Annotated in this window: 106 protein-coding genes, 2 pseudogenes and 2 other annotated features (1 of these 110 running past the window's edge); of the genes and pseudogenes, 37 read left to right on the top strand and 71 right to left on the bottom strand. The window is 37.7% G+C overall.

The annotated features are described in order from the left end of the window. From rpoB to AC07YC_RS16110, 25 genes are all read right to left on the bottom strand, one after another. On the bottom strand, positions 1–2,290 hold the 5' portion of the coding sequence (rpoB, locus tag AC07YC_RS16230) for a DNA-directed RNA polymerase subunit beta (RefSeq protein ID WP_008181590.1). It extends 1,286 nt beyond the left edge of the window; the window shows 2,290 of its 3,576 coding nt (coding positions 1–2,290); its start codon is at positions 2,288–2,290; its stop codon lies beyond the left edge, outside the window. Positions 2,291–2,532: 242 nt separating this feature from the next. Then, positions 2,533–3,135, bottom strand: a complete 603-nt coding sequence (locus AC07YC_RS16225; protein WP_144788669.1) for a class I SAM-dependent methyltransferase — start codon at positions 3,133–3,135, stop codon at positions 2,533–2,535. A gap of 76 nt (positions 3,136–3,211) precedes the next feature. Beyond that, positions 3,212–3,571: a 50S ribosomal protein L7/L12 gene (gene rplL, locus AC07YC_RS16220; RefSeq protein ID WP_008181586.1), complete on the bottom strand. Its 360-nt coding sequence runs from the start codon at positions 3,569–3,571 to the stop codon at positions 3,212–3,214. Positions 3,572–3,644: 73 nt separating this feature from the next. Beyond that, positions 3,645–4,145: a 50S ribosomal protein L10 gene (gene rplJ, locus AC07YC_RS16215; RefSeq protein ID WP_036121626.1), complete on the bottom strand. Its 501-nt coding sequence runs from the start codon at positions 4,143–4,145 to the stop codon at positions 3,645–3,647. 32 nt (positions 4,146–4,177) lie between these two features. Further along, positions 4,178–4,323 (bottom strand) — a sequence feature (ribosomal protein L10 leader region). Between the two features lie 54 nt (positions 4,324–4,377). Further along, a complete protein-coding gene (gene rplA, locus AC07YC_RS16210) occupies positions 4,378–5,076 on the bottom strand; it encodes a 50S ribosomal protein L1 (protein ID WP_494919880.1) in 699 nt (232 codons plus the stop codon). A gap of 116 nt (positions 5,077–5,192) precedes the next feature. After that, positions 5,193–5,618, bottom strand: coding sequence for a 50S ribosomal protein L11 (rplK, locus tag AC07YC_RS16205; RefSeq protein WP_004233593.1), 426 nt, complete (start codon positions 5,616–5,618; stop codon positions 5,193–5,195). A gap of 230 nt (positions 5,619–5,848) precedes the next feature. Continuing rightward, entirely contained in the window at positions 5,849–6,382 is a 534-nt protein-coding gene (nusG, locus tag AC07YC_RS16200; RefSeq protein WP_010860621.1) for a transcription termination/antitermination protein NusG, read from the bottom strand. Positions 6,383–6,717: 335 nt separating this feature from the next. Then, on the bottom strand, positions 6,718–6,903 hold the full coding sequence (secE, locus tag AC07YC_RS16195) for a preprotein translocase subunit SecE (protein WP_336636343.1): 186 nt from the start codon (positions 6,901–6,903) through the stop codon (positions 6,718–6,720). Positions 6,904–6,951: 48 nt separating this feature from the next. After that, the gene (gene rpmG, locus AC07YC_RS16190; protein ID WP_075807303.1) at positions 6,952–7,098 is read right to left on the bottom strand and encodes a 50S ribosomal protein L33; all 147 of its coding nucleotides are present in this window, start codon (positions 7,096–7,098) and stop codon (positions 6,952–6,954) included. Positions 7,099–7,174: 76 nt separating this feature from the next. Then, entirely contained in the window at positions 7,175–7,822 is a 648-nt protein-coding gene (gene sigH, locus AC07YC_RS16185) for an RNA polymerase sporulation sigma factor SigH (RefSeq protein ID WP_025116456.1), read from the bottom strand. Positions 7,823–7,890: 68 nt separating this feature from the next. Then, a complete protein-coding gene (locus AC07YC_RS16180) occupies positions 7,891–8,403 on the bottom strand; it encodes an NYN domain-containing protein (RefSeq protein WP_008181857.1) in 513 nt (170 codons plus the stop codon). A gap of 2 nt (positions 8,404–8,405) precedes the next feature. Then, positions 8,406–9,158 carry a 23S rRNA (guanosine(2251)-2'-O)-methyltransferase RlmB gene (gene rlmB / locus AC07YC_RS16175; protein ID WP_008181856.1) on the bottom strand — a complete coding sequence of 251 codons (753 nt, stop codon included), beginning with the start codon at positions 9,156–9,158 and terminating at the stop codon, positions 8,406–8,408. Between the two features lie 7 nt (positions 9,159–9,165). After that, entirely contained in the window at positions 9,166–9,579 is a 414-nt protein-coding gene (locus tag AC07YC_RS16170; protein ID WP_012296087.1) for a Mini-ribonuclease 3, read from the bottom strand. 5 nt (positions 9,580–9,584) lie between these two features. After that, positions 9,585–10,985, bottom strand: coding sequence for a cysteine--tRNA ligase (gene cysS / locus AC07YC_RS16165; protein ID WP_336636342.1), 1,401 nt, complete (start codon positions 10,983–10,985; stop codon positions 9,585–9,587). Continuing rightward, positions 10,982–11,632, bottom strand: a complete 651-nt coding sequence (gene epsC / locus AC07YC_RS16160) for a serine O-acetyltransferase (RefSeq protein ID WP_336636341.1) — start codon at positions 11,630–11,632, stop codon at positions 10,982–10,984. The genes cysS and epsC overlap by 4 nt, the downstream gene beginning before the upstream one ends. A gap of 189 nt (positions 11,633–11,821) precedes the next feature. Continuing rightward, positions 11,822–12,041 (bottom strand) — a binding site (T-box leader). A 50-nt stretch (positions 12,042–12,091) separates the two neighbouring features. Next, positions 12,092–13,552 carry a glutamate--tRNA ligase gene (gene gltX / locus AC07YC_RS16155; protein WP_494919879.1) on the bottom strand — a complete coding sequence of 487 codons (1,461 nt, stop codon included), beginning with the start codon at positions 13,550–13,552 and terminating at the stop codon, positions 12,092–12,094. A gap of 88 nt (positions 13,553–13,640) precedes the next feature. Continuing rightward, entirely contained in the window at positions 13,641–14,117 is a 477-nt protein-coding gene (gene ispF, locus AC07YC_RS16150) for a 2-C-methyl-D-erythritol 2,4-cyclodiphosphate synthase (RefSeq protein ID WP_008180601.1), read from the bottom strand. Between the two features lie 386 nt (positions 14,118–14,503). Further along, positions 14,504–15,199: a 2-C-methyl-D-erythritol 4-phosphate cytidylyltransferase gene (gene ispD / locus AC07YC_RS16145; RefSeq protein WP_494919878.1), complete on the bottom strand. Its 696-nt coding sequence runs from the start codon at positions 15,197–15,199 to the stop codon at positions 14,504–14,506. 11 nt (positions 15,200–15,210) lie between these two features. Next, positions 15,211–16,296 (bottom strand): PIN/TRAM domain-containing protein, encoded by a 1,086-nt coding sequence (locus AC07YC_RS16140; protein WP_025116463.1) that lies wholly within the window; start codon positions 16,294–16,296, stop codon positions 15,211–15,213. 216 nt (positions 16,297–16,512) lie between these two features. Further along, positions 16,513–17,889, bottom strand: a complete 1,377-nt coding sequence (gene radA, locus AC07YC_RS16135) for a DNA repair protein RadA (RefSeq protein ID WP_008180607.1) — start codon at positions 17,887–17,889, stop codon at positions 16,513–16,515. Between the two features lie 91 nt (positions 17,890–17,980). Beyond that, entirely contained in the window at positions 17,981–20,425 is a 2,445-nt protein-coding gene (locus AC07YC_RS16130) for an ATP-dependent Clp protease ATP-binding subunit (RefSeq protein WP_336636339.1), read from the bottom strand. Further along, a complete protein-coding gene (gene mcsB, locus AC07YC_RS16125; RefSeq protein WP_336636338.1) occupies positions 20,415–21,524 on the bottom strand; it encodes a protein-arginine kinase McsB in 1,110 nt (369 codons plus the stop codon). The genes AC07YC_RS16130 and mcsB overlap by 11 nt, the downstream gene beginning before the upstream one ends. Continuing rightward, positions 21,521–22,063 carry a UvrB/UvrC motif-containing protein gene (locus AC07YC_RS16120; RefSeq protein WP_336636337.1) on the bottom strand — a complete coding sequence of 181 codons (543 nt, stop codon included), beginning with the start codon at positions 22,061–22,063 and terminating at the stop codon, positions 21,521–21,523. The genes mcsB and AC07YC_RS16120 overlap by 4 nt, the downstream gene beginning before the upstream one ends. A 13-nt stretch (positions 22,064–22,076) precedes the next feature. Further along, positions 22,077–22,547: a CtsR family transcriptional regulator gene (locus AC07YC_RS16115; RefSeq protein WP_336636336.1), complete on the bottom strand. Its 471-nt coding sequence runs from the start codon at positions 22,545–22,547 to the stop codon at positions 22,077–22,079. Positions 22,548–22,810: 263 nt separating this feature from the next. Then, complete coding sequence (locus tag AC07YC_RS16110; RefSeq protein WP_008180618.1) at positions 22,811–23,116, bottom strand: DUF4870 domain-containing protein; 306 nt, start codon at positions 23,114–23,116, stop codon at positions 22,811–22,813. 125 nt (positions 23,117–23,241) lie between these two features. On the opposite strand from AC07YC_RS16110, the gene AC07YC_RS16105 reads away from it, so the two are divergent. Together AC07YC_RS16105 and corA are read left to right on the top strand one after the other, a co-directional pair. After that, positions 23,242–23,925, top strand: coding sequence for a class I SAM-dependent methyltransferase (locus tag AC07YC_RS16105; RefSeq protein ID WP_494919877.1), 684 nt, complete (start codon positions 23,242–23,244; stop codon positions 23,923–23,925). A gap of 35 nt (positions 23,926–23,960) precedes the next feature. Next, the gene (gene corA / locus AC07YC_RS16100; RefSeq protein ID WP_025116470.1) at positions 23,961–24,923 is read left to right on the top strand and encodes a magnesium/cobalt transporter CorA; all 963 of its coding nucleotides are present in this window, start codon (positions 23,961–23,963) and stop codon (positions 24,921–24,923) included. 55 nt (positions 24,924–24,978) lie between these two features. Here the strand turns inward: corA and AC07YC_RS16095 are convergent, their stop codons facing one another. Continuing rightward, entirely contained in the window at positions 24,979–25,188 is a 210-nt protein-coding gene (locus AC07YC_RS16095) for a hypothetical protein (protein ID WP_336636334.1), read from the bottom strand. A gap of 266 nt (positions 25,189–25,454) precedes the next feature. On the opposite strand from AC07YC_RS16095, the pseudogene AC07YC_RS16090 reads away from it, so the two are divergent. Then, positions 25,455–26,015, top strand: a pseudogene (locus AC07YC_RS16090) (protoglobin family protein); the annotation flags it as partial. Further along, positions 25,998–26,780, top strand: a complete 783-nt coding sequence (locus tag AC07YC_RS16085) for a methyl-accepting chemotaxis protein (protein ID WP_369794269.1) — start codon at positions 25,998–26,000, stop codon at positions 26,778–26,780. The pseudogene AC07YC_RS16090 and the gene AC07YC_RS16085, both read left to right, overlap by 18 nt. Before the next feature lie 46 nt (positions 26,781–26,826). Here the strand turns inward: AC07YC_RS16085 and AC07YC_RS16080 are convergent, their stop codons facing one another. The 5 genes from AC07YC_RS16080 to adh all read right to left on the bottom strand — a co-directional run bounded on the left by AC07YC_RS16080 (position 26,827) and on the right by adh (position 32,046). Then, positions 26,827–27,306 (bottom strand): acyl-CoA thioesterase, encoded by a 480-nt coding sequence (locus AC07YC_RS16080; protein ID WP_025116473.1) that lies wholly within the window; start codon positions 27,304–27,306, stop codon positions 26,827–26,829. A 68-nt stretch (positions 27,307–27,374) separates the two neighbouring features. Next, the gene (locus tag AC07YC_RS16075; protein ID WP_494919876.1) at positions 27,375–28,802 is read right to left on the bottom strand and encodes an aldehyde dehydrogenase family protein; all 1,428 of its coding nucleotides are present in this window, start codon (positions 28,800–28,802) and stop codon (positions 27,375–27,377) included. 40 nt (positions 28,803–28,842) lie between these two features. Continuing rightward, positions 28,843–29,811 (bottom strand): DUF4003 family protein, encoded by a 969-nt coding sequence (locus tag AC07YC_RS16070; RefSeq protein WP_336636332.1) that lies wholly within the window; start codon positions 29,809–29,811, stop codon positions 28,843–28,845. Positions 29,812–30,144: 333 nt separating this feature from the next. Then, positions 30,145–30,504: a DUF779 domain-containing protein gene (locus AC07YC_RS16065; protein ID WP_036121675.1), complete on the bottom strand. Its 360-nt coding sequence runs from the start codon at positions 30,502–30,504 to the stop codon at positions 30,145–30,147. A 21-nt stretch (positions 30,505–30,525) separates the two neighbouring features. Beyond that, positions 30,526–32,046, bottom strand: a complete 1,521-nt coding sequence (adh, locus tag AC07YC_RS16060; protein WP_069483192.1) for an aldehyde dehydrogenase — start codon at positions 32,044–32,046, stop codon at positions 30,526–30,528. 238 nt (positions 32,047–32,284) lie between these two features. Between adh and rluF the strand changes: the two genes are divergently transcribed. Then, on the top strand, positions 32,285–32,986 hold the full coding sequence (gene rluF, locus AC07YC_RS16055) for a 23S rRNA pseudouridine(2604) synthase RluF (protein WP_336636331.1): 702 nt from the start codon (positions 32,285–32,287) through the stop codon (positions 32,984–32,986). A gap of 22 nt (positions 32,987–33,008) precedes the next feature. Further along, positions 33,009–33,728, top strand: coding sequence for a DUF6904 family protein (locus tag AC07YC_RS16050; protein WP_494919875.1), 720 nt, complete (start codon positions 33,009–33,011; stop codon positions 33,726–33,728). Between the two features lie 41 nt (positions 33,729–33,769). Here the strand turns inward: AC07YC_RS16050 and AC07YC_RS16045 are convergent, their stop codons facing one another. The 12 genes from AC07YC_RS16045 to AC07YC_RS15990 form a co-directional block, all read right to left on the bottom strand. After that, positions 33,770–34,267, bottom strand: a complete 498-nt coding sequence (locus tag AC07YC_RS16045; RefSeq protein ID WP_336636329.1) for a cupin domain-containing protein — start codon at positions 34,265–34,267, stop codon at positions 33,770–33,772. Between the two features lie 116 nt (positions 34,268–34,383). Then, on the bottom strand, positions 34,384–35,091 hold the full coding sequence (locus AC07YC_RS16040) for an ABC transporter ATP-binding protein (protein ID WP_025116481.1): 708 nt from the start codon (positions 35,089–35,091) through the stop codon (positions 34,384–34,386). Continuing rightward, positions 35,091–35,870, bottom strand: coding sequence for an ABC transporter ATP-binding protein (locus tag AC07YC_RS16035; protein WP_036223289.1), 780 nt, complete (start codon positions 35,868–35,870; stop codon positions 35,091–35,093). Before AC07YC_RS16035 ends, AC07YC_RS16040 begins: the two co-directional genes overlap by 1 nt. Continuing rightward, positions 35,870–36,805, bottom strand: coding sequence for a branched-chain amino acid ABC transporter permease (locus AC07YC_RS16030; protein ID WP_036147894.1), 936 nt, complete (start codon positions 36,803–36,805; stop codon positions 35,870–35,872). Before AC07YC_RS16030 ends, AC07YC_RS16035 begins: the two co-directional genes overlap by 1 nt. Before the next feature lie 11 nt (positions 36,806–36,816). Further along, positions 36,817–37,692 carry a branched-chain amino acid ABC transporter permease gene (locus AC07YC_RS16025; protein ID WP_012296114.1) on the bottom strand — a complete coding sequence of 292 codons (876 nt, stop codon included), beginning with the start codon at positions 37,690–37,692 and terminating at the stop codon, positions 36,817–36,819. Positions 37,693–37,839: 147 nt separating this feature from the next. Continuing rightward, positions 37,840–39,060 (bottom strand): ABC transporter substrate-binding protein, encoded by a 1,221-nt coding sequence (locus AC07YC_RS16020; RefSeq protein WP_036223283.1) that lies wholly within the window; start codon positions 39,058–39,060, stop codon positions 37,840–37,842. 354 nt (positions 39,061–39,414) lie between these two features. Further along, on the bottom strand, positions 39,415–40,017 hold the full coding sequence (locus tag AC07YC_RS16015) for a class I SAM-dependent methyltransferase (RefSeq protein WP_089986411.1): 603 nt from the start codon (positions 40,015–40,017) through the stop codon (positions 39,415–39,417). Between the two features lie 87 nt (positions 40,018–40,104). Further along, positions 40,105–41,889: a CotH kinase family protein gene (locus tag AC07YC_RS16010; protein ID WP_494919874.1), complete on the bottom strand. Its 1,785-nt coding sequence runs from the start codon at positions 41,887–41,889 to the stop codon at positions 40,105–40,107. 42 nt (positions 41,890–41,931) lie between these two features. Beyond that, positions 41,932–42,615 (bottom strand): DUF4956 domain-containing protein, encoded by a 684-nt coding sequence (locus AC07YC_RS16005; RefSeq protein ID WP_494919873.1) that lies wholly within the window; start codon positions 42,613–42,615, stop codon positions 41,932–41,934. Between the two features lie 17 nt (positions 42,616–42,632). After that, positions 42,633–43,334 (bottom strand): polyphosphate polymerase domain-containing protein, encoded by a 702-nt coding sequence (locus AC07YC_RS16000; RefSeq protein WP_494919872.1) that lies wholly within the window; start codon positions 43,332–43,334, stop codon positions 42,633–42,635. A gap of 217 nt (positions 43,335–43,551) precedes the next feature. Then, on the bottom strand, positions 43,552–44,970 hold the full coding sequence (locus AC07YC_RS15995; protein ID WP_494919871.1) for a HAMP domain-containing sensor histidine kinase: 1,419 nt from the start codon (positions 44,968–44,970) through the stop codon (positions 43,552–43,554). Beyond that, the gene (locus tag AC07YC_RS15990) at positions 44,954–45,640 is read right to left on the bottom strand and encodes a response regulator transcription factor (protein WP_096365604.1); all 687 of its coding nucleotides are present in this window, start codon (positions 45,638–45,640) and stop codon (positions 44,954–44,956) included. Before AC07YC_RS15990 ends, AC07YC_RS15995 begins: the two co-directional genes overlap by 17 nt. 216 nt (positions 45,641–45,856) lie before the next feature. Here AC07YC_RS15990 and AC07YC_RS15985 point away from each other — a divergent pair, with 216 nt between their 5' ends. Continuing rightward, on the top strand, positions 45,857–46,192 hold the full coding sequence (locus AC07YC_RS15985) for a heme oxygenase (protein ID WP_069483185.1): 336 nt from the start codon (positions 45,857–45,859) through the stop codon (positions 46,190–46,192). A 148-nt stretch (positions 46,193–46,340) separates the two neighbouring features. Here the strand turns inward: AC07YC_RS15985 and AC07YC_RS15980 are convergent, their stop codons facing one another. Continuing rightward, the gene (locus AC07YC_RS15980) at positions 46,341–47,360 is read right to left on the bottom strand and encodes a YeiH family protein (RefSeq protein WP_494919889.1); all 1,020 of its coding nucleotides are present in this window, start codon (positions 47,358–47,360) and stop codon (positions 46,341–46,343) included. A 113-nt stretch (positions 47,361–47,473) separates the two neighbouring features. Between AC07YC_RS15980 and AC07YC_RS15975 the strand changes: the two genes are divergently transcribed. Next, positions 47,474–48,355, top strand: a complete 882-nt coding sequence (locus AC07YC_RS15975; protein ID WP_241605518.1) for a LysR family transcriptional regulator — start codon at positions 47,474–47,476, stop codon at positions 48,353–48,355. Between the two features lie 16 nt (positions 48,356–48,371). Here AC07YC_RS15975 and AC07YC_RS15970 read toward each other — a convergent pair whose 3' ends face one another. Beyond that, positions 48,372–49,289 carry a LysR family transcriptional regulator gene (locus tag AC07YC_RS15970; protein ID WP_494919870.1) on the bottom strand — a complete coding sequence of 306 codons (918 nt, stop codon included), beginning with the start codon at positions 49,287–49,289 and terminating at the stop codon, positions 48,372–48,374. 121 nt (positions 49,290–49,410) lie between these two features. Here AC07YC_RS15970 and AC07YC_RS15965 point away from each other — a divergent pair, with 121 nt between their 5' ends. Beyond that, on the top strand, positions 49,411–50,601 hold the full coding sequence (locus AC07YC_RS15965; RefSeq protein WP_336636321.1) for a coenzyme F420-0:L-glutamate ligase: 1,191 nt from the start codon (positions 49,411–49,413) through the stop codon (positions 50,599–50,601). Positions 50,602–50,787: 186 nt separating this feature from the next. Here the strand turns inward: AC07YC_RS15965 and AC07YC_RS15960 are convergent, their stop codons facing one another. The 4 genes from AC07YC_RS15960 to AC07YC_RS15945 all read right to left on the bottom strand — a co-directional run bounded on the left by AC07YC_RS15960 (position 50,788) and on the right by AC07YC_RS15945 (position 55,172). Then, a complete protein-coding gene (locus AC07YC_RS15960) occupies positions 50,788–51,423 on the bottom strand; it encodes an RNA ligase family protein (RefSeq protein WP_494919869.1) in 636 nt (211 codons plus the stop codon). A 24-nt stretch (positions 51,424–51,447) separates the two neighbouring features. Continuing rightward, positions 51,448–52,404 carry an AAA family ATPase gene (locus tag AC07YC_RS15955; RefSeq protein WP_494919868.1) on the bottom strand — a complete coding sequence of 319 codons (957 nt, stop codon included), beginning with the start codon at positions 52,402–52,404 and terminating at the stop codon, positions 51,448–51,450. A 154-nt stretch (positions 52,405–52,558) separates the two neighbouring features. After that, positions 52,559–53,728: a M20 metallopeptidase family protein gene (locus AC07YC_RS15950; RefSeq protein ID WP_494919867.1), complete on the bottom strand. Its 1,170-nt coding sequence runs from the start codon at positions 53,726–53,728 to the stop codon at positions 52,559–52,561. Positions 53,729–53,759: 31 nt separating this feature from the next. Beyond that, positions 53,760–55,172, bottom strand: coding sequence for a YfcC family protein (locus tag AC07YC_RS15945; RefSeq protein WP_494919866.1), 1,413 nt, complete (start codon positions 55,170–55,172; stop codon positions 53,760–53,762). Positions 55,173–55,748: 576 nt separating this feature from the next. Here AC07YC_RS15945 and helD point away from each other — a divergent pair. Further along, the gene (gene helD, locus AC07YC_RS15940) at positions 55,749–58,052 is read left to right on the top strand and encodes an RNA polymerase recycling motor HelD (RefSeq protein WP_494919865.1); all 2,304 of its coding nucleotides are present in this window, start codon (positions 55,749–55,751) and stop codon (positions 58,050–58,052) included. A gap of 104 nt (positions 58,053–58,156) precedes the next feature. Here the strand turns inward: helD and AC07YC_RS15935 are convergent, their stop codons facing one another. From AC07YC_RS15935 to AC07YC_RS15915, 5 genes are all read right to left on the bottom strand, one after another. Beyond that, complete coding sequence (locus AC07YC_RS15935) at positions 58,157–58,912, bottom strand: amino acid ABC transporter ATP-binding protein (protein ID WP_494919864.1); 756 nt, start codon at positions 58,910–58,912, stop codon at positions 58,157–58,159. A 13-nt stretch (positions 58,913–58,925) separates the two neighbouring features. Further along, complete coding sequence (locus AC07YC_RS15930; protein WP_494919863.1) at positions 58,926–59,627, bottom strand: amino acid ABC transporter permease; 702 nt, start codon at positions 59,625–59,627, stop codon at positions 58,926–58,928. A 12-nt stretch (positions 59,628–59,639) separates the two neighbouring features. After that, positions 59,640–60,347, bottom strand: coding sequence for an amino acid ABC transporter permease (locus AC07YC_RS15925; RefSeq protein WP_494919862.1), 708 nt, complete (start codon positions 60,345–60,347; stop codon positions 59,640–59,642). A gap of 84 nt (positions 60,348–60,431) precedes the next feature. Then, positions 60,432–61,295 carry a transporter substrate-binding domain-containing protein gene (locus tag AC07YC_RS15920; protein ID WP_494919861.1) on the bottom strand — a complete coding sequence of 288 codons (864 nt, stop codon included), beginning with the start codon at positions 61,293–61,295 and terminating at the stop codon, positions 60,432–60,434. A 28-nt stretch (positions 61,296–61,323) separates the two neighbouring features. Next, complete coding sequence (locus tag AC07YC_RS15915; protein ID WP_494919860.1) at positions 61,324–62,493, bottom strand: acyl-CoA dehydrogenase family protein; 1,170 nt, start codon at positions 62,491–62,493, stop codon at positions 61,324–61,326. A gap of 269 nt (positions 62,494–62,762) precedes the next feature. Between AC07YC_RS15915 and AC07YC_RS15910 the strand changes: the two genes are divergently transcribed. Further along, entirely contained in the window at positions 62,763–63,509 is a 747-nt protein-coding gene (locus AC07YC_RS15910; RefSeq protein ID WP_494919859.1) for a YybI family spore inner coat protein, read from the top strand. Between the two features lie 96 nt (positions 63,510–63,605). On the opposite strand, the gene AC07YC_RS15905 is transcribed toward AC07YC_RS15910, so the two are convergent. Then, positions 63,606–63,980, bottom strand: a complete 375-nt coding sequence (locus tag AC07YC_RS15905) for a VOC family protein (RefSeq protein ID WP_036147876.1) — start codon at positions 63,978–63,980, stop codon at positions 63,606–63,608. A 206-nt stretch (positions 63,981–64,186) separates the two neighbouring features. Between AC07YC_RS15905 and AC07YC_RS15900 the strand changes: the two genes are divergently transcribed. Beyond that, positions 64,187–66,136 (top strand): HAMP domain-containing methyl-accepting chemotaxis protein, encoded by a 1,950-nt coding sequence (locus AC07YC_RS15900; protein WP_494919858.1) that lies wholly within the window; start codon positions 64,187–64,189, stop codon positions 66,134–66,136. A 267-nt stretch (positions 66,137–66,403) separates the two neighbouring features. Further along, complete coding sequence (locus AC07YC_RS15895; RefSeq protein WP_494919857.1) at positions 66,404–68,353, top strand: methyl-accepting chemotaxis protein; 1,950 nt, start codon at positions 66,404–66,406, stop codon at positions 68,351–68,353. 44 nt (positions 68,354–68,397) lie between these two features. Here AC07YC_RS15895 and AC07YC_RS15890 read toward each other — a convergent pair whose 3' ends face one another. Then, positions 68,398–68,817 carry a VOC family protein gene (locus AC07YC_RS15890; RefSeq protein ID WP_069483167.1) on the bottom strand — a complete coding sequence of 140 codons (420 nt, stop codon included), beginning with the start codon at positions 68,815–68,817 and terminating at the stop codon, positions 68,398–68,400. A gap of 236 nt (positions 68,818–69,053) precedes the next feature. On the opposite strand from AC07YC_RS15890, the gene guaC reads away from it, so the two are divergent. Both guaC and AC07YC_RS15880 read left to right on the top strand, forming a co-directional pair. Continuing rightward, the gene (guaC, locus tag AC07YC_RS15885; RefSeq protein ID WP_336636306.1) at positions 69,054–70,037 is read left to right on the top strand and encodes a GMP reductase; all 984 of its coding nucleotides are present in this window, start codon (positions 69,054–69,056) and stop codon (positions 70,035–70,037) included. 204 nt (positions 70,038–70,241) lie between these two features. Continuing rightward, positions 70,242–71,975 carry a methyl-accepting chemotaxis protein gene (locus AC07YC_RS15880; protein WP_494919856.1) on the top strand — a complete coding sequence of 578 codons (1,734 nt, stop codon included), beginning with the start codon at positions 70,242–70,244 and terminating at the stop codon, positions 71,973–71,975. A 57-nt stretch (positions 71,976–72,032) separates the two neighbouring features. On the opposite strand, the gene AC07YC_RS15875 is transcribed toward AC07YC_RS15880, so the two are convergent. Then, a complete protein-coding gene (locus AC07YC_RS15875; protein WP_008177853.1) occupies positions 72,033–72,257 on the bottom strand; it encodes a hypothetical protein in 225 nt (74 codons plus the stop codon). A 217-nt stretch (positions 72,258–72,474) separates the two neighbouring features. Between AC07YC_RS15875 and psiE the strand changes: the two genes are divergently transcribed. Next, entirely contained in the window at positions 72,475–72,930 is a 456-nt protein-coding gene (gene psiE / locus AC07YC_RS15870) for a phosphate-starvation-inducible protein PsiE (protein ID WP_008177855.1), read from the top strand. Positions 72,931–72,945: 15 nt separating this feature from the next. Here psiE and AC07YC_RS15865 read toward each other — a convergent pair whose 3' ends face one another. Then, complete coding sequence (locus AC07YC_RS15865) at positions 72,946–74,202, bottom strand: GNAT family N-acetyltransferase (RefSeq protein WP_336636304.1); 1,257 nt, start codon at positions 74,200–74,202, stop codon at positions 72,946–72,948. Positions 74,203–74,321: 119 nt separating this feature from the next. On the opposite strand from AC07YC_RS15865, the gene AC07YC_RS15860 reads away from it, so the two are divergent. Together AC07YC_RS15860 and AC07YC_RS15855 are read left to right on the top strand one after the other, a co-directional pair. Then, entirely contained in the window at positions 74,322–75,365 is a 1,044-nt protein-coding gene (locus AC07YC_RS15860) for an HAAS signaling domain-containing protein (protein ID WP_336636303.1), read from the top strand. Between the two features lie 126 nt (positions 75,366–75,491). Continuing rightward, entirely contained in the window at positions 75,492–76,637 is a 1,146-nt protein-coding gene (locus AC07YC_RS15855; protein WP_008177860.1) for a SpoIIE family protein phosphatase, read from the top strand. A 46-nt stretch (positions 76,638–76,683) separates the two neighbouring features. On the opposite strand, the gene AC07YC_RS15850 is transcribed toward AC07YC_RS15855, so the two are convergent. Then, complete coding sequence (locus AC07YC_RS15850; protein ID WP_336636302.1) at positions 76,684–77,538, bottom strand: CheR family methyltransferase; 855 nt, start codon at positions 77,536–77,538, stop codon at positions 76,684–76,686. Positions 77,539–77,540: 2 nt separating this feature from the next. Then, complete coding sequence (locus AC07YC_RS15845) at positions 77,541–80,288, bottom strand: ATP-binding protein (RefSeq protein ID WP_494919855.1); 2,748 nt, start codon at positions 80,286–80,288, stop codon at positions 77,541–77,543. 170 nt (positions 80,289–80,458) lie between these two features. On the opposite strand from AC07YC_RS15845, the gene AC07YC_RS15840 reads away from it, so the two are divergent. From AC07YC_RS15840 to AC07YC_RS15805, 8 genes are all read left to right on the top strand, one after another. Then, positions 80,459–81,649, top strand: a complete 1,191-nt coding sequence (locus AC07YC_RS15840) for a M14 family metallopeptidase (protein ID WP_494919854.1) — start codon at positions 80,459–80,461, stop codon at positions 81,647–81,649. A 150-nt stretch (positions 81,650–81,799) separates the two neighbouring features. Continuing rightward, entirely contained in the window at positions 81,800–82,129 is a 330-nt protein-coding gene (locus tag AC07YC_RS15835) for a PadR family transcriptional regulator (protein WP_008177869.1), read from the top strand. After that, the gene (locus tag AC07YC_RS15830) at positions 82,126–82,533 is read left to right on the top strand and encodes a permease prefix domain 1-containing protein (RefSeq protein WP_008177870.1); all 408 of its coding nucleotides are present in this window, start codon (positions 82,126–82,128) and stop codon (positions 82,531–82,533) included. Before AC07YC_RS15835 ends, AC07YC_RS15830 begins: the two co-directional genes overlap by 4 nt. Positions 82,534–82,535: 2 nt before the next feature. Further along, entirely contained in the window at positions 82,536–83,192 is a 657-nt protein-coding gene (locus tag AC07YC_RS15825) for a hypothetical protein (protein ID WP_336636299.1), read from the top strand. 12 nt (positions 83,193–83,204) lie between these two features. Then, complete coding sequence (locus AC07YC_RS15820) at positions 83,205–84,236, top strand: alpha/beta hydrolase (protein ID WP_494919853.1); 1,032 nt, start codon at positions 83,205–83,207, stop codon at positions 84,234–84,236. Between the two features lie 92 nt (positions 84,237–84,328). Beyond that, positions 84,329–84,736 carry a MarR family transcriptional regulator gene (locus AC07YC_RS15815; protein WP_036121788.1) on the top strand — a complete coding sequence of 136 codons (408 nt, stop codon included), beginning with the start codon at positions 84,329–84,331 and terminating at the stop codon, positions 84,734–84,736. 130 nt (positions 84,737–84,866) lie between these two features. Further along, positions 84,867–85,526 (top strand): hypothetical protein, encoded by a 660-nt coding sequence (locus AC07YC_RS15810; RefSeq protein WP_336636297.1) that lies wholly within the window; start codon positions 84,867–84,869, stop codon positions 85,524–85,526. After that, positions 85,523–85,804, top strand: coding sequence for a hypothetical protein (locus AC07YC_RS15805; protein ID WP_336636296.1), 282 nt, complete (start codon positions 85,523–85,525; stop codon positions 85,802–85,804). The genes AC07YC_RS15810 and AC07YC_RS15805 overlap by 4 nt, the downstream gene beginning before the upstream one ends. Positions 85,805–85,914: 110 nt before the next feature. Here the strand turns inward: AC07YC_RS15805 and AC07YC_RS15800 are convergent. From AC07YC_RS15800 to AC07YC_RS15785, 4 genes and pseudogenes are all read right to left on the bottom strand, one after another. Continuing rightward, positions 85,915–86,991, bottom strand: a pseudogene (locus AC07YC_RS15800) (ankyrin repeat domain-containing protein). A gap of 215 nt (positions 86,992–87,206) precedes the next feature. After that, complete coding sequence (gene mqo, locus AC07YC_RS15795) at positions 87,207–88,688, bottom strand: malate dehydrogenase (quinone) (protein WP_036121800.1); 1,482 nt, start codon at positions 88,686–88,688, stop codon at positions 87,207–87,209. Positions 88,689–89,065: 377 nt separating this feature from the next. Further along, positions 89,066–89,839: a nucleotidyltransferase domain-containing protein gene (locus tag AC07YC_RS15790; RefSeq protein ID WP_494919852.1), complete on the bottom strand. Its 774-nt coding sequence runs from the start codon at positions 89,837–89,839 to the stop codon at positions 89,066–89,068. A gap of 155 nt (positions 89,840–89,994) precedes the next feature. Next, positions 89,995–90,144, bottom strand: a complete 150-nt coding sequence (locus AC07YC_RS15785; RefSeq protein ID WP_494919851.1) for a hypothetical protein — start codon at positions 90,142–90,144, stop codon at positions 89,995–89,997. Positions 90,145–90,295: 151 nt separating this feature from the next. Between AC07YC_RS15785 and AC07YC_RS15780 the strand changes: the two genes are divergently transcribed. Continuing rightward, a complete protein-coding gene (locus AC07YC_RS15780) occupies positions 90,296–90,787 on the top strand; it encodes a hypothetical protein (RefSeq protein WP_494919850.1) in 492 nt (163 codons plus the stop codon). A gap of 55 nt (positions 90,788–90,842) precedes the next feature. Here the strand turns inward: AC07YC_RS15780 and AC07YC_RS15775 are convergent, their stop codons facing one another. Next, positions 90,843–91,121 carry a hypothetical protein gene (locus AC07YC_RS15775; protein ID WP_025115736.1) on the bottom strand — a complete coding sequence of 93 codons (279 nt, stop codon included), beginning with the start codon at positions 91,119–91,121 and terminating at the stop codon, positions 90,843–90,845. A gap of 176 nt (positions 91,122–91,297) precedes the next feature. Then, positions 91,298–91,507 (bottom strand): hypothetical protein, encoded by a 210-nt coding sequence (locus AC07YC_RS15770; RefSeq protein ID WP_336636291.1) that lies wholly within the window; start codon positions 91,505–91,507, stop codon positions 91,298–91,300. Positions 91,508–91,753: 246 nt separating this feature from the next. Between AC07YC_RS15770 and AC07YC_RS15765 the strand changes: the two genes are divergently transcribed. The 4 genes from AC07YC_RS15765 to gnd are packed head-to-tail and all read left to right on the top strand — an operon-like array spanning position 91,754 to position 96,809. After that, on the top strand, positions 91,754–92,485 hold the full coding sequence (locus tag AC07YC_RS15765; RefSeq protein WP_008177887.1) for a GntR family transcriptional regulator: 732 nt from the start codon (positions 91,754–91,756) through the stop codon (positions 92,483–92,485). Further along, positions 92,478–94,019, top strand: coding sequence for a gluconokinase (gntK, locus tag AC07YC_RS15760; protein WP_494919849.1), 1,542 nt, complete (start codon positions 92,478–92,480; stop codon positions 94,017–94,019). Before AC07YC_RS15765 ends, gntK begins: the two co-directional genes overlap by 8 nt. 15 nt (positions 94,020–94,034) lie before the next feature. Continuing rightward, a complete protein-coding gene (locus AC07YC_RS15755) occupies positions 94,035–95,381 on the top strand; it encodes a GntP family permease (protein WP_336636289.1) in 1,347 nt (448 codons plus the stop codon). Between the two features lie 27 nt (positions 95,382–95,408). Further along, a complete protein-coding gene (gene gnd / locus AC07YC_RS15750; RefSeq protein ID WP_336636288.1) occupies positions 95,409–96,809 on the top strand; it encodes a decarboxylating NADP(+)-dependent phosphogluconate dehydrogenase in 1,401 nt (466 codons plus the stop codon). A 27-nt stretch (positions 96,810–96,836) separates the two neighbouring features. On the opposite strand, the gene AC07YC_RS15745 is transcribed toward gnd, so the two are convergent. Continuing rightward, entirely contained in the window at positions 96,837–98,408 is a 1,572-nt protein-coding gene (locus tag AC07YC_RS15745; RefSeq protein ID WP_494919848.1) for a histidine kinase N-terminal 7TM domain-containing diguanylate cyclase, read from the bottom strand. A 112-nt stretch (positions 98,409–98,520) separates the two neighbouring features. Between AC07YC_RS15745 and AC07YC_RS15740 the strand changes: the two genes are divergently transcribed. Next, positions 98,521–98,850: a BRCT domain-containing protein gene (locus AC07YC_RS15740; protein ID WP_494919847.1), complete on the top strand. Its 330-nt coding sequence runs from the start codon at positions 98,521–98,523 to the stop codon at positions 98,848–98,850. Positions 98,851–98,916: 66 nt separating this feature from the next. Here AC07YC_RS15740 and AC07YC_RS15735 read toward each other — a convergent pair whose 3' ends face one another. Further along, complete coding sequence (locus tag AC07YC_RS15735; protein WP_336636285.1) at positions 98,917–99,588, bottom strand: peptidylprolyl isomerase; 672 nt, start codon at positions 99,586–99,588, stop codon at positions 98,917–98,919. 704 nt (positions 99,589–100,292) lie between these two features. Between AC07YC_RS15735 and AC07YC_RS15730 the strand changes: the two genes are divergently transcribed. Then, positions 100,293–103,070: a bifunctional diguanylate cyclase/phosphodiesterase gene (locus AC07YC_RS15730; RefSeq protein ID WP_336636284.1), complete on the top strand. Its 2,778-nt coding sequence runs from the start codon at positions 100,293–100,295 to the stop codon at positions 103,068–103,070. A gap of 33 nt (positions 103,071–103,103) precedes the next feature. Further along, on the top strand, positions 103,104–104,744 hold the full coding sequence (locus AC07YC_RS15725; protein WP_336636361.1) for a thiamine pyrophosphate-binding protein: 1,641 nt from the start codon (positions 103,104–103,106) through the stop codon (positions 104,742–104,744). 67 nt (positions 104,745–104,811) lie between these two features. On the opposite strand, the gene AC07YC_RS15720 is transcribed toward AC07YC_RS15725, so the two are convergent. After that, complete coding sequence (locus AC07YC_RS15720) at positions 104,812–105,402, bottom strand: hypothetical protein (protein WP_336636283.1); 591 nt, start codon at positions 105,400–105,402, stop codon at positions 104,812–104,814. An 89-nt stretch (positions 105,403–105,491) separates the two neighbouring features. Then, the gene (locus AC07YC_RS15715) at positions 105,492–107,366 is read right to left on the bottom strand and encodes a leucine-rich repeat domain-containing protein (protein WP_494919846.1); all 1,875 of its coding nucleotides are present in this window, start codon (positions 107,364–107,366) and stop codon (positions 105,492–105,494) included. A gap of 264 nt (positions 107,367–107,630) precedes the next feature. Here AC07YC_RS15715 and AC07YC_RS15710 point away from each other — a divergent pair, with 264 nt between their 5' ends. Continuing rightward, a complete protein-coding gene (locus tag AC07YC_RS15710) occupies positions 107,631–108,608 on the top strand; it encodes a tRNA dihydrouridine synthase (RefSeq protein WP_336636281.1) in 978 nt (325 codons plus the stop codon). 84 nt (positions 108,609–108,692) lie between these two features. On the opposite strand, the gene AC07YC_RS15705 is transcribed toward AC07YC_RS15710, so the two are convergent. Continuing rightward, positions 108,693–109,505: an MBL fold metallo-hydrolase gene (locus tag AC07YC_RS15705; RefSeq protein ID WP_336636280.1), complete on the bottom strand. Its 813-nt coding sequence runs from the start codon at positions 109,503–109,505 to the stop codon at positions 108,693–108,695. A gap of 301 nt (positions 109,506–109,806) precedes the next feature. Here AC07YC_RS15705 and AC07YC_RS15700 point away from each other — a divergent pair, with 301 nt between their 5' ends. Then, the gene (locus AC07YC_RS15700) at positions 109,807–110,991 is read left to right on the top strand and encodes an MFS transporter (protein ID WP_336636279.1); all 1,185 of its coding nucleotides are present in this window, start codon (positions 109,807–109,809) and stop codon (positions 110,989–110,991) included. A 431-nt stretch (positions 110,992–111,422) separates the two neighbouring features. Next, positions 111,423–115,343: S8 family serine peptidase (locus AC07YC_RS15695; protein WP_494919845.1), on the top strand; the 3,921-nt coding region annotated here is incomplete at its 3' end.

The following is a 115,343-nucleotide window of genomic DNA, read 5'->3' as shown; positions in this document are numbered from 1 at the left end:
CGTTACGTCCAAGAGCTAATTCGCCTTTTTCCATTGATGGACCATCTGCTAAAATATCGCGAGGCTTCACGCGTTCGCCAACTTTTACAAGTGGACGTTGGTTATATGAAGTACCTTGGTTTGAACGTATGAATTTTTGTAATTTATATTTTGTTAAATCGCCTTTAACCTCTTTGCCATCAACAACTTCAATGCGGCGAACATGGATAGAGCGAGCCTCAACGTGCTCAACAATACCATCATACTTCGCTACTACAGCTGCACCAGAATCACGTGCATCCACATGTTCCATACCCGTACCAACGAATGGTGCTTCTGGGTTAAGAAGTGGAACTGCTTGACGTTGCATGTTTGCACCCATAAGTGCACGGTTAGAGTCATCGTTTTCTAAGAATGGGATACACGCAGTCGCTGCAGAAACTACTTGTTTAGGAGATACGTCCATGTAGTCCATTTGAGCTTTATTGAATACTGTGTTATCACCACGGAAACGACCTACTACCTCGTCTTTTGCAAAACTGCCATCTGGATTTAATAGTGAGTTTGCTTGTGCTACGTAGTAGTTATCTTCTTCATCAGCTGTTAGGTAATCAATTTGTTCCGTTACTTGACCTGTTTCGTGATCAATACGACGGTAAGGCGTTTCGATGAAACCAAATTTATTTACTTTAGCAAAAGAAGATAATGAGTTGATTAAACCAATGTTTGGACCCTCTGGTGTCTCGATTGGACACATACGACCATAGTGAGAATAGTGAACGTCACGTACTTCGAAACCAGCACGCTCACGTGTTAAACCACCAGGCCCTAATGCAGATAATCGACGTTTATGCGTTAATTCTGCTAATGGGTTTGTTTGGTCCATGAATTGTGATAATTGAGAGCTTCCGAAGAACTCTTTAATTGACGCAATAACTGGACGGATATTAATTAATTGTTGTGGTACGATAGCCGCTGTGTCGTTAATAGACATACGCTCACGTACTACACGTTCCATACGAGATAAACCAATACGGAATTGGTTTTGCAGTAACTCACCTACAGAACGTAGACGACGGTTACCTAAATGGTCAATATCATCTGTTGCTCCTACTTGATAAAGCAGGTTGAAGAAATAGCTTACTGAAGACAGTACGTCAGCAGGTGTAATATTTTTCACTTCTTCATCAATATAGGCATTACTAATGATATTAATTTCTTTTTGTGCTTCATCTTTCGGTGCATAAATTTTAATAGATTGGATTGTTACATCATCCTCAAGTACTCCACCAACTTGTGATAAAGTACGGAAACCAATACCTTTCGAAGAATCTTCAAGGTAAGGTAGGATTTTATCTAAAGTACGGCGATCAAGCACTGTACCTTTCTCTACTAAAATTTCGCCTGTTTCTGGATCTACAAGCGTTTCAGCAATCGTTTGGTTGAATAAACGATTTTTAATATGAAGCTTTTTATTCATTTTGTAGCGTCCAACATTCGCTAAATCATAGCGTTTTGCGTCGAAGAAACGAGAGTATAATAAGCTTTTCGCACTTTCAACTGTTGGTGGCTCACCTGGACGTAAACGCTCGTAGATTTCTAAAAGTGCTTTTTCAGTACTTTCAGAGTTATCTTTTTCTAGCGTATTACGTAAGTACTCGTTATCACCGATAATATCGATAATTTCTTGGTCTGAGCCAAAGCCTAATGCACGAAGTAACACGGTTACTGGTAACTTACGAGTACGATCAATACGTACATAAACTACATCTTTTGCATCCGTTTCATACTCTAACCATGCACCACGGTTTGGAATCACTGTAGCTCCAAAACCTTTTTTACCGTTCTTATCCGTTTTATCATGGAAATACACACTTGGTGAACGAACTAATTGTGAAACGATAACACGTTCAGCACCATTGATAATGAACGTACCTGTTTCAGTCATTAATGGGAAATCACCCATGAAGACATCTTGTTCTTTCACTTCGTCTGTTTCTTTGTTGTAAAGACGTACTTTCACACGTAATGGAGCTGCGTAAGTAACATCTCGCTCTTTACACTCATCAACATCATATTTAGGATCACCTAATGAATAATCGATGAATTCTAATGAAAGATTACCTGTAAAGTCCTCGATCGGCGAAATGTCACGGAACATTTCACGTAAACCTTCTTCAAGGAACCACTCGTAAGACGCCGTTTGAATCTCAATCAGATTTGGAAGCTCAAGCACCTCTTTAATACGCGCAAAGCTTCTACGCTGGCGGTGTTGTCCGTACTGAACTAGTTGACCTGTCAACTCATTCACCCCTCAATAAAGCGATATTAGGTCTTTGCAAAATCATACAAATAGTGTATGATTTCGAAAGACAAAAAGAAAACGAGTCTTCAAAAAGATCTCATTTTCGGTTAACTAAACTTATCTTGGCAAGTATACCCATATTAAAACAATTCTATACAAAAAGGGCATACGACCTCAAAATAATATTTTTGCATTGTATCATATTATCATAGCCGATTTGTCAAGTCAATAAATTATACATATTTCATTTATTTTTTTGCACGTACTATCCAGTATCCTTTTTTCTTCTCGACAACATCGACTTCGGAAAATTTACCTTCTAGGTAACTTACTGTCGATGGCGCTCCTTGTTTCTTCTGAATCACTACCCAAAGCTCTCCAGATGATACTAGTCTATCATAAGCTCCATCGTAAAAGCGGAAAATCGTTTCCTTCCCTGCACGAATTGGTGGATTCGTTAAGATAGCTGCTGCTTCTATATCTTTATCAACCATCGATAGGCCGTCACTCACAAATATTCGCACATTTTGAACACCGTTCACTTGCGCATTTTTTTGCGAAAGCGCAACTGCACGTTCATTTATATCCATCATACAGACGGTACGGTCTGGATTTGCTTTGGCGATGGATAATCCTATCGGCCCATAACCACAACCTATATCAAAAATCGCACCATCAATATTAGGCATTTGAAAAGCGTCTATTAAAACACGGGATCCAAAATCTACTTCGCTTTTACTAAATACACCTGCATCCGTTTCAAATGAAAACGTATGCCCTAGTAATTTGAATGTCCAGTGACGAGGTTTACTCTCAGTTTGAGGATTATTTGTATAATAGTGATCTGACATTTTCACGCCTCCTCAGAATGAAGAAAAAAGCTCGCCAATATGACGAGCTTTCCTTTTGTTTAAAAGTAACGCGAGATTACTTAACTTCTACAGATGCGCCAACTTCTTCAAGTTTAGTTTTGATTTGTTCAGCTTCATCTTTAGAAACGCCTTCTTTAAGAGCTTTAGGAGCGTTATCTACTACTTCTTTAGCTTCTTTAAGACCTAAACCAGTGATTTCGCGAACCACTTTGATTACTTTAATTTTTTCTGCACCAGCAGATGCTAATACTACGTCGAATTCTGTTTTCTCTTCAGCTGCAGCAGCACCGCCAGCAACTACTGCTACTGGAGCAGCAGCTGTTACACCGAATTCTTCTTCGATAGCTTTTACTAAATCGTTTAATTCAAGAACTGTCATAGCTTTGATAGCTTCTAAGATTTGCTCTTTGTTCATTATAATTTCCTCCTAATTGGATAATGTTTTATTTTTTTGCGGTCAGGCCGCGGAAGTTTTTGGACGTATTAAATTACGCGCCTTGTTCTTCTTTTTGTTCTGCAACAGCTTTTGTTGCAAGTGCGAAGTTACGCACTGGAGCTTGAAGTACAGATAAAAGCATAGAAAGTAGACCTTCGCGTGATGGAAGTTCTGCAAGTGCTTTAACATCTTCAACAGAAGAGATTGTACCTTCGATAATACCAGCTTTAATTTCTAAAGCTTCGTTTTTCTTAGCGAACTCGTTGATGATTTTAGCAGGAGCTACAACATCTTCATTTGAGAACGCAATTGCGTTAGGACCAACTAATACGTCGTTGATTCCTGCAAGACCAGCAGCTTCAGCAGCACGACGAGTTAAAGTGTTTTTGTATACTTTGAACTCAACGCCAGCTTCACGAAGTTGTTTACGAAGCTCTGTTACTTGTGCAACATTAAGACCACGGTAATCCACTACTACTACAGAAGAAGCGCTTTGGAATTTCTCAGTAATCTCTTGAACTTGTACTTGTTTGTTTTCGATTGCTTTGCTCATGATGACACCTCCTATTAGAATGGGTCATTTATACCGACAAAAGAAAAGCCCCTACGTCAAATAGACACAGAGGCTGAAAGTCATCATCTTTAAATAAGAATCTGAATTCCGATGTCCTCGGTAGGAACATTAAGTGACAAGTCACTCCTACTGTCTACGGTACAAATGGATAATTCACAACAGCAACGATTATATCATGTAATCACTGCTGTTGTCAATATATATATATAAATTATTTTACTACTACGTTAGATGAGTCAATTTTAATAGCTGGACCCATTGTAGTTGTAACATTTACAGATTTCATGTAAGTACCTTTAGCTGCAGCAGGTTTTGCTTTTTGAACTACATCAAATACAGCTAAGAAGTTTTCTACTAGTTTTTCTGCAGAGAAAGAAACTTTACCGATAGGAGCGTGGATGATACCAGCTTTATCAGCACGGTATTCTACTTTACCAGCTTTAATTTCTTCGATAGCTTTTGTTACATCGAAAGTAACTGTACCAGTTTTAGGGTTTGGCATTAAGCCTTTAGGTCCTAATACACGACCAAGTTTACCAACTTCACCCATCATGTCAGGAGTTGCTACGATTACATCGAAATCAAACCAACCTTGTTGGATTTTTTGGATGTACTCTGCATCACCTACATAATCAGCGCCAGCAGCTTCTGCTTCTTTAAGTTTTTCACCTTTTGCGAATACTAATACGCGTTGAGTTTTACCAGTACCGTTTGGTAGCACTACTGCACCACGGATTTGTTGGTCGTTTTTACGAGTATCAATACCTAAGCGAAAAGCAACTTCTACAGTAGCGTCGAAGTTTACTGAGCTAGTTTTTTGAGCAAGTTCGATTGCTTCTTGAGCACTGTATAGTGAGTTACGATCAATTAATTTAGCTGCATCTTGCAGTTTTTTACCTTTTTTAGCCATTATATATTTCCTCCTTGATTGTGGTTATAGCGGATTTTACCTCCCACGAATAAAGGTTGCGTGTTCACAAAGAAACTTCGCAACCTTCCAAAAAACAAAACATCAAGTAACTGGGATTAGTCTTCGATAACAATACCCATGCTTCGTGCAGTACCTTCTACCATTAACATAGCAGCTTCTACTGAAGCAGCGTTAAGGTCTGGCATTTTAGTTTCAGCGATTTCGCGAACTTTATCACGTTTAACCGTTGCCACTTTTTTACGATTTGGTTCACCAGATCCAGATTGGATACCAGCTGCTACTTTAAGTAGAACCGCTGCAGGTGGAGTTTTTGTAATGAAAGTGAAAGAACGGTCCTCGAATACTGAAATTTCAACTGGAATAATAAGACCAGCTTGATCAGCAGTACGCGCGTTGAATTCTTTACAGAATCCCATGATGTTCACACCCGCTTGACCTAATGCAGGACCAACCGGTGGAGCTGGGTTAGCTTTACCAGCAGGGATTTGAAGTTTTACAACTTTAATAACTTTTTTAGCCACGAGACACACCTCCTTAAGTCCGTGATGTGGTAATTGGGTTGCCCCTCCCACTCAATATCTGTCTGTCAGCTAAGTGCCGATAACATTAAAATTATCATTACAGACGTCAAACAAAAGTATGACAGTCTGACCTATGAAATGATACCACTTTTAATTTTTTTAAGCAAGTGGTAATTAACAAAATCTGCGAAACAACTACCAATAGGCATGTCACAGTTCTAGTAATTGTATTATAATTTTTGAATTTGTTCGAAGTCTAGCTCCATAATTGTTTCGCGACCAAACATATCAACAGACACTTTCACTTTTCCTTTTTCTGTGTCAATTTCTTCAACACGTCCTTGGAAATGTGCGAATGGCCCTTCTAATATTTCAACCGCTTCACCAATAGAGATATCTACTTCGACAACTTTATCAGTCATACCCATTTGCTGTAGTAGACGATCTGCTTCCTCAGGTAGTAAAGGGGTTGGCTTTGCTCCCCCACCAGATGAACCGATAAAGCCTGTTACACCCGGCGTATTACGCACTACATACCAAGAATCATCTGTCATAATAAGCTCTACTAATACATAACCTGGGAAAACTTTACGCATCATTGTACGCTTTTTCCCATCTTTCATTTCTGTTTCCTCGTGTTCAGGAACAATCACTCGGAAGATTTTATCTTGCATTCCCATTGTTTCTACACGTTTTTCTAGGTTTGCTTTTACTCGGTTCTCATACCCTGAATACGTATGAACAACATACCAATTTTTCTCCATAACTACTAGGACTTCTCGTCCGTCCCTCCCTTACAAATAAAAGTGAAAATGAATCGTGATATGCTAGATGCATTTCTTACTCTTTTCACAAACATCTCATGTAGACATAGCCTTTCCCTATTAAGAAAGCCTGATGATATGTAACGAAACTAGCATAGTCATCTATTGCTACTATCATACTTATCATAATGAGATTATCTTACTGCCATTCACTTCACCCATATCACTTGCCCATAAAGATGGAATTGTCTGCTGAATGAAGATAAAACAAACGAAAAAACCCGTTATTGCATTGGACGGGCTATTTCATAAGTATTAACATGCTATTTACTAAATTATAAATCTAAGTACCAGCGGAATAATGATGAAACACCTAAGTCAACTAACACAAAAAATAAAGCCATAACGACAACAGTTGAAATAACAACGACTGTATATTTAGTCAACTCTTTACTTTTTGGCCAGCTTGTTTTGCGCATTTCTGACATTACATCACTGAAAAAGCCTTTGATCTTGCCCATTCTAGCTTAACCTCCGAATCAATCAAATCTGTCTATTTACATATCATTTTATAGCGTTTGTTTATGCACTGTATGTTCATTGCAATGCGAGCAAAATTTCTTTAATTCGAGGCGTACAGTGGAGCCTTCTTTAGCCGGGAACGTGTAATTTCTCGATCCACATTTCTCGCAATTTAGCACGACTTTTTTTGCCATATACTCACCTTTTTCGGCACTTTGTCTTTTTAAGACTAACACCTATATTTGTCAATGTCAATAAAGCCTCTGCCCGCTAAGACATTTCCTCAAGGACTAAATGTCGCTCTAATTTACGCTTCACTCGCTGCAAAGCATTATCAATCGATTTCACATGACGATTTAATTTTGCAGAAATTTCATGATATGATCGGCCATCTAGATATAGAGCTAAAACCTGTAACTCTAGTTCACTTAAAATCTCACTCATTTTCTCTTCTAAATATCCAAACTCTTCTCTATGAATTATTAATTCTTCTGGATCATCCATGATAGCGCCTGTTAAAACATCCATGAGCGTTCGGTCTGATTCTTCATCAAAAATGGGCTTGTCCAAAGAAATATAAGAGTTAAGAGGTATATGCTTTTGCCTAGTTGCCGTTTTAATAGCGGTAATTATTTGCCTTGTAATACACAGCTCAGCAAAAGCTCGGAAAGAAGCAAGCTTATCCCCTTTAAAATCACGAATCGCTTTATACAAACCGATCATGCCCTCTTGCACGATATCTTCCTTATCAGCACCAATTAAGAAATAGGATCTTGCCTTCGCTCTAACTAACAAACGATATTTCGTAATTAAATAATCCAACGCATCTGTATTACCTTGATGCACCATTTCAATAAGTTCTTCATCATTGAATCGTTCAAAATCTTGTGTCACTTGTACAATGCTATTTTTAAACATGGTATCACCTCAGCCACAACAGATAATTAGGAACAGTATAACGGAATTGGAAAATATGCGTCAATCAATCATTTCAATCCACGTCTCCATTTTTCGAATGCTATCGCCACATCTGGCTTTAATTCTATACGTGAAGGTGGTCTACTTTCTTGTTTCCTTTTCACATCATGCGATATTTTATGCTGGATAATGCTTGTATCTATTTCTAGTTCTCTAGCTGACTTTCTCAAGGCTCCATTACCAAAAATAACACTTTGCTCTGCCATATCGGAAGTTGCTACGTGTATTTGTACATTTCTAGCCTTAAGCTCATGCGTCATTTTTTCAATACGTTCATCTGCCGTTTCATTTTTCCGAGTATAAATGACTTCAACATCACTTTCTAAATAAGATTGCTCTACTCCTGGAACTAGATGTGCGTCAAAAACAATAATAACACGCCAACCCATAGCTGCTTTATATTCAGCCATAAGTTCTATCAACCTTTTGCGAGCATCCTCAAAATTTGTATCCCGCAATGGTCGAAGCTCTTTCCAGGACCCAATCATATTATAGCCATCCACTAGCAAAATGTTTTTCATTGTTACTCAATCGCTTCTTGACGTTTACGATACACTTCGTACATTAATAACGCTGCAGCTACTGAGGCGTTCAATGATGTCACATGTCCTACCATCGGTAAATGATACAAGAAGTCACATTTCTCTTTTAATAAACGCCCCATTCCCTTACCTTCACTACCGATAATGATAGCCAGTGGTAATGTTGCATCCATTTTCCGATAGTCTACAGAGCCCTTTGCATCTGTACCAGCAATCCATACACCTCGTTCTTTTAGTTCATCTACTGTTTGAGCTAAATTGTTTACACGGACTACAGGAACGTGTTCAATAGCGCCTGTTGATGCTTTCGCCACGACAGCTGTTAAACTCACTGAACGGCGCTTAGGAATAATAATACCGTGCGCACCTATTGCATCTGCAGTTCTCATAATAGAACCTAGATTATGTGGATCTTCAAGCTCATCTAAGATTAAGAAAAAGGGATCCTCTTGTTTTTTTGCGGCTGCAGCAAATAAATCCTCTAGTTCAGCATACTGATAAGCTGCAACAGAAGCAACAATCCCTTGATGATTTGCACTTGATAATTGATCGACTTTCTTTTTCGGAACAAACTGAACGATCACTCCGCGTTCTCTAGCTAAATCTAGCAGTTCGTTGACACCCGATTTTTTTACACCCTCTGCAATCCACACTTTATTCATATCGCGTCCTGAACGAAGTGCTTCTAACACTGGGTTTTTACCTGCAATAATTTCTCCATTTTGTTCTGTCATTATAATTCTACACTCCTTTCGATTCCTCGATGATTTGAATAGCATATGCAATGATTTCATAGACGCGTTCAAGTTCATTTAATAAATATAAACTACCAAGTACCGCCTCAAAGCCTGAGCTATTTCGATAAGTTTGAACATCTGTATTTTTTGGTACAGAGCCGGACTTGGCATTGCGTCCACGGCGGAACACTGCCAACTCCTCCTCTGTTAAATAATTCTCATCCATCATACGATGAACAATCATAGATTGTGCTTTTGCCGAAACGTAACGTGTTGCCTCTCGATGAAGTGTATTCGGTTTAACTCGACCTGAACGTAGTAAGTGTTCTCGTATCTTTTGCTCCAATACGGCGTCACCCATATAGGCTAACGCCAACGCATTTAATTGCTTAACATCTTCATTGCGAAGTTTATCCAACTTAATTACCCTCGTTTCCATCTAGTTCCTTGTCGCGTATCTTCTAAAATGATACCTTGGGCTTGCAAATGGTCACGAATCTCATCAGAACGAGCAAAATCACGATTTTTACGTGCCTCTACACGTTCTTGTAGTAATGCATCAATTTCTTCGTCTAATAATTCCTCTTCTTTTGCAAATTTAATACCTAAGACGTCACCTAGTACTTCAAAAGTTTCAATAAAAGTTTCTAGCACTTTCTTGCAAGTATTCGTTTCGTTTAAATAAATATTAGCAAGACGAGCTAACTCAAATAATACCGAAATTCCGTTAGCCGTATTAAAATCATCATCCATTGCCTCTTCAAATTGCGCTTTTTGTTCAGTAATTCTATTAAGCCACTCATCTGAGTGATCGCCTAAGCTTACCGTAGTCGTAAGGCGATGCTTTACATTGTTGTAGGCTGTACGAATGCGCTCTAAGCCAGCTGCAGCTGCCTCTACTAAATCCTTCGCAAAATTAATGGGATGGCGATAATGTACAGATAACATAAAGAAGCGTAGTACTTGTGGATCTATTTGTTTACGAATATCATTCACCAGAATAAAATTCCCAAGAGATTTAGACATCTTTTCATTATCAATATTAATATAACCATTATGCATCCAATAACGTGCAAATGTTTTATCATTATGAGCTTCTGATTGTGCAATTTCATTTTCATGGTGTGGGAAAGTTAAATCCTGTCCACCAGCGTGAATATCAATAGTATCTCCTAAATGTTCACGAGCCATTACTGAACATTCAATATGCCACCCAGGACGCCCATTGCCCCAAGGACTTTCCCAGAAAATTTCTCCTGGCTTCGCTGCCTTCCATAAAGCAAAATCCAATGCATCATCTTTTTTCTCGCCAGCTTCAATACGTGCACCAATTTTTAAATCATCCACTGATTGGTGTGATAATTTACCATAGCCATTAAACTTGCGTGTGCGGTAATATACATCACCAGCTGACTCATAAGCATAGCCTTTTTCAATTAAGATTTGGATAAACTGAATGATATCAGCCATATGCTCCGTAACGCGTGGGTGAACATCTGCCTTTTTGCATCCTAATGCCGTAACATCTTCAAAATAAGCAGCAATAAAGCGCTCTGTTAACTCATGCACTTCTTCACCAAGCTCATTGGCTGCCTTTATAATTTTATCGTCTACATCCGTAAAGTTGGATACAAACTTTACATCATAGCCTTTATATTGGAAATAGCGACGTACTGTGTCATAAACTATAACAGGACGTGAATTCCCGATATGGATATAGTTATAAACGGTAGGACCGCAGACATACATTTTCACTTTGCCTTCTTCTAGCGGCACGAAGGTTTCTTTTTGTCGTGATAATGAGTTGAAAATTTGAATACTCATTGTGTCTCTCTCTCCTTTTGTAAGCGTTCAATTTCTTGCTTTAATTCAATGATCTGCTTCTCAAAAGCTTGACAGCGATCTTCCACAGGATCAGGTATATTTTGATGATCTAGTTTTTTCTCTAGACGAACTCCATCCTTAATCACTATTTTACCAGGTATACCGACCACAGTGGCATTTGGCGGCACCTCTTTTAAAACAACTGATCCCGCACCAATTTTACTATTCTCGCCAACTGTAATAGAACCTAATACTTTAGCCCCTGTCGCTACAAGGACATTATCCTCTAATGTAGGGTGGCGTTTCCCCTTTTCTTTCCCTGTACCCCCTAGAGTTACACCTTGATATAAGGTAACATTATCACCAATTTCGCATGTCTCACCAATGACAACACCCATTCCATGGTCGATAAAAAAGCGGCGGCCAATTTTCGCGCCAGGATGAATTTCAATACCAGTAAAAAAGCGGCTTATTTGTGAAATGGCACGAGCCATGAAATAAAAACGATTTTTAAAGAACCAATGCGCAACTCGATGTGCCCATGTGGCATGCAAACCGGAATAGGTTAATATCACTTCAAAAACACTACGCGCAGCTGGATCATTCTCAAAAATGGTTTCCACATCTTCTTTCATCCTTTTAAACACAAAAACTCCCCCTTTTTATGTTGGTCTTGCTCAAATTCTTAGAAACACTTCACACAGAGCTGTCACTGTAGTCAATTTTCTGTAGAATTCTCTGCCTAAGATGATGTGGCACATTTGTTTGAAATGCCTCCCTCTTCATCCATGAATGAAGATAAAATAAAAAACGCCCCTATCATCCCTAAAAGGAATGACAGAGACGCTTGAATTTGCGTGGTTCCACTCTGATTGAAGGCAAAAAGCCTCCCACTCTGGACGTTCTTTAACGGGAACGAATCGATAAAGCCTACTATAGTTCAGCTTTATGCTCAAAGGTGCATTTCAGTTTTGCCTAGACTCAGACCACTTTCAGCCGGTGATGGTCCTCTCTTTAGAGCATGCGCCACTTACTTCTCCTTATCAACGCTTTACCAATGTAAATACATTTTACAACGAACATATCAATTGTCAATGAATTTCTATTTATTGCGCAAATTTTTCTACACGATCAATTGCTTTCTCTTTACCAATTAAGCAAATAGCATTTGGAAGCTCAGGTCCATGTGTTTCACCCGTTGTGACAACACGGATTGGCATAAATAAATTTTTACCTTTATGACCTGTTGTTTTCTGCACAGCTTTTATAGCTGCTTTTACTGCATCTGGCGTAAATTCTTCTAATTCTTCAAGCTGTGACTTGAATGCAGCCATTACCTCAGGTACTTGTTCTCCTGCTAAAACAGCTTTGGCTTCTTCATCATATTCAATATGGTCTTTAAAGAATAGGCTAGATAATTCAACAATCTCTGAACCAAAGCTCATTTGGTCATGGTAAAGCCCAATTAAATCCGTTGCCCATGCATGTTGCTCCACTGTAAGTTCCTCTGGTAAGAGTCCAGCTTTTTGTAAATGTGGTAAAGATAAAGCAACCACTTCTTCTAAAGATAGTTTTTTAATATATTGATTATTCATCCATGTCAATTTTTGTTTATCGAACATAGATGGTGATTTAGAAAGACGCTTTTCATCAAAGATTTTAATAAATTCTTCTTTAGAGAAAATTTCCTCTTCCCCTTCTGGAGACCAGCCAAGTAAAGCAAAGAAGTTGAACATTGCTTCTGGAAGATACCCCAAATCCTTATACTGAGTGACAAATTGAATAATGGATTCATCACGTTTTGATAGCTTTTTACGGTTTTCATTAATAATTAATGTCATATGACCGAAGCGTGGATACTCCCAACCAAATGCATCAAAAATCATCATTTGTTTTGGCGTATTAGATAAATGCTCTTCACCACGGAAAACATGAGAAATCTCCATGAAGTGATCATCTAGAACGACAGCATAGTTATACGTTGGAATTCCGTTTGCTTTAACAATTACCCAGTCGCCAATGTCTTTAGATTCAAATGTAACTTGTCCACGCACTAAATCTTCAAAATCGTACGTTACATTTTCTGGTACGCGCATACGAATTGTGTATGGCTCACCTGCTGCTTTTTTAGCAGCAACTTCCTCAGCAGATAGATGACGGCATGTACCATCATAAGTAGGAGCTGCTACACCTCTCGCTTTTTGTTCCTCACGAGATGCTTCCAGTTTTTCTGAAGAACAGAAGCATTTATAGGCTGCACCTTGCTCTAATAGCTTTTCAGCGTGCTCTTTATAAATATCAAGACGCTCCATTTGACGATAAGGCGCATAAGGTCCACCAATATCAATGGACTCATCATATTCAATACCTAACCATTTTAGGTTATCTAGCTGAGATGCTTCTCCACCCTCTACATTACGTTCAATATCCGTATCTTCAATACGTACAATGAATTTACCGTTATGATGTTTTGCATATAAATAATTGAATAATGCTGTACGTGCCCCACCGATATGTAAAAAACCTGTTGGAGATGGCGCGTAACGAACGCGAACTTCTTTCGTCATATTAAAAGCCTCCTAAATTTTCGATCAAAATTGACTTTGTTCATTTTACCACTCTGTAACTGGAAATAAAAGCGGAGTTCACTCACATTTATTTCTTCATCAAAAGAATCGTTGCCATCGCTGCTATACCTTCCTCACGACCAGTAAATCCTAGACGTTCAGTTGTAGTCGCTTTGACATTTACCTGTGATGGCTCAGCATGTAACAATTCTGCAATACGATTTTGCATTTGCTCAATATATGGTGCCATTTTTGGTCGTTGAGCCATAATTGTACAATCCACGTTCCCTAGAATATATCCTTTATCCTCAACAATTTTCCAAATGTATTCTAATAATTTCGCTGAATCCGCGTCCTTAAAAGCTGGATCTGTATCTGGAAAATGACGTCCAATATCTCCTTCTCCAATTGCTCCTAGCGCTGCATCTGTCACTGTGTGTAATAAAACATCTGCATCTGAATGTCCAACTAATCCCTTTTCATGTGGAATAGTAATACCACCGATAATTAATGGACGCCCTTCTTCAAATGCATGTACATCAAAACCTTGTCCAATTCGAAACATATGATAGAGAGACTACGTTAGCAATACATGTGGATTTTATTGCTCCTAGTTTGCTTTTAATGCAGTCTCATTCACCTTCCTTCACTGTTATCTATTTACTCACTATTATACCCTCACATTTTAACATATTTCCTAGGAAATTGAGCTGATAGCAAATAGTGAGCATTTTCTTGTACAGTTAGATCCATTACAACTTGCCACCTAGGTGTGATTGCTTTTAGTTTTTTCAAGCTAACAAATCATTATTCACATGGATGTCGCGGCCATTATTACAACAGGCATTTGAATGATAGCTAAAAAACAAGCATTTCCTCTTCGCCATTTCTTGCTATATCAATATAAAATCTCATTAGCAACTATCACTAATGAGATGTTTAAACTACTAACTATTCGTTTAGTTGCAATGACCGTTTTCGCAAAATAGCTTCTCCGAATAGTAAATCCTCTTGTGTCGTCATTTTTACATTTTCGTAGCTGCTTTCTACAATATGCACCGTGTGACCAAGACGCTCGACTAGCATCGCTTCATCGGTACCAAGAAAACCTACTTTTTCAGCAACATCCTCTGCCTCAACAATTAAATCAAACCGAAAGGCTTGCGGCGTTTGAATCATCCACAGGCTGTCACGATCTACCGTTTCCTCAATGACACCATTTCGAACTTTTTTCATTGTATCTTTCGCTCGGACACCTGCAATAGCTGCACCAAAGTTGTGGGCACTTTGCACAAGATTTGCAATAATATCATGTGTAATAAAAGGCCGTGCTGCATCATGAACAAGCACAATGTCTACCTGTTGCATTTCCTTCATACATGAATGTACAGAATGCTGTCGTTCAGCCCCACCGTCAGGTAAACCTTTGACTTTTGTAATACGATATTCATCGAGCAATTCTTGAATATAGATACGCTCCTCCGGTTTTACCGCTAGCCAAATACCTGTGCAAAAGGGATCTTGTTGAAAGACCTCTAACGTGTGTATCAGAATAGGCTTCTTTAAAAGTTTTAAAAATAATTTATTTTGTCCTGCCCCCATACGTTTACCGCTTCCTGCGGCAGGTAACACTACTTCATACTGCATTTTTTCACATCCTAATCGTCCTTCGGCTTCGCAAATATCATACGACCTGCTGACGTCTGCAATACACTCGTTACTGTTACTGTTATGGCCTGTCCTATATAGCTACGACCACCTTCCACAACAATCATCGTACCATCGTCTAAATAGGCGACCCCTTGATTATGCTCTTTCCCATCCTTAATGACTACCACCTGCATATCTTCACCTGGAATCACGACAGGTTTTACGGCATTCGCTAAGTCATTTATATTTAATACTTTCACATGATGTAGCTCACAGACTTTATTAAGGTTAAAATCATTTGTGACAATCTGAGTATCATTACCCATTTTTTTTGCCAGTCGTACAAGTTTTAAATCTACCTCTTGCACATCCTCAAAATCCTCATCTGTAATCTCTACATTCGTCTTACGTTCATCCTGTAACTTTCTTAATATATCTAAACCTCGACGACCTCTTGTACGCTTTAATGTATCTGAGGAATCGGCAATATGCTGAAGCTCTGTAAGGACAAACTGAGGCACCACTAGAACCCCTTCGATGAATCCTGTTTCAGAAATATCTGCGATACGACCATCAATAATGACACTTGTATCTAACAATTTGGAACTTCCTCGTACTTCTGGAATTTCAGCACCCTCAGCAGCTTTTTTCTTCGTATGATTACTACGTAAAGTAAAAAGCTGTATTAGTTCATCTCTTTTTCTAAAACCTAGACGGAAGCCTAAATATCCTAATACAAATGACAGGATAATAGGGAGCACCTCTGTAACAACGGGGAACTTTACACTATTAATAGCAAAGCCTAAGAAATACGCTACAATTAGCCCTATTATTAGGCCAAGCGTACCGAATAATAAATCTCCGACAGGGACCTTAAACAGGACCTCTTCCATCCAGCTAATGAGCTTCACAAAATAATCGGAAAACGCAAATGACAATGTAAACAGTAAAAGCGCTCCTAATGCTACTGATACGTAAGGATTATCAAGCCAAGGATTAGATGATAAATGAAGCAATTCGTATAATGGCGGTAAGAAAACAAGGCCCAACGCTCCTCCAATCAGTAAAAAGGCAATTTGAACAAATTTTTTCACAAGCTGTCACCTCCTATTGTTAGTTAAGATTATACATAGTTTACTGTAGAAAATCCTTTATCAGCCCATCAAATTATCATTATTTAATCTCTAATTTCCATCACACCTTCACCATGCATTAACTAGGACGCCTATCCCTTTACTTGAGTTTCCTCTTTTTCCGTTAAAAATGAAGGAAATGCATGTCAGAATAATATCCAACATGCATGTTTTTTTCTATAACTCTCTAAAGCAGGCATTTAATGCATCCTTGATCGTTTCTACCCCGATAATTTCAATCCCTTGCGGAAAATCCCATCCACCTATATTGGATGTAGGAATAAATACTCTTTTAAAACCAAGCTTCGCTGCTTCAATGACACGTTGCTCAATACGGGATACTCGACGCACCTCTCCTGTCAGACCTACCTCACCAACAAAGCAATCCGTTGCTCGCACAGCCTGATCCTTAAAGCTAGAAACGATGCTTGTCAGAACAGCTAAATCGATGGCGGGTTCGTCCAGTTTTACACCACCAGCAACTTTAATATATGCATCCTGTGCTTGTAGCATGAGACCCATACGCTTTTCAAGTACGGCCATCAGTAATTGCACTCTATTTTGATCTACCCCTGTTGCCATCCGCTTAGGGTAATTAAAGCTGGTAGGCGTTACGAGCGACTGAATTTCAACGAGAATTGGCCTTGTTCCCTCCATTGAGGCAACAATCGTGGAGCCCGCAGCTCCTTGTGAACGCTCCTGTAAAAACAGCTCAGATGGGTTCAAAACCTCTTTTAGCCCACCCTGTAGCATTTCGAATATAGCAATTTCATTTGTAGAGCCGAAGCGGTTCTTTTGACTTCGTAAAATACGATGATTATGATGTCTTTCCCCTTCAAAATACAGGACTGTATCCACCATATGCTCTAAAATACGTGGCCCTGCTATTTGCCCCTCTTTCGTAACATGCCCAACTAAGAAGATCGCAATTCCTTTTGTCTTAGCGATCCGCATAAGCTCCGCTGTACACTCACGGACCTGTGAGACACTACCTGGTGCACTTGTTACCTCTGGATGAAAGACCGTCTGTATGGAATCGACAATGACAAATTTCGGCTGTACTTCCTCAATCGTTTGATTCAAAAACTCAAGATTTGTTTCAGAATAAATATACAGCTCTTGTGAAATTACCCCCAAACGCTCCGCACGTAGCTTCGTTTGACGGATAGATTCCTCACCAGAAATATACAGCACACGATGGCCTTTATTAGAGAGCAAGGCTGAAACTTGTAGTAATAAAGTGGATTTCCCAATCCCTGGATCACCGCCTATTAATACTAGAGAGCCAGGCACGATACCACCGCCTAATACACGGTTCAGCTCGCCCATTTCTGTCGCTACACGAGACTCTTCACTAGCTTCCACCTGAATGATAGGGATTGCCTTTTGAGTAACAGTAGCAGAATGCTGGAAAGCCCCACGCGGTCCTTTCGCAATCACTTCTACTTCCTCCACCATCTTATTCCATTCCCCACACCCTGGACATCTTCCCATCCATTTTGCTGATTCATAGCCACAGCCTGAACATACAAATTTCGTTTTTTTCTTTGCCAACTTTCTTTCACCTCGAATATTTGTTCTTATATTAATTGTACAAAAAAAAAGACAGCTTGGCACTTAATGCCTCACTGTCTTTCGTTCGAAATTATTTAGAGATAGAAACGCCCTCTTTTTTCTTCACAATAAATTCATCGTTTACATAATCGATGACAACATGATTACCCTTCTCCACATTACCTTTTAGTAATTCTTCTGATAATCGGTCTTCCACTTGTTTTTGTAATGCTCGACGTAGTGGACGTGCACCGTATTGAGGGTCATAGCCCTCCTGTGCAATTTTTTCAAGCGCTGCATCGGTTAATTCTAGTGAAATATCTTGCTCTTTCAAACGTTTTGTTAGAGCATTCCCCATCATCGCAATGATTTCTTTCAAATGCTCTTTTTCTAATGCATGGAAGACAATCATTTCATCGATACGGTTTAAGAATTCTGGGCGGAATGCTTTTTTCAATTCTTCTAGCATCGTACTCTTCATATCTTTATGCTTAGAATCTGCGCCACCAACATTAAAACCAAGACTTTTTTGATATTTAAGTGCATCCGCACCAACATTTGAAGTCATAATGACTACTGTATTGCGGAAGTCTACTACACGACCTTTAGAGTCCGTTAAGCGTCCATCTTCAAGAACTTGCAGTAGAATATTGAAAACATCAGGGTGTGCTTTTTCAATTTCATCTAGTAATACGACAGAATATGGTTTACGACGGACTTTTTCAGTCAATTGACCACCATCGTCAAAGCCTACATAGCCTGGAGGCGAACCTACTAAACGAGAAGTCGAGTGTTTCTCCATATACTCAGACATATCGACACGAATCATAGCATCTTCGTCACCAAACATCACTTCAGCAAGTGCTCTTGCAAGCTCTGTTTTACCAACACCTGTAGGACCTAAGAAAATAAATGAACCGATTGGTCGTTTTGGATCTTTAAGGCCTGCTCTCGCACGACGGATCGCACGTGAAATAGCTTCTACCGCTTCGCCTTGCCCTACAACGCGTTTGTGTAGCTCTTCTTCAAGTTGTAATAATTTCGAAGATTCTTCAGAAGCAATTTTAGCTACAGGAATTCCTGTCCACATGGATACAACTGCTGCAACATCATCTACGGTCACTTTGGACTCGGCCTTGCCTTGCTCTTCTTTCCAATTCTTACGTGTAGCTTCAATCTCATCTTTAAGCTTTTGCTCAGTATCTCTAAGTGCTGCAGCCTTTTCAAATTCTTGACCTGATACAGCAGCATTCTTTTCAGAGCGAACATTTTCAAGCTTATCTTCAAGTGCCTTTAAGTTTGGTGGCACCGCGAATGAACGTAAGCGAACCTTTGAACCTGCTTCATCGATAAGGTCGATTGCTTTATCTGGTAAGAAGCGGTCTGAAATATATCGATCACCCATTTTTGCCGCTGCTTCAATTGCTTCATCTGTAATTTTCACTCGGTGATGTGCTTCATAGCGGTCACGTAAACCTTGAATAATGAGAATAGCTTCTTCCACCGTTGGTTCATCCACTTGGATCGGTTGGAAACGACGCTCTAATGCTGCATCTTTTTCAATATATTTACGATATTCATCAAGCGTTGTCGCACCTATACATTGAAGCTCCCCACGTGCTAAGGACGGTTTTAAAATATTTGATGCGTCAATTGCACCTTCTGCACCACCTGCACCGATTAAAGTATGCAATTCATCAATAAATAAAATGATATTGCCGGCTTGGCGAATTTCATCCATGACCTTTTTCAAACGGTCCTCAAATTCACCACGATATTTTGTACCTGCAACGACAGTTCCCATATCAAGCGTCATCACTCGTTTGTCTCGAAGAATTTCTGGTACTTCATTATGAATAATTTGCTGTGCTAACCCTTCAGCAATTGCTGTTTTACCAACACCTGGCTCACCAATTAGGACAGGGTTATTTTTTGTACGACGCGATAATACTTCGATAACACGTGTAATTTCCTTGCTTCGACCAATAACAGGATCTAACGTACCTTCACGGGCAATTTGCGTTAAATCACGGGCTAAACTATCTAATGTTGGGGTATTCGCCGCTTGTGCAGCTTGTTGACCAGACTGCGCGTTATCATTATTTCCTAATAATAATAAAACTTGCTGACGTGCTTTATTTAAGCCTACACCTGCATTATTTAAGACGCGAGCTGCTACACCTTCACCTTCACGTATAAGTGCTAATAGTAAATGCTCTGTACCGATATACGAATGACCTAATTTACGTGATTCGTCAACCGATAGTTCAATTACTTTTTTCGCTCGTGGCGTATAGTGAACTATTGGACCAACATCTTCTTTCCCTTTGCCGACTAATTCTTCAATACCAGCTTCAATCATTTGAGGACTAATATCAATAGCTTCTAACGCTTTTGCAGCAATACCGCCGCCTTCACGTATAAGCCCTAATAAAATGTGCTCTGTACCAATGGATTCGTGCTTCCAACGAATAGCCTCTTCCTGAGCAAGCTGTAATACTTTTTGCGCGCGTTGTGTAAAACGATTAAACATCATATAAATCCTCTCCTTTTTCCCCATTATTAGGCTTATTCGTGTGTGTTTGAAATAATGCCTCACGAAGCATTTCAGCTCGTACACGATCACGTACAGCAGGCGGTAATGCCTCACCTGCATAATGCTGTAAAAAACCTGGTTGCATACTGACGACACACTCATTTAAAGTTGTTGCGAGTATACCGTCAATCAACTGTAGGTCGACTCCTAAACGAACATTCGAAAGACAGGTAGCCGCTTCCTCACTCGTTAAAATTCTTGCATACGTAAGGGTACCTAAAGCTCGGTAAACTCGATCTTCTAAAGCCAGCTCGGCCTTTTCCATCAATCTACCTCTCGCATGCCGTTCTTTTTGTATAATTTTTTCAGCAACACTTTGTATATCTGCTAAAATATCTTCTTCTGTCTTTCCAAGTGTAATTTGGTTGGACACTTGATAAACATTTCCTAAATTTTCGCTTCCTTCACCATATATACCTCTTACGGTCATACCTAGACGTGTCATCGCATTTATAATTTGATTCATCTGTCCGGTTAACGTAAGAGCAGGTAAATGCATCATCACAGATGCTCGTAGCCCAGTACCAATATTCGTAGGACAGCTTGTTAAATAGCCAAACGTATCTCGAAAAGCATAAGGTAAGACCTTCTCTAGAATACGGTCAATCTTATTCGCTTGTTCATAGGCATTTTGAAGCTGGAAACTCGCTGTCATACATTGAATGCGTAAATGATCTTCTTCATTCACCATAATACTCACGGATTCATCTTGTGACAGAAGCACGGAGCCCACCTGCTCTTTTTTGGCAAGCTGCGGACTAATCAAATGCTTTTCTACAAGAATTTGACGTTGTAAAGGTGTTAGATCATTGATAGCAAAATATGCATAATCATTTTGAAGGGTTGGACTATCACTTATTGCATGTGTAACTGCCTGCTCCACCTGTAAAGCCTCGTTCTCTGAAAACGATAGTGGAAAACGATAGCCATCTAAATTTCGAGCAAGGCGAATTCGTGTACTAATGACAATATCAGAATAATCGTCTTCGATACCCATCCAAGTAGGTGTCGCACGCTCTAAAAATGATTCAATCATCAAGACACATCACCACCTTCAAATTGTAGCTGCTTCTCAAGCTCTTTGACTTCATCTCGAAGCCTTGCTGCCTCTTCGAATTGCTCTTCATCTACAGCAAACTTCATGCGTTTACGGATATCCTCTATTTGCTTTTTAATGACATACACATTGCTATGGGCACCTGGCATTTTCCCAATATGTTGGGGCCCTGCCTGTATGCGGTTAAAGAGCTTAGGCAAATGCTCACTAAAAGTGTCATAACAGCTTGGGCAACCAAATTTACCTTCTTTTAAAAATTGCTTATACGTAAATTCACATTGTGGGCATGTTTGCTGTTGTGGCTGTGTTTGTTGTTTTTCTCCTACCTTTTGCCATGTAGGTGAGCCAAACCAGTTTGATAATAACTGTTGTATGGAAACTGGCTCCTGTTTAAACTCTGCATGAAATGGATGGAATTGTGAGGCGCAGACGTCACAATAATGGTGCTCCACCTTTTGCCCATTTTGAACTTGTGTTACAGTAACTGTCGCATTACGTTGTTTACAATGTTCACATATCATTTCCATCACCTCACTATTTCTGTTGCTCATATTTTATAGTTGTCAGCATCGCCCGCAATATTCTTGCTCGAATTATATCTCTTAGAGGGAGATGTAAATCGATTGTTGAGCGATCAATTGCTGCTAACATTAATTTCGCTTCTCGCTTTGAAATTACCTGCTCATCGATAAGTCGATATACTAAATCTTCTGCCATTGTTTGCGATGCGCCACCTTCAATATGCCGGAGAACATCGTCGATTAGATCAATCTGTGAATTCGCGCGGACACGTAAAATTCGAATGTATCCACCACCACCTCGCTTGCTCTCCACAAGGTAACCTCGCTCGGCGGTAAATCTTGTATTAATGACATAATTTATTTGTGATGGTACACATTGAAATTTGTCTGCAATTTCACTACGTTTTATTTCAATATGCCCTTCTCCACCTAATTCAAGTACTTGCTTTAAGTAACCTTCTATGATGTCTGATATATTACGCATTTTAGGAATACACCTCGCTTGCTTCACTGACTTTGACTATCTTTGACTTTCTTTGAGTATATTATACAAAACGCTTGAAAATAATTGCAATGATTTCGCCTAGAGAAAAATGAAAAGGCTAAAAAACTATATTCAAGCGTAGAAAATAGCACTAATTAGTCGTTAACGAGCATATCTTTTTTCTTCCTACACCTAATGTACCCTTTTTATCCATAGAAAAAACGCAAGCATATGCAACTAGCATATACTTGCGTCTATAAAAATTATACCCAACGACCTACAATTGGATAACGCCAAGGCTCGTCAGTTAATGCTTTGACGATACCGATAATTGGTACTACAAATAGCATAATACCGAAAACAATTAAAAATGGAATGCCAATAATGAAAATGCTTAAGAATCCAGAAACAGCAAGTAAAATTGCCATGACAAGTTGGAAAAGAATGGCTTGAATAGAAATTGCCTTCACTTCCTCATCCGAACTAACTAAAAAGAAGATAATGGGAACTAACCATGGCGCAAAAAACGAACTTGCGTGTATGATTACTTTAGACCATTTACTCTCCATATATATCAACCCTTTCTTTATACGTTATCTATCGTTTTATGTACTACTATTTACGGAACTATACCCGTAATAGTTTCAATTTAAAGTGAGTTTTTTAAAAAATTTTTGAGAGGTCGTGATGAGAAATGGAATTCAACCACACATTAGCAAATGAATATGAAAAGGGGATTCGCCGTACTCTACCAAGCTATGATGCAATGCTTCGTTTAATACAAACTTTTTATCGTTCCACATTACATGAGCATGCGGATATATTGGTTATTGGTGCAGGCAGTGGCAATGAAATATTACAGCTAGCAGATGGAAGACCAAATTGGTCATTTACAGGTATTGATCCGTCAGAATCCATGCTTAATATAGCAAAGGAGCGTCTCCAATCTTTACCGAATGATCTGTCCTTCTATCAAGGAACATTGCTGGATACCCATCTACCTGCTATAAAATTTGATGCAGCTAGTTGTGTACTCGTCCTTCATTTTATTCAAAGCTATGAGGATAAGCTATCGACCTTAAAAGAAATTTGGAACCATTTACAACCTGGCGCACCGTTTGTCCTAGTTTCGAAATACGGTCAACCTGGTACTATTGAAACGGAACTGCAATTCGATTTATGGCGTTCCTATTGGCTTCAACATACCAAGCTTTCCGTAGCTGATGTTGCAGAAATGGAAAAATCCATCCGGGCCCTGTCCTTTATGCCCGAGGAAGCGATTTTAACATTATTACAAGAAGCAGGTTTTATAAAGCCTTCTCGATTTTTTGCCACTACTTTGTTTGGTGGATGGGTATGCTTTAAAGAAGAACAGTAAATATATTTTGTAGTAAATACTTTGAGGTGAAAGCTGTGATAAGCACCATTGGCATTACAAAAAAACAACAATTACTAAAAGATTTCCCTTTGGAATCCATACATCAACAAGAATTCGAATGGTACTGGGTCGATTTTAATTGCCCAACTGCAGAGGAAGAATCTTTGCTAGATTCATTTTTTCATTTTCACCCACTAGCTATTGAAGATTGCTTAATGCGATTACAACGACCTAAACTCGATTTTTATGACGATTTCCATTTTTTCGTCATCCATCGATTAAACGAGCTGACCTTAGCTGCAGAAGAGGTTAATATTTTTGCCTCAAATAAGTATATTGTGACATTCCATAAGAACCCAGTACCCGAAATTGAAAAGGTACAAAAGATGTTAGAAAGCCAGCCAAAAAACTGGGAACGTGGCACCGTCTACTTAACGTATCAAACCATTGATAAAATCGTTGATAGTTATTTTCCGCTTGTTTATAAAATTGAAGATCATTTAAATGCACTTGAAGGCGAGCTTACATACCAAAGCAATGTAAATGCCATGAAGATTGTCTTCGAATTTCGTAGTGATTTGCTCGATTTGCGGCGTGCCATTTTACCGATGCGAGACCTTTTATATCGAGTACTTAATTCTTACCGCTTTTCATTAAACAAATCTGAAAGAGCTTATTTTGGAGATATATACGACCATCTTCTAAAACTGACAGAAATGGTTGAATCAAATCGAGAGTTGACAGCAGATATGCGAGATAGCTATATGGCTATGAGCTCAAGCCGCATGAACGGCATAATGATGACTCTAACAATCGTCTCAACGATCTTCATTCCACTAACCTTTATTGCAGGTGTATATGGGATGAACTTTGATAATATGCCTGAGCTACATGGACGATACAGCTATTTTATTGTTCTCGGCATTATGATTATTGTTGTAATCGCTATGCTTACTATTTTTAAACATAAAGGCTGGTTTAAATTATTTAAGCCTTAATTCCCACAAAAAGCTGCTCGTTTAACAATCAAACGAGCAGCTTCATTTTTCACTTTTAGTAAGGACCTCGATCGTCAATTTTATTGTCACCCTGCTGTGGGAATAAAAAGTATGCTAAAACCCCTGACCCTAGAGCGGCGCAAATAGTAATTAATAGCTGTTCAATATCTGGAACTTCCGCATAGTAGTTTCGTAGCATATAAACGGAACCTATTGCAACAATGACCATGACTGGAATAACGAATTTAAAGCGTTTTTTCTCCATATAGTACCTCCTCCTATAATCTTTCACGTTCAATTTTTCTCTCCTTAAACAGTTCGTATTTTACAGGTTTCCCAAATTAAATTCAAATTTACTTCGCCTCACTAATCGGACTGCCAATAAAGTAAAAAAATAAAGAAATAACCAAATTTTTAACCAAATATTCAGCAAATAATAGTAAAATAGATTTAATACCAATTATTTATCAAATTTACAGACCTAACAAATTCAGAAGTGCATTTTACTCACAATTATTATGGATATTAAGAATGGAGCAAACAATAATGAGTTGGTTTTCAAAAAACAGCAGTTCCAGCTACTCAATTACATTAACACCTGAAAATTTTAAGGGCCATGTACAATTAGATGTTTTAAGTCATCCAAACCTTCAAAAGCAATTACAGCTTTTAAATTTAACCATTGAGGATTTAGCCATTATTAAGCAACTACAACCGTTAGCTAAGGATTTAATTCCTGCAATGGTGGAGCAATTTTATGCAGCCATTAGCTTGAGCCAAGATTTAGTAGACATTATTAATAGAACCTCGCATATAGATCGTTTAAAAGTTACGTTACATAAGCATTTAAGCGATATTTTTGAAAGTCATATTAATGACGCCTATATCGCTGAAAGAAAAGCCATTGCTGAAACCCATGTTCGAATTGGCTTACAATCAAAATGGTATATAGCATCCTTCCAATCTCTTACTTCTACGTTCACAAATTTTGTGAATGAAGTGGATATTTCAAAGCATGATGCCATTCGTGCAATTAACGCATTTTGCAAAATCATTAATTTTGAGCAACAGCTTGTGATCGAGGCATACGAAAAAGAGGAAGACCGTATTCGAACAGCCGCTGACCAAACGAAAAACGCCCTTGTTACGACAATTCAAAGTACAGCTGAGGAGCTTAATGCCATTAGTGAAGAGACAGCTGCATCTTTATTAGTCATTTCCTCGCAAACGGATGATATTGCAGAGGCAACCAAGCAGGGATTGAGCTTCGTTGCAGATACACAGGAGAAATCAAGACGTGGGCAACATCAGCTGAAAGAGCAAAATGATTTAATCCAAGTTATTTTACAAAGTGTCAACAGCCTTGAGGTAACTATGAATCAGTTACGTACGTCCTCTCAAAAAATTTCTGAGATAGTAGGACTTGTCACGGGCATTGCTGATCAAACAAATTTATTAGCTTTAAATGCGTCTATTGAAGCAGCTCGAGCAGGGGAACATGGCAAAGGCTTCGCGGTAGTAGCGGAGGAAGTACGAAAGCTTGCTGAAGAAACGAAAAATGCCGTGCAAAATGTGTCACATCTCATTAAAGAAACGGAAAGTAATATTACAACAATGGCAAATTCAGTTATTAATGTTGATCAAAAAATTCAACATAGCGTCAATACGCAAGAAAACTTATCTAAATCATTTAATGATATAGCTGATGCCGTATCTGGCATTCAACAACAGTATGTTCATACATCTAGAGACATTTCAGCCATTTCTAATTTAATTACCGAGTTATCACAAGGAGCTACACTTGTTTCCTCTTCTTCTGATTCACTTATTAATGTAGTTAATGAATTGAATATGTAATATAACAAAGGGAGCCCCACCGCTTTAGGTGAAGCTCCCTTTAACCTTAATGTGGCAATGCACGCTTTTGTTTACGATGCTCTCGTCTTGCAGGCCCTGTTTCAAATAAACGTTTTTCCTCATCTGTTTCAGGATAAATGGCAGGTACTGGTACCGGTTTTCCTTCTTCATTTACTGCAACCATTGTTACAAATGATTCTGTCGTTAATTTTTCCTCACCAGTCTCTATATTGCGGGAAACAACGCGAACATAAACCTCCATTGAAGAACGTCCTGTAGAGGAAACTATACTTTCAATTTCAAGAATATCTCCTACATGGGCAGCCGATAAAAAATCAACTGAGTCTATTGAAGCTGTGACTACAAGTCCCTTCGCATGTTTCATCGCTGTAATAGCAGCAATTTCATCAATATAAGCTAACACTCTTCCACCGAAAATGGAATTGTGATTGTTTGTGTCTGGAGGTAATACGAGACGTGATTGAACCGTACGTGATTGGCTCATGGGTACAGCATTGTTTGTCATATTCCTTGTAACTTCCCTTCATGTATGTTCTTTCGTCATCGTATCGTAGAAAAAGAGCATATGCAAATTTAGAACGATTTTTTCATCGTAATAAATTTCATGTCTGTCATTTCCTCAATGGCCCATTTAATTCCCTCTCGTCCATAGCCACTCATCTTCACACCACCATATGGCATATTATCTACACGGAATGTCGGAACATCATTTATAATGACAGCACCCGCCTGTAATTCATCGGCTGCATATAAGGCATCTGGTAATACATTCGTGTAAATACCTGCATTTAAGCCAAGGTCCGACTCATTGACAAGTCGAATTGCGTCATCTAATGTTTCATATGAAACAATTGAGACGATTGGCGCGAATGTTTCCTGACAAACAATTTTCATATCAGCCGTCACATTCGTCATAACAGTCGGCGTTAACGTCCGTTCCGTAAATACTCCTCCAGTTGCAATAACTGCTCCTTGTGCCTGTGCTTCTTCAATCCACTCTTTAATTCGTCCAACCTCATTCGGGTTGATCATAGCACTTACATCTGTGTTTTTATCTAAAGGATCTCCTACTACAAGCTTTTTAGTTTCCGCAACAAATGCCTCTGTAAATTCATCCATAATAGAAGAATGTACATAAATGCGTTGTAACGAAATACATACTTGTCCAGCAAAGTTAAAGGCACCGCTCACACAACGACTTATAATTTTAGTAAAAGGCGTCGATGGTTCGACAATAACAGCTGCATTAGAACCAAGCTCTAAAGTTACTTTACGTAAGCCAACTTTTTCTTTAATGCCTAATCCAACTTTACCACTGCCCGTAAACGTCACCTTTTTGACGTAAGGATGTGTAACCAAAGTATCGCTAAGCTCACCACCACTTCCAGTCACAATTTGCAACGCTCCATCTGGCAAACCTGCTTCACGGAAAATCTCTGCCATAACGAGAGAACTTAATGGTGTTTGAGTTGCTGGCTTTAAAACAACTGTATTACCTACTGCAAACGCCGGTCCTAATTTATGTGCCACTAAATTAAACGGAAAATTAAACGGTGTAATAGCAGAAATTACCCCCAATGGCTCTCTCTTTGTCCAGCCTATACGATCTCCTGCTCCAGGTGCCGCATCCATCGGTACAGTTTCGCCTTTTGGCTGTTTGGCACCCTCTGCTGCAAATTGATAGGTGGCAATGGTACGATCAATTTCCGCTAACCCTGCTGTCAAAGGCTTTCCTGCCTCTAATGCTAAAATCTCTGCAAATTCTTCTTTTCGTTGTCGCATTAAATCGACAACCTTATATAAAATTTCGGCACGCTCGTAGGCTGTCGTCTTTTTAAACGAAAGGAATGCTTGCTGTGCACCATCGATTGCTCGCTCCACATCTTGTATAGATGCCTTTGCCACTTGAGCAATTACCTCACCATTATATGGTGATTTTAGCTCATAGCTTTCCTTTGCATCTTGCCATTGACCGTTAATCCACAGTTTTGTTTCCTTCATCCTTCAAATGCACCTCCAATAATTGTTCTCCCCTATTCTATCACGAAGAGCTGGAACTCGATGCTATGGCGGCTGCACTAACTGCCGCTATCATTGCAGCATGCTGAGCTTGAATTAATAATTCAATAGATGACATAATCGTCATAGACAGTGATTTTTGTACTTTCGCCATATCATAAATGGCGATTTGTACAGCCATAAAGAGAACAAATTCACGATGCCATTTTAATAATTTTAAATCCTTTAATTCATGATATAAATGTATAACTTCTTGCAATTGGTGATGAGTAAGATCTAGTAAGGCTAAAAATCCAAGTAAGGGATAATGCATGGCCTTTACTTTGACATCTTGGTTTTTTAGCGCATCTCGAATGGTCACAACATTGGGCACAAGTTGACGATCAAATTGTGGAGATAGGAAGGTTAATACTTGTGACAACCATTGCAACTCATTTCCTGCATTAAAATTATATGTTCGTAATTCTTTATAATAGCGATTCATCGTTTCCGCACGTATTTCCACATCATCAGAGGGACTACTTAGTAACACAGCGTATGGAATGTCTTCATAGGATGTTAAAAATGGGTGATGTTTACGAATGGCATCAAATAAAGCTCTAGCTGCATACGCATGCGCGTTTTTATCCTTTTCGTCCTCTGTCAAAAACTGAGCAGCAATATAACTAAAGTTACCGCTTCTAAATTTAGCTTCCTTTAAAGCATTCACATTCGTTAATAAATTCATTACAGCTTTTTCAGCATCCGCGTGCTCCATTAAATTAGCAGCTATACTATAGCCTACCGTAGTTCTTAAGGGCGACATCCACGAGGATTGCTTCTTCATTTCCTGTAAAATATGTTTGTATTGGACCGCATCAAATGTTTTCCCTGACGCAACAAACGTACTAGCTATAGCTAAAACAATTTTACGATCCACTGTCCATCCCGCAGCCTTCGAAACATCTTCTACTGTATTTGTAAATTGATTTTCTATCATCACGTAATCCATATTTAGCACGCTCCTTTACCCATTTTACGTTACATAATGTGAGAAAGATTCATCCCATTTGTAACAATTAACATAAAAAGTAAACTTAATTTAATATATGTTACCCCATTTTTTTGATTTAATAGGAAATATTAAACAAATACGAAAGGAGGAACTACTGTTGATTGCAAAAACCACTCGGAAAATAATATTTACCGTGACCTTAAAAGAACGTTTACAGCTATTTTTATTTTTACGAAATTCGTCTAACAATATAGCTTTACATACCCTTTTTTCTAAAAATTAATGCAAAAAGACAGCGGCAAAGTTTTTTGCCGCTGTACAAATGACTCATTAAATTAACCCTAGCTCCTGTAACTCCTCTGATGTGAAGGCTCTCGATCTTGTTAAAAAACGTTTTCCTTCAACACCCTCTAATGAAAACATCCCACCTCTACCTTCCACTACATCCAGTATGATTTGAGTATGTTTCCAATAATCATATTGATTTTTATGCATATAAAATGGAGCTCCACCTATTTCGCCCAAACATATATCCTGATCACCTAATAGCAAGTCTCCGTCTGGATAACACATAGGGGAAGAACCATCACAGCATCCGCCTGATTGATGAAACATAACAGGCCCATGTTTCTCTTTTAATAGCTCGATGAGTGCCAGCGCTTCTGCCGTGGCTAATACACGTTCAATCACGCTCATGCACCTCCCTATGGATTAGAAGAAACCAAGTTTATTTTCGCTATAGCTAACTAATAAATTTTTCGTTTGTTGGTAATGAGATAGCATCATTTTATGATTTTCACGACCAACACCTGACATTTTGTAGCCACCGAATGCAGCATGTGCAGGATAAGCATGGTAGCAGTTTGTCCAAACACGACCTGCCTCTATTTCACGACCGAAGCGATATGCTGTATTAATATCTCTTGTCCAAACACCTGAACCTAAGCCATACAGTGTATCATTCGCAATTTCTAATGCCTCTTCTTTCGTTTTAAACGTAGTAACAGCTACAACAGGACCAAAAATTTCCTCCTGGAAAATACGCATTTTATTATGGCCTTTAAAGACAGTTGGTTTAACGTAGTAGCCATTTTCAAAGCCTTCCCCTACATTATTTTTCTCCCCACCGATTAGACATTCTGCACCTTCTTGCTTACCGATATCTAAATATGAGAGGATTTTTTCCAGTTGCTCGCTTGAAGCCTGTGCTCCCATCATTGTGTTTGGATCAAGCGGATTACCAACTTTAATAGCTTCTACTCGTTGTAGTACACGTTCCATAAATTTATCGTAAATAGATTCTTGAATAATTGCACGAGAAGGGCATGTACATACTTCCCCTTGGTTCAGAGCAAATAATACGAAGCCTTCGACTGCTTTATCTAAAAATTCGTCGTCCTTATCCATAATATCCTCAAAGAAGATATTAGGTGATTTACCACCGAGCTCCAATGTAACTGGGATTAGGTTTTGAGACGCGTATTGCATAATTAAACGACCAGTTGTTGTCTCACCAGTGAAAGCAATCTTGCCAATACGTGGATTAGATGCAAGCGGTTTCCCAGCCTCTAAGCCAAAACCATTCACAATATTAATGACACCTGATGGTAATAAATCTTCTATTAGTTCCACAAGCACCATAATGGATGCTGGTGTTTGTTCTGCAGGTTTTAATACGACACAGTTTCCAGCAGCTAGTGCTGGCGCAAGCTTCCATACAGCCATTAATAACGGGAAGTTCCAAGGTATAATTTGGCCCACTACCCCTATTGGCTCATGAAAATGATAAGCAACTGTATCGTTATCGATTTGGCTTACAGAGCCTTCTTGAGCACGTAAAGCTCCAGCAAAGTAACGGAAATGATCAATGGCAAGAGGGATATCTGCATTTAAAGTTTCACGTACCGCCTTACCGTTATCCCATGTTTCGGCAACGGCTAGCTTTTCTAAATTTTGCTCGATACGGTCCGCAATTTTAAGTAAAATGTTTGCGCGTTCTGTCGGTGATGTTTTTCCCCACGCATCTTTAGCAGCATGTGCTGCATCAAGTGCCAGTTCAATATCCTCAGCTGTGGAACGTGCTACTTGTGTAAAAACTTGTCCAGTAACAGGAGTGACATTATCAAAGTATTGACCCTTCACTGGAGGTGTCCATTCGCCACCAATATAATTATCATATTTCTGTTTGAATTGAACGACCGATCCTTCAGTGTTTGGAAATGCATAAACCATTTTACTTCTCCCCTTTACACAATTTAATGAGACTATCTACAAAAAACATTATTTTATAGCGAAATAACAATATTTTCATAGAAATCCTCTCATCTAATATATTGTCAGAAACAAATAATAATTTCAACTTTTTAAAAAATTTTCAAGCAATTTATTTTTACTAGAAAAGTATATAGAATTCACGGTTTGTATAACGTTAAGGTATACTTAAAAATAATATTAGATTTAGGAGAACAATATGCGTATTAATAAATATTTAAGTGAAACAGGCATTATATCGCGTCGTGGCGCTGATAAGTGGATAGCCGAAGGAAAAGTTACAATTAACGGAGAACCTGCGACCGTTGGAAGTCAGGTTGAGAATGGCGACATTGTTTGCGTTGATGGAAAAGAGGTAAAGAAAGAACAAAAGCTTGTCTATATAGCTTTAAACAAGCCAGTCGGCATAACAAGCACAACAGAACGCCATATAAAAGGCAATGTCGTTGATTTTGTAAATCATCCTTTACGAATTTTTCATATTGGGCGTCTCGATAAGGAATCAGAGGGGCTATTGTTATTAACTAATGATGGCGATATCGTCAATAAAATTCTTCGCGCTGAAAATCATCATGAAAAAGAATATATTGTTCAAGTAGATAAACCTATAACAGAGCAATTTATTAACAAGATGGGCGCAGGTGTAGATATTCTAGATACAACGACCTTACCTTGTTATGTTGAAAAGATCTCAGACAAAGTTTTTAAAATCATTTTGGAGCAAGGCTTAAATCGTCAAATACGCCGGATGTGTTCAGCTCTTGGCTACTCGGTAAAGCGGCTACAGCGTATTCGTATTATGAATATTAAGCTTGGAAATTTAAAAGTAGGCCAATGGCGAGACCTAACTGATAAAGAGCAGGCAGAGCTATTTAAACTACTGAAATACACACCAAAATAAGTATTAGAGGAGGGCGAGGACGATGATTTCCATTCAAAGCACAGAGCAGTTAACAGGTGTACAAATTTGCGGAGATTTTTGGGATTTAGATGAGCTGATCAACGCTATTTACAAAGTAACTGGTGATGCCAATAAATACTATGATTATCAAGGTCCTCGACTCCGTATTTTAAGCGTTTGCTATAAACTGAGACATGCTATGCTTGGCGAACACCAGCTAGAGTTTGTGAGTAACGGTGTTAACAAGAACACCCTTACACAACATGAAGTGATTTTCCCCAATAAAAACATCTATTTCGCTACAGATATTCTTTGGCCTGAAATTATCTTTAGCGCTATCGCTTTAAACGATTTCATCAATCTGCACCTGACATTAAACAATGCATCTATTTGGAATCATGAGATAGCGACGATTCGTAAATTTCAAGCTGCTATTGCAGATTGTTTAGAACAGGAAGTGAAAGAAGAGGATTATGGAGTCTTTTTAACAATGCTACAGGCAAAAAACCCTTTAACCTTCCTTTTCGCTACACAGTATGTGGATGTTCTGAATTTGGAATATATCCAATTAAAGAAAGAAGAACGTAAAGCTCAGCTAGCTGCATTTGCATTACGCTTACTTGTAGAGGATCATGAATATGTAGCACTTAAATCACACCTAATGGCAGCCGCGATTGCCACGAAACAACCTTTACACGCCATACAAATACAGCTTAGCTATCCGGAAGAAATTTTATGGTAAACAAACAACGCCGTCTCACAATGCATGAGACGGCTTATTTTTTATTTAATCGTTTGGTAGGCCATTTTACGAATGACGGCCTCATGCTGAGGGTAATCTGCTAAAAGCTCGTCCTGTGTAAACAATTCGAAATCCGCAAAGTCAAAGCCTGGGGCAACCATACATCCCACTAAACTAAACGTATCTGCTTCCTCCACTGATGATCCAAATATCGTATTTTTAGGCACCGCAATTTGTGGTATCTCTCCCGCTTCTACGTTCAAGCCAAGCTTCTTCGCTTCATATGTCCCATCTGGAAAAATCATATGGACTGTAAGCGGACTACCAGCATGGTAATACCATAGCTCATCTGACTGCAAACGATGTAGATGTGAAATGTCCTGTGAGCGAAGTAAGAAATAAATACTCGTATAAATAGGTCTCTGAACATCTCTTACTGCAATATCTTCTGTAGCCCGAAATGAAGAAATATAATAGCCTCCTTCAGGATGTTCGGCTAAATTTAGTTGTTGAATAAAATATTGTGCTGAATAGTTCAAAAAACATCACTCCTTTTTTCCACCTTACCAAAAATGAATAGTAAAATGCTACCTTCAATTATTCAGTAGCAAGCACAACGAAAAAGGGCCTCTCCTTGTTGAGACGCCCCTTTCCATTATAAACCACCCAAATAAGCTGCTTTTACTTCTTCACTTTCTTGAAGCTCTTTAGCTGAACCAGATAAAACAATGCGCCCTGTTTCGAGCACGTATGCACGGTTAGCGACAGACAGTGCCATATTTGCATTTTGCTCAACAAGCAATACTGTTGTCCCCTCTTTATTTACCTGTTCAATAATATTGAAAATATTTTTAACCATTAGTGGTGCGAGCCCCATTGAAGGCTCATCCATTAATAGCAATTTGGGCTTTGCCATTAAGGCACGACCCATTGCAAGCATTTGCTGTTCCCCACCAGACAATGTTCCTGATAGCTGTTTACGACGCTCCAATAGTCTAGGGAATAACTCAAAAACATGGTCCATATCTTTTTTAATTCCAGCTTTGTCATTACGCAAATAGGCACCAAGCTCTAAATTTTCTTCTACGGACATATTGGCAAAAACACGACGTCCTTCTGGAACGTGGGAGATTCCCGATTTCACAATAGTTTGAGCTGCTTTCCCCGCGATAGAGAAGCCTTCGTATTCAATAATGCCACCTTTTGGTTTTAATAAGCCTGACAATGTTTTTAACAATGTACTTTTCCCAGCACCGTTTGCACCGATTAATGTAACAATTTCACCCTCATTTACTTCTAAAGAGAGGCCCTTCAATGCTTGAATGTTACCATAATAAACATCTATATTTTGTACTTTTAGCATTAGCCGATAACCTCCTCACCAAGGTACGCTTCAATTACCTTTGGATTGTTGCGAATTTCTTCTGGTGTCCCGTCAGCAATTAATTGTCCATGATCGAGTACATAAATACGCTCACAAATACCCATTACTAAGCTCATATCATGCTCAATCAGTAAGATCGTTAAACCAAACTCCTTACGTATAAATGCAATTAATTCCATTAAATCATGCGTTTCCTGCGGATTCATCCCGGCAGCCGGTTCATCCAATAATAATAGCTTCGGATTTGCCGCTAATGCACGGGCTATCTCTAATCGTCTCTGCATCCCATATGGTAAATTTTTAGCTAGCTCATTCATATAGACATCTAAACCAAAGATTTTTAAAAACTCTATGGATTGAAGCTCCATTTCGGCCTCACCCTTGAAATGCGTGGGTAAGCGAAAAATCGATGACCACATCGAATGCCTAGCAAGCGAATGGTTGGCTACCTTTACATTGTCTAGAACAGATAGCTCTTTAAATAGACGAATATTTTGGAAGGTACGGCTTATCCCCTTTTGTGTTACTTGGTAAGGTGCAAGTCCGTTTAATTTCTGTCCGCCAAATGTGATGGTTCCCTCTGTTGGTGTATATACCCCTGTCAGCATATTAAAGCTAGTCGTTTTTCCAGCACCATTGGGACCGATTAAACCCACTAATTCACCTTGATTGAGATACATATTAACACCCTGTACTGCCTTTAAACCACCGAATTGAATCCCCATGTTTTCAACATTAATAAGAAGGTTTCCAGTCATTATTTTGTACCTCCTTTTTTACCAAACTTAAATAAATCCGTAATTTCTTTTGTTCCCATTAATCCTGTTGGGCGATAAAGCATTACGATAATTAGTACTAAACTGTAAATAATCATACGAGTCTCTGGGAAGTTTGCTAGATACGTCGATACGATCGTTAAGAAAACCGCAGCGATCACGGAACCTGAAAGACTTCCTAAGCCACCAAGTACAACGTAAATTAAAATATCAAATGATTTTAAGAAACCGAAAGTTGTCGGCTGAATAATGTAAAAGTTATGGGCAAAAATTGCACCTGCTAGCCCAGCAAAGAAAGATCCAATCGCGAACGCGACAACCTTATAGTAAGTTGTATTAATTCCCATCGCATCTGCTGCAATCTCATCTTCGCGAATAGAAATACATGCGCGACCATGACGTGAATTTGTAAAGTTTGAGATGACAAGAATCGTTAATACGACACCAAAGAATGCATACGTCCAGTTAGATAAATATTTAACCTGCATCCCTGCAGCACCGCCAACATAATCCGTATTTAAGAAAATAATACGAATGATCTCCGCAAATCCTAAAGTCGCAATTGCGAGATAGTCCCCTTTTAGACGAAGTGTCGGAATACCTACAATAAGGCCTGCGACAGCTGCTGCCGCTGCCCCTAATAAAATCGCCAATGGGAATGGTAACATGAGCTTCGTTGTAATAATCGCTGAGACATAGGCTCCAACAGCTAGGAACCCGGCATGCCCAATCGAGAATTGACCTGTAACCCCAATAACAATATGCAAGCTGACAGCTAGCATAATGTTAATACACATCGTAATCAGCATATTTTTATAGTACATATCAATGACTTCGGTCGTAATCAATAATTGCACAACTGCATAGATGACTAGCGCTAATACGGCATAGACCCAGAAAACTTTAGACTTTTTCATTAACCGCTCACCTACACTTTCTCACGGGCATTTTTACCAAAGATACCCGATGGTCTGAATATTAAAATTAAGATTAAAATAACGAATGCCGCTGCATCTCTCCATAAAGAGAAGCCAAGCGCACTTACTAAAGATTCTACAACGCCTAGTAACATACCACCGACCATAGCGCCAGGAATAATACCAATCCCACCAAGAACAGCTGCGATAAACGCTTTAACCCCTGGTATAACACCCATTAACGGGTCAATTTTCGTATAATACACACCGAAGATAACACCGGCTGCACCAGCTAAAGCCGAACCAATTGCAAATGTTGCAGAGATTGTATTATCAACGTTAATCCCCATTAAACGTGCTGCATCCGCGTCATGAGAAACGGCACGCATGGCTTTCCCGATTTTTGTTTTATGTACGATGAATTGTAAAAGAATCATCAGTACAACAGCGACTGATAAAATTAAAATAGAGGTACTACTAATTTGTACGCCTAAAATATCAAAAGACTTATTTTTGAACACTTCAGGATACGCTGCCGGTTGAGCCCCTCTGAAGAAGATCGTTGTATATTCAATTAATAACGATACGCCGATCGCTGTAATTAACGCCGCAATACGTGTTGCATTCCGTAATCGTTTATAGGCGATCCGTTCAATTAAAACACCAAAAATTGCGCAAATGAGCATCGCCAATAATAATGCTGGGAAAAAGCCAAGCTCCCATTTAGCAATTGCGTAAAAGCCGATAAATGAACCAATCATGAAAACGTCACCATGGGCAAAGTTAATTAGCTTGATAATACCGTATACCATTGTATACCCTAGCGCTATTAACGCGTAGATACTTCCTAGTGAAATACCATTCACAAGTTGCTGTATCCATTCCATACGCATTCACTCCTTTGAATTTTCTGAAAAATGAGAAATCTGTACATGCATCAATATTAAAAAGTTATGTTTTATGCTGCTATTCTAGTTATCTAAAACAGAAAAAAGGAAGGCGTGTTTACCCGCCTCCCCCTTGCTTACAAAACATTAAGGATTAACTTTAGAGTTGAACACTTGTTTACCGTCTTTAAATTCAAGAACTGTTGCTGTTTTAATTGGGTTATGGTTTTCGTCAACTGAGAAAGTACCTGTTACTAAAGAAAGATCTTTTGTTGCAGCTAATTCATTTTTAATAGCTTCCCCATCCGTAGAACCTGCACGTTTAATGGCATCAGCAATGTAGTAAATAGAGTCATATCCAAGTGCGTTGAACGCATCAGGTGCCTTATCACCATTTGCCGCTTTAAATGCCTTTACAAAGTCTTGAATTTTTTGATCTGGATCTTCTGCAGAATAGTGGTTAGTAATATACGTATTATTTAATGCATCCTTGCCAGCTAGATCCACTAAAGTTGGTGAATCCCAACCATCAGCCCCCATTAAAGGTACATCAATACCCATTTCACGGGCTTGTTTAACAATTAAACCAACCTCTTCATAGTATCCAGGGATAAAGATAAAGTCTGGATTCGCTGCTTTAATATTTGTTAATTGTGTACGGAAGTCTGTATCCTTCGCTACATAAGCCTCTTCCTTCACAACTTTTCCACCACTTTTAGTAATCGTTTCTTTAAAGGACTTTGCTAAACCTTTTGCATAATCAGATGCGTTGTCAGCAAAAATAGCTACGTTTTTCGCACTTAGCTCACCTGAAGCGAAGTTAGCTGCCACAATCCCTTGGAATGGGTCAATAAAGCATGTACGGAATGCATACTCGTTAACACTGCCATCCTCATTTACCGTAATATTTGGGGCAGTCCCAGAACCAGTAACAATCGGGATTTTATTTTGATTGGCAATTTGAACCGTTGCTACTGTATTTCCTGAAGTTGCAGGAGCTAGCATTGCTACTACTTTATCTTGTGTTGCTAGTTTAATAGCTGCAGCTGTAGCCTCAGAGTTTTCGGATTTATTATCTACTTTAATCAGTTCAATCTTCTTACCATCAATACCACCAGCATCATTTATTTCTTTTACAGCCAATTCCGCGCCCAGACCGATTGAAGAACCGTAAGATGCTACATTTCCTGAAAGCTCTAGGTTTGCACCAATTTTAATTGTATCGCCATCAGATGAACCACCGCCTGATGATGACCCACCACCTGAACTTGAATCGTCTCCGTTACCACAACCAGCAAGTACACCAGCAAGTAATGAAGATGCTACTAATAGTGAACCAAACTTCTTAAGCTTTTTACTCTCTTTCATAATTAGATTCCCCCTGAAGATTTCTAAAATATTAGATATTTCTGATAATTATAAACAAATAAATTCATTTCCTCAATAGCAAAAATAATTATTTATAACTACCTAAAAACGACAGAACAATATTATTCATTTATGACTTTTACATTGTAAAACATTCTTTATATTTAGTCTAGAGTGATTTTTCAGTATAATTAGTTATTTAAGAATTATCTTTCAATTCTTTTATGGTGTAGTACAAAACTATCATATGCAATTATTTTTTTAAGATAAGGTTTTGGCTGTCCTTCATTTTTATTAAATTATTTCCCTGAAAATAAGTGTAGAAAAGAGAAAAAAGCATGGAGACGATTGCCTCTATGCTTTCTTTAATTCGAACACACAAAGGCGTTCATTCATATTAGTTTCATTTTCTAAATGCACTTCATGGAGCAATTCAAATGGTGTCCCCTGATGTAAAAACTGTAAATAATCATAAGGAGGATAGTATAAAATTATATGAATATCTCGCATTTTTTGCTCATAGGATTGCCAAATGTTCTGAATAACTGTGCGGAAAATATGAATGGAAAAGGGATTAAAAAAGAAAAACACATTATCACGCGGCTTTATTTCATATGCCTCTGCTATCGTATGAATAAATGTAATAGGTGCATGTGAACGCTTTTTTTGAAGATAGCTTCGTTTATTTTCTTCTGCCTCAGCATAAAATCCAGCATCCATCTCTATTCCGATCGTTGGAATATGAAATTGATGATGAACATAAATGGGTACCCTTCCCTTTCCACAGCCCATATCAATAAACACAGGGTCGTTAGGCATCTCATAGATAGCAAATAATTGTTCAAGCCCATTATAAGGGGTTGGTTCATAACGGTGATAGTGGGCAAGCTTTGGGAAACCATATTGTTCTCCCACGGTCTTAATATGCAAATATTTATCAAACTGTTGTTCATTCATATGAAAGGACTCCTAAGAACTGAATGCTTTATTTTAGCACGAGAAAAAGCAAAAACCATACCCAAAAGTTTGGATATGGTCATTTTTTTATCGGCCTCTACGCTTAAAACTATAAACAAAGAGAAGTGAAAGAAGTAATAACACGAAGGATGCAATGATAGTAATCACTGTAGTCTTATCAATTGTAGCGGCTGGATCGTCGATTTCATTATTAGCACCAGGCATACCCATTGGCGCTCCGTTTTCATCCGGGCGCTGCATAGGCCCACCATTTTGACCTTCTCCCCCCCTTGGTCCATTGCCTTCTTTGTTAAACGTAGGACCTTGTGATGGATCAAAATCCTCTGGTAGCTGACTCGGATCACTATTATCAGGCATCCCTTTCATTTCTCCATCTTCATTTGGAACCGGCATCGTATTATCTTGAGAAGTTGTCGATGCCTCCACAACAAGCTCCCCAGAGAGCTGTTTTAAAATAGATTCAGAGCGCTGCTTTGCAAACTCAGGTAAACTATTCTCACCTTCAACTGCCTCTAAAAACTGTTCCGTCGTAGAAAATTTAGTAGGATCCGCTTCGACATAGGCTGTTAAAAGCACCGCTAATTTTTTTGTCATGGATTGTACATAATCCTCTGTTAAATAATTCGTCGTTAACTCTTCTAAATATCCTTCATATTGAGCGCGATATTTTTTATTAGTAAGTAAGGCATTTAGTAGTGGCCGTTCCTCCAAAGTTGTACCAGAGACAGGAGTAGTCACACTAAAATTAATAGCACTTTCGGCCATTAGGTTTCCTGACATGCCCATTTCCATGTTGATCTGACCATTCTGTTGTTGCCTATCCACACCCGCTGGAACCGTTTGTCCATTGTTCTCCATTGGTGAACTTTCTGAATTAGAAGCATCAACTGGCTTTTGACGATCTTCTCTACCCAACCCCATTCCACCGCCACCTGCTCCAAAGCCGCCAAAGGACATATTGTAATCCCAAGGGATAATTGAAAACTTGCCATTCTGTTCGTATAAATAATAGTTATGCTTCATATTCCCTTGGTAACTATCTAAATTTACAAGTGCCGTATTGACGGCGAAATATCGTAGCATTTCATCGACATCTAAATATTTCTCAATGTCTCCACCATTATTAATGGCATCCAGCATTTCCACAAATTTGGATTGATCCATATTATCTTTATTTGTTTTTAATCCAATACCTGTATAATCCGTCATTTCGTCACTTATATATTTTAAATCACTGCCTGTCCCATCTGGCTTAAATAAAAAGCCATTATTGGAGCCGTAGTTATTAGCTAGGAACGTTTCATCCACTGCTTCTACGCCTAAAAACAAACCACGCTCCTCACCATTTACTGTGACATACATATAGGAATGTGCTGGCGTTGGTAAGCCCATTTGCTCCATTAATTCATAGGATACATACTCTCGCATTAATGTAGAGTCACTATAATTATTATTTAAATTTAATTTTTTCAAGCCATATAAACTTTGAGTGTCATCATAATAATCAAAATCAATTTTTAAGCTATAACGATCTGAGTCGCTGTTGACAACGGATCGTAACGACAAATTGCCTTTCGTACGAATAGCAACATTGTCAATTTTTTGGCCGTTTACTTTAATATCCGCCTGTTTTAACTCTTCCTCTGCCGCATTTTCCAGCATGTCAGCCCAATCTTCCTCGGCTATCTCGATATCGACTGTAGTAACTTTGTTTTTATTAAATACTATATTCTCATAAGAGAACTCGGTATTCTTTGTTTCAATGCCTATATTCGGAAGTACAGCATATATCACGACAAAGAGAAGGAGAAGAATCGCCATGCACAGGTAGACAATTCTGGTCTTAATCATCACTGACACCTCGCTTTAGAATCCTTTTTGTGAACGCAGTCATTATGCTGTAAAGTTCCCATCATAGCTTAGCATAATGGCAGATTTTACACCGGGCACTTTTGTTAGCAGCTCCATTAGTTTAGCATCGTTTTGTTTGACGCGAATTTCATACGTAGTTTCCATTTCCTCATTGTTCATAATCGACTTCGATTTGAGGGCGAATTTTTTTGTTTGTGCAGCTATAATTCGCTCCACCTCTTGAGATGCTAATTCTTCCTCAAACTTTACAATTAATAAATAAGGATTTTCTACTGTGATTTTATTGACAAATACTAACAGCACAAGACCAATTAACACGGCTCCAATAATAACTAAAGGAATAAAACCTGCCCCACATAAAATACCTGAAACAATAGCCCAGAAAATGTAAACTAAATCCATAGGATCCTTAATAGGCGTTCGGAAACGCACAATGGATAATGCACCAACCATACCAAGAGATAGAAGGACATTCGAACTGATCCCCATAATCACGAGTGCTGTCGCCATTGTCATAATGAGTAATGAAATATTGAATGAATGAGAGTAAATCACTCCGTTAAAGGTTTTCTTATAAACTGCGTAAATGAACAGCCCAATGAAAAATGCTACGACCAAACCAATAATTGAATCGATTAATGAAAAAGATGTTGTTTTTTCTAAAAAATTAGATTTAAAAATATCACTAAATTTAATTGTATCCATCGTTCGCTCTCCTTTTATTAGCCATACATACGACTAAGTTGATATTTTGAATAAGCCTCGGCACGTGTATCTACAGACTGGAGTAAATATTTGATGATGTCCGGTAAATAGTCATCGTATTTCACCTCTAAAATCACTAGGTTTTGCTCCAGTACATCCACCATGGGTAAATTTGGATTAAACATATCTGTATTGCGTAAGCTGGATTGCACCTTACTATCAAAAGTCACTCGCACATTACCAAATGGGTAAATATACGCCTCTCGCTCATAATCTACTACTGTTGTTGGTCTAAGCTGGCTGTAACTCATCTCCTGATATAAGTCCCTAATCAGTCCTCGCTCATCCTCCTCCATCCATGAAATATCTCCAAGGCGCATTTTTTCATATTCAGCTTGGGCTATTGCACACTTCGTTTTAAAGGTTAAATTATTCCGTTTACTCTTGCGCTCAAGATTGATAATGGCACTAGATTTACCGTATATTCGTACGCGGTATTTATCTCGATTAATATAGCCTTCCTTTTTCTCATTGAGCACTTTATTCGCAAAATTATCGAAGTACGTACTCCGAATTACATATTTCCCATCCGCACCCGCATGCTTGTCCAGCTGCATAATATACTGTAGCTTGGCTTTTAATAACGCATAGTCTGGATAGGAAATCGCCTGTTTAATTTCTTGACGACCATTTGGATTAAATGAGGTTACTATAGGCATATATCCATCACACTCCCTACTAAATTTCATTGTCGTATAGCAGCTGAAGCCCAACGATAGCAAAAGCATCTTTTGCTCGTTTCTCGTCTACACTGTTTACTATAAAGAGCGTTTGTGTCAGGCAGATGTCAACTTTACATTTTCTTCATCGATATTTTACAAATCATTTCTGGCCTGTTGTTTCCATGAAGCCCAATTGCAAAAAGCTACCACGTCTTTACGACGTAGTAGCTTTTTGCAATAGTAATTCAAAGGAAGTTCCTGTGGCATGACTTTCGATTAATTTTAAGTCACCACCAATAGATTGTGCCATCATTTTACTAAGAGGTAATCCAAGACCTAATCCTCGAATGGCATATTTTTTATTCTCTCCTCTATAAAAACGCTCAAATATAAATGCCTGATCCTCTACAGGAATACCTCGCCCTGTATCCGTTACTATAATGGAGACCGTATCTCCTTGTTCTTTAAGTGTTAGCATTACAGATCCTTTATCCATCGACTGTTTCGCATTGGTTAATAAGTTCGTCATAATTTGCTGAATACGGACAATATCTACCTGTACATGGATGGCAGGATCAACTAGGTGCAAGCTTACATGAACACGGTCATCTTCCTGCATTATTTCCCACTGTGCGACCGCCTCCCGCAGAAGCTGATTGACATCTACAGGCTCAAGCCTCACCGAAATCGCATCTACTGCAAAGTGGTTAAAAGCAAGTAAATCACCAACCATTGTTTTCATTTTTGTCGTTTCGACCACGGCCATATCAATAAATTCCATTGCATCTTGTCCTATTACAACGCCATCCTTTACAGCTTGTAATAGGCCACTAATAGAAGTGACGGGTGTTTTCAGTTCATGGGTGACGCCTGCCAATAATTCTGTTCTGGTTTTCTCCAGTTGTTCAAGTTTTTGAGCCATATTTTCAAAGGAGGTCACAAGCTCATATACCTCTTTTTCCTTACTATCCTGAGGTAAATCAACTGAATAGTTACCCTCCTGCACTTGTTTTGCTGCTGCAGCTACTTGTTTGATGGGCCGTGCTAAACGTTTGGATAAAAAATAGATAGCCATCCAGCCTAACAAAGCCAACGCCCCAATCAATATGGCAAGCTGACCATAGGCTTGATTTACTCTTGTTAAATTTTCTTTCTTCTCCACTACTAGCACCCAGCCAATTAGCTCCTGACTATTTTCTATTTTTCTTTTAACCACATATTGAACGGGCTCTAATCCTATCGTTAATTCCTTTGTACCTTCTTCACCATCTAACATACTCACTACATTTTTTGCACTGCCTGGTGGTACAGGGCGGTTACTTGTTATGATATTGCCCTTTGTATCCACTACATACAGGATAGGATCGATTTCTCTCATAGTAAAACGTTCTCGATCTCCAATGAAACCGGGAATACCGTTAAACGGCCCATTATTGGGTTCCGAATTATCGGTTAAGCGATAGACCGTCTCATCCGCTAAAAACTCCATCATCTCTAGTCGATTTTCAAACGTCGTATGGCGAATCCAAACTGCCGAAATCAAGGAAATTATAGCTAAACCTATAAATAGTGTAAGTAAGTAACGGCTTGTCCAATAGTGAAGTAAAGATATTCTTTTATTTCTTTTGAACACTCAGCTGATACCCCAATCCACGTAGTGTCTTTATTTCGCCCTCTGCTTCATCCCAATCCATCAACGCTTTACGAAGCCGTTTCACTGCTAAGTCTACCGCTCGATCACTTCCGTCATACTCCCAGCCCCAAACATGATCAATGAGCTGATCACGCGTAAATGTTTGGTTCGGATGGTCAGCTAAAAATAAAAGCACCGATAAATCTCTAGGCGTTAATAGTATTTCCTTCCCTCCAAGAAACACTCTATGTGCCTTCCTATCAATTTCAAGAGAACCGTAACGCTTTAAAGAGGATGAATCGGTGCTTCCTTCAGCCCGTCTTAAAACGGCCTTCACTCTGGCAACCACTTCATCTGCAATAAAGGGCTTTGCAATATAATCGTCTGCCCCTTGGTCAAAACCTTCTAAACGGTAATTCACCTCACCTAAAGCGGTCAACATTATAATGGGACAAGCACTGAATTCTCTAATTTCCTTTAAAATAATCCAGCCATTTTTCTCAGGCAGCATAATATCTAGTAACACTAAATCTGGTTGGGTCTCAATAAATTTATCTAAAGCCTCACCACCACTAAAGCATTGTGTTACATCATAGCCGACCTTTTTTAAATAAACGTTTAACACCTGGCTAATTGCATATTCGTCTTCTATTACTAATATATGCGCCATTTTTGTTCACCTCGCGACTAACTAGCTCTTATGTTTATTATAGCACTGGATTATGTCAGTTAAATGTCAGCGTATAAGCAGAAGTATACTTACGATGAGAATATATTGAGGACTTCTATTGACAATGTATTCCTAAGCCACTTATCATTGATTGCGAATGATAATCAGTGATAATTCATTCAAAAACCTAGTAAATGAAAATAAGGGGGGAAAAGCATGATCATTGTTACAAATCGTATTCAAGTGAAGCCAGGTTTTGCAGCAAGAATGGCTCCAAACTTTACAAAACCAGGTCCTCTACAACAATTTGAAGGCTTCCATAAAGTAGAGGTATTAATTTCAACGGATGATCCTACTTATGACGAAATGAGTGTTAATATGTATTGGGAATCCAAGGAGCATTTCCAAGCATGGCGTAATAGCGATGCATTTGCTGCAGCCCATCACCGTCCAAGTTCAGGCTCTGAAGGGGAAAAAGCGGATAGCCCAATTATCGGTAGCAAAATAGTAGTTGCTGAATTAGCAACTTCCATTGAAGCTTTACGTTCATAAACACACTAAATATTTATACATGATCTTCTGATTCTATCTAAAAAGCCCTGCATGTTGGCATACAATGCAGGGTCTTTTTCATGAAGGTAGTTTGTACAACATCTTTTTATAAATGATTAGTCCTAATACAGGGAAATATTTTTCATCATCATGCTAAAAAAATAACAAGAAAATAGCCTAATACGGATAGACAAACTGAACCAATTAAACCAGCAACAAACGCCTTTACTCCAAGCTCCTTAAACGTTTTAATCTCAACATTTAATCCAAGACCTGCCATCGCCATAGCAATTAAAATGTAAGCAATATTTACAAGGGCTTGCGCCACATTAGCCGGTATAATACCTAATGAATTAATCGCACTCATTGCTAAGAACCCTACTATAAACCACGGTATGATTGACAATGAAAATGCCTTTTTCTCTTCCCCTTTAGCCGTTTTTCGATAGAAAATACCGATTATAATGGCTACTGGAACAAGCAGTGCGACACGCGTTAACTTTACAATGACCGCTATATCAATGGCTTCATCTCCACCTGCGGATGCCGCGGCAATAACATGAGCAATTTCATGTAAGGTACCACCTGCGAAAATGCCATACTCTATTGGTGTTAAGTTCATTACAGCATAAAGTACTGTATAAACAAGTGTAAATACTGTACCTAATAATGCAACAATGGCTGCCCCCACAGCAGTTTCCTTTTCATTTGCTTTAATTTGAGGTGCAATTGCCACGACAGCTGCAGCTCCACAAATGGCGGTTCCACAAGCCGTTAGTATCCCTAGCTTTTGATCTACGTGGAAAATTTTTGTTAGACCATACACTACAATTAATGCAAATAATAAATTAATGACGGCAATCAAAAAAACATGAGCGCCAGCGTGATAAATATCAGCTAAATTCAAACGCATCCCCAATAAAATAATACCGAATCGTAATAGCTTCTTATTGGAAAATGCAATTCCCACTTGCCAGGAATCCTGCACTTTAAATGCTGCTCGCCAAGCCATCCCTACTATAATAGCAATGACCAATTGCCCTAATATTGAAAAGAAAGGAAAAGTAGCAATATATTTTGCAACTAAGGCTATCAAGAGTGTTAGTAATATTCCCTTTAGAAAGTTTGGATGAAGTGCGTATTTTCCTTTGTTCTGTCCATTAACCATGATGTTCACTTCTTTCTCCTTTGTTGATTACTACTTTATAAAAAAGCTCATGATTAGTAAAATACATATATATAATTGTTATTATTAATATTTCTAATTACAGGGGTGTATATATGCAATATGAGGCTTTAAAAACGTTCATCACACTGGTAGAGGTCAATAATTTTACAAAGGCCTCAGAAATACTTCATATTTCACAGCCGAGTGTCAGCCTACACATTAAAAACCTTGAGCAGGAATTACAAACTACTTTATTTATTCGTTCACCAAAATCTGTACAAATTACACCAACTGGTGAAATTCTCTATAAACGGGCTAAGCAGATTATGGCGATAACTGAAGCAGCTAAGGATGACATTGCAGCCTATCATCAAGAAGTACAAGGGACACTTGTCATAGGTGCTAGTTTTACCATTGGAGAGTATATATTGCCTCCCATTATCGCTAGCTTGCAACAACGCTTCCCACAACTTGAGCTTCAAATTATTATTGGTAATACGAAAGAAATCATTCAATATACAAAATTATTGCAAGTTGATATTGGCCTGATAGAAGGACAGGCCCACGACAATGAACTTTTGATCAAGCCATTTATGCAGGATGAGCTGTTTATTGTCAGTGCGAGTAATCATCCACTGACAAAGCAACAGCCAATTTCCGCGGACAAGCTTCAACAGCAAAGCTGGGTTGCGCGTGAGGAAGGCTCCGGCACACGTTATTATTTAGATCATTTATTTAGAGCTAATGGTTTACTGGTTCAATCACTGCTAACCATTAGCAGTAATCAGGGCGTTAAAGAAAGCGTTATGCAAGGACTTGGGCTTTCCCTACTGTCTGCGTGTGTCATTGAGCGTGAGTTGAAAAATGGTGATATGGCGATTCTCTCCCTTGAAGGACAGCATTTTATGCGGACATTTTCTTATCTTTGTTCGCCAACTATGAAAAATAAGCGGAATGTCGATATATTAATTGAAGCATTATCAAAAAAAGCTTAGCTGACTTTTCCCGTCGCTAAGCTTTTTTAATGGTTCTTCTAGTATTAAAACGTTTATGTTCAATGATTTCGACAAATTTGCTCGCCGCTCGAGAAAGAGGTACGGTCTTTAAAAAGCACATACCTATACTCCTGGGCGGAATTTTCCCATTTATAGATAATTCGTATAGAAGTCCTCGGTGAAGATAATCCTTTGAAAACTCCTTTGTAACACATGCGATTCCTAAATTACTACGAGCAAATTCTAATACAAGATCATGTGAACCTAACTCAAACTCAGGTTCAATATGGACCCCATTGGATAATAAGAAATCCTCTACATATTTGCGGGAATTGGATTTTTTCTCCAGGAAAATAAGCGGAAATTTTAACAGATCCTCATAGTTTAAACTTTTAGAAGCCAGTGTCTTATATTTCTCCCCACAGACAAAAATATCTTGAATATCCGTACATACCGTTAACTGTAATGTCGAATCCTCTATAGGAAAATTACAAAAGCCTATATCCACCTCACCCGATTTAATAAAATTGCAAATTTCAGAGGTAGTACCATTTAGCATTTCCAACTTAATATTCGGATACATCGTATGAAATGCTTCTAAATAAGGCATAAGGAAAAAACGTGAAATCGTATCTCCTACGCCAATCTTTAGTTGCCCAGTTGTTAAATTTTTAAATTCTAATAACTTTTCTTCACCCGCATCTAACAGTCCTAAAGCCGAATTTGTATATTCAAATAGCAGACTGCCCTCTGTTGTCAAAGTGACCCCCTTAGGCGTTCTATTAAAAAGACGTGTACCCAGCTCCTTTTCCAGTTGCATCATCGCTTGACTAACAGCGGGTTGAGTCATATATAAATCCTTGGCGGCTCTTGAAAAGCTATTATTTTTAGCTACAACACTAAAAACACGGTATAAATCTAATTTCCCTATCATATAAGCACCCCTTATAGCTAGTATATGAACTATTAATTTTACTTATATCATGAGTGAGGCGTATAGTAAAACCATATGGATTTTACATCACTTTACGAAAGTTAAATGAGGAGAGATTAAGTTGGAACGTGTAATCGGTACAGTTGTAAGAGGTCTTCGTGGTCCTATTATTAACGAAGGCGATCATATTGAACAAATCGTTGTAGATACGGTGTTAAATGCTGCGAAAGTAGAAGGTTACGCTATTGAGGATCGAGATATTGTGACCGTAACTGAGTCAGTAGTTGCACGTGCACAAGGGAACTACGCAACAATTGATGATATCGCTGTGGATGTGGCTGCGAAATTTGGCAATGATACTGTAGGAGTTATTTTCCCTATTTTAAGTCGAAATCGGTTTGCTAACTGTTTACGTGGTATTGCTAAGGGCGTTAAAAAGGTTGTCTTAATGCTAAGCTACCCATCTGATGAAGTTGGTAATCATCTTGTCGATATCGATGAGTTAGATGTAAAAGGCATTAACCCTTGGACAGATACATTAAATGAAGTGGAATTCCGCGAGCATTTCGGCTATAAAAAGCATACATTTACTGGTGTAGATTATATTGAATACTATAAAGAATTAATTGAAGCAGAAGGGGCTACATGTGAGGTCATCTTCTCCAATAACCCAAAAACAATTTTAGATTATACAAAGAGTGTTCTAGCATGTGATATTCACTCACGTTTCCGCACAAAGCGCATTTTAACAGCAAACGGTGCTGAAAAAGTTTACAGTCTTGATAATATTTTAGCTGAATCCATCAATGGTTCTGGTTTCAATGCTGAATATGGACTACTTGGCTCTAACAAAGCTACAGAAGATAGTATTAAGTTGTTCCCACATACTTGCCAGCCGATTGTTGACGGTATCCAAGCTAAAATCCAAGAAGCTACAGGAAAAACTGTAGAAGTTATGATTTACGGAGATGGTGCATTCAAAGATCCTGTGGGTAAGATTTGGGAGTTAGCAGATCCTGTTGTTTCTCCAGCCTTCACAGCCGGATTAGACGGAACTCCTAACGAGGTTAAATTAAAATATTTAGCAGACAATGACTTTGCTGATCTTCGAGGAGAAGAGTTAAAAGCTGCTATTTCTGAATACATTCAAAATAAAGATGAAGATTTAACAGGTCAAATGGCTGCACAAGGAACAACACCACGCCGCTTAACAGACCTTATCGGCTCTCTATCTGACTTAACATCAGGTTCAGGGGACAAAGGAACTCCTATGATTTATATTCAAGGATATTTCGATAATTACACTAAATAATATAAAAGAACTCTCGTACTAGTGACGGGAGTTCTTTTTTGGATGGAGGATGACAGGGATCGAACCTGTAATCCCTAGATGAAAGGGATATGCAGCCTAGCAACTTCCTCATATATACTATGGTTGATTTATTCTATCAAGTATTACATTTTTCTCAGTCCTTTTCATAAATGAATGTAATTACGTTTATTTCAAACGGTTAGGTATTACTTGTTCCTGTAGCCAGTGCTCACTTGTTTGAACATGGTGAGGTCGCACAAATTTGCCCAAATTATATTGGAAATCATCATAATGAAAGGATGCGGCATTTCGAATGACATAACCTTCTTGCTCACCATCAAACATTGATTTTCCAGTAAACATTCGTTTTATTTTACGCTCATCAAAAATCCCTCTGTATAAAATTGGCACCGTTTCAACACCTAATTTTTCCGCAAAGGTAACCGTCTCATCCCAACTTAAACAAATATTATCTTCATTCCAAATACTAAATAAATAAAAATAACTTGTTAATGCCTGATAATATATAGAATGCTTCGCGTACATATTCTCCCCACATAATCGCCAACTATCTGGGATCTGATAAGAAAAACTAGCATGGAATGTTTTGACCCAATGTCTAGAAGGATGGTTAGCTGAATGGATGCTTCTAGCATGCATATAGTCCTTGTACAGCGTTGTTCCTTCTCCATCTAACTTCTCAGTGACAACAACCTCTTTCCCAATAAAATGATTCACATTTTTAGCAACCTTGTCATCATGGGTATAGCTTCTGCTCCATGGTAAATGGAAGCTTCTTGGGTATTTCATTAATTTCGTCATATTTACACTTCCTTTCTTTACTGTTTATTTAGCAAATTGGTCGGCCTCACGGAAAAAGTAAAGCCTAGTTAATAAATCCCCATCTAATAAATGATAAATTTCACTTCCCCCTTGATCGCCACCATACTGGATTAGCATATGGAATTGCACTAAATAGACGACCTTTAATACAAAATCCTCTTCAAAGCCCAATTCCAATAAAAAATGACAAGCCATCTGTGCCGATACATTTTCATGGCCAAAATAGCCAAATCGTTGTTGCAACGGTTTATACTTCTTACAAAATGGCTTACCTACATCATGGAATAATGCTGCTATTTGTAATGCCAGCTTATCACTTTCCGAATAGTATTCATTGATATAGGCGAAGACAAAATAAGTATGCTGACATAATAGGAATTGGTGATGTGGATTTTCTTGATTGAAATGATAAATCTCTTGAAAAAGTGGAATTGCTCGAAGTGTTTGAAAAAGCTCCTCATAATTGGGCTCACGTTGAATAAGCGAAATAAATTGTTGTTGGGAAATTGCATAGGGGCTAGATTCATGTACGATATGCACTTCATCAAACCCTTCTCCTGCCGTCGGAAATTCTAAATGCTTACTCATTTTTTCCATTACCATTAACGGTACATTTCTCTTCCGTTTTTGGTTTCTAGCTACACATATGGAATAGGGCGTGTCAAAATAATAGCATTCCTTCCTAATCGAGCTTGGCAATTTACGTAGTGCAAATATCCTCCGCTCCCGTTCAATATTGGTAGCATCTACAATGACCGTATAACCCTTTGCCACAAGGTCATTAAGACGCTCATATAATGTACGAAAGACCTGACGTGATTTCTGTTTTGTCGCATCACCAAATAACTCCTGACGGATAGCGTCACTAGAAAGGACAACAGCATTTTCTCTTTTTGCAAGCTGCTTCACAAATGTACTTTTTCCACTTCCAGGTAATCCAACTGTAAAAATTACCTTCATCTCTTCTCACCTCCCTTCCAGTTTCTATATCGTTTAAGATAAACAATCCTTTAGTGCTTTTCAATACATCCTTATAAACAATTTAAAAGGCATGAGTCATATACTAAATCGCACTCACGCCTTCTATATGAATTATTTTTAGCTTACTTCACCCTTATGGACATAGTGTTCGTGCAATATTTTCAAAGTAACGAACACCATAAATTAGAGCTTCTTCATCCATTTTAAAACGAGGATGATGTAATGGGTACGCTTCTCCAAACTCTTCGTTATGTACCCCTATAAATTGCATCGATGCAGGAACAACTTCTGAAAAATCTGCGAAATCCTCTGTACCAAACATTGGTCCAGGTAACTCCTTCACGCCTGTATCCCCCACAATCTCTCCAGCTATACGGCGGGATAACGCTGTTAACTCTTTATCATTTGTAACAGAGGGACATCCCAGCTCCCATTTAATTTCTATCTTTGCACCGTGCATGGAAGCAATACTTGAAGCTATCTTTTCTAAATGTTTTCGCGCATCTACACGGATTGTAGAATCTAGTGAACGAATTGTTCCACCGAGCTCTGCTGTATCTGCAATAATATTTAAGGCCGTTCCACAATGAAATTTTGCCACCGTTAAAACAGGCGCATGTGTACTCGGCACTTTACGTGACACAATTGTTTGCAGAGCTATAACTATTTCAGAACCAATAAGTAATGGATCTATAGCGACCTCTGGTGTAGATGCATGGCCGCCCCTACCGTAGATTTTAATTTCAAAATCATCTGCCGCTGCCGTAAATTTACCGTCTTTCATTGCAAATTGTCCTACCTCATAATCAGGGCTCACATGTAGAGCAAAGGCATAATCGACATTTTCTACAATTCCTTGGGCTACTAGTTGAGCAGCTCCTCCAGGCGTCACCTCTTCAGCATGTTGAAAAACAAAACGAATTTCTCCACAAAATTCAGTCCCACGCTCAGCCAATGCTTTTGCTGCACCAAGTAGCATCGCTGGATGGGCATCATGACCACACGCATGCATGACTCCAGGATTGGTTGACTTAAAAAGTAAATCCGTTTCTTCTTCAATCGGCAATGCATCAATATCAGCTCGTAGTAAAATCGTATGCCCCTTACTGTCTGTTTTCGTCCCCTTTAAAAATGCACACACGCTCGTCTCTGTTAAACGCTTCACCTCTAAATGTGGAAACGTTACTAGTTGATTATAAATATATTGGGCTGTCTCATGCTCCTGATGTGATAATTCTGGATACATATGCAAATGCCGACGCCATTTAATTACCTGTTGTTTTAAATCAATTGTTTCTACCAATCTAATCACTCCTACTATATGATTTATATTATTAAAATGGTCCATAGTTTATGAGATGTGCAATGACTAATAAGACAATGGCTAAGCTTGTCTGTATAAGAAAATAGGGAAATACCCATCTAACCCATTTTGAAAATGGGATGCCTGCGATTGCTAATCCTGCTAATAAAACCCCACTCGTTGGAATAACCATATTTGAAATACCATCACCAAATTGGAAAGCCAGCACTGCTGTTTGTCTAGTTACACCAATTAAATCAGCTAAAGGTGTCATAATCGGCATTGTTAACGCTGCTTGTCCACTTCCAGATGGTACTAAGAAATTTAAGCAAAGCTGCAGTAAAAACATCCCTACTGCATTAATAGAAGCTGGTAGAACACTTACGGCATTAGAAACAAAATGCAGAATCGTATCAATTAATCCTCCATTCGTCGTAATCACTAAAATGGTTTGGGCAAATCCAATGATTAGAGCCCCTTCTACCATATCTCGAGCTCCCGTAATAAAACCTTCAGCCATTTTATTCGGTCCAATCTTACATATAATAGACATAATAATACTGCTTAATAAAAAGATGCCGCCAATTTCACTTATATACCATTGGAACTTTATTACTCCTACAATTAATGCAACAAAATTACCTAATAGTACGAGTAATGCTAGTAAATGTCGTGTACTTATTTTAAAGTCCAGATCAATCTTTATGCTTTCCTCCGGATTAAACTTTCCATAAATCCCTTTCGATGGGTCGCTTTTCACTTTTTTAGCATGTCTATATATAAAAAAGACTGTCAAAATATAAAAAACGGCAAACACGACTATTCGATATGACATCCCTGAATACATTGGAAGCTCCGCAATTGTTTGAGCGACACCAATGTTAAAAGGGTTTGTAATGCCCGATGTAAAGCCTGTTGCTAATGTACCGAGCATAACGATCGCAAAGCCTGTCATTGCATCCATACCCAGCGCCATTGTTAAAGGGATAATGATGGCTATATATACCAGCGTATCCTCTGCAGAACCAATTAATGTTCCTAAACTAGCAAATATTAATACGAGAATAGGGATTAATACGTACTCCTTTTTCCCAAACTTAGAGGCCATCACTTTAATAAACGAATCAATAGCACCCGTTTTTTGCATGATCCCTAAAGCTCCACCAAATAGAAAGACAAATAAAATGATAGGAGCACCCTCAAGCATCCCCAAATGCACACTATTAAATATTTCAAGGAAGCCAACAGGATTAGAGCTTATGTATTGAAAGGATTCTGGATCAACAACCATTCTCCCATTACTCTCAACTCTTTCATACTGTCCCGCTGGTAAAATATACGTTAATAGCGACATCACTAAAATAATAATAAACATTAATACAAATGCATTAATTCCCTTTATACGTGGTTCATCTTCTTTTTTTTCTTGATGCAGGTTTACCATAACCGTCTCCCCCTACTATTTATTATTCTTTAAACCGAGACATAGACAACGTAGCAATTAGGCAAGTGATTATACCCTTGTTTTTCCGTTACACGGAAAACTGTTCCGATTAACGGAAACTTTATACACAAGAATAAAAAATAGAATATGAAATGTCAATATATTTTGATAATTCAAATAAATATATTTCTACTAAAAGGTCATGTAATTAATAATCATTTCTTTAAAAACAGGAATAATTCCGGACTTTTCTACATATAAAAAAGACTGCTCCACCTTTTCGTAGAGCAGTCTATGCATATCAATATTTTATTACCTTATACCATTATTGTATCATAAATTTACAAAAATTACTAGACTATACTTCTCACCGAAGTAGATGTATGATAAATTTCCTGATTCAATCACCATACTAAATCTCCTTGAGATAATTACGTTTGAAGACTTTCGAGTTATACAAAGGATCAGTGTTCAGCCATTGAAAAGGAATCACAATTACCTACATCCCACCATCTATATAGGTAAGGGTTCATGCCGAGCGAAGATAATAACTATGGAGAGGAATGTGAGTAGACATTGGAAAATCAACATGAGTGGATGGAAGAAAAGCAGCACCTTGAGCATTGTTTAAATATCATTGATGCCAAAATGAAGGAATTACTGCTTCAAGAAAAGGGCTTTAAAGAAAATGCTGTCGCCATTAAGAAGACTTTCTGGAACGATGTCAGAGTCAATTTAGATACTGCTGAGGATGTTGATGAAACATTCTTTGCTATTAAACAACAAGTAGAGCTACTTTCAGATTCAGAACTTGCACAGCAAAGGGCCATTCGAAATGTAAAGGTTTATGAACGTTTACAGCAGTCACCCTATTTTGCACGAATCGATTTTTTACAAAGTGAGCATTCTGAACCTCTAAAAATTTATATAGGTGTTGCCACACTTTTGGATGAGCAAGATGAAAACATCATCATTTATGACTGGCGTGCACCCATTTCCAGTATGTATTATGATTGCACTCCTGGTGAAGCTTCCTACGAAACTACAACGGAGGATATCCACGGTGAGATGCTGCTTAAACGGCAATTTATTATTAAAAATGGTCAGCTACAATCTATGTTTAATACCGGCCTAACCATTGGTGATGACTTATTGCTCGATATCCTTGCACAAAATGCAAATGAACATATTCGCAGTATCGTTGCGACCATTCAAGCGGAACAAAACAAAATTATTCGCCATATCCACTCACGTTACCTCATAGTAGAGGGTGTTGCGGGTAGTGGTAAAACGGCCGTTGCACTCCAACGAGTGGCTTATTTATTATACCGATATCGTAATGAAATGACAGCAGATCAAATTTTATTAATTACACCTAATCAGCTTTTCAATCAATATGTTCATACTGTCCTACCTGATTTAGGTGAAGACAATATGCAACAACTAACGTTTATTGAATTTGCTGAAAAACGTTTAGGTCGTCAGTTCCAATTAGAATACCCTTATGAGCAGCTTGAAGATCTATTAACGGAAAAAGACGAAGCTCAATATGTAACAAAATTAAATAGCATTTCATTTAAAGCAAGCCTGACTTACAAGCAATTGATCGACCAATATGTAAGTTATTTGTCGAACAAAGGCTTATTATTTAAAAATATTGTTTTTCGTGGAGAACGAATTATTACTGCACAGGAAATTTCGGAATACTTTTATTCCTTCCCATCCTCCATGTCGATACCAAATCGCCTACAATTAGTGAAGGAATGGTTATTACAGCAATTAACGAAAATTGAAAGAGCTGAACGTACGAAGGATTGGGTAGAAGAAGCGACTGAGCTATTAGACAAGGAAGACTACTCCAAGTCTTACAGTGAGCTCTTATATGAGGGACGTTATACAGAAAACTCATTTGATGATTTTGATCATGAGCGCAAAAAATTAGCGCGCCAAATTGTAAAAAAACATTTTAAACCTTTACGAAACTCTGTCAATCAATTAAGGTTCGTTCATATAGTAGGTACCTATCGTCAACTCTTTGATATATCTAATACTCTCTATCAAGAATTTCAGCAGCTTGTCCCAGACAATTGGGAGGACATTTGCCAAAACACCCTTCCTAATTTAGCAAAACGATTAATTTCCTATGAAGATGCAGCTCCGTTTTTATATTTACAGGATAAAATTGAAGGACAGCAAACAAATACGACAATTCGCCATGTATTAATTGATGAAGCACAAGATTATTCACCATTCCAACTAACCGTCTTACAGCAGTTATTCCCTAAAGCGCGTATGACAATTTTAGGCGATGGCCATCAAACCATACATCCGCATACCTTTGATAATCCTTCACTGCTCGACCCTCAATTATATGGCGAGCAGGCAGAAAAGATGATTTTAACGAAAAGCTATCGTTCGACAAAGCAAATCATTCAGCTCACGGCTAAAATTTTAAATGATGGTAGTGAAGTAGAGGCGTTTAACCGAAATGGTCTAGAACCTTCGATTACAATATTGCCAAATGAGTTGGAGTTAAATAAACAAATTATCCAGAGCATCAACGCCCTATCTCATAAATTTGAAACGATCGCTGTTATTTGTAAAACTGCAGCGGAATGCTCAGCAGTGTTTGAACAATTAAGCCATCACGTTGATATTCAACTTATTACACACAATACTAAGCAATTTAAAAAGGGGATATTATTACTCCCTGCCTATATGGCAAAAGGGATCGAATTTGATGCGGTCCTGATTTATAATGCATCAGCCGCCAACTATTCACGAGAAACAGAACGTAACTATTTCTATACAGCCTGTACGAGAGCTATGCATGAGTTACACATTTATTCCATCAATAAATTAACGTACTTCCTTCAATGATAGGGAAGTGTTGAATGCACGAAGTGATTTCCATTCGGGGCTACAAAGCTCCAGACGACACCCCTGTATACATTGGAGCTTAGTCCGAATGGAAATAATCCTCGTTATATATAGAACGTATAGTCTTCTGGAATGACACGTTTTAAAAATTTCTTCGTCCGTTCCTCTTTTGGGCTAACAAAAATATCATGAGGGCTACCTTCCTCTATGACGACTCCTCCATCCATGAAGATAACACGGTTTGCTACGTCTTTTGCAAAGCCCATTTCATGCGTCACCACAAGCATTGTTGTCCCCTCAGCTGCAATATTTTTCATGACCTGCAGTACCTCGCCTACTAATTCGGGGTCAAGTGCAGACGTTGGCTCATCGAATAAAATAATATCTGGATTCAACGCTACCGCCCTTGCAATCCCTACCCGTTGTTGCTGACCTCCCGATAACTGACTTGGATATGCGTCATATTTTTCAGATAAGCCTACTTTATCAAGAGCCCTTTTGCCAATTTTCACTGCCTCTGTCTTAGGAACTTTTCGTCCAATAATTAGCCCTTCTGTGACATTTTCTAATGCTGTTTTATTCGTGAAAAGATTATAGTTTTGGAAGACAAATGCCACACGCTGGCGAATGGCATGTACGTCTTTTTTCTTTACATGTTGAAAATTCACTTCAATATCTCCAAATGTCGCATGTCCTTGATCCGCTTTTTCTAAAAAATTGATACAGCGTAATAATGTTGTTTTTCCTGAGCCACTAGGACCTAGAATCACGACTACATCACCTTGATCGATAGCTAAATCTACACCCTTTAAAATTTCATTTTCACCAAATGATTTATGAATATTTTTAATTTCTAACATGCTCATTCACCCCTTAGGCATTTGCCGTTTTGTATTTGCTTAAATATTTTTCATAACGCTTGAACAAGTATTCGACTGTGCTACATAAAATTAAATACACTATTAAGATATCCAGATAGGCTTCCACGTAATTGTAGCCGACATTTGCAGCTACCTTTGCCTTCAGGGTAATTTCAGGTAGAGACATTGCGTACCCTAAGGAAGTTGCCTTAATCAAATTGACTGTCGCTGTACAGATATTCGGTAGCGCAACAACTAATGCTTGTGGAATAATGATTCGGGTATAAGCCTGGAATGTTGTCAAACCTACTGAGTATGCTGCCTCTAATTGTCCCTTTTCAATGGTACTTAGCGCCGAACGAAATACCTCTATTAATATAGCTGTTGAACTGAATGCAAACACAATAAATGCATACCATATTGGATTGATTTTATATATATCATATGGAATTTGATATTTTTCAAAAATAATTTTTAACAAAAGCGGAATACTACTATAAATAATAAAGATTTGTATAATAATTGGGGTTCCTCGCACAAAGGATACGTAGATCTTTGCTAAATGATGTATTACTGGAATTTTATTAATCCTCGTTAACGCCAGTAAAAAACCTAGTGGCAGCGCAATGAACAAAGCAACAACTGTGACAAGGAGTGCGATGGGAACACCTGATAGTGCAACGAAAAATGTTTCAAGTAAAAATTGATAATTCATGGTTACGCCTCCTTACGTTGTTTCTAAGGTCTTTTTACCCTTACCAAATACCTTTTCTAATATAGTAAATATCTTTTCAATAATAATAGATAATACCCAATAAATAATAGCCAAGGCGATATAAATCTCTAAGGCATGAGCATTAATATTACTAGCTATAATTAAATTGGCCTTCCCTACAATATCAATTAATCCGATCGTATAGGCCAAGGCACCTTCCTGTAATAAAGCAATCATGCCATTTCCAAAGTTCGGTAATGCGACGACAAGTGCCTGGGGGAAAATAATTCTTCGGTAGGCTTGTATGGGCGTTAACCCTACACTAACAGCCGCTTCAAACTGCCCTTTAGGAATGGCTAAATAAGCCGATCGCATCACCTCTGACATAATTGCTGCAAATTGTAAGGTGAATGTTACTACCACGAAAATAGCCGTTTCAATGGAATGGAGATTGAGACCAAAGTTTTCAGCTAATGCTGGGACACCATAATAGACAAGAAATAATAAAACAATAGATGGTGTACATCGCATAATCGTTGTATATAGATTCGCTAGTTTTCGTAATAGCTTAACAGAAGAGAGCTTAGCTGCCGCTAGTAATAAGCCAAATATTGTGCCTAAGACAATAGAGGACCCTGCCACTAAAAACGTAATTTTTATAAACGGTAATAAGACGGGGATTGCGCTCCAAATATAGGTCGCGTCAAAGTATTTATCCATTTCCTCACCAACTTTTGTTTTATGAATAAAGACTGCTGAGCATGCCAGCCTCAACAGTCTTCATAATGGTCAATATGCTTTAAATTAACGATTAACAGTTTCTAACACTTCAAATAAATCACGGCCATAGAATTTTGTGCTCAATTCGTTTGTGTGCTTCTGTTCTTTAATTTGAGCAATGGCTTTATCGTAAGCATCCGCAAATTCTTGTTCTTTTTTATTGAAAAGTGGCCATGTTTTAATCACAGAAAATTCATTATAGACTACTTCATCTTTTAAGTTATTATAGGGTCCATCTTCTGCAAGTACTTGCTGTTTAAATGGTCCTTCAATCATAACGCCACCATCGACGCGCCCTTCATTTACCCACTGCACAACATCAACTGTAAATGCGTCACCCGCTTGAAGCTTTACTTTATTGTCAGGGTTGGCCGTATTATATTCATCAATAATTGTGTATTGCGCGTTATTAGCTGCAATAGGTGCCAACGAATAGCCCTTTTTCGCAAAATCAGCTAATGTCTTTATCCCTTCATCTTCTTTACGTAATACTAGGCCTGCACTACTTAATCCTAAAAATTCCTTTGGGAAAATAAATTTCTCTGTACGTTCCTGTGTAAAGAATGCGTTTTTCACCCCAACCTGATATTTCCCTTGCTCTACACCAATTAATAAATCATCACTTGTCGTTCCTACATATTCAAATTGATAGTCTGGTAATAATTCATCTACTAATTTCATTACCTCTACGTCATAACCAGTTGGATTTCCATTATCATCTATATAACTAATAGGCTTTGAGGCCTGATCATAGGCAACTTTGACTGTACGAACTTCGCCACCATCATCTGAATTCTTATCAGCTGATTCTCCAGAATTACAGCCCGCTAAAAGTGCGATGGAAGCCAATCCAATCGCGGCAAATTGAAATATCTTATTCTTCTTCATGAAACATTTCTCCTTATTATCCACATTATTATTGATGGTCATTTAATTTCTGCTGTTCGATAGCAGCCGTTGCTAATTTAATTATGGTCATATCATCCATTGGTGGGTTATGAAGCCCCGCACGTACGTTTCGATAATAGCGCTGTAGCGGATTTGACAATTGTAAGCTTTTCGCCCCGACTACACGCATCGCCTTATCGACAATGTCAATTGCGATATTCGTTACGGTATGTTTAGCAACAGCCATTTCATTTGTTAAAATGGCACGTCTTGCTGGATCATCGTATGCCTCAGCTACCCCATATAAGACAAAGCGTGCTTGATGAAGCTTTAACTCGATGTCTCCTAAAAGCTGTTGAACATTTGGTAATGTACTAATCGGGGCATTCAAACTATTAGGTTGATGATGATTAGCGAAATGTACCGCATAGTCACGGGCAGCTTGTGCAATTCCTAGGTATGTGGCCGGGATATGTAGAATCCAGCCATTTATTTTACCGCCACTAGGATGGTTTGGTAATTCGACTAAATGATCTTTAGCCACAACGACATCATTTAATACGAGATCATGGCTGCTAGTACCTCGCATGGCAGACATTTCCCAATTTTCCTCAATGGATAAGCCTATTGAATCTTTATGGATAAGGAAGAACCCAATTTGTTGCTTCTCTTCAATCCAAGCCGAAGTGAGGAAATAATCTAACACTGGCGAAGCTGTAGTAAAGATTTTGCGTCCATTTATGCGCCATCCGTCTTTTAGTGAAACAGCATTTGTTCCTGGTCTCCCCCCACGTGTTGGGCTCCCAGTTGCTGCTTCACTTACAGCCCTATTAATCATGGCGCCTTTCTTTATTTCCTCTGCGAATGCTGTTAATGAATCCTCCGTCCATAATTTTGTGGCATATATTTCGCCCACAACGCCTAATGTCCATCCGAGGGAGAGCGAGGCATTCTCGTCATAGCTTGCTAATGTTTCTTGTATAAGCACCATGTCATAGACTGATAGGCCCTCTCCTCCATATTGTTTCGGTAAAGTCAGTTGCGGATAACCAATTTGTTGGAGTAGTCGATGTGCTTCAAACGGGAAACGAGATTGTTCATCTACCTCAGCTGCCTCGGCCTTTATAGGACTTGAGATGGCTTCTAACTTCTCTAACCAAAATCGTTGTTGCTCCGTTTTAACAAATAAATTCTTCAAAAAATCTCCTTCTTCCCAATATATATAAATCTTATATACTTACTAAGAATTAATAATAAAAAAAATCCCGCGCTACAAATTTGTAGTGAGATAACATGTGGTACTGAATTTTCTGATTCGTTGACATTTATATTACTTATCACCTTTAAAAATGTCAATGGGTGAAATTCAAGTTTTTTTGTCTGTTTAATATGGTTTAGACCTATTCGAATTTTTATGCACCAAGCTTTGTTTACAACATATGCTAAGACTATGAGAGAGGTGTATATATGACGAATAACATAAATTCTCCGCAAGGTGCGGGCATCGCATCCCATTTAGCACCACAGGTTATTCAAACTAAATTTGGAGATATTAATGGGGATGGCTTCTTTGAAACTATTTTTTTAATGGGGACTCAAAAGCCTGGTAGCCCTTTATGGGAAAACATAACCTTAACCATTTTTTACGGGCAAACAGGGCGAATCGAACAAATCCCACTAAAAGAAAATGTGGGCTATCACCCAACCATTTTTCTAGGAGATTTTACTGGTAATCATATTGAGGATATCATGGTTATTTCTGATACAGGAGGTAGCGGAGGAATTATTAACGGGCAAATATTCTCCTCTACAAATAATCAGGTGCATTCCATTTTTGACACAGAATCATTTAATACTAAGCTCCACTATACAGTCAATTATGCCAACAACTATAAGGCAGTTGTTCAAAGTAAGGCTCCTGCAAAAAAATATATACTTGATCTACAATATAAAGGTCCGGAATATTTAGCAGAAATCTATCATCCAGATGGGACATTAAAGCAACCGATTGAAGGCTGGGTTGACCCAATTAGCGGATTATATCCTGTCGATTATGATCGGGATGGGACCTATGAAATTTTAGCGTATCAAGAGATTGCAGGTAGGTACCATGCTGATGGCTTAGGATATGTGGAAAATATATTAAAATGGGATGGCCACGAATTTGTAGTAGATAGACAAACGGTTAGTATTTTCGGAGAAGATTTACCTTAGAGGACTAACTCACATTTATATAAGAAGATATTAAACAGGAATCTGCTTATTTTTGCCTACTTCACGACAAAAATAAGCGGATTCATTCATTTATTATTATTTTTCAACTAATGCAAAGTAGTTGTTTTCTGGATCAGCAAAATTAAAAACTCTACCCATTGGCATCATGACTAAATCGCCCACTTTAATGCCCTTTGCCTGAAAATCCTGATACATTTCTTCAATTTGGTCAGCGTAAAACATAATAGAGGGTGTTCCTAAATTTAATTCTGGCTGCATTTTAGCAATGATTTCTTTATTGTGTAGCACAAAGGATGTTTGAGCTTCCTTCGACGGTGCAATTTCAATCCAACGCATTCCCGCCTCTTCCTGCTCGTTTTTAATAATAAACCCTACTTTTTCTGTCCAAAATTTCACTGCAGCATCTTGGTCGTTAACATATAACATGACTTGTCCAATTTGATGAATCATGACTCTATTCCCTCCTCTTTTATGAAATTAGTATACAACAAATCAAAACATTATATAGCTTCTAACAAATCTGTTTAGCGAAATTTCTAAAAATTGATAATAATATCTTTTAGGGCTTACCTTTTACTTTATTTCTGTTAGAATGAGAATTATTTACCTTATAGGGAAAAGTATAGAATAAAAAATGTTATGTGAGGATAATACAAGTGAAACAACTAAGTGTAAGAAAAAAGCTTATTTTTTCGTTTTTAGCAATGCTTCTCATTCCAACACTGTTAATTGGAATAGTGTCGTACCAAAGCGCTGAAAAGCAAATTTCAGAAGAACAGCAAGCTAGTGCAACTGAAAGCGTGCGCATACTTAATACAAATATTACGAACACGATTGAACCAAAATTGAAAGATGTACAATATTTCTCAAAAAAGTTTAATCAATCTTATTTCCAGGAAAATAAAATTCCTGAGCTTAAATCTCTTCTACAGGAATATGTGAATATGCACCCTGAGGTTGACCTTATTTATATTGGTACTGCTGAAGGGAAACTACTGGATGAACCTGTTCAAGTGTATGCGGATGACTTTGATCCTCGTACAAGACCTTGGTATAAGCAGGCCTTAGAAAATAATGGCCAAGTCTCAATTACCGCACCGTATGTTTCAAAATCTACAGACGATATGGTCATTACCATCACTCAAGCTCTACCAGATGGTTCAGGTGTATTAGGAATAGATTTAAATATTTCTACATTAAGCGACATTACGAATGAAATACGCATCGGCGAAACGGGCTATGCCTCTCTTTTAGATAACAATAAAATCTATATTGCTCAGCCTGATACGGAAAGTGGTACTGAGGCAACAGAAAACTATATCGCGAAAGTTTATGAACAAGAAAGCGGGACGATTATTGATAGAGATCGTCATTTACAGTTTGTTACTAATGAGCTTACTGGTTGGAAGGTTATTGGTACAATGTTTACCGCAGAAGCAGCAAAAGCAGCTGCCTCCACATTAAATATCAACTTAATCATCATTGTTGTCTCAATTGTAGTTGGTGTGATTTTTATGCTCTTTATGATTAAATCTGTTGTTAATCCCATTAATAAGCTGAAACATAGCGCCTTAAAAATTAGTGAAGGCGATTTAACTGAGTTTATAGACATTCATTCCAAGGATGAAATTGGACAACTTGGTGAAGCCTTTATCTCTATGAAGGTAAGCTTGAAAAAACTGATTCGCAACGTGGACCAAAGCTCGCAGCATGTACAAACTTCTGCTCAAGATTTATCTGCAAACGCTGAGCAAAATATTGCTACCTCTGAGCAGGTTGCTGACGCCGTACAACAGATGGCTATCAGTACAGAGAAACAAACTACTGCTATTGACCAAAATGCGATTTCCGTGGAGGAAATTGCTAAGGGGGTTGTCGAAGTTGCAGATAGTTCTATGCAGGTATCTGATCTTTCTAGCCATGCTATCCAATTGGCAGAGGAAGGTGGTCAAGCTGTCGAACAAACCGTTAGGCAGATGAATTCGATTCATGAGTCTGTTACACGATCAGATACAATGATTAAGACACTTTATGATCGCACAAAAGAAATCGGCTCCATTTTGGAAATGATTAGTGCGATTTCAGACCAAACAAATTTACTTGCGCTGAATGCTGCTATAGAGGCAGCAAGAGCAGGAGAGCATGGAAAAGGTTTTGCCGTAGTGGCCGATGAAGTTCGAAAATTAGCAGAGCAATCACATCACTCAGCAGAACAAATTTCTGCACTCATTACGACTATTCAACAAGATACCGCTAAATCTGTACAAACAATGGTAAAAGCATCTTCAGATGTCCAAGATGGCTTACAACTAACGGAGGAAACGAATAAAAAATTTGCGAATATTATTGCAAGCCTTCGAAACATCGCACCAAAAATGGAGGATATTTCGGCTTCCGCTCAAGAAATGTCAGCAGTCGTGGAGGAAGTCTCTGCTACAGCCATTGAACTATCAGACCATGCTAAATTAAATGCAGCCGCTACAGAGGAGGTTGCAGCTTCAACTGCAGAGACTTTATCCTCCATGCAGGACATAGCCTCTGCAGCTAAAACGTTACTTGATATGGCTGATGAATTACAGGGTCATGTAAATCGTTTTCACTATTAAGGTACCTCATTTAAAAATCTGGGTTAAGCAGTCCTTGAGCCCAGATTTTTCTTTTGTCTAAAACTACAAAATAGGACATTTTTCTATAAATATCCCCAAAACATAACTTTATTTTCCAGATTTTTCAGAAAATTATGTTGATTATTCTCCCTTTTCCTCTTAGAATCAGATTACAACATGAAAGACTAATTCCATGTATAACCATTATTAGCCTTCGTTGTCCCATGATCTACAAACTTATCATGACATATTAAGGAGGAATACCCTATGAAACAACTTAGTTTAAGAAAGAAACTCATCTTTTCATTTTTAGTCATCCTTCTCGTTCCTGCACTTATGATCGGCTATACCTCCTTTAAAAGTACTAAAAGTCAAATTTTAAATGAGCAACAAGCAAGTGCTATGGAAAGTGTCAGAATGCTTAATACCAATATTACAAATATGATTGCGCCTAAAGTATATGATATTGAATATTTTGCAAAAAAGTTAAATCTATCTCATTTACAGCCAAAGAATCGTCAGGAATTGAATAATCTTTTCCAAGAATACGTTCATACACACCCGGAGGTAGAATTGCTTTATATAGGTACTGCAGATGGTGGCATGATAGATGCACCTGTCCATGAGTATGCTAGCGATTATGATCCGCGTGTTCGACCTTGGTATACGGAAGCAATTGAAAACAAGGGACATGCATCAATCACTTCTCCTTATCTATCAAAATCTACAAATAATATCGTAGTGACCGTTATGCAAGCTCTCCCTGATGATTCAGGTGTTATTGCCTTAGATTTAAATATCTCTGTGCTAAGTGCACTAACAGATGATACACGTATTGGGAAAACTGGCTTTGCGGCCATACTGGATAGTAATCAGCTATATGTAGCACAAAGGGATAAAGAAAGTGGAACCGAAGCCACAGAAAAATATATATCCAAGGTTTATGAACAGCAGGAAGGCATCATTATTGAAAAAAAACAACATTTACGCTTTGAGACAAACGAACTGACAGGATGGAAGGTTATCGGAACAATGTTTACCGCAGAGGCTACAGATGCTGCCTCCGCAACCTTTACTATCACCTTACTAATCATTGCCGTTTCTATTATTGTTGGCATTATTTTTATGCTGGCTATGATTAAATCCATTGTTAGCCCTATTAAGCGATTACAGCAGAGCGCATTAAAAATAAGTGATGGGGATTTAACGGAATATATTGATATTCATACGAAGGATGAAATTGGACAGCTTGGTGAGGCATTTGTCTCCATGAAAGTAAACTTAAAAAAGCTCATTCGCAATGTTGATCAAAGCTCTCAGCATGTTCAAACTGCTGCACAAGGTCTTTCAGCAAATGCGGAGCAGAATATCGCTGCTTCTGAACAAGTGACAGAGGCAATGCAGCAAGTAGCTATCAGTACAGAAAAACAAACAACAGGAATCGATCAAAATGCCATTTCCATAGAGGAAATTGCAAAAGGAGTTGTAGAGGTAGCAGATAGTGCACTACAAGTCTCTGATCTATCCAGTCAGGCTATCCATTTAGCAGTGGAGGGTGGACAATCTGTCGAACAATCGGTGAATCAAATGGTATCCATCCATGAATCTGTAGCACAGTCCGATAGCATGATTAAATCACTATTCGATCGTACAAAAGAAATAGGCTCCATCATCGAGATTATTAGTAACATTTCAGACCAAACAAATCTTCTTGCATTGAATGCAGCGATTGAGGCTGCACGAGCTGGCGAAAATGGCAAAGGCTTTGCAGTTGTGGCAGATGAAGTACGTAAATTGGCAGAACAATCTCATCAATCAGCAGAACAAATTGCCACGCTAATTACAGGCATTCAACAAGATACGGCTAAATCTGTTCAAACCATGATGAAGGCTTCTGCAGATGTCCAAGATGGCTTACAGCTGTCTGAGGACACAAAGAAGAAATTTATAAGTATTATTGAGAGCTTACGAAACATTGCTCCTAAAATGGAGGATATATCGGCTTCTGCTCAGGAAATGTCTGCTGTAGTGGAAGAGGTTTCGGCAACGGCCATTGAACTATCGGATCATGCTAAACTCAATGCAGCGGCATCTGAAGAAGTAGCCGCTTCAACTGAACAAACATTGTCCTCGATGCAGGAAATCGCATCATCTTCTAAAGCATTACTCGATATGGCGGATGAATTACAGGGCTATGTCAATCGTTTTCATTACTAAAAATAAAGCACGGTGAATGATCACCGTGCTTTGAATTATATTAATTATTCATTTACCTCATGGCTAAACTGCCACTCTACACCAAATTTATCTGTAAGGGAGCCGTAACATTTGCTCCAAAAAGTTTCTTGAAGCTCCATAACAACTTTCCCACCATCTTTAAGCTTATCAAATGCTTTTCGCATCTGCTCTTCATCATCAGAAACAACTGCTAATGTAACATTGTTTCCAACCGCATATGGTGAGCCTGGAAATGTATCTGAGAACATAATTCTACTACCGAATACGGAAAGTCGTGTATGCATAACAAGATCTTTTGCTTCCTCTGGTAATGGATAATCAGGGTTTTGTGGTGAATCCCCAAACGTCATAATTTCAGCCTTGTCCGTACTAAACGCATCTTCGTAAAACGCTACAGCTTCTCGACAATTCCCGTTAAAAACTAAATATACCTCTACCGCCATTTCCAACACTCCCTTGACATTTTTTGAAACAATTATATTGTACATGGATTATAAATCATAACACAAACTAAAAGATAAATAATTCATCTATAACATAAGAAATATAGCCTTATCTTCAAATTTTTTATTTATTTTAGCAAAAGCTTTGACATTTCCTCAAAAATCATGTAAATTACCAAATGGCGAACAATTTAAAATAAATCTTTAAAAATATTCGTATTTTAGGAGTGTATATAATGGATAACGTATTTGACTATGAAGATATTCAACTAATTCCCGCAAAATGTATCGTAGAAAGCCGTTCAGAATGTGATACTTCCGTTACTTTAGGAGGGCATACTTTTAAACTTCCTGTAGTACCTGCTAATATGCAAACAATTATTGATGAAACTCTTGCTAAGAAGCTTGCTGAAAACGGTTACTTTTATATCATGCACCGCTTCCAACCAGAAGCACGTATTAACTTTATTCAAGATATGCATGGCAGTGATTTAATTGCTTCAATTAGTGTTGGTGTAAAAGAAGAAGAATATGCGTTTATTGAAGAATTAGCAGCTACAAATGTTGTACCCGATTTCATTACAATCGATATTGCACATGGCCATTCTAATGCTGTTATTCGTATGATTCAGCATATTAAAAAACACTTACCAAATAGCTTTGTTATTGCTGGTAACGTGGGAACACCAGAAGCAGTACGTGAGCTTGAAAACGCTGGGGCTGATGCGACAAAAGTTGGAATTGGACCAGGTAAAGTATGTATTACTAAAATTAAAACAGGCTTTGGTACAGGTGGCTGGCAGTTAGCTGCACTTCGTTGGTGTGCAAAAGCTGCTACAAAGCCAATTATTGCTGATGGTGGTATTCGTACACACGGTGATATTGCTAAGTCTGTACGTTTTGGGGCTTCAATGGTAATGATCGGTTCTTTATTCGCGGGTCACGAAGAGTCACCTGGTCAAACAATCGAAGTCGAGGGTAAAAAGGTAAAAGAATACTTCGGCTCTGCTTCAGAATTCCAAAAAGGCGAACGTAAAAACGTCGAAGGAAAGAAAATGTATGTTGAGCATAAAGGAAATATTAAAGATACATTAATTGAAATGCAGCAAGACTTACAATCTTCTATTTCTTATGCAGGTGGCACAAAGCTAGATGCTATTCGAAATGTTGATTATGTAATCGTGAAAAACTCTATCTTCAATGGAGATAAAGTGTACTAATACGTTACAACCCCACTTCAGGATAGAACAATCTGAAGTGGGGTTTTTTAGATCATTTCATTATCCCCATTTCTTTATAAACACCGTGCCTACAATACAAAACAAAATTATTCTATTTATTATCAGAATTTTCTATTTTATTAGATAATTTTATATTATACTATAACTATACTGTATTACTTTAGAGGAACGGAGGTCTTTTCTATGATTAAATCAGTACGTAATAAGTTGGTCGCTTTAGCCATTATTGTTATTCTCATATCTACAGTGCTGGTTGGAACAGTGAATTATTTTGTAGCAAAAGGCGAGATGGATCAGGTAGGTAGACAAAGTCTTAAGAATGGTACTCTAGGCATACTTGAATTAATTGCACAATTAGATGGCCAGGTTCAAAATGGAAAATTAACGTTAGAGGAAGCACAGGAAAGTGCCAGAACACAGATTGTTGGTAATAAAATTGAAGATCAAAAGCGATCAATCGATAACCCTGTAAAATACGGTGATAATTTTTATTTCTATGCCTTTAAGGACAATGGTATGGTTGAAACTCACCCCTCTCTTGAAGGTCAAAATATATCCGACTTACAAACGAGTGATGGACGTTATTTTGTAAAGGAAATGATTGAAACGGCACAAGCAGGTGGCGGATATGTGCGGTATGACTGGGCCCTACCCTCCAATCCAGATATTGTTGCTCCAAAAATTACTTATGTTGAAATGGACAAGCATTGGGGATGGATTATCGCGGCTGGTACATATGAAATGGATTTTAATGCAGGCACTAAAAATGTTTTAGTTTACACACTTGGTACAACCATCCTAGCTACTATAATTGGTGTCGTGCTTTTTTGGTTCTTCTCTGGACAGATGACCGCCTACATACGAAAAATTATGGTGATCACATCGGATATTGCGCAAGGTAAGCTCACAGGAGAGGACATTCCCATTACGACAAAGGATGAACTTGGCACACTAGCGAATAATGTCAATAATATGAAGCAAAGCTTGCATGAGATGGTCAACAATACAAAGGATAGTGCCTCCCAAATGAGAGTTTCTTCAGAAATGCTTAGTGCGATTACAGAGGAAACGACCGCCTCAGCTGATGAAATCCATCAAGCTATCAACGACATTTCTAAAGGGGCTGTTGTGCAGGCAGAGGAAGCTGAAATGGCTAGTAGTAAAGTGGAAACACTATCATCTCTGATTTCCAATGCTACAAGTAAATATAAGGACATTACCGAAAATATGAATACTATTAATCAATCACAAGAACATGGTAGACAAAAAGTAGATCTATTACTGCAAAATTCTCATGAATTCACGCAAGTAATCGAAGAGTTAAGAACTAATTTTTCAAGTTTAACAAATCAGATGAAAGAAATTCATCAAGTAGTTCAAACAATAACTTCCATTTCAGAGCAAACAAATTTATTAGCGCTAAATGCAAGTATCGAAGCCGCTCGTGCAGGTGAACACGGTAAAGGATTTGCTGTAGTAGCAGAAGAAGTACGAAATTTATCAGAGGATACAAATGAAGCAACTAATCGTGTCAAAAATCTATTACAGCGCATTGAGATTGATACGGTCAATTCAGATACAAAAATGATACACACTCTTCAGCTTTCACAAAGTCAGGCAATGTCGATTACAGAAGTAAAAGGAGCTTTTACTTTCCTAGCCGATTCTATTCAGGATATAACCGAGCACCTTGTTTCTCTTAATGAGGGTATGAGTGAAATGGCAGAAAACCGTGTGGTGGTCATTCATGCTATTAACGAAATAGCGAGCGTGGCCACAGAATCTGCTGCTGCAACAGAGCAAATTAATGCATCTATTGATGAACAGAAGTCAGCCGTTACGTCTATCATGCACTCCTCACAGGAGCTCCATTCAGAGGCAGAGCGTATGTATGAATTAGTAGAACGCTTTACATGACATGTGACATCCTATAAAAAAGAATGCTACGAAATGGTCGTAGCATTCTTCTTTACATTATAGTTTGTTAATAACTGCGTGGATTGTTTCCTTTAGTTCTGCATCATAGCTAGAAAGATCTACAAGGTTTCCTACACGCTCACGTAATACTGGGCGTTCAATTACTAGCTTCTCATCAAGTACTTGAACAAGTAGCTCGATAATAAGACGATCACGAACAACTAACGCTTCTTCTAAACGCTCTGGTGTAATTTTCGCATCTGTTTTTGCTGATTTTGCCATTTCAAAAACCCCTTTTAAATTTTATATTCATGCACATCTATTTTAGCATACCACTAAATTATTTTAAAAACTTTCTTTCACAAAAAATACCAAAACTTTACAATTTCTAAAAGAAAGATTTACGACAATTTGTTATATTCATATCATAATACACTCGTATTTTGCCATATGATAAATATGTTTAGGCTCACTATACAAATCCGATTGGAGGAGTTATATGAATCAAAAAAATTCAACCTATATACAGCTCATTAAAGCTGTACCAAAGTCTTTGCAACTTTTTCTGAATGTTTGCCTAGTCCTCTTAGCCCTCATACTAGCGTTTTTACTCTTTAAGGAGCTAATAGAATTTCTTAAAATATTGCTCTTCTCTAAGGAAGGTGGCGATTACAAGCTATTCCTAGCCAACATCCTTATATTCTTCTTGTACTTTGAGTTCATTACGATGATTATTAAATATTTTAAAGAGGATTATCATTTTCCGCTTCGATACTTTATATATATAGGTATCACAGCCATGATTCGATTAATTATCGTTGAGCACGATCATCCTCTTAATACGTTAATCTATTCCGTTATTATTCTCATACTCATCATTAGTTACTTTATTATTAATATTACACCACTTGAAAGACCAACACGATCATCTCTATTTATGAAAAAGGAACATTAGGTCAGCACAACTATTCTAAAATGCCGTCGTACATTTTGGCTTTTCAAATACAAAGAAAAATTGCTGTAAAGCCTGTAGATATTGCTCCTGACTGATTTTTATTTGCTGCAGCATATACAGTTCTTGTACCGTTATGACTCCCATTACCAGTGAGGAAAGCTCAGCCACATCTACAACTACTTCTACATCATAGCGACCACTTTCAATAATGTTTATCGTTCCTTCAACCACCTCGATAATGAGTTGCTGATTATTTTCAGCAAGTAATGAGTCCGAAACGGTTAATTTAAATGTCAGTGTTACACCATTAAAATGGTGTGTCGTTAACTCTTCAAAAAAACCTTTTACATTTATAATACGGTACATCAGTCCAACCCCTGACACGGCATTTTCATGGTAAACACTAGGAATTAAATGATTTGTACCATTTCTGACATCGCCTAAAAAGAAATGAACATTGTCTTCTTGTGTATTCCACTCAATGCGGTTTACCTGATCTGCCTGACTGTTTAAAAATGTACTCAGCTCTAACAATGCCTGCGGTGTCTCATATACCCATTCTTTAATGACTAAATTATTCAACATAAAATTACTCTCACCTTGCTTTTCAAATGAAAAAACGATATAGCCTTGTACGCTATCATCCTCTTTCATCGCAATCACATAGTTTTCGTCGTTTTTAAAAATAAAGGAAAGCTCTGATTTTGTTTTAAGAAACATTCCATGCTTTTGAGACGCTACCCTGTTATAACAATCTGTTAGCTGCTTCTGATCTTGCACTGTTAAATATGTAAGGTGCTTCTTCGTTGGGCCTTTAGGAAAGCTTAAGGGCTCTACTAAATATTGATACATTCTCGGTCCATATCCAAACCCCATTTTCTTATAAAAATCGGGCCTAAACGGATACAAAGCGACAAAGTGAATATCCTTTGCTAAAAAAAAGTGAAAGAATTGATGGATTAACTCCTTCGCAACTTTTTCCTTTTTATGTAGTAAATCAACTGCAACAAGCCCTACTCCGCCAATCGGTATCATTTTAGAGAAAAGGTTCATTTGAAAATCATGTAATCGCATGCCGCCAATTAGTTTGTCATCTTCCCAAAGTCCAAAATAATTTAGGGATTCATCATGATTTTGATTATCCATAAAAAGATTTTTTAACTGCTCTTTTGTTATCTGAGCTCCGTTCATTCTTCCAGGGTAGGCTCCTACAACAATACTCGCAAAAGTTAAAAAATCCTGCTCTTTTACTAATCTCTCTACCATTCTCATGGTTTCCCCTCCATTTTCAAAGTAGGATATGTCGTTCATATTCATTTTCCACCCATAATAACATATATTACCACGTCATATGAATGAACAATGAACATGATTAAAGGAGGAATAAAGAAATGACTTTAATTGATGCGTATATCGATGAAGTAACTAAAAGACTACATAAAAATAAACGTGAAAACATAAAGCTTGAGCTAAAAGCTACTATTGAAGATATGTTGCCAGAGCCATATTCAGAAGCAGATATAATGGAAGTGCTAAAAAAGCTTGGGAGCCCTGCAAAAGTGGCAGCAAGCTATCAAGATACGCCACGTTATTTAATTGGTCCAAACGTGTTTGAACCATACACTAGAACCATTAAACTCGTTTTTCCTTGGGCAATTTTTATAACAATCATTGTTCAAGTAATTCAGAGAATTTTCCTCTATTCAGGAGAAGAAGCCTTGCTCTCCACTATCATTTCAGCATTTTCCATGACCATTGTTGCCATTATTTCTGTATCATTTCACGTTTTGTTTTGGATCACCATTTTTTTCATCGTCATGGAACGCTCTAATGCGGATAAAATTCAATTATTGCCTTTCCTGAATGCCCCCAAGGAGTGGACACCTGAAAGTTTAAAAATGAAAACCATTCCTAAAGACAAACTCATCACTTTAAGTGATATAATTTTTAGCTTTGTAGGGGTTATTATTTTTACCTTTGTTTATTGGAATGCCAATCGTCTTTTAGGTATTTATACAACAAATGGGAATGGTAGCTTAAAGTTCGTTATGCCCATCTTTAATCAAACTATTTTACAATCCTATGCTCTCTTCTTTATGCTCTGTGTCATTCTTAGTCTTGCTTTAACATTTTTAAAATGGCGTACCGGGCAATGGACCATGACGATTGCTATCATCAATGCATTGCTTCAAGGTGCGGGAACTATTGTATTTATTGTCATCGCTGGTCATCAAGATTTTATCCATAGTGCTTCTATTCCTTACATTGCCGCAATCGTAGAAAGCAACACAGCCAAGGTCTCCTCTATAATAGATAAGATCCTACTTGCCAGTATGATCATTGCTGTTTTAGCCAATGCCTTTGATATATATCAAGGATTTAGAAAAGCTAAAATACCAGCCTCTAAAAATGATAAATTGAAAATTTATGATTGAAAGCTCTTCTTTCAAATCGCGAAAATACCTTTCTCCTCTAATGTTTTGTATAATAATAAAGTTGGAAGTAATTTATATACACGAATAATAATCTGCACAATTCAATTAGAGTAAGGGGAAATAACTATGACCATTCTTCTAGTAGATGACAATCAAGTCAATTTATTTGTCATTGAAAAAATACTGAAAAATGCAGGTTATGAGCACTGTGTTTCTCTTTCATCTGCTAATGAGCTATTTGATTATTTACAATTAAATGAACCAAATCCAACCGGAAGCTCAGTTGATTTAATTTTATTGGACATTATGATGCCTGAAGTAGATGGTATAGAGGCCTGCAAACGTATTAAACAAATTGAAAGATTAAGAGATATTCAAATCATCTTTGTTACAGCGCTCGAAGATAAAAACAAACTCGCAGAAGCATTAGATATCGGGGGTGTAGATTATATTACAAAACCGATTAATAAAACGGAATTGCTTGCTAGAATACGAGTTGCCCTACGTTTAAAAGCTGAATTAGATTGGCACACTCAACATGAAAAAAAAATACAATACGAATTGGATTTAGCTACTCATGTGCAAAGAAGCCTGCTTAGTCCACCGTTAAATGAAAAGGATATTCGTCTAGAAGTCTCATACCTACCATCCTCTAACTTGGCAGGTGATATGTACTATTGGCATAAAATAGATGATCATCGTTACGCCATTATTTTATTGGACATGATGGGCCATGGTATATCTGCAGCGCTAGTTTGTATGTTTATCTCCTCAGTTTTAAGAGAGGCTGTTAAACAATTAAACGACCCTGAACTTGTTATTAAAGAGCTGAATCGTTATATGACCCTCTTGCAAGATGGCAAGGATGAAAATCTTTATTATTTCACAGCGATTTATTTAGTGATTGATACGAAACAAAAAACAATCGAATACATAAACGCTGGTCATCCTGCGGGGTACGCATTAATTGATGAGGAAACTTGTGTTCCATTAAATCAAGGTAGCTGTGCAGTCGGCTTTTTCGATGAAATTAATGTCAAAAAACAATATATACAATACGAAAAAAATGTACAAATTGTTATGTTTACAGATGGTGTCTTAGAGGCAATGGGACCTTGTGAAATAGAATCCGAAAAGCATTTGCAAACGCTAACATCCTCTAAATGGGACTATGCTCAACCTCTCATCGACAACCTATTACCTAAGGACAAACAAAACAATCAACCAGATGATATGTGTGTCTTAATGATCCAAGCCCGTGCTGCTGATTAGATAAAAAGGAAGAGGCTACCTCCATCACAAGGTAGCCTCTTTCTCTTTACTCTATTTTTTGATAAATTCTTTCATTCCCAACAACTTCCCTATAATTCGAAATAACCTCTTCAAAGCGCAATGTTTCCTTATCGCCTAAACATAAAAACCCATTGTCGCTTAGGCTTTCATAAAACAAATGATGGACCTGACTTTGCAGCTGAGGTGAGAAATAAATAAGGACATTTCTACATAGGACAACATGAAATTCATTAAATGATTGATCTGTCACTAGGTTATGCTGGGCAAAAATAATATTCTTCAATAATGTTGGATGGAAATAAGCATATTGATAATCCGTCTTATAGTATTCCGAAAAAGCATGGGCTCCCCCTGCAAGCATATAGTTTTTCGTATATGCCTGCATTTTATGAATAGGAAAGACACCCTTCTTCGCCTTTTCTAATACTTGCTCATTCATATCTGTTGCATAAATGACAGCCTTGTCTATAAGCCCTTCCTCTTGAAGCAAGATGGCCATAGAGTAAACTTCCTCACCAGTTGCGCAGCCAGCATGCCAAATCCGGATTTCTTGGTATTCTCGTAAGGCTGGGATCACTTTTTCACGAAATGCCTTGAAAAAACTTGGGTTACGGAACATTTCCGTGACATTGATTGAAAAATCATTTAACAGCTGCTCTAAAAATTCCTGATCGTGAATAACCTTTTCCTGAACACGAGAAATGGTTGGAATGCTATTTATTCTCATTCTATTAAAAATTCGACGTGAAATGGAAGAACGGTTATATTGCCGAAAATCATACCCTGATAAACGATAAATAGCCTCTAATAACAAATCAATTTCTAAATTTGTTTGCTTATTCAATTGTATATTTTGCTCCAATGGCTCAAAATGTTCCATCTTTATAAACTCCCTTTAGAAACTAACCATACTCTTAAAACGGATATTAATTGATCTAAATTTAAAGGTTTACTAATATAATCAGATGCACCCGCTTGCAATGATTTATCACGGTCATTCTTCATAGCCTTCGCCGTCAGGGCGATAATCGGTAGATCTGTCCGCTTCATTTGTTGGCGAATAATAGTCATCGCTTCATAACCATCCATATTCGGCATCATAATATCCATAAGCACTAAATCAATCTCATGATGAGCTTGCAAAACCTCTAAACATTCCAGTCCATCTTTAGCCACTAAAATGTTCATACCCCTTGTTTCAAGTGCCGTTTTTAAGGCATAAATATTACGGTTATCATCGTCGACGATTAAAATATTTTTTCCTTGAAAAACCTCTACCTCATGTTTGAAAGCTTCCCTATTATCCTGCACCGGCTCTTCTCTAGGTGCCTCTTCCTCCATTGTTACAGCTACCTCATTTAAAGCAGCAAGCTTATCGCAATGATCTTCTTCAACCCCATTTGGTAAGCTTGGAATCGTTAACGTAAAGCTACTACCTTGTCCCTCTTCACTTTGCAGTGTAATCCAACCACCTAGTAGTTTCGCAAATTCCTTACAAATTGAAAGGCCCAGTCCTGTTCCACCATATTTTCGAACAGTAGCCCCATCTGCTTGCTGGAATGATTCAAAGATCAATTGATGCTTGTCTTTTGGAATTCCTATACCGGTATCTGAAACAGTAATTTCTAGCCAATCAGCGCTAATATCTTGCATATTGCTTGTAAGCTGGCTCTGTGCAAGCTGATTAATGGCTAAAGTTACAGATCCATGTTCCGTAAACTTAAAGGCATTTGATAATAAGTTCTTTACGATTTGCTGGAATCTCTTTTCATCTGTATAGAATACATCGACAACATTATCTGCCTTTGAAATATGGAAATCTATATTTTTCTTCCTTGCGACAGGTGCAAAAGTATGCTCAATTTGAACAGGTACTTCGCTCACATTTACTTCATTAAAAATGATATCTAGCTTTCCTGCCTCCACTTTTGATAAATCTAAAATATCATTAATCAATGCAAGCAAATCCTCACCTGATGAATGGATTACCTTCGCAAATTCAGCTTCCTCATCTGTTAAGTGGTCATGGTTATTTTCTGCGAGCATCTCTGACAAAATTAATATGCTATTTAAAGGCGTTCTAAGTTCATGTGACATATTCGCTAAAAACTCCGATTTATAATTAGAATTAAGTATAAGCTGTTCTGCACTTTCCTCTAATTCCTGCTTCGCCTTCTCTAGCTCGCGTGATTTGGACTCTGCCTCTTTCGTTCGCTCTTCAAGCTGCTCGTTAATCATCGTTAGCTCTTCTGTCTGCATTTGTAATTCCTCAGATTGTGTTTGAAGTTCTTCTGATTGAACTTGTAACTCCTCGGTCATTGCTCTTGATTCATTCAATAATCGAACAATTTCCATACGCCCTAATACACCGTTGACGGTTAAGCCAAAGGTTTCAGTAACCTGCTTCACTAGCTCCTGCTGTAATGCATTAAATTTAGTCATTGTAGCTAACTCAACAACAGCTATGACTTCATTTTCAAAAATAACAGGAATCAATAAAATATGCTGTGGTCTTATTTCACCTAGCCCTGTTCTAATTAAACGATAATCCTGCGGAATATTATCATAAAATAACACTCTTTTTTCTAATGCACATTGACCAATTAAACCTTGTCCTACCTTAAAGCTCTCCATACCGACACGATCATCTCCGTCAGCAAAAGCAGCCTTTTTCATAAATAGTACTTGTTCCCCTGCCTCTTCCCGAACATAGAACGCTCCAAGAGATGCCTGTGTTTTCTGTGCCATTTCTGATAGAAAAGTTTCAGCCAATTTCGTAATAGCTGAAATACCTTGATATTTTGTTACAATATCAGCAATATTCGTTTGTAACCATTCTCTCTTCTCAACTGATTCCAATAATAGATTGGTCGCATCGGCGAGCTCATTAATTTCATCATTTGTCTTAACATGTATTCTTCTTTTGAAATCGCCCTTCGTAGCAGCCATTTCCTGAATCGTTTGTGTGACCTCTGTTATAGTTTTTACAATGGAACGAGAAATTCCACTTGCTATGACAATAGCAATTACAGAAACAAAAATTAAAATCCCAAATAGACCACTAGTTAATTGACTATTTTGTTTGTCTAACTGAGCAGCCTTTGCTTGTGTGTAAGTATTTTCAGTTGCGCGAAATGCATCGAATAATTTGCGCATCTTCTCCATGTCTTGGCGTCCATTATCCACTTTAAAAAATTCCGTTAATGCTTTTGTATTCCCGTCCTTTTTATATTGAATAGTTGGCCCACCTGTTGTTTCAATCCAATGCTCGATCGTTTCCTCTATCTCTTTTAATTTTTCCTGCTGGGTTGGTTTGTCTTTCATTTGCTGATAAAGATCATTAAAATCTATTTTCCAGTTTTCCGCTCCATTATCATACGGCTCCAGATAACTAGGCTCACCCGTAATAATAAACGCTCGCTGACTTGATTCCATATCCAATATATATTTTTCAATATCATTGGTTAATGTTTTCACATTAGAGTCGTACTTAATAATAAAATTCCTTTCCTTTTGCAAAGAAGTAATTTGATTATTTAGGATGATCACTGATGCAAGTAAGCAAAGAATAATGATGATATAACCTAATGTAATTTTGGAGCGTATACCCAATTTAAAATTATTTAACATTTGGTTTTCCTACCTTTACCTTTCTTGAATTCTATTTTTGTTATAAATGTGACTAGAATTTTAACTTAAACTTTCCTATAAAGAAATTTTGCAGCCTGCGCATTAATAAGTCTTAGTTTCTCACATATACATTTTATATTGAACCATTTTTAACTAAGGAGAGAATGCATGTGGACATATTCGTAAGGCCAGGAGATTCCCTTTGGCATTTCAGTGAAGTGTTTAAAATACCTCTTCCACTCATTTTAGATTCCAATCCCAATATAAATCCTCAATTTTTAAGAGTCGGGCAACGCGTTCGTATTCCTGGATTTGTGATCATTGACTATCAAGTAAAACAAGGGGATTCTCTTTGGCAAATTGCACAAAGGTATAATCTCACACTTGTTGCGTTATTACTCGTAAACCCGGGTGTTAATCCAAGTCAATTACAAATTGGCCAGATGATTCACATACCTCAACGCATAACATGGCGCTTAATTGATGGTAAGCAAAATTATACGTACAACATCATGATGAATGATATTCAAAGGCTCGTTAACGCCTATCCATTTCTTCGCAATTCTATCATTGGTAGCTCTGTGTTAGGGAAGGAATTACCCGAGCTATTAATTGGTCATGGAGCTAAACGTGTTCACTATAATGGCTCCTTCCATGCAAATGAATGGATTACTACACCTATTATTCTAACATTTTTAAGTGACTATTTGCTCGCTCTCACGAACCAAAATAATATGAATGGACTTTCTTTATTCCCTCTTTATCAGCAAACGACCCTATCCGTAGTGCCAATGGTGAATCCTGATGGCGTCAATTTAGTCATACAAGGCCCGCCAAATGATGAATCATTAAACAATCAACTCATCTCATGGAATAATGGTAGCTCTGATTTTTCTGGCTGGAAAGCAAATATCCATGGTGTCGATTTAAATGACCAGTTTCCTGCCGAATGGGATTTAGAAAGCGCCCGTAACCCGAAAACTCCTGGGCCTAGAGATTATGGCGGAGAAAGACCTTTGTCTGAGCCTGAGGCCATAGCGATGGCAGATTTGACCAAGCAGCGTGATTTTGCTAGAGTACTAGCCTTTCATACACAGGGCCGCGTTATTTATTGGGGCTTTGAAAATCTTGAACCACCTGAATCAGAGGTGCTTGTGAATGAGTTTAGTCGAGTGAGTGGCTATGAAGCCATACAATCTGCTGGGAGCTATGCAGGCTATAAAGATTGGTTTATCCAAGATTGGCGTAGGCCAGGTTTTACCGTTGAATTAGGAAGTGGCACAAACCCTCTACCGATAAGTCAATTTGATGATATTTATGAGGAAGCTAAGGGAATCTTTCTTGCAGGATTATATATGTAGAACACTATGATCGATCACTCCACTCGCTAGGCAGCGAATGGAGTTCTTTTTTCGTGCTCTAAAAAAAGAAAATAAATTACTTTGACAGGCAGAGTAATGTTTGCTAATATTACTCTGACAGATAGAGCAATAAAATGAAGTAGGTGACTTATGGTTCGCAGTGATATTATCCGAGGACACTTGGATTCGATTATTTTACGGCTCATTTCAGAAAAAGACCGCTATGGCTATGAAATTTCTCAGGAAATAAGTCTCCGTACAAATAATCGATTTCAGATTAAAGAAGCAACTTTGTATGCTGTTTTTCAACGTCTTGAGAAAAAAGAAATTATTGAAGCCTATTATGGAGATGTTTCACATGGTGGCAAAAGAAAGTATTACCGCATTACCTCATTGGGAAAGGCGTATTTAAATGAGTTAGTGAAAGAATGGTCGGAAGTAAAAGAAATTATTGATTTATTTATGGAGGGCGTCGAATGAAGAGAATAAAAAACCATATTGATGAGCTGTTTAAGGATATTCCTCACAACAATGAAACGGAAATGGTTAAACAAGAAATTATTGAAAATCTTGAAGAGAAAGTATTTTATTTGATGGACCAAGGAAAGGAACAAGAGGATGCCATCAATAAAGCAATTGTGGAGTTTGGAGACATAGAAGATTTAAAAAAGGAACTGGGCGTTAAGGTGCCTGCTAAGAAAAATATGGCTAAATTAAATTTAGAATTCTCTCTTTGGGGTAGTGGCTTAATTATTGCATTCTTTATATTTATTAATCTTTATTACACACCACAAACAATTTGGGCAATCTATCCAATCTTCGCCATTCTTTGGTGGCCATTGTCTATGTACTTTGTATGGTCTCGTAAGAGATGGGGTGAATAAACATGAAGAATTTTATTAACTTCTCACTAACTGGGAGCATCATGACAATGATTTTTTTAGGTATCGTCAATTTCACGACATCGCCCCAAACAATGTGGTTTATCTATCCTTGCTTACTGCTATTGCTTTGGCCAATTACGATCATCTGTATGTATAAAAGAATGTATAAACAATACTCAATTATTTGTAGTACGATGATTATCGCGTTTCTTATTATAGAAAACTATATTTACACACCAGATCATCTATGGTTCATTTACGCCATTTACCCTATTCTCTGGTGGCCAATTCTGATGTATTTAGATGAAAAAGCAAAAACGCTAAAAATCGCACTGATCGGCTGTGCTTCTACGATTATTTATTATGCTTTAGTAAACATCATTTTATCACCTCAATACCCTTGGGCAATCTATCCTGCCTTTTTAGTTCTGTGGTGGCCCCTAGCTTTATACCATGCTCAACGAAAAACATTTGTAGCTTTCTCCGTCACTGCTACATTATTAATAAGTATCTTTTTTATCATCGTCAATATTGTTTCTTCCCCAGGAGTTATATGGGCATTCTACCCTATTTTTGTTACGCTTTGGTGGCCTCTGAGTATGTATTTTTATGTGTATAAAAGAAGAATGTATCAAGAGTCATTCGCAAAACGCATGTAAGGAAGGAATACGATGAAGACATATATTCATTTTATTAAATATTTTGTTATAGTCATTGTACTTTTACTCGTATTGATGCTTCTCTTCCCAACGTGGACTTCCTCCATAAAAGGCTCTAACAGCATTAGCGTTTTAGAGCAAGTCGAAATAAATGGCACTGGTCATGAAATGATGATCCGTGGTCATGACAAAGAAAACCCTGTCATTATTTTTGTTCATGGCGGACCTGGTTGCTCTGAAATACCCTATGCAGAAAAATATCAAGATTTACTAGAAACTGAGTTTACTGTGGTCCATTATGATCAGCGAGCTAGTGGGAAATCCTATCATTTTTTCGAGGACTATTCTAATCTCTCTTCAGATTTGCTTGTGGAGGATTTATTAGCACTGACAGATTATATAGCCAAACGACTAGACAAAGAAAAAGTCATCTTAATTGGTCATTCCTATGGCACATATATTGCTACACAAGCAGCCGCTAATGCCCCTGAAAAATATGAAGCTTATATTGGGATAGGACAAATGAGCAATACAATCGAAAGTGAGATTGATAGTTTAAATTTCACTATCCATCAGGCTCAACTGCAAGGTAACAAAGAAGATGTTTTACATTTACAACAGTTAGCTGATGAAATTAAGGCTGGTGCAAAGTTTACACCTCGAAATTACGTCAATAAATATGGTGGTGCTACCCAGTTAATTGCTAATCCTGATGGTCATATGCTAGGGATGCTGTTCAGCAAAGAATATAATTTATTAGATATTATCCGTTATAACTATGGCCTATCCTTGTCTCAAGAAGCTTTATTAAAAGAAGTCATGCAGCACCCCCTACCAGCAAAGGTCCAAAAGCTTGATTTACCCTTCTATTTTTTAATGGGCAACTATGATTATCAAACATCCTCACGAGCAGCCAAAAATTACTTCGACCAAATTAGCGCAGAGAAAAAAGAATTTATAGCTTACGAGCAATCTGCACACTATCCACAATTCGAAGAAAAGGAAAAATTCTTTGAATGGATGCACGCAACTTTTAAACAATAAATGCTTATTTCTTTAGAGGTATTGTATTCTTGGAAAGATATATTCACTTGCTATATAATTCAATTATTAAATATTTTAACGGACGTGATTATATGGCTGACAGTCTACTTAATGTAGAAATCATTATGAAGGAAATGCTAGAAATACAACAAAAATCGAAAATGTTTGTAGACCTTTTATCTGAAGGAGAAGCGTTATCGCAAAACCAGCTCATCCTACTTCTACAACTTAAAATAAATAACGGTATGAAAGCGACAGAAATTGCAGATTTCTTTAGTGTGACACCTGGAGCTGTAACCTCTATGTGCGATAAACTGGAAAAACTAGCGCTCATACAACGGATAAGAGAAAATAATGATCGTCGTGTGGTCAAAATGGTTTTAACAAGTACTGGTGATGAAAAGGTCCAAGAAATCTTTTTAAAATTTTCCCAAGACAAACTGATAGACATGGCCACTATTTTAAGCGAAGTAAACAAGCTCATGAATAAAATCTTTTAGGATTTCAATAAACTTGAAATCCTTTTTTTATTGGTTGGTTCTTGACAAATGGAAGTTGCATATAATTTAATTAATATATATTTTAATAATTAAAATATATATTAATTAAATTATAATGAGGTGATTTTTTATGTTTCAAAACCTTCGTACACTTACACTAACAAATGGTCGTATTAAAAATCTGGATGCTGATTATGAGCAATTAAATATCCGAGGAGCTGTAGCCATCCAACAAGAAGTACGTCTAAAAAAAGTATCTACTCATGGCCATAGTTCCTTTTATTTCCCTGTTATCGTCCAATCCTTTACTAGTACAGGTTCTTGTACTTTAAAGGATTATTGCGAAATGGAAGAGCTAATGAATGCGGGTAACATAAAAATGCGTAGTGGTCATATTCAAAAGATCAATAGCTCTGGAAAATTGGTAGCTGAAGAGAAATTGCAGTGCGAGAAGCTCGATGCTATTGGAATTGTAAAAGCTGCAGAAATAAAAGCTGAGCATTTTCACTTAAAATTGTCAGGAGAGAGTGAAATTGACCTATTATCCGCTGAACATATTTTGGTGGAAAAGGATAGGGTCACACTACTTTCATTTTTGAAGAAAACATTAAGTTGCCATACTATTAGAGGCAAACACTTGAAACTAGCCTATACCAAGGCAAAAATAGTGGAAGGTGAAGTTGTTACAGTTGGAGAAAATTGTCATATCGGAACACTGTACTATTCAGATGACTATACGATTGCTTCCAACGCAAAAGTGCAGCACATTATACGGAGGGAAAAAGAGTGATATTGCTAAAATGGCTACAAGTTTTTTTTGGCTCATTAGCACTAGTTGTATTATCCGTATTGTACGCTGGCTTATTGTTAAGTGGCGTTCTTTCCCTATTAGCTGGCTTTTTAAGAACCTTTGGATTTCATCAAATTAAGATGAACGTTTGGTATGGTGTAGAATTACCGATTATATTAAGCATCCCTCTAGCATTGCTAGTAGCCATACTACTGTTCTTTTGTGCAAGGTATGTCAAACATTCTATAGCTTTTTGCTTCTCGAAGATCAGAAATTAATATGGAAGAGCGTTAAAGGAACAGCACCTTAACGCTCTTCTACTAGCTTATTTTGTATGACCTGACCACCTAGCATGAAATAGGAAACGCACGAAGAAAATTTTACTGTCTTATGAGAGTTCCCCTTCAAGAAATTGAATGAGATACATTTCTGGCCAAGCACGGAAATCTGTAAAACTACTTAAATCTGCATATACCTCATGCTCCAAATCATAACAACCTACCTGTCCCTTTGGGTTCCATACTAATTGCAAATCAGAGTACTGATCGATAATAGCTGAAATACGGAGCAGTTTTTGACCGTCAACCTTCATCTCAATTGTTTCCGTCAGATTGAAAAAATCGATGTATTGAATTTCATAATTATTGACTGCAAGCTTAAGATGTAATTGATCGCCTGTCAGAAAATTAAGCAGCTCACTCGGTAAATTATATTTTTTTAATTCATATTTTTTATTTTCTATATGATGAAGCTCAGCAGGTTCTAACGCCTTTAAATATTGAGCTATCTCTATATTTTTTATACTTACCGCAATGTTGTAGGCTCTTTCTCCATCCTTCTCTGTTAATGAAATATCTGCCCCCCGCTCAACTAAATACCTCACCATAGCTATATAACCCATACGTGTCGCAATCGTTAATGGTGTAGGCTCATACGGATAGACCATATCAGGCTTTTGATAATTAATATCTACCCCTTGATCAAGTAAATAGGTAACCATATTTTTGTCATAATTTTATACAGCCTGACGTAATACTGCCCCACCATATTGTTTTATATCAAGCCCCAGTTCATGAATGAGCGGGATATTCTTCTTATTACCATAGTAGGCCTGCGAGTAGGCACCAGATCCAACGCGATTATGTCCATCTAATTTAGCCCCATGTGAAACGATATAGCGGATTATATTCTCCTTACAATATCGAACAGCTCTTAAAAAAGAAGGATTTTGATCAACATTCAAATTAACATGATAGTCGATTAATAGTTTTACAACATCCAACTTTTGAGCAATCAATGCTAGATCTAAGGGACTTAATGATATGTGCTTACTTAAAACAATATCTTCTTCAATATCCCAGCCATTTACCTTTGCAATTTGTAATGCAGCTATTTCACCAGTATAAATATGCATGGCAATTTCAGGAATTTCCTGAAATGTTCCAATATCTTTTAATTTAATCATCTATTGCACGGCTCCCTTCCTATGTTTATAAAGAGTATAGAAAATAATATCCTATTAAACAACAGGGCGTAATACGTACAATTGAATACCAAACAATAAAATTTATATTAGTAACGGAGTTTTTTATTCAAAATTTCCCAGGAAAAGATGACCATAAAAAAAGCTCCTAATCGCAAATGGATTAAGAGCTTTTTAAACATCTATACAATTGATTTTTATTTCAAACGAAGTGCTTCATCTGTTGTTGCATTAATTTCTTTCAGAAGCTCTGGGTGTTCTGCTAATGATAAACCGTAGGAAGGAATCATTTCTTTAATTTTTGCTTCCCACTCTTTAATATGTTGAGGGAAACATTTATTAATAACTTCTAGCATTACATGTACAGCTGTAGAAGCACCTGGTGAAGCTCCAAGTAAAGCTGCAATTGATCCATCGCCTGCACTTACAACCTCTGTACCAAATTGAAGTGTTCCTTTACCGCCTGCTTCAGTGTCTTTAATAACTTGTACACGTTGACCTGCTACGATAATATCCCAATCATCACTCTTCGCATTTGGAATGAATTCACGTAATTCTTCCATACGTTGCTCTTTTGAAAGCATAAGTTGTTGGATTAGATATTTTGTTAATCCCATTTCTTTAACGCCTGCCGCTAATAAAGTTGTAATATTATGCGGTTTTACAGAGGCAAATAAATCCATGTTTGAACCTGTTTTTAAGAATTTCGGTGAGAAACCTGCAAATGGTCCAAATAGTAACGACTTCTTATTATCAATATAACGTGTATCTAGATGCGGAACTGACATTGGTGGAGCACCCACTTTTGCTTTTCCGTATACTTTTGCATGATGCTGTTCAGATACTTCTTGGTTATTACATGCTAGGAATAAACCGCTAATTGGGAATCCACCAATATGTTTACCTTCAGGAATACCTGATTTTTGTAGTAATTCTAGGCTTCCTCCACCAGCTCCAAGGAAGACAAATTTTGCTGAATGATATTCCATTTTACAGCCGTCTAAATCATGCACACGTACTTCCCATGAACCATCACTAGCTTGTTTTAAACTTTCAACACTATGATTGTAGTTAACATCCACGTCATTTGCTTTTAAGTGGTCAATTAACATACGTGTTAAAGCACCAAAGTTAACATCTGTACCCGTGTCAATTTTTGTTGCAGCAATGTCTTCACCATCAGGACGATCTTCCATAATAAGTGGAATCCATTTTTTTAGTGTTTCAGGGTCATTTGAAAATTCCATTCCTTCAAATAAAGGATTTTGGATCATTGTCTCATGACGTTTTTTAAGAAACTCAACATTTTCTTTCCCTTGCACTAAACTCATATGTGGTAAAGGCATAATGAAGTCTTGTGGATTATTGATCAGCTTATTGTTTACAAGATAAGACCAAAATTGTCTTGAAACCTGGAACTGTTCATTAACATTAATCGCTTTTTTGATATCGATTGATCCGTCTTTTTTCTCTGAAGTGTAGTTCAGCTCACATAGTGCAGCATGTCCAGTCCCCGCATTGTTCAATTCGTGAGAACTTTCTTCGCCTGCTTTCTCAAGCTTCTCAAACACTGTAATTTTCCAATCTGGTGCTAATTCTTTGAGTATTGTTCCCAAAGTTGCACTCATGATTCCGGCACCAATTAAGATAACATCTGATTTTATTTGTCTGTTACTCATTTTTACCTTCCTTATATGTTAAGATTTGCAGAAAGGATGTAAGCACTCCTGCTTTAGAAGTACTGTAAGCCATGGAGCAACCTCGGAGCACACCATTTCTGTATCAATTATTACCTTATTGCAGTTTATCACAATTAGTTCAAGAATAAAATATCAACTATTTATATGAGAGTTATCAGCTTTTTTCGAGCCTTTATCATCATAATTCAAGCAAAAAACTCATTTTTTATTAGACACAAAACTAGGATATTTTAAGTTTTATGGAATAACGGGCCTAAAAATGGTTGACATTTTCATAAAAAATATATTCTTATTTATTATTATATCTGTATAGTAACATAAAAACTGACACGCGTCTCATATCAGAATGAGGCAGATTAACCTTCTATTGGGCTTTTTACATACCAGCCATCTATACAAAAACCACCCATTTGTTTTAACACATAACTAACCAATGCCTCCAATGATCCCAACATCTGTTCAGTATTGCTCTCTTTCATTGCTTGCAGAAACATTTGTTTAAAGTGCTCATCAGGAAAGGCTGACTTCATATACTTTTGCAGGTAGATAGGATCTACAAGATAAGCATGGATTTGATAAGTAGGAATCGTATCCACATTTAAAAACTGTCCATACTCCATAAACAAAGTCGCTAATGCATGATGATAAACAAAGATGAAGTCTCCTCTCTTTTGCTCATAACAGTCTTTTGTATTATCTAACATATCCCATAATCCATATTTTTTTAATTCCAGAACCGTTTTATTAATGGTTTCATCATTTTTCTCTTGCCATGCATATGCCTCCAATTTTAATTCATTTATTATTCCAGTATAATCAAATACAACTTGCCCTGTTTGAAATTGTACCATCGACATTGTCCTATGATTATTAAAATCATCTTGGAAATATCGCCGAATTTGACCGGGTGGATTAGCAAAGTATTCAATCAAAAAGCCATCAACTATTTGATTACCTCTTTCTCGCCATTTCACATCATTTGATAAAATAATATGTACATCTATATCAGATCGTTTGGAAGGATGTCCTGTAACGTAACTCCCACACACTAACGCGCCAATTACTTCATCTCTGCCCTGCCAATCTTTCAAAAATGTTTCGAGTGCTTTTCTCCAATTTTCCAACGTCATCCATTTCTCCTCTTTATTATGTATTTCCTTCAAAACCTAGCAATCCCACGACAATTGCTTTTATATGATTGCTACGACTTCCTATAAATAACGAATGTATTAAATAAAATCCTTCGAGAGTGTATTTCTTGAAGGATTTTGATATGGAACCACTATTAAAATAGATCAGATAAAAAACTTTGCATGGATGTTGGCAATAAATGATAGAATAATCCTTCATATTTGATATCGAGTATACCCGCAATGATCATTACAACAACTGCTACTGCTAAAAATACTTTCTTATGTTTCGAAATCCACTTCAATAGATTCCACTCCTCTAACTTTATAGTAAACATATTTAAGTATAGATGAGGACCATACAAAATAGTAATACCTATTTATGTCTGTCACCTCAGTCTGCAATGCTACATAAATTAAATGAAGGCACAAGAATGTTTTTAGAAGGGAATGGCTATGGTAAATTTTAAATCTTTTCGTGGCGTTATTACACAAATTAGTGATTTTCCAGTGGGGCAAAATGGGGACAGAGATGGCTGTTATAAAATGATGAGTGTGGAAGATGGTGTAGGCGGAGTCGTCAACTTTGTCATTTCTCCTTCTACTTATTTTGTGAATCAAGAAGTGGTTACGGTTGGTGAATGGGTCACTGGGTATTATGATGGGGATGCACCTGTACCTATGATTTATCCACCACAATATCGTGCATTAATTGTAGTAAAAGAAAGTAACTTCCAAAACGTTAAGGTAGATTTTTTTAATCAACAATTGGTGAGTAGCGATGGGCAATTACAATTAAACCTGTCCCCTTCAACCGTTATGTCACTTAAAAATGGGCAACCTTTTACCAAAAGCCCTGCTAATCGAAACCTGATTGTTATGTATGGTCCTACTACTAGAAGTATACCTGCCCAAACTACCCCATATGAGATTATCGTTTGGTGTTAAGAAAAAGTTTGAACGGCTTAAGTCCACCCACTTGGACATAAGCCGTTTTTCTTTGTTACTGTCCAGACATATTTTCTTTCATTTCATGTAGCTGCTGCTTGATTTGCTCTAGATACTCTTTATTTTGCTGCACTGTATCCAAATGCTCGCCATATTGCTCTGCATTGAGACGTGCATTTTCTGCATGTTTGATTTGATCAAAGGCATGCTCGATAGCTATTTCCTCAGGGTGTGATTTCGCATGCTTTAACATACGATCCGCCTTTTGCACCGAGTTACTAAATAATGTACTTGGATGATCCTGCTTCCAACTTGTATCTGAGTGTTTTGCCAATCTACTCTCTTCCCTTCCTTAAAAAGTTTTCATTGTTCAAATGTAGTATTATGAAATGCTCAGAAAATATGTATGGAAAGTATATTAGATAACACAATATTTCCCAGGCTATAAGTGAAGAACTAAGGTATCTACCCTAGTTCTTCTCGTTGTGTTGAATAGTTGTCAAATATAAACTAGTGCCATGCAGTACGCTCACTGACTGGTTGTTTGATACCTGTTTTCCCTTTAATTTCAGCAAAATTATTAACCTGTGCTGAAGATGTATCAAGTTCAAATTCAGAACCAAACTCTTCCTGGAGCTTTTGTCGAGGTTGGTTTGTTATGCTTGCACTTCTCGTTTCATTTGCTTTAGCATCTTTACGATTTGTATTCATATTTGACATAACCATCCTCCACTAATTATTTGAGAAGCTTTTCAACATTCATGCGTTTTAGAAACTTCTCACTGTAAAGTTTGTCCATGTAAAAAGAAAGCATGTACAATAAATTTTTTATTTTTACAAAGCATTATCGTGAAGGCTCTTTCCTCGACGTCTCTTTGTTATTCCTTTTATGTCGCTTGCAATCTTATTTTCTTTCTGACTATAATACTTGTATACAAGTATACTGAAAATAAAAAAGGTGATATTATGAGCGAATCTAATGATTATTTATATCCTCAAAAATGGCTTTCTAAGGCTTCAACTGGCGATCGTGTAGCTTATGAGCTTAGAATGCGTATTATTTCAGGCTTAATTGAAAGCGGTACCATTCTTTCTGAAAACAAATTAGCAGCCGATTTTGAAGTAAGTCGTTCACCCATTCGTGAAGCATTAAGGACATTGGCATCTGAGAACATCATTAGACTTGAGAAAATGGGCGCTGTTGTCATTGGTTTGTCAGAGAAGGAAATAGAAGAAATATACGATGTTCGTTTACTGATTGAGACATTTGTGTTTGAGCGTCTCATTAAAATGGATACAACTAACCTAGCGCTGGAACTTAGCAAAACATTAGAAATGATGAAGGTTGCCATAAAATATAATGATGCAGATGAATTTTCTTATCAGGATGTTATGTTCCATGAAGCTATTATTCGCTCCATTGGACATTCCTATATCGGTATGATCTGGAATAATTTAAAACCAGTAATGGAAGGATTAATCCTACTATCCATGCGCATGCGCTTTATTGAAAAATACGACGATTTCACTCGTATTGTGAACAATCACGAGCTATATATAGATGCTATCCGAGCTAAAGATCGAAAGCTCATGATTAAATCTTTACATGACAATTTTGACGATGTTCAAGGGACCGTGGAAGACCTATGGAGGTCACAGCAAATGCTATCTAAAGGGGTTGAGTCACAGGATGACTAACTATATGTTAGGTGTAGATATAGGGACTACTAGCACAAAAGCTGTATTATTCAGCGAGCAAGGCGAAGTTATTCAACAAGAAAATATCGGGTATCCATTGTATACACCTGATATTTCAACAGCGGAGCAAAATCCAGAAGAGATTTTTCAGGCAGTGCTGCAAGCAATGTCAAATATTATGAAGGTCCATTCGGGCAAACCATTATTATTTGTATCCTTTAGTAGTGCCATGCATAGTGTAATTGCGATAGACGAAAATGACCGACCGTTAACTCCTGTCATTACTTGGGCGGATAATCGTAGTGAGGCATGGGCACATAAAATTAAAGACGAATGGAATGGGCATGAGATATATAAAAGAACAGGGACCCCTATTCATCCCATGTCCCCGCTAAGTAAAATTACATGGCTTGTAAAGGAACACCCTGAACTAGCTAGTAAAGCAAAAAAATATATCGGCATTAAAGAATATATTTTTAAAAAGTTCTTCAATGAATATGTCGTGGATTATTCATTAGCCTCCTCTATGGGGATGATGAATCTTCATACTTTAGATTGGGATGAAGAGGCCTTAACGGTGGCTGGAATTACAAGTGCACAATTATCAACACTCGTACCAACAACTAAATATTTCAACAACTGTCACCCAATGTTGGCTGAGCAAATCGGCATTGATCCTCAAACACCTTTTGTGATCGGTGCAAGTGATGGCGTGCTTTCAAATTTAGGAGTTAACGCCATTAAGGAAGGCGAAATTGCCGTTACAATTGGGACAAGTGGTGCCATCCGTACGATTATTAATAAACCCAAAACAGATGTAAAAGGAAGAATTTTTTGTTATGCATTAACAGAAAACCATTGGGTTATTGGTGGTCCCGTAAACAATGGTGGTATGGTTCTTCGTTGGATTCGTGATGAGTTTGCCTCCTCTGAGATTGAAACAGCTAAAAGATTAGGCATTGATCCGTACGACGTGTTAACGAAAATTGCCGAGCGTGTAAGACCCGGTGCTGATGGCTTACTCTTCCATCCCTATTTATCAGGGGAGCGCGCTCCTTTATGGAATCCAGATGTACGTGGTTCATTTTTTGGTTTAACCATGTCCCATAAAAAAGAGCATATGATACGAGCTGCTCTTGAAGGGGTTATCTACAATTTATATACCGTATACCTAGCCTTACTTGAATGTATGGAAAGTCCCGTTACACGTATTCAAGCAACAGGTGGTTTTTCACGATCAGAGATTTGGCGACAAATGATGGCTGATATTTTTGAATCAGAGGTAGTAGTACCTGAAAGCTATGAAAGCTCCTGCCTTGGTGCTTGTATTTTAGGCTTATATGCAATCGGCAAAATTGATTCATTTGAAGTGGTGGCGGATATGATTGGTGACACTTATAAACATACACCTTTAGAAGAGGCAGCAAAAGAATATAGACAGCTACTTCCTATTTTCATTCGTTTATCAAGGGTATTAGCAGACGATTATGCATCTATTGCTCAATATCAGAGGAGCTTAATAAAGCCCGACTAAAAAGGAGGAAAATATATGCCTTTAGTTATTGTAGGTATTGGTATTATTGCACTGTTAATTTTAATAATGGTCTTTAAATTAAATACGTTTATCTCTTTAATCATTGTTTCATTTGGTGTGGCTTTAGTTCTTGGAATACCTGTAGATAGTATTGTGAAAACGATTGAAGCAGGATTAGGTGGTACACTAGGTCACTTGGCATTAATATTTGGACTTGGCGCAATGCTAGGTAAATTAATAGCCGATTCAGGGGGCGCACAGCGCATTGCTATGACCCTTGTGAACAAATTTGGAGAAAAAAATATTCAGTGGGCCGTGGTAGCGGCATCCTTTATTATCGGAATTGCCCTTTTCTTTGAAGTAGGACTAGTACTATTAATACCTATTGTTTTTGCTATTTCAAGACAATTGAAGGTATCTATTTTGTATCTAGGTATTCCGATGACAGCCGCTTTATCGGTTACACATGGATTTTTACCCCCACATCCAGGCCCTACGGTGATTGCAGGTGAATATGGGGCAAACATTGGCGAAGTATTGCTTTATGGTTTTATTATCGCCATTCCAACTGTGATTATAGCTGGGCCATTATTTACAAAGGTAGCTAAAAGATTAGTGCCTGAATCATTCAATAAAACTGGGAATATTGCCTCTTTAGGAGAGCAAAAAACCTTTGAGTTGGAGGATACTCCTAGCTTTGGCATCAGTGTTTTCACTGCATTGTTACCCGTTATTTTAATGTCAATCGCTACTATAATTACACTGCTACAAAAAACAATAGGCTTCGAAGATAACAGCTTATTAGCCGGAATCCGCTTCATTGGTGAGGCTGGTACTGCCATGTTAATTTCCTTATTAGTAGCCGTTTATACGATGGGTATAGCAAGAAAAATTCCAATTAAGCAAGTAATGGAATCATGTACAACCGCAATCTCGCATATTGGCATGATGCTGTTGATTATTGGCGGTGGCGGTGCCTTCAAACAAGTATTAATCGATGGGGGCGTTGGTGATTATGTAGCTGAACTATTCCAAGGAACTACCTTATCACCCATTCTATTAGCATGGATCATTGCTGCTATTTTACGTATCTCATTGGGATCAGCTACTGTTGCCGCTTTAACAACAGCTGGGCTAGTAATCCCTATGTTAGGCCAACATGATGTGAACCTTGCATTGGTGGTTCTTGCGACAGGTGCGGGAAGCTTAATTGCTTCACATGTTAATGATGCTGGATTTTGGATGTTTAAAGAATATTTCGGATTAAGTATGAAAGAAACGTTTGCTACATGGACGTTGCTAGAAACCATTGTATCTGTAGCTGGTTTAGGATTTATTTTATTACTTAGTTTATTTGTTTAAAAAATAGACAAGAAGGAGCGAGCATAAATGTTAAATACAATAGGCGTTATTGGTTTAGGTGTTATGGGCAGTAATATCGCCTTAAACATGGCTAACAAGGGCGAGCGAGTAGCCGTTTATAACTATACACGCGATCTAACGGACAAACTTCTACAAAAGGTCGAAGGACAAGCGCTTACTCCTTACTATGAAATAGAAGATTTTGTGCAATCATTAGAAAAACCAAGAAAGATCTTTTTAATGGTGACTGCTGGTAAAGCCATTGATTCAGTCATTGATTCCTTAGTGCCCTTCCTTGAAACAGGCGATGTTATTATGGACGGCGGTAACTCTCACTATCAAGATACTGAACGTAGACATGATGGACTGATGGCCAGAGGTATCGGCTATTTAGGCATTGGCATTTCGGGTGGTGAGGTTGGAGCTTTGACAGGTCCTTCTATCATGCCTGGTGGCAATCGTGAGGTCTACGAAAAAGCGGCTCCTATTCTTACGAAAATAGCAGCGCAATTTAAGGGCACTTCATGCTGCACGTATATGGGGCCTAAAGGTGCAGGCCATTTTGTCAAAATGGTCCACAATGGTATAGAGTACGCTGATATGCAGCTTATTGCCGAGGCCTATACATTTTTAAGAAATAATGTTGGATTGTCTGTTGAGGAGATCGCTGAAATCTTTGAAACATGGAATCAAGGAGAATTAAAAAGCTATTTAATTGAAATTACAGCTGAAATTTTACGAAAAAAAGATGATGTCACAGGCTTACCTCTGATCGATATGATTCTTGATAAAGCTGGTCAAAAAGGAACTGGCAAGTGGACGAGTATGCAATCCATCGATAATGGCATTCCAACTTCGATTATTACAGAGGCTTTATTTGCTCGCTATATTTCATCATTAAAAGAAGAACGAGTTCGTGCAGAAGTAGTATTAGCAGGTCCAAGCAGTACTCAGCCGAATCTCGATAAAGACATGTGGGTAGAATATGTCCGACAAGCTCTCTATATGGGGAAAATCTGTGCCTATGCACAAGGCTTTACGCAATATAAAATGACTTCAGAGCTCTATAATTGGAACTTACCATTAAAGGATATTGCGCTCATTTTCCGTAGTGGCTGCATTATACGTGCAGAGTTTTTAAATGTTATAAGCGATGCTTATGAAAAACAACCTACACTCGCTAACCTATTAATCGATCCTTACTTTGCAGAAAAAACAAAGGATTATCAAAGCGGATTGAGAAAAATTGTGTGCGAAGGTATACAGGCAGGTAATGCATTCCCATGCTTAAGTGCATCGCTCACATATTATGATAGCTATCGAACTGGTTCATCTAATGCTAACTTGCTACAGGCACAGCGCGATTATTTTGGTGCTCATACGTATGAGCGAACTGATTTAGCAGGTGTTTTTCACACAGATTGGTAAGTAAAAAGCTAAAATATACATCATTGTTCAATGATTGTATATTTTAGCTTTTTCATTATCTCTATACACATGTACTCGATTACGTCCTGCTTGTTTTGCTGAGTACAGTGCTTTATCTGCTTTGTTCAAGAGTTGATATAAGGTCTCTTCCCCATTTGTCCCTTCAGCTACCCCACAGCTAATCGTAGTCGTAATGATTCCCTCTGTAGTCTTAAGCGGTTGTAGCTCTATACTCTGACAAAGCTTATTTGCTAAAGCCTCTCCCTCTACTAATGTGCATCCTCGTAATGCAAGAACAAATTCTTCACCGCCATATCTTGCAAAAAGTTCACCATGTTTTAATTCATCCTGACAAGCCTTGACGACATGAACTAGTACTTGATCACCCACTGCATGACCATACGTATCGTTGACATGTTTAAAATGATCAATATCCATTAGCACCACTGTAAATGAGGATGACGTCCCTTTCGCCTCAACGTATGCTTGATTGCATTGTTGAAAAAATGCACGGCGATTATAAATTTGTGTAAGCTCATCATAATAGGCTTGTTTTTCCAACATTTTTTGGAGATTTTTTACCTCCGTCATATCGGTGAAAATTAGTAATAGTCCACTTCCATGATTCACATGCTGTAGTGCTGAAATACGCACTTGATATGTACGATTAGTAAGATCTAGCTCAAATTCCTGCGTCTTCACCACGCACTCCCATGTAAAGGGAATTGACTGCCCCGTTACCTCAAGCCATACCTTCGCAAAGTCCATGCCGAACATCGATCTCGTTAAGGGTGGGATCATCTTATTACAAGCCTGATTAAATTCTATTAATCGAAAACTTTCATCTAATACGATAACGCCATCATTGATACTATGAAAGATAGCATCTTTAGCGACCGGCATTACTCTAAACAAGCGCGAGGAATGAATGGACCATAAATATAACAGGGAGGAAGCCCATAAAACCATTGGAACTGGATCAATTCCTTGTGGTGTTAAGCCCAGCAAATAGACAAATGCTGTTATAATGGGAATCAACTGCCCACACATTAACGCAATTAATTGTGGTCGATAGGACTTAGCTGTTTCCTTCCAATGGGTCAGCACTAATAAAAATGCTACCAGCATGCTGGAAAATGTGAAGATGCCGTGAATGATATACCATAAACCAATTTCCTGATGAATATAGGGAGCCCCTAAAACAGGGTCAATTTCAAATACTCGATAATGTAAATGATGGATATCATTCGTAGCAACCAACACTATACTAATAGCAGGAATAACAAGAATTCCCATGAGTTTTTTCTTTGATAATTGAAAGCCCAAATACTGCATGATAAACAATAAGCCTAAGGGTGCAGAAGTTGCCATGCCGACATATAAAATAGTTGTCCAAATCTTTATAGCCTCAAGTGATGTAACTATTATGCAAAACGCAGAAGCAAAACAGTACACTGTTATTAAAGCTGTATAACCAATAAACAATTGAGCAATTTTTGTATAATTAAAACGTTGTAGAAAGACATATAAACATAAATACAAATTTAGTACACCTGATGTACAGCAAAGAGTAATAAAAGCGGTCAATTGCGAATTCATGTCTATGTACCTCTTTAAATTTTTATTTTTAATGTAGCATACATGCAAAACTTTGTGGATGTATTTATCACAACTAGCAGGTAAAAAATCGAAGGAGTTTCAGGAGGGCAATATGACGAATAAAGACAGCCTAGACATCATCTTTTCAGATCCAACCGAAAGCCTTCCCCACCCCTTTTATCAAAAGCAAATTGTGTTTACAGGCGCTCTTGTCACAATGACTCGTTCAGAAGCAGCCAGACAAGTAAAGGCTTGTGGTGGATTTTTACAAGGCGCCGTCACACAACAAACGGATTTTGTCATCCTTGGAGACAAACGTCGTGGCATCAGTACTAAACAACGCAAAGCTGAACAACTAATGAACTATGGTGAGGATATTCAAATACTTATAGAGGACGATTTTTTATGGCTTATTTCGATACCAAAGGAAGCTGAAGGATAAGGGTATATACGAGGTTATCGACAAATATAAAAGGCTAAATCCTAATTGATTTAGCCTTTTTAATGTCTACTTATTTACTTTAGGTGCCGGGTAATCAAAGCCCTTCGTGTCCACCTCTACTTTTTTCATTTGCTGATCTTCTAATGGTTTATCGGTAGCATCTCGCTCAGCCGCAACTATAGCATCTACCGTTTCCATACCTTCAAGAACTTTCCCAAAAGCAGCGTAGTCTCCATCTAGATTCGTCGATTCTTTTACCATAATGAAAAATTGTGATCCTGCTGAGTTTGGATTTTGCGAGCGTGCCATGGAAATAACACCACGTTCATGTTTCAGGCTATTGTCCCAACCGTTTGAGGAAAACTCGCCATCAATTGAATAGTCAGGTCCACCTGTCCCATTTCCTGAAGGGTCTCCACCTTGAATCATAAAATCAGGAATGACGCGATGGAATATAAGACCATCATAAAATCCTTCCTTCACCAATGAAATAAAGTTCGCAACAGTATTGGGTGCTACAGTAGGCTCTAATTCGATGACAATTTTTTCATCGTTGCTCATCGTAATTGTTACAATCGGATTTTCTTTCACCTTTGATGCGTAATTTTCTTCTGATTCCTTCGTTGTTGTACTTCCCTCTGGTTTCTTATTGTCCTTAGCAGTACCACAGCCCGTCAATACAAAAATGATTGCTAGCAACGATAACACTACATAAAAACCTTTGTTACGTGTGAACATCTTTTCAACTCCTCTTATTTACCATCTATTCATTATAAAACTATCCCATGCTTGACCACAATCAATCACCCATCATGTCGAGGTGATTACCATAAATTAAAATATGTTTTGGATATATAGTATGTAAAAATCAGAATATTTCATCATTTAAGAGGTGAATGCTTGGTTAGAGAGAGGAATTTTTATTGCACTGTAGAATAAAATTAGGAAGCTCTTTTATATTGAATATAATTCCATGTTTGTCATTTTTACTTTAGACCTTTGGAGAAAGGGCTGAAGATTTATTTAAATAGATAGCAGTCAAATAGATAGTAATAATATTTTAATATTCTTCCATTAAAGTTGAGCAAGCCCATTTTTGACCCGGCACATAATTTTCCTGTGAAAATGCTACAAAGTGCCATACAAGATTATTGCATTTTTTTTGATGAACAATTACTTTTCATTCCTAGTAAAAACCTAATAGATCATTATCGCCACTGTAGAATGTATTTAATTTTACTCAAGGGATTCTAGTCCTATATAAAAAGGGTAATGGCTAAAACTGAAAAATACTCTTAAGAAATTTTAACTAATTTCTACATTTTTTTACCTACCTGATTATTACTACTGTAAAATAAAATAATAAGACATTCGATACGAATAAAGCAAAAATTTAACAATTTTTCTACAGGACAATGACAAAAAATTGGGGGTTCATTTACATGTCTATAGAACAAACGAGATATTCTCGACTGGCCAATATAACGAAAATGATAAACATGAAGCTAGATTTACGTGAAGTATTGGAGCAGGTAACAATCGCAATATCTGAAGAAATCGTCAACTGTGATTCAGTGGGAATTTACTTACCACAAGAAGATGGAACATTCAGAGGATATGTAGGGAAACCAGAAGTGATTAACGGCTGGACATTGAATATGCATGTCATTGAGACTGAAATAGATTTACTGGCGAAGGAAGTGATTGAAACAAAGAAAACAATCTATATTCCTGATACTTCAAGAGACAATCGCCCTGACCCTAGAGCCGTTGAAGGATTTCATATTAAATCTTTACTAGTACTTCCTATTTCGTTTGAACAAGAGTTATTTGGACTTGTTTTTTTATTTGATTATGGAATTCCAATGAACTTAACAGAGGAACAAATTCAAACGGTTGAGGCCTATGTAAATATGGCTGCGGTGGCCATTCAAAACGCAAACAACTTAACTTATAAAGAGCATCTTATAAATGAAAAGCAGTTACTGCTCGATGTTACACGCGACCTATCCATGTGCTCTTCGCTACAGGAGAGCCTTGATAAATGCTTTTTCTACTTAGAAAAGGTTTTAGATAATAAAAATATAGGTGTTCATTTATTAGATCCTTTAGCAGAAAAAAGTATTAAACCGGCTAAGTTGAGTAAGGATAGCGATTGGACCGAAGAAAATTGGCTTAAAACGCATAACAAAATAAAAATTGATGAGAGTAATGACCCTGTCATGCAGGAAGTTTTTAAAACAAAAAAAGCCATTCTTATTCCAAATGTATTTGAGGATGACAGGCCAAATCATGAAGTTTGTCGTAATTTCGGTATAAATGGTTTAGTGATGTTTCCTTTGATTTCAATGGGTGAAATTTTAGGACAAATTTCGATTGTTAATCTTGAAAATAAACCTTTTTTCTATTCTGAGACTCAATTGCAGTTAGCTCAATCCATTGTTGATACTACTGCATCTGCCTTATCCAATCAGCTATATATGGAAAAACAAGAGATTATTATTGAGGAGAGAACATCAGAAGTAAGAGACAAAAATAAAGAGCTTGAACGAGTAGTCGCGGAATTACAACAGCTTAGCCGTGAAAAAGAGTTAATTCTCAACTCGGCAGGTGAAGGGATTTTTGGATTGGATCTTGACCGTAACATTACATTTTGCAATCCAGCAGGTGCGCTCATGCTGGGATATGAAACGGATAGAGAATTGATTGGACAATCAGTTGAAATTATTATGAGTGGTTGTGAAGCAGAGGACAACATGACTGTTTCACCCTTTTTAAATGCAAATTTTAACAGCTATGAAGTATTTTTCAGAAAAGATCATTCCAACTTCCCCGTTGAATACGTCACTTCTTTAATAATAGAAGGTGATAAGGTCGTAGGCGAGGTTATTACATTTAAAGATATAACGCAAAGAAAGCAATTAGAAGAGAAAATTAAATACCATGCCTACTTCGATAGTTTAACGGATTTGCCCAATAGAGTTCTTTTAATAGACAGACTCACGCAAGGACTGAAGTATGCGAAAGTAAATGGTGAAAAATTAGCTGTGCTTTACTTGGATTTAGATCGTTTCAAGTTAGTAAATGATTCGCTAGGTCATAGTTATGGAGATTTATTGCTTCAAAGTGTTGCCAAGCGATTAAGTGCCTGCGTCCCAGAAGATGCAACTGTATCAAGGCAAGGTGGAGACGAGTTTACAATCTATTTACCTAATATTAAGTGTGAGAATGACATTTTAAAAGTTATTAATTGTATCAATGCTTCTTTCTCACAACCTTTTAATTTAATAGACAATGAAATATATATTAAAACAAGTATTGGTATCAGTTTATTTCCTGAAAACGGCGATACTACAGAAACATTAATTAAAAATGCCGACACTGCCATGTATAAATCAAAGGAGACACCTGGCACTAGCTACCATTTCTTTAGTGAAGGAATGGATACAAGAACTTTTGAGAGTATCAAACTTGAAAATGATTTATATAAGGCTTTAGAGCGCGATGAATTGATTATCTTCTATCAGCCACAAATCAATTATAAAACAAATAAAATTAAGGGTGTGGAAGCTTTATTAAGGTGGAATCATCGAGAACATGGCATGATAACGCCCGATAGGTTTATTCCACTTGCTGAAGAAACAGGGTTAATCGTTCCAATCGGTGAGTGGGTTCTTAAGGAAGCATGTAAGCAATTAAAAGAATGGCATAATCAAGGATATCCTTTAATTAGTATGTCTGTGAATTTATCTGTCCATCAGTTCGAACAGAATAATTTATTTTCTATTATTGAAAATGTCTTATATGAAACAGATTTATCTCCTGAATATTTACAGCTAGAGCTCACTGAAAATCTAATTGTAAAAAATACAGAGGTAACATTAAAGACGATGACACAATTGAAGGGCCTCGGGGTCAATTTAGCTATTGATGATTTCGGTACTGGTTACTCATCTTTAGGCTATTTAAAGAATTTGCCGATTTCCACATTAAAAATTGATAAGTCCTTTGTACAAGAAATGCTAACGGATGATGCAGCGGCTATTACTAATACAATCATTACCCTAGCTCAAAATTTGAAACTGGAGGTTATTGCTGAAGGAGTCGAAACAAAGGAGCAAGCAGACTATTTATTGGCACAAAATTGTCATTTTATGCAAGGATATTTTTTCAGTAAGCCTATGAAAGCTGGAGAAATTATGAAAAAATATTTCTGTTAGCCTATTAAATGAATATGCAAAGGAGAAATGATGATGAAAGCAGCTCGCACAGTCTTAGAGTATTTAAAAAATAGTGGTGTGCAATATATTTTTGGTATTCCAGCAGGCTCCGTCAATGCATTTTTTGATGAACTCAATGATATGAGTGAATTAACACCTATTGTCACAAAACATGAGGGAGCTGCATCCTATATGGCTGCGGCTTACGCAAAATACACCAATCATCTAAGTGTTTGTATTGGTTGTAGTGGACCTGGTGGAACAAACCTAGTAACAGGTGCCGCAAATGCTATGCGGGAGCATTTACCGGTTTTATTTTTAACCGGTGCTGTCCCTGTTAACACGATCGGTTTAAATGCCTCTCAAGAGTTAGATGCTGAACCTATCTTCCGACCAGTTACCAAATATAGCGTAACGGTGAAAGAATCGAAGGATTTACTAACGGAAATAGTAAAAGCATCAGAAATTGCTCTATCTGGCGTGCCAGGTCCTGTACATATCGCTATACCAATAGATGTTCAACATGAAACCGTTCCAAACGTAGAAATACCAGCTCCACCAAAAGGAACAGCTATTGTTCCTGAATTAGATACCATTAAACGTGTAGCTGAAGAGCTATTAGCAAGAAGAAGTGGCTATATTTTGGTAGGACAAGGGGTAAGAAACTCTGTTGAACAACTATTAGAGTTAGCAGAAATTTTAAATTGGCCAATTATCACAACACCACAAGCTAAAGGGTATATTCCAGAGGATCACCCTCTCCTAGTTGGTGTGTTCGGCTTTGCTGGCCACGAGGCTGCCTCACAATTAATAGCTGATGGCGATGGGCAAGTTTTATTCATTGTCGGTTCAAGTTTAGGTGAGACAGCCACGAATAACTACAACTTAAATCTTACGAAAAATCGTTTTTCCATACAGCTGGACTTTGATCAATCCGTGTTCAACCGTAAATATGAAATCGATCTACCCGTGCTAGGTGACATCCATAGTAGCTTATTATTGCTTATTGAAGAACTAAGAGCTAAAGGTCTAGCAAGAACTTCGTTTGAGATTACAGAAAATAAAGAGATTTATGAAGCAGACACAGGGGAATATAACACGAAAAATGTATTGTTAACTATTCAAAAATATTTACCTGCCTCTACAAGATACGCTATTGATATTGGTGAATTTATGTCCTATGTTATTCATCATATGAAAGTAGTAGATTATGATACATTTAATATAAATGTCCATTTTGGAGCTATGGGAAGTGGAATTGGATCTGCCATTGGTTCAAAGTTAGCTGAACCTGAACGTCCTGTTGCATGTATTACAGGAGATGGTTGCTTTTTCATGCATGGGATGGAGATTTTAACAGCAAAAGAATATAATCTACCCATTTTATTTATTGTCATGAATAATGCTCGTTTAGGGATGGTCTACCATGGACATGCTTTACAGTTTAAACGTACGCATCCATCCTTTGAACAACATCCAATTAATATTAGTGCTATGGCTTCAGCGATGGATATACCAAGCTTCCAAGTAACAGAGCTGCAAGATCTTAACCATGATATGCTTCATAACTTGATGAATTTAAATGGTCCAGCTGTATTGGAAGTAGTGTTAACGGACAATAATACACCTCCTATGGGAGATCGCGTTAAATTTTTATCCTCTTTTGGAAAGTAAATTTTATTACTCATCATGAAAGGTCATATAGATGGGATGAATAACCCCTCTATATGACCTTTTTAATTTATAACTGCGCAAATGATTGTTGAATGACCCCAAGTATCGCACCTATTGTTTTTCCTTTAAAAGCATCTGAAACAGCTTCACCCGTTGGATTTGAATAATAATAGCTACCCATTGTATCATCGAAGTAATATCCGATAATTGCTAGCTCATGCTGTAAATTAGTTGGTAATTGTTTAAGCCCAGTTTGCTCTAAGAAATAATTTGTAGGATAGACCTTCACATCTATATCTCCTGCTCCTGTATGTACGACAAATAAATCCTTTTCATGTTGAACAATCCATTGACCCTTTGAATATAAAGACAGCCTTGCCCCCTCTAGTGAGGAAATGGCATCCAAATTAACACCAAACATTTCATTTAGAATATGTCGAGCCTTTGCCCCTGTTATAGTTCCCTCATATTGTTGTAGAAAGGAATCTATGGCCTCCCTTCCTGATAATGAAGGCATCCCTTCCATCTCTTTATTGACAATAGGAGCCTCATCTAAGTTAATTTTATAAATTAAATCTACAGCATGCCAAATCTCCGTACTACTAATCTTTTCTTCATACGTATCCAAATGCTGATCCATCATTTCTGCCTTCTTCATCTTTTGGCCTCCCATAAAGCTATTCTATCGCCTCTCATATTGTAATAACCTAAAAATCCACATTTCTAATGTTTAAATTACGCATAACCTTAATAAACTATAATTTCCTTGTTTAAAGCAGATTGATTTTGTACCGGATTTCCTAAAATATAAAGCTTTTTCAAATTCGGTAGATTTACTAAAGGCTCTATATTTGAAATAGCGTTGTTTTCCAAGTGAAGCACCTCAATTTGTTGCCAATTGTCCAAAAAACTTAACGATTGTAATGAACTATCTTGTAAAGTAAATGAACGTAGAGCTGAAAACCCAGCAAAGAAAGGCATCACCTTATCAACCTCATGCACCCAATCACCATTCCCTACTCGTATCGATATATCATTTAAAGTTAAATGCAACAGCACATTGTTCGTTAAAGGATGCTCATTAGTAAAGTGAAAATTACATTTAGAACATTTTAATGTTTTTACATGTTTTAGATTGAATAGCTCGCTCGTTCCCTCTTCAAAAACCGTCTCGTCAAAATGTAGTGTTTGCAAATTAGGTAGATCATTTAAAGAACTAATCTCTGTAAAAATGCCATACTCCTTCGCTGTAAGTTGTTCGAGCTTTGGGTATTTCCGTAAGTGCGCACCATTTAATGTCGAATCCCCTCCACTTATATCCACAATCAAATCTGTTAAACGAGGTGCCTCTAGCTTCGGTATAAAAGAGCCTGTTATTTCCGCCTTTTTCAAATGGGGCGCTACTATCGGTGAAGCGTCGCCATAGTAACCTGTTAGCGTTAACTCCGTGAGTGACGTAAGGCTGTTCACCATATCAAGTAATTCTAACTGACCTGGAGAAGATAAGCGTAGCTTTGTTAAAGACGACTTATCTCTTAATTTTTCTAAATTAGCAATGTTCATATTTTCAAGGTCAAGTGATTGGAGATTAGGCATGTTTTGTATGAAATCAAGAGTTTTTAAATTTCTTACCGAAGTAAGCTTCAATTCCTGTAATTGATTCAATGAATAAAAAGAGCTAAAATCTGTCGCATCACTATTATCGATCGTTAAAGATTCTAAATTTGTTAAAGTAGATAGCCATTTAAAATCATTGGTAAATTTTAAAGACAGTGATTTTAGCGGCAATTTATTTAGCAGCTGAAAATCTGTGACCTCTTCCGTCAAATAAGATATTTCTAGTGATTGGAGATTGGGAAACTCTAATAATAAAGCAAGCTCATTATTACTTCGAATTTGGATAGAGAGTTCTGAAACCGTAGATTTATCGCTAAAGTATTCCGCAATTTTACTAAAAGATTCATTAAAGCTTCCTGTATAGCTTTTCAAGTTTTTCAAATGTCGAAAGTTTACTTTTTCACTTTGCGATATTTCATAATCATTCATCAGCTTCAATACAGTCAATCCCGTAAATGCTTCGAAGTCCTTTTGTTCAATTTTTTGTGTGTTTAATAACTTATCCTTCATCGTATAGGTCACAATTTCTGCTTCCTTATTTGTAAACGGATCATCCAGACTGTAATCAAAATGCCATTGATCCTCAGAAAAATAGGCAGCCAAATAACGGATGCTAGCAACCTCATCTTCACTTGGCATTACATCCCCCTTTTCAAAAACGTCTTTTAAAAAGAGTAGTAAAACCTCGCTTTCTGGTATTGTTCGTACAGCTGTCTCTTCATAATTTTCGTCTTCTTTTTGATGGTTGCTTAACACCAAATATCCAAAAAATACACATAGAAAGACAAACGGAATAAGAAGTAATACTTTTAAATTCGATTTTGGACGTGTGGCTGTTTGAGGAGCAGTTGTACCATAATAATTATTAATCGTTTGATCTACATAGTAGACTTTATTTTCTTTTAACATTATTTCAGTATCACAAAATGGACATTTGAATGAATGCCCCTCTTTAAATTTAATGTTTCCATTACAATTAGGACATTTTAATGTAACAAATTCCACTGGCAATCCCCCCTCCCTGTCTATTTCCAATTAAGCTTAGTAGTCTGAAAAATAAATGTCAATATTTCTAAGAAATACTAATGGTATCCCTCCTTTAGATTAACCATAAAAATGCTGTGAAGACCTCTTATCATTCCCCCTTAATGTAAAGAGGAACAACTTCGAACACTCTTATAGGTGCCTAAGTCAATTAGTTGTGAAGAAATAAACGAAATATGTTATCTTTTTGCAAGGTAGTATTTTGGAAAGAGAGGATATTCATCAATGAATCAAAATAATTTCTGGCTGGATTTACCACGGCCATTTTTCATTTTAGCACCTATGGAGGATGTGACAGATGTTGTATTTCGTCATGTCATTAGTGAGGCAGGTCGTCCCGACGTATTTTTCACGGAATTCACCAATACGACAAGCTATTGTCATCCAGACGGTATGGATAGCGTGCGTAACCGGTTAGCTTTCACAGAAGATGAACAGCCGATTGTTGCCCATATTTGGGGAGACAACCCTGAACATTTCCGTCAAATGAGTATCGGCATGAAAGAGCTGGGCTTTAAAGGGATCGATATTAATATGGGTTGCCCAGTCGATAATGTAGCTGAACGTGGTAAAGGAGCCGGCTTAATTCTTCATCCTGAACTAGCATCAGAGATTATCCAAGCCGCTAAAGCTGGTGGTTTACCTGTTAGTGTAAAAACAAGACTTGGCTTTACAGATGTAGCAGAGTGGCGTGAGTGGCTCGCTCATATTTTAAAACAAAACATCGCTAACCTTTCTATTCATCTACGTACACGAGAAGAAATGAGTAAGGTCCCGGCACATTGGGAATTAATTGCAGATATAAAAAAACTACGGGATAAAATTGCTCCTGATACATTGCTAACGATCAACGGAGATATTCCTGACCGAGTAACAGGTTTAAAATTAGCTGAGCAATACGGTATCGATGGAGTAATGATTGGGAGAGGCGTGTTTTCAAACCCATATGCCTTTGAGCAAGAGCCGAAGGAGCATAGTGCAGAGGAATACCTGAGCTTGCTATCTCTTCACCTTCATCTTCATGATCAGTATTCTAAGGAATTTGAAACTCGTTCATTTAAAGCATTACAACGTTTCTTTAAAATATATGTACGTGGCTTCAAGGGAGCTAATCAATTACGCATTCAATTAATAAATGCAAGTTCTACCGATGAGGTACGTGAACTACTTAGAGCGTTTACTGGAAACGAATTAACCAAGTAAGCTTTCATAATAAAGGAGACTGGCTACTGCAAGCCAATCTCCTTTTTGGTTGCTTTGTCATACATGTCGATGCATTCTAGAAGACTACAAATTCTCTTCTGAGCTTTCTTTATAGATCATCTCTTTATTGTCAGTATGAATGCTTTTCATTCCCTCAAAAAATGAATACTCGCTCCTTAAATAATTCTCTAACTCCCCTTTATCTTGCGGAAGCTGAGTTAGGTAATACTTTGAGCGATCGATTCTTTTTTGAATTTCTTGTTGATTTTGGGTCGTCGTTCCGTGACCAGGAATATGGGTTGTGATGGCATGATTATGTAAAATCTTTTCAGCCTTATTCATCGTATTCATATAATCCTTATAGCTGCTAAAGATGAACGGAAATTCAACATCGGATAAGTAATCGCCCGAAAGAAATAACCCGTATGGCTCTATCACTGTAAATAAACCATCATCTGTATGGCCAGGGGCTTGATAAAAGGTCATCGTAATCGAATCTAACTCTACTGTATATCCATCCTCTGAAACGACAATATCAACTGTAGGATATACAGGCGAATAACTCCTATGTAAATAATATTTCTGATCAAATTGATGAACTTTCTGAATGCTTTCTGCTTTATTCGAATTGTCATCAAATCGTTTAGAGGCAATTACCTTGGCCTCTGGAAACGCTCCTGAACCAATTATATGGTCAAAATCACTATGGGTATAAATAATATAAAGTTGTTTGTCACCCTGAATGTTATTTATAAAATCTTGAATTTCTTGAATTTCGCTAGGCAACCAATTAGGATCTGTCATAATGATTGCTTCATTCGTTTGAATGATTGCCGAGGTTGTCATATATAATGCACTTTGAAAAACTGTAATAGTATGGTTTTGGAATTGAATCATCAGGAATCTTCCCTTTCCTTTTTTAAAGGTAGTTAGTACGGCAGTTTGAACAAGCTTTCTTCATGTTAAATTTCGACCAAACTTAGTAAATTCCTCCTTTAAGAAAAAATGTAAGGAAGCCGGAATGATGTTTAACTATAGTTGATGTAGCTATTAGAATTAGTAGCCATATCGATAGTGGGAATCCAATAATCCCATGCAATCTAGAAAGATTTTTCTTGTAAAAATATTTTATGATATGATGTTTAGGTTGTTTATCTACTCTGTGACACATTTATTTTCATCTAAGAAAGAGGTATTTATGCACCACACTCAATTATCCAAGAGACATTGGTTACTTATTTTCACACTTACTTCATTAACATTCGTGTTGGGGACAAGTGAGTTTGTCATAGTCGGAATCTTAACTGATATTTCTTCAAGTCTAGAAATGACAAATGCAAAAGCAGGCACACTCGTTTCTGCATTTGCCCTTACATTTGCTGTTGCTACACCACTCGTGATGTCCGCAACAAGTCACTTTCCAAAGCGTAAATGGATGTTGTTTTTGATAGGAGCTTTCATCGTCTTCAATGCTTTGTGTATCATTTCTACGAACTACATTATGCTGCTGCTACTTCGTATTATGACTGCTGTTGTAACAGGTGTTTTAATTTCGCTAGCTATGATTGTGGCAAGTGAAACCATGCCGAGTAACAAACGTGGACTTGCCATTTCATTTGTTTTCGGCGGATTCACACTGGCAAATGTCGTGGGGGTACCAATTGGTATTGTAATTTCTAACTCGTTTGGTTGGAATGCCACTTTCATGTTAACCACTTTACTAGGAGGGGTTGCGTTTTGGGCATCCTTCTTCGTCTTGCCAAAAGGGCTTAGTCAAGTACGTAGCTCCATACGGGATCAGTTTTCTCTCATAATCAAGCCACGTATTTTAATGGCCTTTTTCATTCCTGCTCTAGGATTTGGTGCAACTTATGCGGTCTTTACGTACCTTGTTCCTATTTTGAACGGAATGGGCGCTCCAAATAATTCTATTAGTCTTATCCTTTTTGGATATGGGTTTATTTCGATTTTCAGTAATATTCTAGCGGGTAAAATTGCCAATCACAATGCTATCGGTCGCCTTCGTTTTGTTTTTCTCGTGCAGGCAATTGTGCTAATTTGTTTATTTTGGACCACCAATCATTTGATTTTAGGGCTAGTCAACATTGGATTAATGTCGTTAATGGCCATCCTGTTAACAACATCAACTCAGCTATATTTAATTGATCTCGCTGAAATTTACCAACCTAGTGCTAAAGGATTAGCCGCTTCACTTATGCCCGTTGCGAGTAACGTAGGTATTGCCTTTGGATCTGCATTAGGCGGAATTGTTTATCATCAAGGGAATTTAATGAATGTAACATGGGTCGGTGGGCTCGTTGCGATCTGTGCAAGCCTACTAACATTTTTTAGTCATCACTTAGACCAAAAACAATCTGCATAAAAAATCAAATGACATTTACTGATGAGATAGTTTACCACATACTTTTAGCTGGCGATTTGTAAAAAAGTCGCCAGTTATTTTTATTTTTAAGCTATTAAATAATCCCCCCAATCACTCCTCCTATTGGCCTCCCTCGTTTTTTATAAGCTACTACAGCCATCTATACCTACTTCATCTGTTTCGATAGGATTAATTGAGAAAATTTGGATAGGTATTTCTCATTTGAAAGTTCTACTTTTTTATTCCATTACTAGGAAGATAGATTTAATCTATCTTTCATAAAATGATACTAATTATCAATATTTCAGAATATTTAAATATTCCGATACTCGAATTAGTTCCATTGTGATAAATTGGAAATATCACACTAAACTGAAAAGTGTGACAATAAAAGGTAGGGGAGGAAATGAGATTTGAAAAATTTTAAGTTTATGAAGTTTTTTAGTAGTATTCTAGTTTTCGTTATGGTGCTCTCTTTATTGGTTCCATTGTCGAGTGCTAGTGCTGAAGAATCGAAACCATTCAAGCAGGATAGTCAAAGTGAAAGTATTATCCAACTAAAGGCGGCTATTGCTGAACAGCTAAGCTTGTCTAAAGATGGTCCAACTCTCCACGAAAGCTTGCAAGATGTATCAGGCAATCAACAGGTTGCAGTCATTGTTCATTTATCTGAAAAGCCTGTTGCACTAGAGCAAGGTATAAGCGAAATCAAAGGCCAAAAATTCTCTAATGCCCAAGCAAAAGTAGTTCGCTCCAATGTAAAAGTACAGCAAGCACAAGTAAAAAAAGAGTTAGCTACTAAAAAGGTTCAAATGACTCAAGGATACACATTTGATACTGTTTTAAACGGTTTTGCGGCAACTGTGAAAGCAAACGATCTCCCGAAACTGCTTACAGTAGAAGGAATTACATTAATAGAACCTGATGTCATTGTTCACGCATCAGAAGATGATTCGACGAAATCATCAGAACTTATAAAGGAAGATCAATTAGAAGCTCAAATGAATACAAGTAATTCTTTTCTTGGCATCGAAGAGCTTTGGAAGGAAGGGCTTGAAGGACAAGGAATAAAAGTAGCTGTATTAGATACGGGTATTGATACAGATCACCCTGAATTCGCTGGAATTTATAAAGGCGGAAAGAACTTTATTCCAAACTCTTCGACTTACACGAAGCCTCGGGCTGATAATGATGCCTCGGAAACATCGCCTTCAGAGCGTCCAGCTGGGACACCTGAATTTAATGAAAAAGGAAGCGCGTTCTATACATCTCACGGTACACATGTTGCTGGAACAATTGCGGCAATCGGCGCTAACGAATACGGCATTAAAGGGATCGCTCCAAAAGTAGACCTTTATGCTTACCGTGTTCTTGGGGCATATGGAAGTGGCGCTACCTCAGGTATTGTTAAAGCAATTGAAACAGCTGTCATTGAAAAAATGGACATTATCAACCTTTCACTTGGCGGGGGGGCTAACACTGAAACGGATGCTGGTTCATTTGCTATAAATAATGCGATGATAGCTGGAACAATCGGAGTAGTTGCAACAGGGAACTCTGGTCCGAATCGTGGAACAATGGGGACGCCTGCAACCGCTCGTCTAGGAATTGCTGTTGGTAACACAACAAATCCTGAAATCATGTACAACGGGGAAGTGAAAGTGACAATTGGCAACTACAATTTAACGAAACAGCTTCCATTAATGGGAACTACTTTCGGAAAAAATGTAGCTACACAGCTTCAAGGAGAATTTGATGTAGTTGCTGTTCCAGGAAATGGAGAAGTAAAAGACTTTGAAGGAATTGATGTAGACGGTAAAGTGGCATTGATTTCTCGTGGCAGTATCGCCTTCGTTGATAAGATTGCGAATGCAAAGGCAAATGGAGCTGTCGCAACCATTATTCATAACTTTGCAGGTGGATCAAATGCACCAGATATTTCAGGCACATTCCTTGGTGATGCATTCGAATATCTACCAACATTTGATATGTCTCAAACGGATGGCAATGCCATGCGCGCTGCATTAGCAGGCGGAACGGGCAAAATAAGCTTCAGTAAATTTGCTTCCACAAAGACACTGGGGGATGATGTAAACTCTTCAAGTTCACGTGGGCCATCTACTCCAAACTTTGATATTAAACCAGATGTAAGTGCACCTGGAACAAATATTATGTCAACAATTCCAATGTATAAAAAAGATTTCCCTGATGTGGATTATGCAGAGGCTTATGGCCGTAAAACAGGAACTTCTATGGCCACACCGCATATTGCAGGTATTGTGGCATTAGTTAAACAAGCCAATCCTAATTGGAATGCGTTTGATGTAAAAGTGGCGCTTTCTAATACGGCCAAGGTTTTAGATAAAACAACATACGATGTGTTTTCTCAAGGTGCGGGGCGTGTAAATCCGTACGCTGCAGCGCACCCAGAAATTCTTGCTTATGCACTTGATACCGCAATTTTAGATGGAACGGGTGCCATTACTGAAAACTTGAAAGGTACAGTTACTTTCGGTCCACAATCACTGAAGGACCAGGATATTTCTGTAACGAAACAAGTTCTAGTAAAAGACATGAAAGGAAACGGTGGTAATTATAGCGTTTCAGTTGATGTGACCAAAACATTTGGTGATGCAACGGTTACAGTCGATCAGACGACATTTAATTTAAACGGGGAGCAAGTGTTAAATATTACATTAAATGCTTCACAAGCTACAGCACCAAACGGCTCTGAAATACTAGGCTATATTTATATCAATGGAGGAGAAACAGAAATTTCATTACCGTTCGCAGCTGACCTTGGTGGCGAGGCAGTAACGGAAATTAAAGATTACAAGATTACAGAAACAGACCTATCCTTTAACGGAGATGGCGTGAAAGATTCAGCAGTCCTTTCATTCACATTAACTGGAGATGTAACAACTAACTATATCGAGCTGTGGGATATTATGAATCCTGAAGGTGGCGAATACGGAGACGGCTACATTGGTTATCTCCATGCAGGTACAGCGCTAGGTAAAGGCTCTTACACACTGAATATTGGTGGGCAGTACAAACCATGGGGAACAGAACCTGCCACAACGATTCCAGATGGTCTCTATACAATTGACTTTACAGGTCTTGCAGCATCAGGTACGGTTTCCGACTATGTTGGACCAATTATTGTGAAAACGACTAAACCAGAAATTACGGGTTCAGTAGCCGATGGCGTCGCTACAGGACAAGTAACAGATAAATATATCGACTACAATGAAGAATTAGCTTTATATGATTTACATTACAATTTAAATGATAAATTAAAAGCTTCCTATATTTCGACGGTAAATGGCCAAGTAAAAGCACCTGTTGCTTTTGAATTAAATCAAGATGGTAGCTTCACATTCCCAGTAACAGCGGAAACTAATGCTGTATCTGTAGTAATTACGGATGCTGCCGGGAATGTTGGGGAAGCAAAAATATATGAAAAAGAAATAGTTGAACCAGTAGTAACACTTTCTGTAAATCCAACTGAGCTAGACCTAACAGCTGGGGAAACTGCACAGCTTAAGGTAACAGAAACATCAACACCTGCAGAAGGTGATGCAACAGAGGAAGACGTAACATCAAAAGCTACGTATGCTGTTGGAGATGAAAATGTTGCAACAGTAGTAAATGGATTAGTTACTGCAGTAGGTGAAGGTACGACTACCATTACTAGTTCATACGGTAAAAATACTGTTTCGGTAAATGTTACAGTTAAAGCACCTGTTGTTGAACCAAAAGTAACACTAGAAATTGACCAAGCACAGGTTGAAACAAGAATCGGTAAAGAAGTTACCGTGAAGATTACTGAAGTAACTACTGTTAATGGTCAAACAACAGAAAAAGATGTTACCAAGCTTGCAACCTATGAAGTAGCGAATACTAAAATAGCTACTGTCAATGCAGGCGTTGTAAAAGGAAAAGGTCAAGGTACTACGACGATTACGGTAACGTATGGTAACCACACACTAACATTTGATGTGTTAGTTGAAAAGCCAGGTAATGACAATGGCAGTGGTAATGGCAATGGCAATGGCAATGGCAATGGTAATGGTAATGGTAATGGTAATGGTAATGGTAATGGCAATGGTAATGGTAACGGCAATGGCAATGGCAATGGCAATGGCAATGGCAATGGCAATGGTAATGGTAACGGCAATGGCAATGGCAATGGCAATGGTAATGGTAATGGCAATGGCAATGGTAATGGCAATGGTAATGGTAATGGTAATGGCAATGGCAATGGCAATGGCAATGGTAATGGTAATGGTAATGGTAATGGTAATGGTAATGGTAATGGTAATGGTAATGGTAATGGTAATGGTAATGGT

The organism is Lysinibacillus sp. GW247-5R2A (genome assembly GCF_059424475.1).
The sequence above is the reverse complement of the archived record's forward strand: the minus strand, read 5'-3'. Positions and strand labels throughout refer to the sequence as shown.

What these genes read in the sequence shown, in the direction of transcription:
- nusG (WP_010860621.1), bottom strand. Translation starts at nt 6,382, where the DNA reads ATGGAGAAAAATTGGTATGTTGTTCATACGTATTCAGGGTATGAGAAC.
- AC07YC_RS16110 (WP_008180618.1), bottom strand. Translation starts at nt 23,116, where the DNA reads ATGGAGAGTAAATGGTCTAAAGTAATCATACACGCAAGTTCGTTTTTT.
- AC07YC_RS16180 (WP_008181857.1), bottom strand. Translation starts at nt 8,403, where the DNA reads ATGAAAAACATTTTGCTAGTGGATGGCTATAATATGATTGGGTCCTGG.
- AC07YC_RS16080 (WP_025116473.1), bottom strand. Translation starts at nt 27,306, where the DNA reads ATGACAAACAATGCTGTACCCATGAGCCAATCACGTACGGTTCAATCA.
- AC07YC_RS15890 (WP_069483167.1), bottom strand. Translation starts at nt 68,817, where the DNA reads ATGGCGGTAGAGGTATATTTAGTTTTTAACGGGAATTGTCGAGAAGCT.
- AC07YC_RS15825 (WP_336636299.1), top strand. Translation starts at nt 82,536, where the DNA reads ATGAAGAATTTTATTAACTTCTCACTAACTGGGAGCATCATGACAATG.
- AC07YC_RS16130 (WP_336636339.1), bottom strand. Translation starts at nt 20,425, where the DNA reads ATGATGTTTAATCGTTTTACACAACGCGCGCAAAAAGTATTACAGCTT.
- rplL (WP_008181586.1), bottom strand. Translation starts at nt 3,571, where the DNA reads ATGAACAAAGAGCAAATCTTAGAAGCTATCAAAGCTATGACAGTTCTT.
- AC07YC_RS15935 (WP_494919864.1), bottom strand. Translation starts at nt 58,912, where the DNA reads ATGTTAGAAATTAAAAATATTCATAAATCATTTGGTGAAAATGAAATT.
- AC07YC_RS15845 (WP_494919855.1), bottom strand. Translation starts at nt 80,288, where the DNA reads ATGTTAAATAATTTTAAATTGGGTATACGCTCCAAAATTACATTAGGT.
- AC07YC_RS15735 (WP_336636285.1), bottom strand. Translation starts at nt 99,588, where the DNA reads ATGTTCACACGTAACAAAGGTTTTTATGTAGTGTTATCGTTGCTAGCA.
- AC07YC_RS15810 (WP_336636297.1), top strand. Translation starts at nt 84,867, where the DNA reads ATGTTTCAAAACCTTCGTACACTTACACTAACAAATGGTCGTATTAAA.
- gnd (WP_336636288.1), top strand. Translation starts at nt 95,409, where the DNA reads ATGTTAAATACAATAGGCGTTATTGGTTTAGGTGTTATGGGCAGTAAT.
- psiE (WP_008177855.1), top strand. Translation starts at nt 72,475, where the DNA reads ATGAATCAAAAAAATTCAACCTATATACAGCTCATTAAAGCTGTACCA.
- AC07YC_RS15955 (WP_494919868.1), bottom strand. Translation starts at nt 52,404, where the DNA reads ATGAAGGTAATTTTTACAGTTGGATTACCTGGAAGTGGAAAAAGTACA.
- AC07YC_RS15745 (WP_494919848.1), bottom strand. Translation starts at nt 98,408, where the DNA reads ATGAATTCGCAATTGACCGCTTTTATTACTCTTTGCTGTACATCAGGT.
- AC07YC_RS16095 (WP_336636334.1), bottom strand. Translation starts at nt 25,188, where the DNA reads ATGGAGAAAAAACGCTTTAAATTCGTTATTCCAGTCATGGTCATTGTT.
- AC07YC_RS15740 (WP_494919847.1), top strand. Translation starts at nt 98,521, where the DNA reads ATGACGAATAAAGACAGCCTAGACATCATCTTTTCAGATCCAACCGAA.
- adh (WP_069483192.1), bottom strand. Translation starts at nt 32,046, where the DNA reads ATGGTTTATGCATTTCCAAACACTGAAGGATCGGTCGTTCAATTCAAA.
- AC07YC_RS15990 (WP_096365604.1), bottom strand. Translation starts at nt 45,640, where the DNA reads ATGGCGCATATATTAGTAATAGAAGACGAATATGCAATTAGCCAGGTG.
- AC07YC_RS15960 (WP_494919869.1), bottom strand. Translation starts at nt 51,423, where the DNA reads ATGACGAAATTAATGAAATACCCAAGAAGCTTCCATTTACCATGGAGC.
- rpmG (WP_075807303.1), bottom strand. Translation starts at nt 7,098, where the DNA reads ATGGCAAAAAAAGTCGTGCTAAATTGCGAGAAATGTGGATCGAGAAAT.
- AC07YC_RS16020 (WP_036223283.1), bottom strand. Translation starts at nt 39,060, where the DNA reads ATGAAAGAGAGTAAAAAGCTTAAGAAGTTTGGTTCACTATTAGTAGCA.
- sigH (WP_025116456.1), bottom strand. Translation starts at nt 7,822, where the DNA reads ATGTTTAAAAATAGCATTGTACAAGTGACACAAGATTTTGAACGATTC.
- AC07YC_RS15815 (WP_036121788.1), top strand. Translation starts at nt 84,329, where the DNA reads ATGGCTGACAGTCTACTTAATGTAGAAATCATTATGAAGGAAATGCTA.
- AC07YC_RS16070 (WP_336636332.1), bottom strand. Translation starts at nt 29,811, where the DNA reads ATGGATTACGTGATGATAGAAAATCAATTTACAAATACAGTAGAAGAT.
- rplA (WP_494919880.1), bottom strand. Translation starts at nt 5,076, where the DNA reads ATGGCTAAAAAAGGTAAAAAACTGCAAGATGCAGCTAAATTAATTGAT.
- AC07YC_RS15830 (WP_008177870.1), top strand. Translation starts at nt 82,126, where the DNA reads ATGAAGAGAATAAAAAACCATATTGATGAGCTGTTTAAGGATATTCCT.
- AC07YC_RS15905 (WP_036147876.1), bottom strand. Translation starts at nt 63,980, where the DNA reads ATGATTCATCAAATTGGACAAGTCATGTTATATGTTAACGACCAAGAT.
- AC07YC_RS15945 (WP_494919866.1), bottom strand. Translation starts at nt 55,172, where the DNA reads ATGGTAAACCTGCATCAAGAAAAAAAAGAAGATGAACCACGTATAAAG.
- AC07YC_RS15725 (WP_336636361.1), top strand. Translation starts at nt 103,104, where the DNA reads ATGAAAGCAGCTCGCACAGTCTTAGAGTATTTAAAAAATAGTGGTGTG.
- AC07YC_RS16105 (WP_494919877.1), top strand. Translation starts at nt 23,242, where the DNA reads ATGGAATTCAACCACACATTAGCAAATGAATATGAAAAGGGGATTCGC.
- AC07YC_RS15865 (WP_336636304.1), bottom strand. Translation starts at nt 74,202, where the DNA reads ATGAGAATGGTAGAGAGATTAGTAAAAGAGCAGGATTTTTTAACTTTT.
- AC07YC_RS15895 (WP_494919857.1), top strand. Translation starts at nt 66,404, where the DNA reads ATGAAACAACTTAGTTTAAGAAAGAAACTCATCTTTTCATTTTTAGTC.
- gntK (WP_494919849.1), top strand. Translation starts at nt 92,478, where the DNA reads ATGACTAACTATATGTTAGGTGTAGATATAGGGACTACTAGCACAAAA.
- guaC (WP_336636306.1), top strand. Translation starts at nt 69,054, where the DNA reads ATGGATAACGTATTTGACTATGAAGATATTCAACTAATTCCCGCAAAA.
- rlmB (WP_008181856.1), bottom strand. Translation starts at nt 9,158, where the DNA reads ATGACAGAACAAAATGGAGAAATTATTGCAGGTAAAAACCCAGTGTTA.
- rplJ (WP_036121626.1), bottom strand. Translation starts at nt 4,145, where the DNA reads ATGAGCAAAGCAATCGAAAACAAACAAGTACAAGTTCAAGAGATTACT.
- AC07YC_RS16050 (WP_494919875.1), top strand. Translation starts at nt 33,009, where the DNA reads ATGATTTCCATTCAAAGCACAGAGCAGTTAACAGGTGTACAAATTTGC.
- AC07YC_RS15790 (WP_494919852.1), bottom strand. Translation starts at nt 89,839, where the DNA reads ATGACGTTGGAAAATTGGAGAAAAGCACTCGAAACATTTTTGAAAGAT.
- mqo (WP_036121800.1), bottom strand. Translation starts at nt 88,688, where the DNA reads ATGAGTAACAGACAAATAAAATCAGATGTTATCTTAATTGGTGCCGGA.
- AC07YC_RS16040 (WP_025116481.1), bottom strand. Translation starts at nt 35,091, where the DNA reads ATGCTAAAAGTACAAAATATAGATGTTTATTATGGTAACATTCAAGCA.
- AC07YC_RS16035 (WP_036223289.1), bottom strand. Translation starts at nt 35,870, where the DNA reads ATGACTGGAAACCTTCTTATTAATGTTGAAAACATGGGGATTCAATTC.
- AC07YC_RS15880 (WP_494919856.1), top strand. Translation starts at nt 70,242, where the DNA reads ATGATTAAATCAGTACGTAATAAGTTGGTCGCTTTAGCCATTATTGTT.
- AC07YC_RS16000 (WP_494919872.1), bottom strand. Translation starts at nt 43,334, where the DNA reads ATGCCTATAGTAACCTCATTTAATCCAAATGGTCGTCAAGAAATTAAA.
- AC07YC_RS15980 (WP_494919889.1), bottom strand. Translation starts at nt 47,360, where the DNA reads ATGGTTAATGGACAGAACAAAGGAAAATACGCACTTCATCCAAACTTT.
- AC07YC_RS15765 (WP_008177887.1), top strand. Translation starts at nt 91,754, where the DNA reads ATGAGCGAATCTAATGATTATTTATATCCTCAAAAATGGCTTTCTAAG.
- AC07YC_RS16010 (WP_494919874.1), bottom strand. Translation starts at nt 41,889, where the DNA reads ATGATTAAGACCAGAATTGTCTACCTGTGCATGGCGATTCTTCTCCTT.
- AC07YC_RS15985 (WP_069483185.1), top strand. Translation starts at nt 45,857, where the DNA reads ATGATCATTGTTACAAATCGTATTCAAGTGAAGCCAGGTTTTGCAGCA.
- AC07YC_RS16030 (WP_036147894.1), bottom strand. Translation starts at nt 36,805, where the DNA reads ATGAAAAAGTCTAAAGTTTTCTGGGTCTATGCCGTATTAGCGCTAGTC.
- AC07YC_RS15720 (WP_336636283.1), bottom strand. Translation starts at nt 105,402, where the DNA reads ATGAAGAAGGCAGAAATGATGGATCAGCATTTGGATACGTATGAAGAA.
- AC07YC_RS16120 (WP_336636337.1), bottom strand. Translation starts at nt 22,063, where the DNA reads ATGATATGTGAACATTGTAAACAACGTAATGCGACAGTTACTGTAACA.
- AC07YC_RS15930 (WP_494919863.1), bottom strand. Translation starts at nt 59,627, where the DNA reads ATGAATTATCAATTTTTACTTGAAACATTTTTCGTTGCACTATCAGGT.
- AC07YC_RS15780 (WP_494919850.1), top strand. Translation starts at nt 90,296, where the DNA reads ATGGTAAATTTTAAATCTTTTCGTGGCGTTATTACACAAATTAGTGAT.
- AC07YC_RS15820 (WP_494919853.1), top strand. Translation starts at nt 83,205, where the DNA reads ATGAAGACATATATTCATTTTATTAAATATTTTGTTATAGTCATTGTA.
- ispD (WP_494919878.1), bottom strand. Translation starts at nt 15,199, where the DNA reads ATGCAGTATGAAGTAGTGTTACCTGCCGCAGGAAGCGGTAAACGTATG.
- AC07YC_RS15710 (WP_336636281.1), top strand. Translation starts at nt 107,631, where the DNA reads ATGAATCAAAATAATTTCTGGCTGGATTTACCACGGCCATTTTTCATT.
- AC07YC_RS15835 (WP_008177869.1), top strand. Translation starts at nt 81,800, where the DNA reads ATGGTTCGCAGTGATATTATCCGAGGACACTTGGATTCGATTATTTTA.
- cysS (WP_336636342.1), bottom strand. Translation starts at nt 10,985, where the DNA reads ATGAGTATTCAAATTTTCAACTCATTATCACGACAAAAAGAAACCTTC.
- AC07YC_RS15925 (WP_494919862.1), bottom strand. Translation starts at nt 60,347, where the DNA reads ATGGATAAATACTTTGACGCGACCTATATTTGGAGCGCAATCCCCGTC.
- AC07YC_RS16075 (WP_494919876.1), bottom strand. Translation starts at nt 28,802, where the DNA reads ATGAAGGAAACAAAACTGTGGATTAACGGTCAATGGCAAGATGCAAAG.
- secE (WP_336636343.1), bottom strand. Translation starts at nt 6,903, where the DNA reads ATGGGCAAGATCAAAGGCTTTTTCAGTGATGTAATGTCAGAAATGCGC.
- AC07YC_RS16015 (WP_089986411.1), bottom strand. Translation starts at nt 40,017, where the DNA reads ATGAATGAACAACAGTTTGATAAATATTTGCATATTAAGACCGTGGGA.
- AC07YC_RS15700 (WP_336636279.1), top strand. Translation starts at nt 109,807, where the DNA reads ATGCACCACACTCAATTATCCAAGAGACATTGGTTACTTATTTTCACA.
- AC07YC_RS15975 (WP_241605518.1), top strand. Translation starts at nt 47,474, where the DNA reads ATGCAATATGAGGCTTTAAAAACGTTCATCACACTGGTAGAGGTCAAT.
- AC07YC_RS15730 (WP_336636284.1), top strand. Translation starts at nt 100,293, where the DNA reads ATGTCTATAGAACAAACGAGATATTCTCGACTGGCCAATATAACGAAA.
- AC07YC_RS15970 (WP_494919870.1), bottom strand. Translation starts at nt 49,289, where the DNA reads ATGATAGGGAAATTAGATTTATACCGTGTTTTTAGTGTTGTAGCTAAA.
- AC07YC_RS15920 (WP_494919861.1), bottom strand. Translation starts at nt 61,295, where the DNA reads ATGAAGAAGAATAAGATATTTCAATTTGCCGCGATTGGATTGGCTTCC.
- rluF (WP_336636331.1), top strand. Translation starts at nt 32,285, where the DNA reads ATGCGTATTAATAAATATTTAAGTGAAACAGGCATTATATCGCGTCGT.
- AC07YC_RS16005 (WP_494919873.1), bottom strand. Translation starts at nt 42,615, where the DNA reads ATGGATACAATTAAATTTAGTGATATTTTTAAATCTAATTTTTTAGAA.
- AC07YC_RS15850 (WP_336636302.1), bottom strand. Translation starts at nt 77,538, where the DNA reads ATGGAACATTTTGAGCCATTGGAGCAAAATATACAATTGAATAAGCAA.
- AC07YC_RS16115 (WP_336636336.1), bottom strand. Translation starts at nt 22,547, where the DNA reads ATGCGTAATATATCAGACATCATAGAAGGTTACTTAAAGCAAGTACTT.
- AC07YC_RS15875 (WP_008177853.1), bottom strand. Translation starts at nt 72,257, where the DNA reads ATGGCAAAATCAGCAAAAACAGATGCGAAAATTACACCAGAGCGTTTA.
- gltX (WP_494919879.1), bottom strand. Translation starts at nt 13,552, where the DNA reads ATGACGAAAGAAGTTCGCGTTCGTTACGCGCCATCTCCAACAGGTTTT.
- ispF (WP_008180601.1), bottom strand. Translation starts at nt 14,117, where the DNA reads ATGTTTCGAATTGGACAAGGTTTTGATGTACATGCATTTGAAGAAGGG.
- AC07YC_RS15755 (WP_336636289.1), top strand. Translation starts at nt 94,035, where the DNA reads ATGCCTTTAGTTATTGTAGGTATTGGTATTATTGCACTGTTAATTTTA.
- AC07YC_RS15910 (WP_494919859.1), top strand. Translation starts at nt 62,763, where the DNA reads ATGACGAATAACATAAATTCTCCGCAAGGTGCGGGCATCGCATCCCAT.
- AC07YC_RS16225 (WP_144788669.1), bottom strand. Translation starts at nt 3,135, where the DNA reads ATGTCAGATCACTATTATACAAATAATCCTCAAACTGAGAGTAAACCT.
- AC07YC_RS15855 (WP_008177860.1), top strand. Translation starts at nt 75,492, where the DNA reads ATGACCATTCTTCTAGTAGATGACAATCAAGTCAATTTATTTGTCATT.
- AC07YC_RS15705 (WP_336636280.1), bottom strand. Translation starts at nt 109,505, where the DNA reads ATGATTCAATTCCAAAACCATACTATTACAGTTTTTCAAAGTGCATTA.
- AC07YC_RS16025 (WP_012296114.1), bottom strand. Translation starts at nt 37,692, where the DNA reads ATGGAATGGATACAGCAACTTGTGAATGGTATTTCACTAGGAAGTATC.
- AC07YC_RS15860 (WP_336636303.1), top strand. Translation starts at nt 74,322, where the DNA reads ATGACTTTAATTGATGCGTATATCGATGAAGTAACTAAAAGACTACAT.
- AC07YC_RS15770 (WP_336636291.1), bottom strand. Translation starts at nt 91,507, where the DNA reads ATGTCAAATATGAATACAAATCGTAAAGATGCTAAAGCAAATGAAACG.